104 protein-coding genes, 3 rRNA genes and 1 pseudogene (2 of these 108 cut by a window edge) are annotated in these 112,484 nt (G+C 62.8%); 52 read left to right on the top strand and 56 right to left on the bottom strand.

The genetic code is table 11. The features are described 5' to 3' along the window. The 6 genes from PP4_RS03940 to PP4_RS03915 all read right to left on the bottom strand — a co-directional run. A protein-coding gene (locus PP4_RS03940) for a TonB-dependent siderophore receptor (protein ID WP_016497983.1) crosses the window boundary here: on the bottom strand, window positions 1–555 show its 5' end (the start). Its footprint begins 1,836 nt before the window's first position; only the first 555 of its 2,391 coding nucleotides appear in the window; its start codon is at window positions 553–555; the stop codon falls past the left edge of the window. Window positions 556–756: 201 nt separating this feature from the next. After that, the gene (locus tag PP4_RS03935) at window positions 757–1,737 is read right to left on the bottom strand and encodes a FecR family protein (protein ID WP_016497982.1); all 981 of its coding nucleotides are present in this window, start codon (window positions 1,735–1,737) and stop codon (window positions 757–759) included. Continuing rightward, window positions 1,734–2,309, bottom strand: a complete 576-nt coding sequence (locus tag PP4_RS03930; RefSeq protein ID WP_016497981.1) for an RNA polymerase sigma factor — start codon at window positions 2,307–2,309, stop codon at window positions 1,734–1,736. The genes PP4_RS03935 and PP4_RS03930 overlap by 4 nt, the downstream gene beginning before the upstream one ends. A gap of 4 nt (window positions 2,310–2,313) precedes the next feature. Next, complete coding sequence (locus tag PP4_RS03925) at window positions 2,314–2,640, bottom strand: DUF3325 domain-containing protein (protein WP_016497980.1); 327 nt, start codon at window positions 2,638–2,640, stop codon at window positions 2,314–2,316. Beyond that, window positions 2,640–4,214: a PepSY-associated TM helix domain-containing protein gene (locus PP4_RS03920; RefSeq protein WP_016497979.1), complete on the bottom strand. Its 1,575-nt coding sequence runs from the start codon at window positions 4,212–4,214 to the stop codon at window positions 2,640–2,642. Before PP4_RS03920 ends, PP4_RS03925 begins: the two co-directional genes overlap by 1 nt. Next, a complete protein-coding gene (locus PP4_RS03915; protein ID WP_016497978.1) occupies window positions 4,211–4,516 on the bottom strand; it encodes a DUF3649 domain-containing protein in 306 nt (101 codons plus the stop codon). The genes PP4_RS03920 and PP4_RS03915 overlap by 4 nt, the downstream gene beginning before the upstream one ends. Before the next feature lie 210 nt (window positions 4,517–4,726). Here PP4_RS03915 and PP4_RS03910 point away from each other — a divergent pair, with 210 nt between their 5' ends. From PP4_RS03910 to PP4_RS03895, 4 genes are all read left to right on the top strand, one after another. Then, complete coding sequence (locus PP4_RS03910; protein ID WP_115283644.1) at window positions 4,727–5,272, top strand: sigma-70 family RNA polymerase sigma factor; 546 nt, start codon at window positions 4,727–4,729, stop codon at window positions 5,270–5,272. Further along, window positions 5,269–6,195 (top strand): FecR domain-containing protein, encoded by a 927-nt coding sequence (locus PP4_RS03905; RefSeq protein WP_016497976.1) that lies wholly within the window; start codon window positions 5,269–5,271, stop codon window positions 6,193–6,195. The genes PP4_RS03910 and PP4_RS03905 overlap by 4 nt, the downstream gene beginning before the upstream one ends. Before the next feature lie 192 nt (window positions 6,196–6,387). Continuing rightward, window positions 6,388–8,712 (top strand): TonB-dependent Fe(3+) dicitrate receptor FecA, encoded by a 2,325-nt coding sequence (gene fecA, locus PP4_RS03900; protein ID WP_016497975.1) that lies wholly within the window; start codon window positions 6,388–6,390, stop codon window positions 8,710–8,712. A 271-nt stretch (window positions 8,713–8,983) separates the two neighbouring features. Beyond that, window positions 8,984–9,331 carry an HPF/RaiA family ribosome-associated protein gene (locus PP4_RS03895; protein WP_016489041.1) on the top strand — a complete coding sequence of 116 codons (348 nt, stop codon included), beginning with the start codon at window positions 8,984–8,986 and terminating at the stop codon, window positions 9,329–9,331. A 65-nt stretch (window positions 9,332–9,396) separates the two neighbouring features. On the opposite strand, the gene PP4_RS03890 is transcribed toward PP4_RS03895, so the two are convergent. Next, window positions 9,397–9,804 (bottom strand): response regulator, encoded by a 408-nt coding sequence (locus tag PP4_RS03890; protein WP_016497974.1) that lies wholly within the window; start codon window positions 9,802–9,804, stop codon window positions 9,397–9,399. 22 nt (window positions 9,805–9,826) lie between these two features. Beyond that, window positions 9,827–9,997 (bottom strand): Flp family type IVb pilin, encoded by a 171-nt coding sequence (locus PP4_RS03885; RefSeq protein WP_016497973.1) that lies wholly within the window; start codon window positions 9,995–9,997, stop codon window positions 9,827–9,829. Window positions 9,998–10,289: 292 nt separating this feature from the next. Between PP4_RS03885 and cpaB the strand changes: the two genes are divergently transcribed. From cpaB to PP4_RS03845, 8 genes are read left to right on the top strand one after another with little or no spacing between them, the layout of a single operon-like run. Then, on the top strand, window positions 10,290–11,240 hold the full coding sequence (gene cpaB / locus PP4_RS03880; RefSeq protein ID WP_016497972.1) for a Flp pilus assembly protein CpaB: 951 nt from the start codon (window positions 10,290–10,292) through the stop codon (window positions 11,238–11,240). 18 nt (window positions 11,241–11,258) lie between these two features. After that, complete coding sequence (locus PP4_RS03875; RefSeq protein WP_016497971.1) at window positions 11,259–12,497, top strand: type II and III secretion system protein family protein; 1,239 nt, start codon at window positions 11,259–11,261, stop codon at window positions 12,495–12,497. Then, complete coding sequence (locus PP4_RS03870; protein WP_016497970.1) at window positions 12,494–13,684, top strand: hypothetical protein; 1,191 nt, start codon at window positions 12,494–12,496, stop codon at window positions 13,682–13,684. Before PP4_RS03875 ends, PP4_RS03870 begins: the two co-directional genes overlap by 4 nt. Further along, window positions 13,681–14,937, top strand: coding sequence for a CpaF family protein (locus PP4_RS03865; protein WP_016497969.1), 1,257 nt, complete (start codon window positions 13,681–13,683; stop codon window positions 14,935–14,937). The genes PP4_RS03870 and PP4_RS03865 overlap by 4 nt, the downstream gene beginning before the upstream one ends. Beyond that, window positions 14,934–15,815 (top strand): type II secretion system F family protein, encoded by an 882-nt coding sequence (locus PP4_RS03860; RefSeq protein ID WP_016497968.1) that lies wholly within the window; start codon window positions 14,934–14,936, stop codon window positions 15,813–15,815. The genes PP4_RS03865 and PP4_RS03860 overlap by 4 nt, the downstream gene beginning before the upstream one ends. 2 nt (window positions 15,816–15,817) lie before the next feature. Next, window positions 15,818–16,705: a type II secretion system F family protein gene (locus PP4_RS03855; RefSeq protein ID WP_016497967.1), complete on the top strand. Its 888-nt coding sequence runs from the start codon at window positions 15,818–15,820 to the stop codon at window positions 16,703–16,705. A gap of 10 nt (window positions 16,706–16,715) precedes the next feature. Next, window positions 16,716–17,417 carry a tetratricopeptide repeat protein gene (locus PP4_RS03850; protein ID WP_016497966.1) on the top strand — a complete coding sequence of 234 codons (702 nt, stop codon included), beginning with the start codon at window positions 16,716–16,718 and terminating at the stop codon, window positions 17,415–17,417. 15 nt (window positions 17,418–17,432) lie between these two features. Then, window positions 17,433–17,696, top strand: a complete 264-nt coding sequence (locus tag PP4_RS03845) for a DUF3613 domain-containing protein (RefSeq protein ID WP_041167555.1) — start codon at window positions 17,433–17,435, stop codon at window positions 17,694–17,696. A 76-nt stretch (window positions 17,697–17,772) separates the two neighbouring features. Here the strand turns inward: PP4_RS03845 and PP4_RS03840 are convergent, their stop codons facing one another. Continuing rightward, window positions 17,773–18,192, bottom strand: a complete 420-nt coding sequence (locus tag PP4_RS03840; protein WP_041167959.1) for a prepilin peptidase — start codon at window positions 18,190–18,192, stop codon at window positions 17,773–17,775. Window positions 18,193–18,267: 75 nt separating this feature from the next. Between PP4_RS03840 and PP4_RS03835 the strand changes: the two genes are divergently transcribed. Both PP4_RS03835 and PP4_RS03830 read left to right on the top strand, forming a co-directional pair. Beyond that, window positions 18,268–18,711: a TadE/TadG family type IV pilus assembly protein gene (locus PP4_RS03835; RefSeq protein WP_041167554.1), complete on the top strand. Its 444-nt coding sequence runs from the start codon at window positions 18,268–18,270 to the stop codon at window positions 18,709–18,711. Next, window positions 18,708–21,353: a PAS domain-containing sensor histidine kinase gene (locus PP4_RS03830; protein ID WP_016497962.1), complete on the top strand. Its 2,646-nt coding sequence runs from the start codon at window positions 18,708–18,710 to the stop codon at window positions 21,351–21,353. Before PP4_RS03835 ends, PP4_RS03830 begins: the two co-directional genes overlap by 4 nt. Here the strand turns inward: PP4_RS03830 and PP4_RS03825 are convergent. After that, window positions 21,338–23,296, bottom strand: a complete 1,959-nt coding sequence (locus PP4_RS03825; protein ID WP_041167553.1) for a pilus assembly protein TadG-related protein — start codon at window positions 23,294–23,296, stop codon at window positions 21,338–21,340. The two genes, PP4_RS03830 and PP4_RS03825, sit on opposite strands and share 16 nt — an antisense overlap. 142 nt (window positions 23,297–23,438) lie before the next feature. Here PP4_RS03825 and PP4_RS03820 point away from each other — a divergent pair, with 142 nt between their 5' ends. Next, window positions 23,439–23,729, top strand: a complete 291-nt coding sequence (locus tag PP4_RS03820) for a DUF3509 domain-containing protein (protein WP_016489056.1) — start codon at window positions 23,439–23,441, stop codon at window positions 23,727–23,729. A gap of 3 nt (window positions 23,730–23,732) precedes the next feature. Here the strand turns inward: PP4_RS03820 and PP4_RS03815 are convergent, their stop codons facing one another. Continuing rightward, window positions 23,733–24,203, bottom strand: coding sequence for a phosphate-starvation-inducible protein PsiE (locus PP4_RS03815; RefSeq protein ID WP_016497960.1), 471 nt, complete (start codon window positions 24,201–24,203; stop codon window positions 23,733–23,735). A gap of 297 nt (window positions 24,204–24,500) precedes the next feature. On the opposite strand from PP4_RS03815, the gene PP4_RS03810 reads away from it, so the two are divergent. After that, window positions 24,501–24,764 (top strand): YebG family protein, encoded by a 264-nt coding sequence (locus PP4_RS03810; RefSeq protein WP_016497959.1) that lies wholly within the window; start codon window positions 24,501–24,503, stop codon window positions 24,762–24,764. A 125-nt stretch (window positions 24,765–24,889) separates the two neighbouring features. Here the strand turns inward: PP4_RS03810 and PP4_RS03805 are convergent, their stop codons facing one another. Next, on the bottom strand, window positions 24,890–25,909 hold the full coding sequence (locus PP4_RS03805) for a Leu/Phe/Val dehydrogenase (protein ID WP_016497958.1): 1,020 nt from the start codon (window positions 25,907–25,909) through the stop codon (window positions 24,890–24,892). A gap of 124 nt (window positions 25,910–26,033) precedes the next feature. Between PP4_RS03805 and PP4_RS03800 the strand changes: the two genes are divergently transcribed. Next, entirely contained in the window at window positions 26,034–26,840 is an 807-nt protein-coding gene (locus tag PP4_RS03800) for a SirB1 family protein (RefSeq protein WP_016497957.1), read from the top strand. On the opposite strand, the gene maiA is transcribed toward PP4_RS03800, so the two are convergent. The 3 genes from maiA to hmgA are packed head-to-tail and all read right to left on the bottom strand — an operon-like array spanning window position 26,834 to window position 30,076. Further along, window positions 26,834–27,466 (bottom strand): maleylacetoacetate isomerase, encoded by a 633-nt coding sequence (gene maiA / locus PP4_RS03795; RefSeq protein ID WP_016497956.1) that lies wholly within the window; start codon window positions 27,464–27,466, stop codon window positions 26,834–26,836. The two genes, PP4_RS03800 and maiA, sit on opposite strands and share 7 nt — an antisense overlap. 12 nt (window positions 27,467–27,478) lie before the next feature. After that, entirely contained in the window at window positions 27,479–28,771 is a 1,293-nt protein-coding gene (gene fahA, locus PP4_RS03790; protein WP_016497955.1) for a fumarylacetoacetase, read from the bottom strand. Window positions 28,772–28,774: 3 nt separating this feature from the next. Continuing rightward, a complete protein-coding gene (hmgA, locus tag PP4_RS03785; protein ID WP_016497954.1) occupies window positions 28,775–30,076 on the bottom strand; it encodes a homogentisate 1,2-dioxygenase in 1,302 nt (433 codons plus the stop codon). Window positions 30,077–30,250: 174 nt separating this feature from the next. Here hmgA and PP4_RS03780 point away from each other — a divergent pair, with 174 nt between their 5' ends. Then, complete coding sequence (locus PP4_RS03780; protein ID WP_016497953.1) at window positions 30,251–31,033, top strand: IclR family transcriptional regulator; 783 nt, start codon at window positions 30,251–30,253, stop codon at window positions 31,031–31,033. A 348-nt stretch (window positions 31,034–31,381) separates the two neighbouring features. Here the strand turns inward: PP4_RS03780 and PP4_RS03775 are convergent, their stop codons facing one another. The 4 genes from PP4_RS03775 to PP4_RS03760 all read right to left on the bottom strand — a co-directional run bounded on the left by PP4_RS03775 (window position 31,382) and on the right by PP4_RS03760 (window position 34,555). Continuing rightward, window positions 31,382–32,296, bottom strand: a complete 915-nt coding sequence (locus PP4_RS03775) for an SDR family oxidoreductase (protein ID WP_016497952.1) — start codon at window positions 32,294–32,296, stop codon at window positions 31,382–31,384. A 114-nt stretch (window positions 32,297–32,410) separates the two neighbouring features. After that, entirely contained in the window at window positions 32,411–33,316 is a 906-nt protein-coding gene (locus PP4_RS03770) for an alpha/beta fold hydrolase (RefSeq protein ID WP_041167552.1), read from the bottom strand. A 176-nt stretch (window positions 33,317–33,492) separates the two neighbouring features. Next, complete coding sequence (locus PP4_RS03765) at window positions 33,493–34,179, bottom strand: LrgB family protein (protein ID WP_016497950.1); 687 nt, start codon at window positions 34,177–34,179, stop codon at window positions 33,493–33,495. After that, entirely contained in the window at window positions 34,169–34,555 is a 387-nt protein-coding gene (locus tag PP4_RS03760; protein WP_016497949.1) for a CidA/LrgA family protein, read from the bottom strand. The genes PP4_RS03765 and PP4_RS03760 overlap by 11 nt, the downstream gene beginning before the upstream one ends. 98 nt (window positions 34,556–34,653) lie before the next feature. Here PP4_RS03760 and PP4_RS03755 point away from each other — a divergent pair, with 98 nt between their 5' ends. Beyond that, window positions 34,654–35,547, top strand: a complete 894-nt coding sequence (locus PP4_RS03755) for a LysR family transcriptional regulator (RefSeq protein WP_016497948.1) — start codon at window positions 34,654–34,656, stop codon at window positions 35,545–35,547. Window positions 35,548–35,678: 131 nt separating this feature from the next. Here the strand turns inward: PP4_RS03755 and PP4_RS03750 are convergent, their stop codons facing one another. Next, window positions 35,679–36,134 carry a flavodoxin gene (locus PP4_RS03750; RefSeq protein WP_016497947.1) on the bottom strand — a complete coding sequence of 152 codons (456 nt, stop codon included), beginning with the start codon at window positions 36,132–36,134 and terminating at the stop codon, window positions 35,679–35,681. 116 nt (window positions 36,135–36,250) lie between these two features. Between PP4_RS03750 and PP4_RS03745 the strand changes: the two genes are divergently transcribed. Both PP4_RS03745 and PP4_RS03740 read left to right on the top strand, forming a co-directional pair. Further along, a complete protein-coding gene (locus PP4_RS03745) occupies window positions 36,251–36,679 on the top strand; it encodes a PAS domain S-box protein (protein WP_016497946.1) in 429 nt (142 codons plus the stop codon). Window positions 36,680–36,738: 59 nt separating this feature from the next. Further along, the gene (locus PP4_RS03740) at window positions 36,739–37,356 is read left to right on the top strand and encodes a PilZ domain-containing protein (protein ID WP_016497945.1); all 618 of its coding nucleotides are present in this window, start codon (window positions 36,739–36,741) and stop codon (window positions 37,354–37,356) included. Here the strand turns inward: PP4_RS03740 and PP4_RS03735 are convergent. Then, window positions 37,341–38,276 (bottom strand): MerR family transcriptional regulator, encoded by a 936-nt coding sequence (locus PP4_RS03735; RefSeq protein ID WP_016497944.1) that lies wholly within the window; start codon window positions 38,274–38,276, stop codon window positions 37,341–37,343. The genes PP4_RS03740 and PP4_RS03735 overlap by 16 nt on opposite strands. 218 nt (window positions 38,277–38,494) lie before the next feature. On the opposite strand from PP4_RS03735, the gene PP4_RS03730 reads away from it, so the two are divergent. The 4 genes from PP4_RS03730 to PP4_RS03715 all read left to right on the top strand — a co-directional run bounded on the left by PP4_RS03730 (window position 38,495) and on the right by PP4_RS03715 (window position 40,465). Next, complete coding sequence (locus tag PP4_RS03730) at window positions 38,495–39,055, top strand: hypothetical protein (RefSeq protein ID WP_016497943.1); 561 nt, start codon at window positions 38,495–38,497, stop codon at window positions 39,053–39,055. 77 nt (window positions 39,056–39,132) lie between these two features. Then, window positions 39,133–39,825, top strand: coding sequence for a dihydromonapterin reductase (gene folM / locus PP4_RS03725; RefSeq protein ID WP_016497942.1), 693 nt, complete (start codon window positions 39,133–39,135; stop codon window positions 39,823–39,825). 9 nt (window positions 39,826–39,834) lie between these two features. After that, the gene (locus tag PP4_RS03720; RefSeq protein WP_003260708.1) at window positions 39,835–40,131 is read left to right on the top strand and encodes a DUF1244 domain-containing protein; all 297 of its coding nucleotides are present in this window, start codon (window positions 39,835–39,837) and stop codon (window positions 40,129–40,131) included. After that, on the top strand, window positions 40,124–40,465 hold the full coding sequence (locus tag PP4_RS03715; RefSeq protein ID WP_016497941.1) for a HopJ type III effector protein: 342 nt from the start codon (window positions 40,124–40,126) through the stop codon (window positions 40,463–40,465). The genes PP4_RS03720 and PP4_RS03715 overlap by 8 nt, the downstream gene beginning before the upstream one ends. A gap of 45 nt (window positions 40,466–40,510) precedes the next feature. On the opposite strand, the gene PP4_RS03710 is transcribed toward PP4_RS03715, so the two are convergent. The 4 genes from PP4_RS03710 to PP4_RS03695 form a co-directional block, all read right to left on the bottom strand. After that, window positions 40,511–41,413 (bottom strand): alpha/beta hydrolase family protein, encoded by a 903-nt coding sequence (locus tag PP4_RS03710; RefSeq protein ID WP_016497940.1) that lies wholly within the window; start codon window positions 41,411–41,413, stop codon window positions 40,511–40,513. A 161-nt stretch (window positions 41,414–41,574) separates the two neighbouring features. Then, the gene (gene fabV, locus PP4_RS03705; RefSeq protein WP_016497939.1) at window positions 41,575–42,786 is read right to left on the bottom strand and encodes an enoyl-ACP reductase FabV; all 1,212 of its coding nucleotides are present in this window, start codon (window positions 42,784–42,786) and stop codon (window positions 41,575–41,577) included. Between the two features lie 249 nt (window positions 42,787–43,035). Beyond that, complete coding sequence (locus PP4_RS03700; protein WP_016497938.1) at window positions 43,036–43,569, bottom strand: cytochrome b/b6 domain-containing protein; 534 nt, start codon at window positions 43,567–43,569, stop codon at window positions 43,036–43,038. Further along, window positions 43,566–43,832, bottom strand: coding sequence for a PepSY domain-containing protein (locus PP4_RS03695; protein WP_016497937.1), 267 nt, complete (start codon window positions 43,830–43,832; stop codon window positions 43,566–43,568). Before PP4_RS03695 ends, PP4_RS03700 begins: the two co-directional genes overlap by 4 nt. 175 nt (window positions 43,833–44,007) lie before the next feature. Between PP4_RS03695 and PP4_RS03690 the strand changes: the two genes are divergently transcribed. After that, window positions 44,008–45,186 carry an acetyl-CoA C-acetyltransferase gene (locus tag PP4_RS03690; RefSeq protein WP_041167958.1) on the top strand — a complete coding sequence of 393 codons (1,179 nt, stop codon included), beginning with the start codon at window positions 44,008–44,010 and terminating at the stop codon, window positions 45,184–45,186. A 168-nt stretch (window positions 45,187–45,354) separates the two neighbouring features. On the opposite strand, the gene PP4_RS03685 is transcribed toward PP4_RS03690, so the two are convergent. Further along, complete coding sequence (locus tag PP4_RS03685) at window positions 45,355–46,155, bottom strand: 5-methyltetrahydropteroyltriglutamate--homocysteine S-methyltransferase (protein WP_016497935.1); 801 nt, start codon at window positions 46,153–46,155, stop codon at window positions 45,355–45,357. A 208-nt stretch (window positions 46,156–46,363) separates the two neighbouring features. On the opposite strand from PP4_RS03685, the gene PP4_RS03680 reads away from it, so the two are divergent. Next, a complete protein-coding gene (locus tag PP4_RS03680; RefSeq protein WP_016497934.1) occupies window positions 46,364–47,851 on the top strand; it encodes a methylenetetrahydrofolate reductase C-terminal domain-containing protein in 1,488 nt (495 codons plus the stop codon). Here PP4_RS03680 and yjiA read toward each other — a convergent pair. From yjiA to PP4_RS03665, 3 genes are all read right to left on the bottom strand, one after another. Next, on the bottom strand, window positions 47,811–48,788 hold the full coding sequence (yjiA, locus tag PP4_RS03675; RefSeq protein ID WP_016497933.1) for a GTPase: 978 nt from the start codon (window positions 48,786–48,788) through the stop codon (window positions 47,811–47,813). The genes PP4_RS03680 and yjiA overlap by 41 nt on opposite strands. 144 nt (window positions 48,789–48,932) lie before the next feature. Further along, a complete protein-coding gene (locus PP4_RS03670; protein WP_003251633.1) occupies window positions 48,933–49,130 on the bottom strand; it encodes a YbdD/YjiX family protein in 198 nt (65 codons plus the stop codon). A gap of 17 nt (window positions 49,131–49,147) precedes the next feature. Continuing rightward, window positions 49,148–51,214: a carbon starvation CstA family protein gene (locus PP4_RS03665; RefSeq protein ID WP_016497932.1), complete on the bottom strand. Its 2,067-nt coding sequence runs from the start codon at window positions 51,212–51,214 to the stop codon at window positions 49,148–49,150. A gap of 177 nt (window positions 51,215–51,391) precedes the next feature. Between PP4_RS03665 and PP4_RS03660 the strand changes: the two genes are divergently transcribed. After that, on the top strand, window positions 51,392–51,757 hold the full coding sequence (locus PP4_RS03660; protein WP_016497931.1) for a PilZ domain-containing protein: 366 nt from the start codon (window positions 51,392–51,394) through the stop codon (window positions 51,755–51,757). Window positions 51,758–52,020: 263 nt separating this feature from the next. Then, a complete protein-coding gene (locus PP4_RS03655; protein WP_016497930.1) occupies window positions 52,021–53,538 on the top strand; it encodes a nucleobase:cation symporter-2 family protein in 1,518 nt (505 codons plus the stop codon). Between the two features lie 175 nt (window positions 53,539–53,713). Here the strand turns inward: PP4_RS03655 and radA are convergent, their stop codons facing one another. After that, window positions 53,714–55,084: a DNA repair protein RadA gene (radA, locus tag PP4_RS03650; RefSeq protein ID WP_016497929.1), complete on the bottom strand. Its 1,371-nt coding sequence runs from the start codon at window positions 55,082–55,084 to the stop codon at window positions 53,714–53,716. A gap of 176 nt (window positions 55,085–55,260) precedes the next feature. On the opposite strand from radA, the gene mscL reads away from it, so the two are divergent. Further along, window positions 55,261–55,680, top strand: a complete 420-nt coding sequence (mscL, locus tag PP4_RS03645; RefSeq protein WP_016497928.1) for a large-conductance mechanosensitive channel protein MscL — start codon at window positions 55,261–55,263, stop codon at window positions 55,678–55,680. 33 nt (window positions 55,681–55,713) lie between these two features. On the opposite strand, the gene PP4_RS03640 is transcribed toward mscL, so the two are convergent. Further along, window positions 55,714–56,490 carry a ferredoxin--NADP reductase gene (locus tag PP4_RS03640; protein WP_016497927.1) on the bottom strand — a complete coding sequence of 259 codons (777 nt, stop codon included), beginning with the start codon at window positions 56,488–56,490 and terminating at the stop codon, window positions 55,714–55,716. Between the two features lie 212 nt (window positions 56,491–56,702). On the opposite strand from PP4_RS03640, the gene PP4_RS03635 reads away from it, so the two are divergent. Together PP4_RS03635 and PP4_RS03630 are read left to right on the top strand one after the other, a co-directional pair. After that, window positions 56,703–57,410, top strand: coding sequence for an autoinducer binding domain-containing protein (locus PP4_RS03635; RefSeq protein WP_041167551.1), 708 nt, complete (start codon window positions 56,703–56,705; stop codon window positions 57,408–57,410). Between the two features lie 95 nt (window positions 57,411–57,505). Next, window positions 57,506–58,630, top strand: coding sequence for a methyltransferase (locus PP4_RS03630; RefSeq protein WP_016497925.1), 1,125 nt, complete (start codon window positions 57,506–57,508; stop codon window positions 58,628–58,630). Between the two features lie 88 nt (window positions 58,631–58,718). On the opposite strand, the gene PP4_RS03625 is transcribed toward PP4_RS03630, so the two are convergent. From PP4_RS03625 to PP4_RS03615, 3 genes are read right to left on the bottom strand one after another with little or no spacing between them, the layout of a single operon-like run. Continuing rightward, window positions 58,719–58,874, bottom strand: a complete 156-nt coding sequence (locus PP4_RS03625) for a DUF2474 domain-containing protein (RefSeq protein WP_016489104.1) — start codon at window positions 58,872–58,874, stop codon at window positions 58,719–58,721. Window positions 58,875–58,883: 9 nt separating this feature from the next. After that, complete coding sequence (cydB, locus tag PP4_RS03620; protein WP_016497924.1) at window positions 58,884–59,891, bottom strand: cytochrome d ubiquinol oxidase subunit II; 1,008 nt, start codon at window positions 59,889–59,891, stop codon at window positions 58,884–58,886. A 3-nt stretch (window positions 59,892–59,894) separates the two neighbouring features. After that, window positions 59,895–61,331, bottom strand: coding sequence for a cytochrome ubiquinol oxidase subunit I (locus tag PP4_RS03615; RefSeq protein ID WP_016497923.1), 1,437 nt, complete (start codon window positions 61,329–61,331; stop codon window positions 59,895–59,897). 345 nt (window positions 61,332–61,676) lie between these two features. On the opposite strand from PP4_RS03615, the gene PP4_RS03610 reads away from it, so the two are divergent. The 5 genes from PP4_RS03610 (at window position 61,677) to PP4_RS03590 (ending at window position 66,998) form a co-directional block, all read left to right on the top strand. Further along, window positions 61,677–62,897: an MFS transporter gene (locus PP4_RS03610; RefSeq protein ID WP_016497922.1), complete on the top strand. Its 1,221-nt coding sequence runs from the start codon at window positions 61,677–61,679 to the stop codon at window positions 62,895–62,897. A 222-nt stretch (window positions 62,898–63,119) separates the two neighbouring features. Next, on the top strand, window positions 63,120–64,415 hold the full coding sequence (locus tag PP4_RS03605; protein ID WP_016497921.1) for an NCS2 family permease: 1,296 nt from the start codon (window positions 63,120–63,122) through the stop codon (window positions 64,413–64,415). After that, on the top strand, window positions 64,412–65,497 hold the full coding sequence (gene trmA / locus PP4_RS03600; RefSeq protein ID WP_016497920.1) for a tRNA (uridine(54)-C5)-methyltransferase TrmA: 1,086 nt from the start codon (window positions 64,412–64,414) through the stop codon (window positions 65,495–65,497). Before PP4_RS03605 ends, trmA begins: the two co-directional genes overlap by 4 nt. A gap of 57 nt (window positions 65,498–65,554) precedes the next feature. Next, window positions 65,555–66,460, top strand: a complete 906-nt coding sequence (locus PP4_RS03595) for a LysR family transcriptional regulator (protein ID WP_016497919.1) — start codon at window positions 65,555–65,557, stop codon at window positions 66,458–66,460. Between the two features lie 103 nt (window positions 66,461–66,563). Continuing rightward, on the top strand, window positions 66,564–66,998 hold the full coding sequence (locus tag PP4_RS03590) for a cupin domain-containing protein (protein ID WP_016497918.1): 435 nt from the start codon (window positions 66,564–66,566) through the stop codon (window positions 66,996–66,998). Between the two features lie 35 nt (window positions 66,999–67,033). On the opposite strand, the gene pcaG is transcribed toward PP4_RS03590, so the two are convergent. Together pcaG and pcaH are read right to left on the bottom strand one after the other, a co-directional pair. Beyond that, window positions 67,034–67,639: a protocatechuate 3,4-dioxygenase subunit alpha gene (pcaG, locus tag PP4_RS03585; RefSeq protein ID WP_003251601.1), complete on the bottom strand. Its 606-nt coding sequence runs from the start codon at window positions 67,637–67,639 to the stop codon at window positions 67,034–67,036. A gap of 10 nt (window positions 67,640–67,649) precedes the next feature. Further along, on the bottom strand, window positions 67,650–68,369 hold the full coding sequence (gene pcaH / locus PP4_RS03580) for a protocatechuate 3,4-dioxygenase subunit beta (protein ID WP_016489110.1): 720 nt from the start codon (window positions 68,367–68,369) through the stop codon (window positions 67,650–67,652). A gap of 200 nt (window positions 68,370–68,569) precedes the next feature. Here pcaH and ypfJ point away from each other — a divergent pair, with 200 nt between their 5' ends. From ypfJ to PP4_RS29785, 3 genes and pseudogenes are all read left to right on the top strand, one after another. Further along, window positions 68,570–69,469, top strand: a complete 900-nt coding sequence (gene ypfJ / locus PP4_RS03575) for a KPN_02809 family neutral zinc metallopeptidase (protein WP_016497917.1) — start codon at window positions 68,570–68,572, stop codon at window positions 69,467–69,469. Between the two features lie 173 nt (window positions 69,470–69,642). Continuing rightward, window positions 69,643–70,707: pseudogene (locus PP4_RS29790) on the top strand (methyl-accepting chemotaxis protein); the annotation flags it as partial. Next, the gene (locus tag PP4_RS29785; protein WP_373873702.1) at window positions 70,699–71,562 is read left to right on the top strand and encodes a methyl-accepting chemotaxis protein; all 864 of its coding nucleotides are present in this window, start codon (window positions 70,699–70,701) and stop codon (window positions 71,560–71,562) included. The pseudogene PP4_RS29790 and the gene PP4_RS29785, both read left to right, overlap by 9 nt. 92 nt (window positions 71,563–71,654) lie before the next feature. Here the strand turns inward: PP4_RS29785 and PP4_RS03565 are convergent, their stop codons facing one another. The 4 genes from PP4_RS03565 to PP4_RS03550 all read right to left on the bottom strand — a co-directional run bounded on the left by PP4_RS03565 (window position 71,655) and on the right by PP4_RS03550 (window position 76,419). Continuing rightward, window positions 71,655–72,650 (bottom strand): IS110 family RNA-guided transposase, encoded by a 996-nt coding sequence (locus PP4_RS03565; RefSeq protein ID WP_016497900.1) that lies wholly within the window; start codon window positions 72,648–72,650, stop codon window positions 71,655–71,657. 313 nt (window positions 72,651–72,963) lie between these two features. Further along, entirely contained in the window at window positions 72,964–74,631 is a 1,668-nt protein-coding gene (ggt, locus tag PP4_RS03560; RefSeq protein WP_016489113.1) for a gamma-glutamyltransferase, read from the bottom strand. A gap of 117 nt (window positions 74,632–74,748) precedes the next feature. Beyond that, complete coding sequence (locus PP4_RS03555) at window positions 74,749–75,645, bottom strand: LysR family transcriptional regulator (RefSeq protein ID WP_016497915.1); 897 nt, start codon at window positions 75,643–75,645, stop codon at window positions 74,749–74,751. Between the two features lie 183 nt (window positions 75,646–75,828). Then, a complete protein-coding gene (locus PP4_RS03550; RefSeq protein ID WP_016497914.1) occupies window positions 75,829–76,419 on the bottom strand; it encodes an NAD(P)H-dependent oxidoreductase in 591 nt (196 codons plus the stop codon). A 163-nt stretch (window positions 76,420–76,582) separates the two neighbouring features. On the opposite strand from PP4_RS03550, the gene PP4_RS03545 reads away from it, so the two are divergent. Then, window positions 76,583–76,897 (top strand): putative quinol monooxygenase, encoded by a 315-nt coding sequence (locus tag PP4_RS03545; RefSeq protein WP_016497913.1) that lies wholly within the window; start codon window positions 76,583–76,585, stop codon window positions 76,895–76,897. Here PP4_RS03545 and PP4_RS03540 read toward each other — a convergent pair. Beyond that, the gene (locus PP4_RS03540; protein ID WP_016497912.1) at window positions 76,887–77,651 is read right to left on the bottom strand and encodes a sulfite exporter TauE/SafE family protein; all 765 of its coding nucleotides are present in this window, start codon (window positions 77,649–77,651) and stop codon (window positions 76,887–76,889) included. The genes PP4_RS03545 and PP4_RS03540 overlap by 11 nt on opposite strands. Before the next feature lie 77 nt (window positions 77,652–77,728). Between PP4_RS03540 and PP4_RS03535 the strand changes: the two genes are divergently transcribed. The 7 genes from PP4_RS03535 to PP4_RS03505 all read left to right on the top strand — a co-directional run bounded on the left by PP4_RS03535 (window position 77,729) and on the right by PP4_RS03505 (window position 84,529). Next, complete coding sequence (locus tag PP4_RS03535) at window positions 77,729–78,610, top strand: LysR substrate-binding domain-containing protein (protein ID WP_016497911.1); 882 nt, start codon at window positions 77,729–77,731, stop codon at window positions 78,608–78,610. An 82-nt stretch (window positions 78,611–78,692) separates the two neighbouring features. Further along, window positions 78,693–79,298 (top strand): CDP-alcohol phosphatidyltransferase family protein, encoded by a 606-nt coding sequence (locus PP4_RS03530; RefSeq protein WP_016497910.1) that lies wholly within the window; start codon window positions 78,693–78,695, stop codon window positions 79,296–79,298. Between the two features lie 31 nt (window positions 79,299–79,329). Beyond that, on the top strand, window positions 79,330–81,084 hold the full coding sequence (locus PP4_RS03525; protein ID WP_016497909.1) for a bifunctional alpha/beta hydrolase/class I SAM-dependent methyltransferase: 1,755 nt from the start codon (window positions 79,330–79,332) through the stop codon (window positions 81,082–81,084). Next, window positions 81,085–82,533 carry a phosphatase PAP2/dual specificity phosphatase family protein gene (locus PP4_RS03520; RefSeq protein ID WP_016497908.1) on the top strand — a complete coding sequence of 483 codons (1,449 nt, stop codon included), beginning with the start codon at window positions 81,085–81,087 and terminating at the stop codon, window positions 82,531–82,533. Next, window positions 82,530–82,961 carry a hypothetical protein gene (locus tag PP4_RS03515; RefSeq protein WP_016497907.1) on the top strand — a complete coding sequence of 144 codons (432 nt, stop codon included), beginning with the start codon at window positions 82,530–82,532 and terminating at the stop codon, window positions 82,959–82,961. The genes PP4_RS03520 and PP4_RS03515 overlap by 4 nt, the downstream gene beginning before the upstream one ends. Window positions 82,962–82,971: 10 nt before the next feature. Beyond that, a complete protein-coding gene (locus PP4_RS03510; protein WP_016497906.1) occupies window positions 82,972–83,595 on the top strand; it encodes a lysophospholipid acyltransferase family protein in 624 nt (207 codons plus the stop codon). 1 nt (window position 83,596) lies between these two features. After that, entirely contained in the window at window positions 83,597–84,529 is a 933-nt protein-coding gene (locus PP4_RS03505) for a phosphatidate cytidylyltransferase (protein ID WP_016489124.1), read from the top strand. Between the two features lie 19 nt (window positions 84,530–84,548). Here the strand turns inward: PP4_RS03505 and PP4_RS03500 are convergent, their stop codons facing one another. After that, window positions 84,549–84,956 (bottom strand): type II toxin-antitoxin system HicB family antitoxin, encoded by a 408-nt coding sequence (locus PP4_RS03500; RefSeq protein ID WP_016497905.1) that lies wholly within the window; start codon window positions 84,954–84,956, stop codon window positions 84,549–84,551. Continuing rightward, window positions 84,953–85,180: a type II toxin-antitoxin system HicA family toxin gene (locus tag PP4_RS27735; RefSeq protein ID WP_016497904.1), complete on the bottom strand. Its 228-nt coding sequence runs from the start codon at window positions 85,178–85,180 to the stop codon at window positions 84,953–84,955. The genes PP4_RS03500 and PP4_RS27735 overlap by 4 nt, the downstream gene beginning before the upstream one ends. 352 nt (window positions 85,181–85,532) lie before the next feature. Here PP4_RS27735 and PP4_RS03490 point away from each other — a divergent pair, with 352 nt between their 5' ends. Next, window positions 85,533–85,877: a cupin domain-containing protein gene (locus tag PP4_RS03490; protein ID WP_003258412.1), complete on the top strand. Its 345-nt coding sequence runs from the start codon at window positions 85,533–85,535 to the stop codon at window positions 85,875–85,877. Window positions 85,878–86,086: 209 nt separating this feature from the next. Here PP4_RS03490 and mmsB read toward each other — a convergent pair whose 3' ends face one another. Together mmsB and PP4_RS03480 are read right to left on the bottom strand one after the other, a co-directional pair. Next, window positions 86,087–86,974: a 3-hydroxyisobutyrate dehydrogenase gene (gene mmsB, locus PP4_RS03485; protein WP_016497903.1), complete on the bottom strand. Its 888-nt coding sequence runs from the start codon at window positions 86,972–86,974 to the stop codon at window positions 86,087–86,089. 9 nt (window positions 86,975–86,983) lie between these two features. Then, a complete protein-coding gene (locus tag PP4_RS03480; RefSeq protein ID WP_016497902.1) occupies window positions 86,984–88,510 on the bottom strand; it encodes a CoA-acylating methylmalonate-semialdehyde dehydrogenase in 1,527 nt (508 codons plus the stop codon). Between the two features lie 132 nt (window positions 88,511–88,642). On the opposite strand from PP4_RS03480, the gene PP4_RS03475 reads away from it, so the two are divergent. Both PP4_RS03475 and PP4_RS03470 read left to right on the top strand, forming a co-directional pair. Then, on the top strand, window positions 88,643–89,593 hold the full coding sequence (locus tag PP4_RS03475) for a LysR family transcriptional regulator (protein ID WP_041167549.1): 951 nt from the start codon (window positions 88,643–88,645) through the stop codon (window positions 89,591–89,593). A gap of 366 nt (window positions 89,594–89,959) precedes the next feature. Beyond that, a complete protein-coding gene (locus tag PP4_RS03470) occupies window positions 89,960–90,955 on the top strand; it encodes an IS110 family RNA-guided transposase (protein WP_016497900.1) in 996 nt (331 codons plus the stop codon). 49 nt (window positions 90,956–91,004) lie between these two features. Here PP4_RS03470 and PP4_RS03465 read toward each other — a convergent pair whose 3' ends face one another. From PP4_RS03465 to PP4_RS03415, 11 genes are all read right to left on the bottom strand, one after another. Beyond that, window positions 91,005–91,496: an OmpA family protein gene (locus PP4_RS03465; RefSeq protein ID WP_016497899.1), complete on the bottom strand. Its 492-nt coding sequence runs from the start codon at window positions 91,494–91,496 to the stop codon at window positions 91,005–91,007. A gap of 4 nt (window positions 91,497–91,500) precedes the next feature. Further along, window positions 91,501–92,772, bottom strand: coding sequence for a diguanylate cyclase domain-containing protein (locus tag PP4_RS03460; protein ID WP_016497898.1), 1,272 nt, complete (start codon window positions 92,770–92,772; stop codon window positions 91,501–91,503). Beyond that, window positions 92,769–93,335 (bottom strand): YfiR family protein, encoded by a 567-nt coding sequence (locus PP4_RS03455; RefSeq protein ID WP_016497897.1) that lies wholly within the window; start codon window positions 93,333–93,335, stop codon window positions 92,769–92,771. Before PP4_RS03455 ends, PP4_RS03460 begins: the two co-directional genes overlap by 4 nt. A gap of 198 nt (window positions 93,336–93,533) precedes the next feature. Continuing rightward, complete coding sequence (gene recD, locus PP4_RS03450; protein WP_016497896.1) at window positions 93,534–95,609, bottom strand: exodeoxyribonuclease V subunit alpha; 2,076 nt, start codon at window positions 95,607–95,609, stop codon at window positions 93,534–93,536. Next, window positions 95,606–99,280 (bottom strand): exodeoxyribonuclease V subunit beta, encoded by a 3,675-nt coding sequence (recB, locus tag PP4_RS03445; protein ID WP_016497895.1) that lies wholly within the window; start codon window positions 99,278–99,280, stop codon window positions 95,606–95,608. The genes recD and recB overlap by 4 nt, the downstream gene beginning before the upstream one ends. After that, the gene (gene recC, locus PP4_RS03440; protein WP_016497894.1) at window positions 99,277–102,756 is read right to left on the bottom strand and encodes an exodeoxyribonuclease V subunit gamma; all 3,480 of its coding nucleotides are present in this window, start codon (window positions 102,754–102,756) and stop codon (window positions 99,277–99,279) included. The genes recB and recC overlap by 4 nt, the downstream gene beginning before the upstream one ends. Before the next feature lie 150 nt (window positions 102,757–102,906). Beyond that, window positions 102,907–103,022, bottom strand: a 5S ribosomal RNA gene (gene rrf, locus PP4_RS03435). 140 nt (window positions 103,023–103,162) lie between these two features. After that, window positions 103,163–106,054, bottom strand: a 23S ribosomal RNA gene (locus tag PP4_RS03430). A gap of 317 nt (window positions 106,055–106,371) precedes the next feature. Further along, window positions 106,372–107,908, bottom strand: a 16S ribosomal RNA gene (locus tag PP4_RS03425). Together the 16S, 23S and 5S rRNA genes form the textbook arrangement of a ribosomal RNA operon. Window positions 107,909–108,825: 917 nt before the next feature. Continuing rightward, window positions 108,826–110,319, bottom strand: coding sequence for a CoA-acylating methylmalonate-semialdehyde dehydrogenase (locus PP4_RS03420; RefSeq protein ID WP_016497893.1), 1,494 nt, complete (start codon window positions 110,317–110,319; stop codon window positions 108,826–108,828). Window positions 110,320–110,396: 77 nt separating this feature from the next. Next, window positions 110,397–111,743, bottom strand: a complete 1,347-nt coding sequence (locus PP4_RS03415; RefSeq protein ID WP_016497892.1) for an aspartate aminotransferase family protein — start codon at window positions 111,741–111,743, stop codon at window positions 110,397–110,399. Window positions 111,744–111,858: 115 nt separating this feature from the next. On the opposite strand from PP4_RS03415, the gene PP4_RS03410 reads away from it, so the two are divergent. Beyond that, window positions 111,859–112,484: the 5' portion of a LysR family transcriptional regulator gene (locus PP4_RS03410; protein ID WP_172488781.1), read on the top strand. Its footprint extends 295 nt past the window's final position; 626 of the gene's 921 nt are visible here — the first part of the coding sequence; its start codon is at window positions 111,859–111,861; the stop codon falls past the right edge of the window.

Genomic DNA, 112,484 nt, shown 5'->3' with positions numbered 1-112,484 from the left:
GCCGCCAAAGTTGTTGCCCTGGGTGATGCCGCTGACGTTGGCCAGCGCATCGTCGAGGTTGCGCGGTGCCTGGTCGCGGATGACCTGGGCCGGGACCACGTTGATGGCCTGGGGGATGTCCTGATTCGGCCCCTGCCCGCGCATGATCGAAGCGCTGGCCGGGGGCTGGTAGCTGTAGTCGTCCAGCTGCGAGGTTACGTTGGTGGCCTGCAGGTTGAGGGCGCCTGAGGTGTCGGCGGGTTCGAGGGTCAGGGTGCGTGCGTCGACGCGCCGCCAAGCCAGCCCGGTGGTGCCCAGCAGCTGTTGCAGTGCCTGCTCGGCGCTGAAACGGCCATTCAAATCGGGCGCTTGCCCGCCCGGCAGTTCGAGGGTGTAAACCACGCTCTGGCCGGTGGTGCGGCTGAACGCGTTGAGGGCCTGGGCCAAGGGTTGGGCCGGCTGGGCGAAGGCATAGGCCTGCAACTGCTCGGCGGCGCTTGCCAGAGGGGCGACAGCCAAGGCCGGGACCGCAGTCAGGCCGAGCCAGAGAGGGACGCAACGCGAGGAGAACTTCATGGACGCTGACCTGTGAGAGGGTGACGATTGCGAATGAATCGCACTTTCACTCATTACACGGATGCCACGTCCTGTTACCTCACCCGTTGATTGAAATTATTTTTCCTGTGCCGGCCTCTTCGCAGCACAAGGCTGCTCCTACAGGTATTGCATGGCCCCTGTAGGAGCAGCCTTGTGCTGCGAAGAGGCCGGCACAGGCAGTTACCGGACCAGGGTCAAACGCCCCAACACGGTCTGCCGCGAAAAACCCATCACCTTGCCCAGCGAATCCAGCGCCAGCAGCGGCTCGGTCACCGGGAAGCTGCCGCTGACCTTGCGCTGCCCCAGTTCGCCATCCAGCAACAGGATGCGCCCCGGGTAATAGCGCCCAAGGTCTTCGACCACCTGCGCCAGCGGCACCTGGTAATAGTTCAGCCACCCCTGGCGCCAGGCCAGGCGGTTTTCACTGTCCACCGCCAGGGTGTCGCCTACCCTGCCTGCGCTGTAGGCCACCTGCTGGTTGGCCGTCAGCTCACGCGCAAGAGTGCCTTGCGCAGGGCTCACGCCCACACGCCCGCTGCGCACCGTCACCTGGGCGCCGTCGCCTTGCTCACGCACCTCGAACTGAGTGCCGAGCACCCGCACTTCGCCACCGCCGGCTTCGACCAGGAACGGCTCGCCGGTGTGCGTGACCTCGAAGAACGCTGCGCCATGCAACAATCGCACACGGCGCTCTCCCTGGGCAAAATCGACCGCAATGGCGCTGCCGGCATCAAGCGTCACCTGCGACTGGTCGGCCAAAGTCACCTGGCGAACCAGCCCGGCACTGCTGTAGTCGGCCTGCAGGTCTTGCAACCAGTACGCCGGGTGCCAGCCACCGGCAAAGCCCACGGCCAGCACCAGGCAGGCCGCCATCGCCAGTGCTGCCACCTGCCGCCACGGGCCGCGGGTCGGCGGCTTGGCCATGGCATCCAGGTAGCGCTGCAGGGCGTCCTGTTCTTCGTCCGCCAGGCGCGCCGCCGGGGCGGCGCTTTTCTGCCACAGCGCCTGGGCCTGTTGGTAGGCGTCACGGTGCACGGGGTCGGCCAGCAACCAGCGCTTGAACGCAGCCCCTTCGGCTTGCGCGGGCTGCTCATTGATGCGGCTGAGCCATTGCAGGGCGGCCTGGGACTGCGCCTCGGTGATCGGGGGCAAACGGCTCATCGACGGACACTCCCTGGCCGGCGTGGGGTGGACGCGGGCTCGGCAACACTCGCCTTGCACGCTTCAAGGGCGCGCATCATATGCTTTTCCACGGCGCTCTGGGACAGCTGCATGGCCTTGGCAATTTCGCCGTACTTGCAGCCGTGGATGCGGTTGAGCAGAAAGATCTGCCGGGTGCGCTCGGGCAAGGCGCGCAAGGCAGCTTCGATGCGCTGCAGGTCGTGGTCGACCTCCAGCGCCTGCTCCGGCGCCTGAGCCATGGCCGCCTCGTCCATGGGCAAAGCGGCTTCTGCCACGCGTTCGCGGCTGCCTTCACTGCGCAGGTGGTCGATGGCCAGGTTGCCGGCACAGCGCAACAGGTAGGTGTCCAGCGCCTCGACCTTGACCTCGGGGCGGCGCCAGAAACGCAGGAACAGTTCCTGTACCAGGTCTGAAGCCGTGGCGCGGCAGCCAACGCGCCGGCTGACCAGCGCCTCCATGCGCGCCCGTTGGGCCAGAAACACCTGCACGAAACGTGCGCGCCCGCCACTGCTGTCGGCTTCGGGCTCGATGATATCCCCCTGCTCGCTCACAGGTTCACACGGCAAACACGGCCAGCAACGGGCCCAGCACCACGCTGGCGGCGGCCAGGCCCAGCAGCAGACGTGGCTGGTACGGCAGGCCGAACACCCACACGGTCACCCCGGCCATCATCACTGCCGTCCATTCCACCAGGCCATGGGCCCAGCCACGCAGGTGCACGCTGAGGATCAGCGACAGCATCAGCAGCAGCCAGCCGGCAACGCGCAACTGCTGTAACTGCCCGGGGCGCGGCTTGCGCCCGAGCAAATCGCTGAAGTGCTTTTCCATGGCCAGGCACAGGGCGACAAAACCTGCGAATGCAATCAGTGCGTTACCCAGCATCAGCTCACCTGCGCCGTTTCAGTGCCCGCTTTTTTTGCCGCGCGTGGCCGCTTGGCAACCGGTTTGGGGCTGCGCAGCATCTTGCCGGCCAGCCAGGCCAGGAACAGGCCAGTACCCAGGGCCGTCAGGTCGAAGCCGGCCATGGCCCAGTCACCCGCCTGCAACGAATGGTTCAAACCCCGGTCGGTGCTCAAGCCATTGAGCAGAGGCAGCAGGGCAAAGGCCAGCGCCCCCAGCGCCAGTTGCTCGCCCCATGCCCGGCGCCCACTGCGCAGCACGGCATGCACCAGTGACAAGCCCCAGGCGATGAAGAAGGCATTGACCTCCCAGCCGGCGCGGCCCTCGACACCCACCGGGATCAGGCGGTTGGCCCAGAAGAAGCCCGCCACCGCCAGCAGCAGGCCGCTCATGCTGGCGATATTGAGCACCTCGACCAGGCGCAACTCACCCGGCATGTGCGCGCTCTTGGCATGCTTGAGCTGGCGCTTGCCCAACCACATCACCAGCCCGGTGCCGATCACCGCAGTCCCGGCGACGCCAAAGAAGAAGTACAGCCAGCGCAGCCAGGGCCCGGCAAAATTGCCCATGTGCAGCCCGGCAAAACTGAAGGCAGTCATCATCGCCCCGCTCTCTGGCTTGCCCTGGCTCAGCAGCGCACCGCTGGCGCCGTCGAACGTCCAGTTGGCACTGCGCCGATAAGCCACGTGGTCGGCAGCCGACTGGGTGAAGGTGACGCGGGCATTGCTGTCGCCGGGGTTCTGCACCTGGATGAAGCCGATACGCGCGCCCGGTTGCAGTTCCTGGACCTTGGCGTACAGGGTTGGCAGCGCAACCAGCGGCGTGGCCACCTGGGCCGCTTTGGGCGAATCGTCGCGGCCGAACAGGTCGTTGAAGTACTTGCCCGTGTCATTGCCATAGCTGGCCATGATGCCCGCCGGCATCACCATGTACATGAACAGCACCAGGCTGCTGTAACTGATCATCAGGTGGAAGGGCAGCACCAGCACGCCGATAGCGTTGTGCCCGTCCAGCCAGGAGCGCTGGCCCTTGCCGGGGCGGAAGGTGAAGAACTCCTTGAAGATTTTCTTGTGGGTGATGATGCCGGTGACCAGCCCCAGTAGCATGATGAAGGCGCAGAAGGTCGACAGCCAGCGGCCAAACGGGTACGGCATCTGCAGCTGGAAGTGGAACCGGTAGAAGAACTCGCCACCCCGGCTGTAGCGTGCTTCCACCGGCAGGCCGGTCTGCGTGTCGAGGGTTTTGTTGACGAAGCCACGCGGCCCGCCGTTGGGGTCGCGATAGCCCACGCTCAGGGCCGCCTCACGCTCGTTGGGCATGTCGATGAACCAGGAAGCGGAATGCCCGGCATTGTCCTGCAGGTATTGCTGGGCCTTGTCCAGGCTAAGGGCCGGGTCCAGGGTATGACGGCGCACTTCGGGCTGCGCCCAGTGGGTGATTTCATCCTTGAAGTACGACAGCGTGCCGGTGAGGAAGATGGCAAACAACAGCCAGCCAAAGATCAGGCCGGTCCAGGTGTGCAGCCAGGCCATCGCCTGGCGGAAGCCTTCTTTCATGGGTTTTTCATCCAGTAGGCAACGCCGCTGATCATGCCCAGCAACAGGCTCGGCGCCAACACCCCCAGCCAGGCACGCCAGGCGCTGCGACAGGCGAAGCACCAGATGAATGCCAGCAGGTAGAAGACGAACGACAACAGCAGGCCAGTCAGCGTGGCGTCGACCTTAGGCAGTGGCGCCACCAAGGCAATGCAGACGCTGGCCATGGACGCCAGCAGGTAGCCGCCCAACAGCGCGGCCAGGCTGCGTGAGGCAACGGCCAGCCGATAGCTGAGCGAGAGGCCGGCGGTTTTGCGCGTCATGGCGAAGGTCCGGGCGTTTTTGGGGCTGCAATAATAATGATTGCAATTCTCATAGGCAAAGAGTTAGCGATGTGTTGCCTGTTCTGGCCCTATCGGCAAGCCAGCCCCCACAGGTATTGCACAGGGCTTGAAGACAGCGGGGTTATGTGGGAGCTGGCTTGCCGGCGATAGGGCCGGTGGAGATTGCCGAGCATTCTGCCCTGCAATACAATGCGAACAATTCTTACTACCAGTTGCGCTACCCGGCGCCGGAGTATCACGGTGCCCAGCGCGCTTACATCCACGGTCGAAGGCCTCTACCACGCTCATCACAACTGGCTCACTGGCTGGTTGCGCCGCCGCCTGGGCTGCCCGCAGAGTGCCGCCGACCTGGCCCAGGACACCTACCTGCGCCTGCTGCAGGCCCGCGAGGCGCCACAGTTGGTCGAGCCGCGTGCGTTCCTTGCAACGGTAGCCAAGCGCGTGCTGTGCAACCACTTTCGCCGCCAGGAACTGGAGCGTGCCTACCTGCAGGCACTGGCACAGGTGCCAGAAGAAGTAGCACCGTGCGAGGAGCAGAAGGCGATCATCCTGGAGACCCTGCTGGAGCTGGACCGCCTGCTGGACGGTTTGCCGTCACTGGTCAAACGCGCCTTCCTGCTGGCCCAGGTCGATGGCCTTGGCCAGGGTGAAATTGCGCGTGAACTGGGCATCTCGCTGGCCACGGTCAAGCGCTATCTGACCAAGGCGGCCATGCGCTGCTACTTCGCCCAATGAACGCCGCGTTTTCCCCACAGGTGGCGGAGCAGGCCGTGCAATGGTTGATCGAGTCCCAAGGCGATGATTTTGACCAGGCGCAGCGGTTGGCGCTGGAACACTGGCTGCGGGCCGACCAGGAGCACCAGCGTGCCTGGGCCCATATCCAGCAGGTAAACCAGCGCCTGCATGGGGTGCCCTCGCCGGTGGTGCACGCGACACTGCAAGCCCCCCACTCGCCCGCCCGGCGACGCGCGCTCAAGGCATTGCTGCTGGTGGGAGTGGCCAGTGCCACCGGTCTGGGGCTGCAACAGCACAACCCGATGCCCGGCCTGATGGCCGACTACCGCAGTCCGGTGGGGCAGCGCCGGCGCATGGGCCTGGAAGATGGCAGCGTGCTGCAACTTAACACCCGCAGTGCCGCCGACGTGCGCTTCGACGGGCAACAGCGCCGGGTGCGTTTGTTCGAGGGCGAACTGGCGCTACAGGTGGCCAGCGATGCCCGGCCGTTGCTGCTGCGCACCGGCGAAGGGGCCTTACGCCTGGACAGCGGGCGCTTCAATGTACGCCAGTTCGATGGCTACAGTCTCGTGTCGGTATTCGAGGGGGTGGCCAGCGTTGCAGGGCAACCGTTACTGGCTGGGCAGCAGGCACGCTTCACGGGTGCCTGGCGGTCGACTTCTGCGCTCGACCGCAATGTGGGCGCCTGGGTCGACGGCATGCTGGTGGCCTCGCAGATGCGCCTGGCGGATTTCCTGGCAGAGCTTGGGCGCTATCGCCACGGGCAGCTGGGGTGCAGCGAGCGGGTCGCCGACTTGCGCATCTCCGGGTCGTATCCGCTGGATGACAGTGAGCGCATCCTGCAAATGCTGGAGGTAGCACTGCCAGTGCGGGTGCGACGGTTCACCCGGTACTGGGTGACGGTGGAGCCAACAATGAGCTAAAGCAGGCCTGGCCTCTTCGCCGGCAAGCCAGCTCCCACCTTGAGCGCATAGGCCTTACGTCATGTGCATTCCCCGTGGGAGCTGGCTTGCCGGCGATGAGGCCGGTACAGGCAAATTATTTTCAATCAAGTGAGCCATTTTCCCAACCTTGCGTGACAGACATGGCAGAACCCCTCTCTCAGGACCCGACCCATGCCGTTGCGCCCCAGCCCCCTCCTCCACGCCCTGCTGCTCACCACCACGCTCGGCCTGGCCATGCCCGCCGCCCATGCCGAAACCCGCAGCTACCATATCGCCGCCGGCTCGCTTGAAGACGCACTCAACCAGTTTGGCCGCGAAAGCGGTGCGTTGATTTCGTTCGGCTCGCAACTGACCCAAGGCATCAGCACCCAGGGGCTGGACGGCCAGTACGATGTGCGCCAAGGCCTCGACGCGTTGCTGCGCGGCAGCGGCCTGCAGGTGCGGCAGGAAACCGACAATGCCTTCAGCTTGCAGCCAATCGGTAGCCCCGTTGCTGGCGCCCCGGTCGAGCTCGGCGCTTCCACCGTGGTCGGCGACTGGCTGGCAGAAGCGCAGCAGGACAATGTGTTCGAGCACCCAGGCGCCCGCGACGTGGTACGCCGTGAAGAGTTCGAGCGCAGCGGCGCGACCACCGCCCGCGAAGTGCTCAACCGCATCCCCGGGGTGAATGCCCCCGACAACAACGGCACCGGCAGCCACGACCTGGCGCTCAACTTCGGCATTCGCGGCCTCAACCCGCGCCTGGCGTCGCGTTCGACCGTGCTGATGGATGGCATCCCGGTGCCGTTCGCCCCGTATGGCCAGCCGCAGCTGTCGCTGGCACCGCTGAGCATGGGCAACATGGACGCCGTGGATGTGGTGCGCGGTGGCGGCGCGGTGCGCTACGGCCCGCAGAACGTCGGCGGCATCGTCAACTTCGTCACCCGGGCGATCCCCGAGCAGGCCACCTTCAAGGCCGCCATGCAAAACCAGATCAGTCCCTCCTCCAGCCACGACGGCTTCAAGAACAGCGCCAACCTGCTGGTCGGCGGTACCAACGACAACGGCCTGGGCGGCGCACTGCTGTACTCCGGCACCCGTGGTGGCGACTGGCGGGAACACAGCGACACGCAGATCGACGACCTGATCCTCAAGGGCAAGCTGCAACTGGATGAAGCCAACAGCCTGCATGCCATGGCCCAGTACTACGAGGGCGAGGCCGACATGCCCGGTGGCCTGAGCACCGCCGACTTCGCTGCCGACCCGTACCAGTCGACGCGCCTGAAGGACAAGTTCTGGGGCCGCCGCACGCTGTTCAACTTCGGCTACGACTACAAGCAGGACGACCGCCAGTTCAGCGTCAACAGCTTCTTCACCAAGACCCTGCGCAGCGGCTACCTGGACCAGGGCAGCTTCGTTTCGCTGTCGCCACGCGAGTACTGGGTGCGCGGCATCGAAACCCGCTTCTCGCAGGGCCTGGCGCTGGGCGATAGCTGGCACGAACTGGGCGTTGGCTATCGGTATGTCAACGAAGCCGGCCACGAATTGCGCTTCCGCGAGCCGGTGAACGGCAACCTGCCGACCACTGCCAGCCGCAACGACCGCGACACCCGTGGTAGCACCGAAGCCCACGCCATCTACCTGGATGACCGCATCGACATCGGCCGCTGGACCATCACCCCGGGCGTGCGCTACGAGATGATCGACTCCGAGCAGAGCAACAAGCTCAACGGCCAGCGCTACCAGGGCAGCTACAACACCGCGCTGCCGGCGCTCAACGTGATGTACCACCTGACCGACAGCTGGAACCTGTACGCCAACACCGAGGGCTCGTTCGGCAGCGTGCAGTACAGCCAGATGCCCAACCGCGTCAGCAGCGGCGAGGTAAAACCGGAGAAGGCACGCACCTGGGAAGTCGGCACCCGCTACGACAACGGCGACCTGCAGGCCGAGATTGGCGCGTTCCTGATCAACTTCGACAACCAGTACGAAAGCAACCAGACCAACGACTCGGTAATTGCCCGCGGCGAAACCCGTCACCAGGGTATCGAAACCAGCGTCCGCTATGCGCTGGATGGCCTGAGCCCGGCCCTGGCCGGCTTCGATGTGCACGCCAGCTATGCGTTCGTTGACGCCACCATCCGCGAGGACGGGCCGAACAAAGGGAACCAGGTGCCGTTCTCGTCGCGGCACAAGGGCAACCTGGGCGTGGGCTACACCGATGGCCCTTGGCAGCTGAACCTGGACGGCAGCTTCCAGAGCAGCCAGTACGCCGACAACGCCAACACCGGCACCGAAAGCGCCGATGGCAGCACCGGGCGCATTCCGGGTTACATGCTGGTCAGCACCCGCGCCGGGTACGATTTTGGCGCGCAGCTGTCGAACCTGAAGGTGGCGGTGGGCGTGAAGAACCTGTTCAACCGCGAGTACTACACGCGCTCCTACGATGACAACAACAAGGGCAAGTACGTGGGTGAGCCGCGAACGCTGTATGTGCAGACGTCAGTGGAGTTCTGATCAATTGTAAGGGGCCGCTATGCGGCCCTTCGCGGGCATGCCCGCTCCCACAGCAACCGCGCCAGCTCAAAGTCTGTGTAAACCCTGTGGGAGCGGGCGTGCCCGCGAAGGGCTGCACAGCAGCCCCATTTGCAACAAGAAATTTATTTTCAAAAAGGGCTTGAATTCGGTCTGCGGTTGCCTGACCTTAGAGTCAAGAGGCGCAGAAATTCCAAGGGTCTCAAAGGCCTAGGCGCGTCTCCATGCGAGCAAGCTGAATAAGGATTGAATCATGCAAATCCAGGTCAACAGCAGCAACCATTTCGAAAGCAACGCCCGTCTCGATCAGTGGGTCCGCAGTACCCTGCAGAGCTCTCTGGAACGTTACGAAGAAGACCTCACCCGCATCGAGGTTCACCTGCGCGACGAGAACGGCGCCAAGCCCGGACCGCATGACAAACGCTGCCAGATGGAGGCTCGCCCCAAAGGCCACCAACCGATTTCCGTGACCCACACTGCCACTTCTGTAGACCAGGCAGTCGACGGTGCCGCCACCAAGCTCAACCACGCGCTGGAACACTTCTACGGCAAGCTGCGCAGCAAGCGCGGCGCCCTGGAACTGAGCGACCCGGACGCCTGACCCCAGCAATGAAAACGCCCGGCCAAGTGCCGGGCGTTTTTATTTAAGGCCATTCAAGGGCTCCCTCAATTCACTACCCTCAGCCTTGGCACGGGGAACAGGTTCTCCAGGGTTGTCAGCAAACGCTTGTGATAAAGCGGCTTGCGAAAAAAATCCACCACCTGCAGGTGCAGCAGTTCGCTGACATCATCCAGGTCGGCCTGCCCGGACATGACAATCACCGGCAGGTGCAGCCGGGCCGTATGCTCGCGCATGCGCCTGATCAAACCGATGCCGCTTTCCTCGGGCATACGCAGGTCGGTGATCACCAGGGCAACGTCCGGATGACGGGTAAGCTGTTGCAAGGCAGCCTGTACCGATGTCGCGGTCAGGCAGGCGAAGCCTTCGTTCTCTAAAAGTTCGGCCAGCTCCAGCAGAACGTCCTGCTCGTCATCCACCAAAAGGATCTGCTGGCGCGAGGAGGCGTTCTGCATGGCGTTGGCTCCTGTTCAATGGTCAAAGGGCATTTTTGATCGTGGTGAAGGTGGCGTTGACGGCCGTGGAGATGTCCCCGACGAATGCGGCCAACACCACTGCAACCATCGTCGCGATGACCGCGTATTCGATACCGGATGCTCCGTCCTTGCGATGCAGGAAGTTCATGCAGTGCAAAATGAACAGTTTCATGGCTCAGCTCCTTGCGGCATGCATGCCGGCGATGGCGGTATCAAAGTGACACCTATTTGCCATCAGCATCGTCAAGCTGGAGAGGTCTGCAAATGTATTAAAGGATTAATTACAAAGTATTAATTCCCGAGAATTAACACCCGTAAAGATGCTAACCCGCTGTATTTCCTCGACTTACTCACAATCCCTAAAAAAACCGCCTTGGCTCATGGCAAATGGTGAGGGCTGGGCTACCGTCCTATAGCGAAATAGTGACTTTTTGCCATCAGTCGACGCGTGCAGGGAGGCCGGGATGAGTAGTCGCTTGACCCTGATACTGGCGGCATTCTTCCTGCTGGCAGCACTGCTGGCAGGCTACTGGGGCATTGTGCTCAGCCGCCCTGCTGCTGTGCCTGCACCGGTTCCCCCTGCGGGCGAACAACCGGTTGTCGCCGTCGCCCCACCCCCCGCCGCTCCACCGGAGCCACTGCGTACAGCCGTCGTCGTCCTGCGCAAGGCACTGCCCGCCAATACGCCGATCACTGAAGACGATGTGCTGATCGAGCGCCTGCAGGTAGCCCCCGCCGGGGCCTACCAGCAAACCGCCCAGGTGATCGGGCGAACCAGCGCCAGGCCACTTGCCGCGGGCACCTGGCTGGATGAGTCCAGCTTCCAGGCCGGCGGCCCGCTGGCGCGGATGATCCGCGCCAACGAGCGCGCCGTGGCTGTCGGTGTGGACGAAGTGGTCGGTGCCGCCGGCCAAGTGCGCCCGGGTGACTACGTGGATGTGTTGCTGTTCCTGCGTGAAGAGCCCAACAACCCTCAGTCCTCCGCCCAGGTGGTGCTGCCGGCCTTGCGCGTGCTCAGCGTCGGCGAGCAGACGGGCCTGGCCAACGATGGCCGCCCGGCGCAGACCGCCGAAGAGCAAAAGGCCCGGCGCGAACAGGCCAGCATGAGCGGCAACGGCACCCGCACGGTAGCGCTGGCAGTACCCGAGGCCTTCGCCAGCCGCTTGATGCTGGCTGCACAGGCCGGCACGTTGCGCCTGGCCGTGCGCAGTGCCGATGAACAACGCCTGGCCCGGTACTGGAACGAACCCGATGTAAAACCGCAGGTAGAAGCCGCCAACCGCGAACTCTATCGCTTCAGCCAGCTGTCCCAGTCGCCGGTGGTCAACGCTGCCAGCCTGGCGACCCGTAACCCCACACCCGCCATGCACATCATCCGTGGCGCACAGGCTGACGATACGAATAAAACCCCCTGACCCGGCAAGGATGCAGCGATGCGTAGTTCCTTTTTGAGACAAGCATGTTGTACCGGGCTGCTGGCCGCGCTGTTGCCCCAGGCGCAGGCGGCGGGCAAAGGCTGCGAAGCGATCAGTCAGCTGCCGTCGGTCATCGAGATAGACCAGGGCCTGCAGCAGGAACTACGCCTGCCGCTGGCGATCAGCCGGGTTGCCGTGGGTGAGCCGAAGGTGGCCGATGTGCAGGCCAGCGGCGAGCGCGGCGTGGTAATTACCGCGGTGGGCCAAGGCAACACCACCCTGATGCTGTGGACGGCATGCGCCCCGTCACCGCACCGGGCCATGGTATTCGTCAAAGGCCGGGCCAGTGCCGACATGGCCGAAGACAGTTTTTTGCCGTCGCAGGATGCGCAACTGATAAGCCAGGTGCAGGCCGACATCCGCTTCGTGGAAGTACGCCGCACCAAATACAAGGAGGCCGGTGCACGGTTGTTCTTCAAAGGCTCCAACAATAGCCTGATCGGCTCGCCGGGCACCGTGCCCGGCACGTCCGTCAGCCCCGGTTCGGTCCCCAACGTAACCCCGTCGATCCCCCTCGACGACACCGTCTTCAACATCGTCTGGGGCGGCGGCAGCAGCCGCTTCCTGGCCATGATCAACGCCCTGGAAAACAGCGGCTTCGCCTACACCCTGGCGCGCCCCAGCCTGACCGTGCTCAGCGGCCAGACTGCGAGCTTCCTGGCGGGCGGCGAAATCCCGATCCCGGTGCCCAGCGCGGGCAGCGACAACGTGTCGATCGAATACAAGGAATTTGGCGTACGCCTGGCGCTGACACCAACCGTCATCAGCCAGGGCAGGATCACCCTCAAGGTGGCGCCGGAAGTCAGCGAGCTGGACTACAGCAACGTGGTGACCATCGCCGGCACGCAGGTGCCGGGTTTGACGGTAAGGCGCACCGACACCAGCATTGCCCTGGCCGATGGCGAGAGCTTCATCATCAGCGGCCTGGTCAGCAACAACACCCGTTCCGCCGTAGACCGCCTGCCTGGCCTGGGTAGCCTGCCGGTACTGGGCGCGTTCTTCCGCAACTCGGCCATGCGCCGCGAAGAAACCGAACTGCTGATGATCGTTACCCCGCACCTGGTCCAGCCGCTGGCCGCCAACGCCCGGCTGCCGCAACTGCCGGGCGAGAACCTGCGCACCTACGACCCCAGCTGGGGGCGCCTGTTCTTCCTGGAGAACGGCAACTTCGATGGCCAAGGCGGGTTATCCCAATGAACGAGAGCCTGAACCCCACCTTCCTCGCCATCACCCGCAACGAGGAGGACCTGCACTGGCTGCAAGGCGCACTGGCGCCGCAAGGCCAGGTGATCGGTGCCAGCGCCGGCAGCCTCGACGAGCTGCTGGCGCTGGTCAACGCCACCTTCAGCAACCTGATGTTCATCGGCCTGGACCGCGAACAACTGGTCAGCCAGTGCGCCTTGATCGAAGGGGTGCTGGAGGCCAAGCCGATGCTGGCGATCGTCGCCCTCGGCGATGGCATGGACAACCAACTGGTGCTGCACGCCATGCGCGCTGGCGCCCGCGACTTCGTCGCCTATGGCTCGCGCGCAAGCGAAGTGGCCGGGCTGGTGCGCCGCCTGGGCAAGCGCATGCCGGCGGTGGCCAGCAACCCCGCCCTCGGCGGGCTGACGGTGCTGTTCGGCGTACAAAGCAGTGCCGACGGGGCATTGCTCACTACCCACCTGGCCCGGGTGGTGCAGGAGAGCGGCCAGCAAACCCTGTTGCTGGACCTGGGCCTGCCGCGTGGCGACAGCCTGGCACTGCTCGGCCTGGAAGCGTCGTTCTTCTTCGGCGACGCCCTGCGCCACTTGCGCCGCCTCGACACCACACTGATCGACAGCGCATTCACGCGCGACAAGAAAGGCTTGCGCCTGCTGACCTACGCCGAGGCCGACGACCCGCTGCAGCAGACCAGCGCCGCCGAGCTGTACATGCTGTTGAGCGCCCTGCGCCAGCATTTCCAGCACATCGTCGTGAACCTGACCGGGCATGCCGACAGCGAAGCCCTGCGCACGTTGGTGAGCCATTGCGACAAACTGATCGTCTACACCGACCAGAACATCCTCGACTGCCGGCGCAACCTTGAAGTGCTCGACCTGTGGCGTGACCACGGCATGAAACTGGAGCACGCCAGCCTGTTGGTGGACCGTTATCTGAACAACGTTGCACCCGACGCCGATACCCTGGCCAAACGCTACGGGCTGCCCTTGCTCAAGGCCATCCCCTACAGCCCGGAAGTGCGCCTGAACGTGAAAAACCAAGGCCTGAGCCTGTTCGAACTGGCCCCGCGTGAAAACCTCACTCAAGCCCTGCGCAGCCTGGGCGAACGCCTGGCACGGCGCTCGGAAAACCTCGCACCACCCGCCTTCACCTGGCTGCGTCGGCTTTGGGGGAGCAAATGAGCAATGACCAACCCTTTGGTGGCCCGCAACACGCCTCCGGCGACCCCTACGCGCTAAAGCGTGCACTGCACCGCTTTGCCATCGACGCCATCGAGGACAGCGGCCGCAACCTGCTCGAAGGCGCCCGTCCAGCGCTGACCCAGTTCGTGCTGGAGCAGGTGGGCGACTACGTCGCGCGGCTACGCCTGGCCATGTCGCGCTACGAAATGGAGCGCCTGGCCGAAGAGCTGGTGGATGAGCTGACCGGTTTCGGCCCGCTGGAAGTGTTGCTGCGTGACCCCACCGTCACGGAAATCCTGGTCAACGGGCCGCACCGGGTGTTCGTCGAACGGGCGGGCCTGTTGCAGCAAACCGACCTGCGCTTTATCGACGCCCACCATGTGGAGCGGGTGATGCAGCGCATCCTCGCCCCGCTTGGCCGGCGCCTGGATGAATCCTCGCCAATGGTCGACGCGCGCATGCCCGATGGCAGCCGGGTGAATGCGATCATTCCGCCTGTGGCACTGGACGGCCCGTGCCTGTCGATCCGCAAGTTCCGCCAGGACATGCTCAAGAGTGCCGACCTGCTGGCCACCCGCGCCATCGACCAGCACATCTTCGACTTCTTCGAGCGCGCCGTGGGCAAACGTTGCAACATTCTGGTCAGCGGCGGTACCGGCACCGGCAAGACCACCCTGCTGAACATCCTCAGCCAGATGATCGCGCCCCGCGAACGCCTGGTGACCATCGAAGACGTCGCCGAACTGAATTTGCACCATCCCCACGTGGTGCGCCTGGAAACCCGCCCGCCGAATGCCGAAGGGCATGGCGAAGTCAAAGCCAGCGAACTGATCCGCAACGCCCTGCGCATGCGGCCCGACCGCATCATCCTGGGTGAGATACGCGGCAGCGAAGTGCTCGACGTGCTCACCGCAATGAACACCGGCCACGATGGCTCGATGAGCACGGTGCACGCCAACACCGCCCAGGATGCGCTGCTGCGCCTGGAAACCCTGGTCGGCCTGAGCGGCCGGCAGATTGCCGAAAAGACCATGCGGCAAATGGTTTGCGCGGCGCTGGATGTGGTGATCCAGCTGACCCGCCTGCCCGATGGCCGACGCTGCGTCAGCGAGGTGCTGGAAGTGGTCGGCGTGCGCGATGAGGTGTACGTGACCAACACCCTGTTCCGCCTCGATCGTCGTGGCGGCGATACCTTTCTGCGCGAAGCCCCCAACCCGGCAGGCAGCAAGCTGCACGCAGAGGGCCTGCTGTGACCGGCCCCGTGCTGCTGGCACTGTCCCCGCTGTTGCTGGGCGTGGCCTTGCTGCTGCTGCGCCGTGGCCTGTACAAGCGGCAAGAAGAGCGCATCCTGCAACGCCTGGGGCGGGCGTTCAGCATTGTGCGCAATGGCACCGCCCGGCGCGAATGGCTCGACGCCCTGCTGCAACGCGCCGGTTTGGGGGCTATCGACTTTGAGCCACAACGCTGGTTGCTGGCGTGGCTGGCCGTGGTGCTGCTGGCGCTGATCGTTGCCGGCTGGGTGGCCGCCTTGATGCTGCTGGTCGGCCTGCCGACCCTGGCGTACCTGATCCTGAGCTGGCAAAGCCGCCGGCGGATGCGGCAAATCGTCGACCAGTTGCCCAGCCTGCTGGACTACAGCGTTCGCAGCCTAAAGGCCGGCCGCACCCTCAACGACGCGGTGCTGGGCGGTATCGACAGCAGCCGCGACCCCCTGCGCTCCGCCATGGCGCGGGTGCGGCGCAACGTACAGTTGGGCGTGGCGCTGGAGGATGCCGTGAGCGAGCTGGCCGAACTGCACCAGCAGGACGAACTGCGGCTGTTCGCCCTCGGCTTGCGCATCAACCAGCGCTACGGCGGCAATGCCAGCGAACTGATGGAAAACCTGATCAAGCTGATCCGCGAGCGTGAACAAGGGGCGCGTCAGCTCAAGGCGATGACCGGCGAAACCCGCATTACCGCGATCATTCTCGGGTCGTTGCCGCTGGCCATGGTCGGCTACTTCATGATGGCCAACCCGCATTACCTGTTGGCCATGTGGCGCGACAGCAGCGGCCAGATGATGCTGTTGCTTGCCTTTGCCCTGCAGGTGCTCGGTTGCCTGGTGCTGTGGCGAATGATGAGGAGCCTGTGACCATGGCCTTGCTGATCTGCGCCCTGTGCCTGTTCATCGCCGCCAGCCTGTTTGGTCTACAGGTTATTCGCCAATGGCGAGCGCGGGTACTGGTGACCCGACGTCTGCAAGGGCGACTGACCCGCGACGAACGCCTGGGCGACTGGCTGCAGTGGCTGGGCAACAGCGTGTGGGGGCAGCGGCTACAGAAATTCGACGGCGAAAGCCAGGCCCTGCTTGAGCGGATCGGCTGGCGCCGCAGCCGCCAGCGCGCCCTGTTTGCCGCTGTTCAGCTGGGCCTGCCGCTGCTGGCCGTGGCGCTGACGCTGTTGTTGCAACAGGGGTTCAAGGGCAGCGCCGCGGCCGGCTGGATGGTCTGGCCATTGTGCGCACTGGGCGTCGGTTACCTGTTGCCCAAACGCCTGCTGGCCGTGGCTGCGGCCCGTCGCCAGCGGCGCATCGCAGAAGAGGTCAGCCTGATGATCCCCTTGCTGCGGATTCTCTTCGAGACCGGCCTGGCCGTTGAACAGGCACTGCGCGTGCTGAGCCACGAAGGCCGGACGCTGATCCCGCACATCAGCGCAGAGCTGCGCCAGGTGCTGCAGCGGGTGGATTCGGGCATGGCGCTCGGCCCGGAACTGGAAAAGGTCGCCCGGTTGCTGGCTGTGGATGAGTTCACCGATACCTGCGTGATCCTGCGCCAGTTGCTGACACAAGGCAGCGGCGCGATGAAGTCGTTGCAGGCACTGAAGGCGCTGCTCGACGACCGTCGCCTGACCCGTCTGCAAGAACGGGTATCGATGATGTCGGCAAAGATGTCGGCAGTGATGATGGTGTTCCTGTTTCCGGCCTTGCTCATTGTCCTTGCCGGGCCAGGCTTTTCTGCATTGGCGCGGGCGTTGAGCCCATGAGGACTGATTGATGAAGACAATCCTGTTGTGCGCAAGCCTGGTGTTGCTGACCGGATGCGCCGGGCAACAGCCCGAAGGCCTGCGCCAGTTGTTCGCCACCGCCAGTTGCAGCAAGCCGGACGCCGACCAGCAACTGGCACTGAACCTGGCAGACGAAATGCTCAACGACGGGCGCCCGCACGCCAGCCTTGCCCACCTGCAGCAACTGCCGGACACCTTCGACCAGGTGCGCCTGCGCAAGGCCAAGGTGTCACGGCTGCTTGGCCTCAGCGAGGCCGAGCCCTTGTACCGCAGCCTGCTCGGCGGTTGCCTGGCTGCCGAAGGCGAGCACGGCCTGGGCCAACTGGCATCGGCCCGCGGTGACGACGTACAGGCCCTGCAAAACCTGCAACGCGCCGTACGGCTCGCGCCTACCGACGAGCGGGTGCGCAACGACCTTGGCGTGGTGCTGATGAACCTGGGGCGCTATGACCAGGCGCGCTTCGAGTTGCTGACGGCAATCGAACTGAAGGACGACAACACGCTGTCTGCGGTCAACCTGGTGACCTTGGCGCTGGTGCAGGACAACTGGCAGCAGGCCACCGACCTGGTCGGCCGGCTGCAGCTCAAAGCCGGGCAATTTGCCGAAGCCCAGGCGCGGGCCGGCAAGATCAAGGCCGGCGGCCGAGGCCCCATTGCATCGGCCAGGGCCCCGGACATGATGGTCAATTGATACGCGGAGGTGATCATGATCAGGTACGTGATGCTACTGGCCTGCTGCTTAGGCAGCGCGACGTTGATGGCCGAGGAATACCCGCGCCATGCCGCTGCGGATGAGACGGCCACCGAACGGCTGTTGCGCGTGCAGTCCAGCGGCGAGCAGGCATCCACGCGCCTGCAGGTGCAAACCGCGCGGGAGCGTGACCAGTCCATGCAGCGCTGGCTGGATACGTACAAGTACGAAATCCCCGACTTCTACCGCTGGACCAAGATGACAGAGCGGAATAATTAGTTCGCGGGTATTTTTGCGTCGCTTGGGAGATCGAGCGCCGCCCGCGCGGCGCTCGATCTAACAGGCGACGCGATACTCAAAGCCAGGCAAGCGAAACGGCAAAACCGGCCAGCAAAAAAGGCGCAAACGGCCTCTTCTCCCCCGGCTGGCGTGCCCTGCGCCGCATCATCTGCCATGCCACCAGTGCCACTCCGGCACCAATGAAGGTACCGAGAACGTGGTCCACGCTGGTAGCCAGCGCCAGCGCGCCAAGCAGCTTGACGTCCCCAGCCCCGAACTGGCCGAGCATGTAGCCAGGCAGCGTCAGTAGCAAAACGATGACGAAAGCCAGTGCCGCATCGCTGCCCTTGGCACCTAGCCAGCTGTGCCCGGTGGCCAGCAACCAGGCCAGCGCACAGGCGGCAACACCGAGCGTAAGGACATTGGAAATCTGCCGCTCCCGGGCATCCTGACCGGCGCACAACGCAAGCCAGACAAGCACTGCAAGGCTGTGTATAGGCAATTGGCCATCCCTGTTCGTCGATCGGTTCTATGCTGTTACTCAGGATTCATGGTCAGGGTAGACGCAATCATGAAAGCAGGCCCGGCAAAACGGCAAAACGGCGCAGCGGCCATTGAGTTCGCGGCCGTATTCATGATTTTTTTCGCGGTGTTCTACGGCCTGGTCAGCTACACCTTGCCCATGCTGATGCTGCAGTCATTCAACCAGGCCAGCGCCGAAGCCGTGCGGCGCTGCGTGGCCCTGGACCCGAACAGCGCCAGCTACACCACCGATGTGCAGAACCTGGCCCACCAGGTCATCGGCCAACAGTTGCAGTGGATGCCCGCCGCGTTCAACTTCCAGCCCGCCAGTGACGCGCAGGTAACCCTGGGCGCCAACAAATTGCTGACCGTGACCATCAATTACCCCAAAACGAAACTGACCAACGTGCTGCCAATGCTCGTCCTGCCGCTGATCGGTGAAGTGCCGCGCCTGCCCGATCGCCTGCGGGCCGAAGCGAGCTTGCAGCTATGAGCGGCCTTTTCGATCGCTGGCTGGGCGGCCCGGCCACCGCGCAGGCCGAGCCGGCCCCGCAAGCGGTGGGCCTGCAACTCTGGCTGGATGACCAGGGGCATGTGCTGCGCCTGGCCGGGCCCCTGCGCACGGTGCTGCCTGCAAATTCACACAGCGCCCCGCGTGTGCATGACTACCTGCAACAGCAAAGCTGGCTGGTACTTGAAGGCCCCCCCGCCGACTGGCAGGGGCAACCGCTGGACCTTGATTTTGCGACCGTGCACGGCCCTGCCCTGCACACCCGTGGCTGGCTTCAGCGACAGGCCGATGGCTGGCTGCTGCAGGTGTTCGATATCGGTGACCTGCTGGGCGAACGCGAGCAGCACGGCCATCGCCTCACCCAGCAGAAGCTGGCAACGGAGCTTGGCCGCAGCCTGCGCGACTGCGACGAAGAACGCCTGCTGCTGACAGCCACCGAACAACTGCAGCAACTGGCCGAGCACTGGCATGCCGGCTCTGTGCGCCTGATGCTGCCGGGCGATAGCGGCTGGTACACCTACACCTGCAGCGACAACGACTGGCCCTGGGCCGAGGACGAGCGCTTGCGCCCCTGGCTGCAAACACTACCGCCTCGGGGCCGCGAAATAGCTGCTGGAAACCCGCTGTTGCAGCCATCGTGCGCCGGTTTGCCATTGTTGGCCGTGCCCTACCTGCACGGCCATACCGTGCAGGCCTGGTTGCTGTGCGCGGGCGCGCCACGGCCGCCGACCAGCGAAACGGTCGCTGCCTTGCTGCAGGCGCTGATCGAGCCCCTGCTCACTCGCCTGCGTCAGCAGCAGTTGCGGCAACGCTCACGCCACCTGGATGAACTGCAACAGCAGCTGGGCGCTGGCTGGTGGTCATGGCCCCTGCAGGGGCCGCTGCAGTTTGACCCGGCCCTGGCCTTGCGCCTGGGCGTACCGCCGGAAGCCACCGCCGAGCAATGGTTGGGGCGCTTGCACCCGGCCGACCGCGAAGCCGCACGCATGGCGCTGGAGCAACTGCGCGAAGGCATCGCCTTGAACCTGAGCCTGCGCCTTCTGCCAGCCAACAGCCTGGCAAGCCCGCGCTGGCTGCAGTGGGTAGGCCAGTTGCAAGGCCGTCAGGTCCAAGGATTTCTGCTCGATATCAGCGCGCTGAAGGCCCAGGAGCTGCAGGCCGGCGCCGCACGCGCGCGGCTGGAAAACCTGATCGCCAGCTCGCCCGCAGTGATTTACGTCCAGCGCTATGCCGAAGGCGCACTGCACAGTGAATTCTTCAGCGCCAGCCTGACGCCACTGCTGGGCTGGGAGCAGGACAGCGAACAGGCCCGCCAGCCAGGCCAGACGCTGCACCCCGACGACCGCTGGTTGTGGCTGGAACGCACCCGCACGCTGTTGCGCGACGGCCAGGCCCGCAGCCGCTACCGCCTGCGCGACCACCTTGGCCGCTACCACTGGATACTGGACGAAGCCCGCCTGCTGCGTGACGACCTGGGCCAGCCTGTCGAGGCAGTCGGCCTGTGGCTGGACGTCAGCGAAGCGACCGAGGCGGCCGAGCAAGTGCGCCAGAGCGAGGAGCGCTACCGCGTGCTGGTAGAAGACTCGCCGGCCATGATCTGCCGCTACCGCCCAGACCTCGAACTGCTGTTTGGCAACCACCCGCTAGCCGAACAGCTGGAGTGCGCACCCCAACAATTGACGGGCATGAACCTTGGTCAGTGGCTATCCGACAGCCAACGTGCGGCCTTTCTCCAGCGCCTGGCGCGGTTGACGCCGGCGCAGCCCTTGGCCAGTGCCGAAATCTGCCTGCAACTGCCCGGGCGCAGAACAGCCTGGTGGGTGTGGGCCGAGCGTGGCCTGTTCGATGAGCACGGCCAGTTGCAGGAAGTGCAGGCGGTGGGGCGCGACAATACCGAGGTACGCCACAGCCAGCAGCAACTGCTGCAAGGGGCCAAGATGGCCACCTTGGGCGAATTGGCAACGGGCCTGGTGCATGAAATCAACCAGCCGTTGAGCACCATGCGCCTGGCGCTGGTCAATACCCTCAAGCGCCTGGAAAGCGGTGAGGTCGATGCCGAGTACGTGACGGGCAAGCTGCAACGCATCGACGCCCAGGTGGAGCGCGTGGCGCACCTGGTGGAGCACCTGCGCACCTATGGGCGCCGCTCCGAGGTCGAACAGCATGTGTTCGCGGCGTGGGTAGCAGTGCACGGTGCGCTGGGGTTGCTGGCGGAAGGGTTGACCGGCAAAGGCGTGGCATTGCACATCGAAGAGCCCGACCTGTGCCCGGAAGTACTGGGCCATGAGGACCAGCTCGAACAGGTGCTGATCAACCTGCTGGTCAATGCCCGTGATGCGCTGCTCGAACGGCGGGTTGCCAAGCCGCGGATCAGTGTGAGCCAGCGCGTCGAGGAAGGGCAACTGTGCCTGCTGGTGGAAGATAACGGCGGCGGCATCGACCCGCGCCTGCTCGAGCGCATCTTCGAACCGTTCTTCACCACCAAGCCCGCCGGTATGGGCACCGGCCTCGGTTTGTCGGTCAGCCACAGCATCGTCGAAGCAATGGGCGGCCGGCTGGAAGCGCACAACGGCAACGAGGGGGCATGCTTGCGGGTGTGGTTGCCGCTCTACAACGCCAGCTGAGCGCGGCCGCCAGAGCAACTGAGGTTGGCGCCGACTTCCGCGTTGACCAGGTCGATGCCCAATACTTTCAGCAGCACGTTCACCAAGGGGTCAAGCAAGGGGCTCAGCAGGTTTTTGATCAGGGGCTCGACAATGCCCTTGACGCCGCTAAGCACGCTGCCAACGATAACCAGCACGTCGCCGAGGCCGCTATTGACGGTGGGTTTGTAAGCTTCCAGTTGTATGCCTTGCAGCGTGTCGGTGAGGCTGCCAACCACGTTGCTGTTGGCGGTTTGCATGCTTTGGTAAGCGGGGGTAAGGCCAATGTTTGGCGGGGTGCTGTTGGGCGCCTGGAAGATCAGCGGGCGCTCCACGGCACCGCTGCCCAGCAGCTTGCTGTTGACCCGCAGGCCGAGGCCGCCGCCGACGAAGGGAATACGGGCCTCACAGGTTGCAGGCAGTATCAAAAGCCGAGTGCATCGCTTGGAACCGATGTCTACCAACGGTAAAGCCTTTACGGCCGTGGTGCCATTGGTGAAGAACGCATTGGCGGACTCAAAACGCCCGACTGCAACCTTGGCCGCTGAGCTCTGGGTTTGCGTCGTCAGACGCTTGGGTGAGCAACTGAACGTATCGGGTGATTGGGGGTTGAGACGCGTGGTGGCCTCGGCAACCTCCAGCCCTATATCCAGCGACAGTTTATCTGGCACCAGAATGATGTCACTGACCGTGCAGGGTATGCCCACCAGGCAGAGCACCGATTGCAACGTGCTGGCCAGGTTCAGGCTGAGCAGGTTATTGATCACGTTGGTCAGCGGCGACACCAGGTCGAGCACTGCGTTGGCGAGCCCGAACACCGAATCCAGCAATGGCAACTCTAGCGAAATCATCGCCCGCACCTGTGCGGTATGCACCCGCAACTCATTCGTGCGCGGGTCGCCCACCGCCGAAATCTGCTGAGGCTCGATCACCTTCAGACGCACCCGGCCATTGACCAGCCCTAACACGGTTATGGGTAAATCCACCGTTGCCGCACTTTCGCTGACCGCCAGCTGAATGACTCCCTGCACCAATTGCAGCAACTGAATATTGGCGTCCAGCCCGGCCTGCGCCGTACCGTTCTGAATATCGAGCAAGTCGCCCAGCTGCAGCAACGTACTGTTGCTGGCACCGAGGGCCAGCTTGCCAAGGTTGGTCACCACATTTGCCGCTGCACCGCTCTGCTGCAACACCTTTACAGCCGCTTGCAGCAATTGCGTAGCGGTGGCGTTGGCAGTGAGCAATTGCTGGTAGTCGCCTGCCTTGAGCTTGAGGTCGATGGCCAACTGGTCGAGATAGTGGAGCAAATTGAGTTGGGTGCTGGCGATGCCTTGCCAGCCGGCTACATCAAGCTGAACGGAACCGCCCAAGGCGCCGAGCAGTGCATTGAGCAAAACCGACTGCCGCGAATCGACGGTCGCCAGCGTGGTCCGAATGGTCAACATCGCCTGCGGCGGCAGCGGCGACGATGCCACCGCGTGCGCCTGCAAGGTCGTGGTCAACGGCACACCACTGCCCTGCGCCAGGCTATACACCCCCGCCGCAACACTGGTGGGCACCGTGTTGCTCACATCCACGCGGATGGCTTCATTGCGATTGTTGTCACTGGTGAAGGTGCGCAAGCTGTTGGCGCCGGTCTGCAAGTACCCGCAACTTGTGGTCAGCGGGTTGCTGGCCGCGTGGCCGTTGCGGGTGGCGGCGGTGCGGGCAATCGCGTTGGCCTGGGGCCCGCTGCCAGTGCACACGGCAAACTGGCCTGCCGCCTCCAGCGCCGACATGTCGGCAATGCGCTGCAGCTTGCGCTGCTCCAGGTACAGGCGGCCGCTGTCGATCACCACCAGCATGAACAACAGGGCAAGGCCCAGGGTTATCACCGCCATGAGGCCAATTGCGCCACGTTGACGGGCTGCAGATGAGGGAACCACGGGCACTCCTTTGCCGGCCACTGGCCATGCGTCGCGGCTGCGATTCAAGGAGTGTAGTTGCGATAATGGCTAATTGCCTTGCAGGAACCAACCTGGCATCGCCCGGTCAACTTCTGCAGACATTCTTAGCAGGGCCCCAGGCATGAACAACCCTTTCGACCGAATCAGTGCTGCATTCGCCCCCGAATACCGGGTCAACCTGAGCATCGCCAACCTCGACGGCAGCATCATGCTGACCCTCTCGGACGACGCCGGCGTAGTCGCCAAGCGCCTCATCACCCAGGCCCAGCGCAACGACCCGGTGCGCCTGCAACGGGTGATCGACAGCATCCGCCTGGGCCTTGCCATTGAACTCAGCCAGAACCCCATGCAGGTGCTGGCCGCGCTCACCCGTGACGCCCGACACGAGCCGCGCCATTTCGTTGCCAACTGAGGGCTACTTGCCCTCCTCCACTGCCTTGCCATTGGCATCCAGCACCTTGGTCGAGGGGTAGCGGTACGAGGCGTAGCGCACCACCAGGATCGAGAACGCCAGCAACAGGATGCCCCCGCACAGGTACAGCAACCCTTCGTCCGGTGCCTTGTGGTGCGAGACATCGCCGATCAGCAGGCGGGTAAGCGCGGTGATGGCCACGTACAGCAGGAAGCGGATCGGCATGTGGTTGGTCTTGAAGTAGATACCGACCATCGCCCCCAGCTCCAGGTAGATGAACAGCAGCAAGATGTCATCGACGCTGATCCCGCCCTTGCCCAGCATTTCCAGGAACGTCGCCACCGCCGCGTAGGCGGTGATCGCGCCAATGCCGAACAACGCCAGGTAATGGAACGCCTCGACGCACAGGTTGCCCAGCGAGTCGGCCGAGCCGTGCAGGCCCTTGCGCAGTTTTTCTGCCCATTTGATGTTCACGATGTTCCATTCCCCGATACGACTTTAAGGATGATGCGTCACCCGTGTGACGCTTGTGCCATGCAGTTAAAGGGCCAGGCCCCTGTCTTGGAAGGCGACCGATTGCCGCAAGGCACTTTGGGCATGGCAAGAAGCCAGGTCGCCTGGGCCGGCCCTTCGCGGGTGAATCCGCTCCCACAGGTACTGCTTCCCTTGGTCACGCTACAATTTCTGCTTGCGAACCAACCAATATTGCCATTACTGTATATAGATACAGTAAATCGCAACACAACCAGCAAAAAGGCATAGAGGTGATGAATGGCCGTCGAAGTGGTGTACCGCAGCAGCCGCGACCCGGAGCGCTTGTTTATGGATAAGGCCGAAGCAGACCGTCACGACAAGATGCTCGAACTGGCCGAGCGCCTCGCTGAAGTGCTGCACAAAGCGGTGCCCTCGCTGACCGAGCAGCAGGTCGAGGAAGCCGGTATCTACATGGCCAAGAATCGCGATGTGTTCGCTCGGGCGTTCAAAAGCCAGCCGGATGCGTTGGCCGAACTGCTCGAAGCGCCCGCAGCAGAGTAAATACCTGCACCGGCCTCATCGCCGGCAAGCCAGCTCCCACAGGTACAGCGCACAGCCAAAAAATGGCACCCTACCTGTGGGAGCGGGCAAGCCCGCGAATAGGCCAGCAAAGCCAGTATCAACCTTCAGCCATACAACAACCGCTCCGCCAGCATCTGCGCCACCCGCGCCGGCGAACGCTTTTCCGCCTGTGCATGGCCAAATACTTCGGTCAGCCGTGAAGGAATGCGCGCCAGGTGCGCGGTAATGGTGCCCAGGTCCTCGCCCCGGTGGGTCAGCGCCACGTAGATAAGCCCGCCAGCATTTATCACGTAGTCTGGCGCATACAGTATCCCGCGGGACTCCAACTGGTCTGCCACCTGCAAGGTAGTCAGCTGGTTGTTGGCCGCCCCCGCCACTGCCGCACAGCGCAGCTGCATCACGCTCTGCCCGTTCAGTACCGGCCCCACGCCGCAGGGTGCGAAGATGTCGCAAGGGGTGCTGATCAACGCATCGTTGGTCACAGGTTTTGCATCGAACTGCTCCATCGCCAAGCGCACACGCCCTGGGTCCAGGTCGCTGACCAGCAGCTCCGCGCCCACCGCATGCAGTTGCTCCGCCAGCGCATACCCGACATTGCCCAGCCCCTGTACCGCTACCCGCAGCCCTCTGAGGTCATCGCTGCCCAGCCGGAACGAGGTGGTGGCACGAATGCCGGCGAACACCCCCATCGCCGCATGTGGCGAGGGGTCACCGGAGGCCGTGGTGCTGGTCACATGGGGGGTGCTCTGGGCGATGCAGTCCATGTCCAGGGTCGAGGTGCCACTGTCCACAGCGATGATGAAGCGCCCATGCAAGGTATCGATGAAGCGGCCAAAGGCCTCGAACAGCGCGGCGCGGTTCTCCACATGCGGGTTGCGCATGATCACCGCCTTGCCCCCACCCAGCGGCAAGCCCGCCAGCGCCGCCTTGTAGCTCATGCCTTGGGCCAGGCGAATGGCGTCGGTCATGGCGCTTTCGTCATCGGCGTACGGCAGATAGCGGCAACCGCCCATGGCTGGGCCCAGCTGCTCGCTGTGGATCGCCACAACCGCTTTCAGGCCCGTCGCCGGGTCGTTGAACAGGTGCAGTGACTGGGTACGGGTGCTTTGCATCAGTGCGAACATCGACAGGCTCCCCCACGAGGTGCTCCTTCCAGTATAGGCACGGCCCCGAAGCTGGCGTGGCCGCCGGACCACTGGACGAAACCGCCCGCCACAGCTAATACTCAAGCGTGTGTGGAGATACCCCATGAAGCCACGTCAAGCCTGCCTGGCCTGCCTGGAACGCGAGCCTGTCGCCCTGCTGGAAGCCGCATTGTGGATGGCCGCCGAGCACGACCGCAGCGTCGAGCCCGCGGCCAGCCTTGCCATGCTGCATGACCTGCAGCGTGAGATCAGCGCCAACCTGCCGATGCTGCCACTGTGTGAACTGGCCCAGCCACTGCTGCGACAACTCAATGCCCTGGGCTTTCAGCAGGATGAGTACCACCCCCTGCGCCCGCAGGCCGCGATGATGGACAAGGTGCTACAACGCCGCCGTGGCCAACCACTGACCTTGGCCATCCTTGCCCTGGAGCTGGCCCAGCGGCTGTCCATCCCGCTGGAGGGTGTGGGCTTCCCTGGCCATTTCCTGCTGCGCGTGCCGGGTGCCGACCACCTGCTTGACCCCTGTGGTGGCCGACGCCTGTACCCCAATGATTGCCGTGAGCTGCTGGCGCGCCAGTTCGGCCCGCACGTTGCGCTGACGGCGGAGCACCTGCGCAGCGCCAGCCCGCTGCAGATGCTGCAACGGCTGTCACGCAACCTGCGCCAGCTGCACATCAGTAACGACAATCACCTGGCGGCCTTGATCGATGCCGAGCGGATCATGCAGCTGGGCCCGGTTCAAGTCAGCGACTACGTGACCCGCGCCTCGCTGTACCAGCACCTGGACTGCCCACAGGCCGAGCGCTTCGACCTGGAGCATGCGTTACTGCTGACAGATGACCCGGTCCAGCGCCTGAAGCTGTCCGAGCGGATCGGCAAGCTTCCGACGGCGAACCGTTCCCTTCACTGAGCCGGGCTGTCCGGCTGCTGGGCTGGGTGGGCCTTGGCGAATGCCGGGTGCACGGCCGCCAGGGCGGCAACCCGGAGGATGCGCGGGAAGCTGTCGAGGTCGATATTGAAGCGCTCGGCGGCATAAAGCTGCGGGATCAGGTACACATCCGCCAGCCCGGGTTGCTCACCGAAGCAAAAGCCATGGTCACCGATCAGTTGCTCCACCGCTGCCAACCCCTGGCTGATCCAGTGGCCGATCCACTGGTTGACCTGGCCTTCGTCCTGGCCGGCCTGGCGCAACCGGTTGAGCACGCTGACGTTGTGTAGCGGATGAACGTCGCAGCCAATGATTGCCGCCACGCCGCGTACCTTGGCGCGCGCTTCGGCCGTGGCCGGCAGCAGTGCAGGCTGTGGATAAACCTCTTCCAGGTACTCGATGATCGCGGGTGACTGCACCAGCAATTCGCCGCCGTCGGTACGCAAGGCCGGCACGCGGCCCTGCGGGTTGACGGCGACATAGCCCGCACCCCGCTGCTCACCCTGTAGCAGGTTGACCGGCAGGGACTGGTAAGCCAGCCCCTTCAGTGCCAGGGCAATGCGCACCCGGTAGGACGAAGTGGAACGGTAATAAGTGTACAGCTCCATGCCCCTGCCTCCTCAGTTGGCCGCGATGACCGTGCCACGGCATTCGCCGAAGCCGATGCTGGCCACGCCGTCACGGCTGCAGCGGGCACGCAGGATGATCTCGTCGCCGTCTTCGAGGAACTTGCGCACCTCGCCGCTGGCCAGTTCAACTGGCAGCTTGCCGCCTTCGGTGATCTCCAGCAGGCTGCCATGCGAACCCGGCGTGGCGCCCGACAATGTGCCCGAACCGAACAGGTCGCCCGGCTGCAGTTGGCAGCCGTTGACGCTGTGGTGCGCCACCAGCTGCGCCACGGTCCAGTACATGCTGCGGGTGTTGCTCAGGGTCAGGCGGTGCGGGGCAGCGCCCTGCTCGCGCATGCGCTCGGTCAGCAGCAGCACTTCGAGTTCGATATCGAATGCACCGGCGGCCTGGTCGCGCTTGTCCAGCAGGTACGACAGTGGCTGCGGGTCGCCATCCGGGCGTGCCGGCTGGGCGCAGCGGAACGGCTCCAGCGCTTCAGCCGTGACCACCCAAGGCGAGATGGTGGTAATGAAGCTTTTGGACAGGAACGGCCCCAAGGGCTGGTATTCCCAAGCCTGGATATCACGCGCCGACCAGTCGTTGAGCAGGCACAGGCCGGCTACGTGCTCGGCAGCATCGCCAATCGGGATCGCCTGGCCCATGTCATTGCCCTGGCCAATCCAGATGCCCAGTTCCAGTTCGTAGTCCAGCCGCGCGCAAGGGCCGAAGCTCGGCTCGGTGTGCCCGGCCGGCAAGGTCTGGCCCTTGGGCCGGCGTACATCGGTGCCGGACGTGCGGATGGTCGAGGCGCGGCCGTGATAACCGATCGGCACGTACTTGTAGTTGGGCAGCAGCGGGTTGTCGGGGCGGAACAGCTTACCCACGTTTTTTGCGTGCTCGATGCCCACGTAGAAGTCGGTGTAGTCACCGATCTGCGCAGGTACATGCAACTGGCAGGCACTGGCCGGGTACAGCGCGGCTTGCAGCGCCGCCTGGTGTTCGCTGTGTTCGCCAAGCAGCACCTGCAAGCGCTCGCGCAGGGCGACACGGGCGCTGCGGCCCAGCGCGAAGAATGCGTTCAGTGCACCACCACGGGTGGCTTCCACGGCGGCCTTGGCGGCGCCGTCGAACAGGCCGGCGGCCAGTACCGCCTCCAGGTCAAGGATCGCGTCGCCGATGGCCACGCCACAGCGCCTGGCTTCACCCGGCCGGCTGAAGATACCCATTGGCAGGTTCTGCAGCGGGAAGTCGCTGTGCCCGTTGGCGTGCTCGACCCAGCTACGGGCATTGGCAGTGTGGTTCATCGGTTATCTCCGGTTCGGGTTGAAGGTGCTCGGCAAGGTGGCCCAGCAACTATCGTAGTCGGCCTGCAATTGCGGGCATTCAAGGGCCCGCTGGCTCGGGCGCAGCACTTGGCTGGTCTCGAACATGAAGGCCATGGTGTTGTCGATCTTGTGCGGCGCCAGGTCGGCGGCAATGGCTTTTTCGCAGGTTTCGGCGTCGGGGCCGTGGGCGCTCATCACCCCGTGCAGCGAGGCACCACCGGGCAGGAAACCCTCGGCCTTGGCATCGTAGGCACCGCTGATCAGGCCCATGAACTCGTTCATGAGGTTGCGGTGGAACCATGGCGGACGGAAGGTGTTCTCGGCCACCATCCAGCGCGGCGGGAAGATCACGAAGTCCATGTTGGCCAGGCCATGCACGCTGGTCGGCGAAGTCAGCACGGTGAAGATCGACGGGTCCGGATGGTCGAAGCTGACGGTACCGATGGTGTTGAAACGGCGCAGGTCGTATTTGTACGGCACGTTGCTGCCGTGCCAGGCAACCACATCCAGCGGCGAGTGCTGCAGTTCGCAGGCCCAGTGCTCGCCGAGGAACTTCTGCACCAGTTGCACCGGCCCTTCGGCCTCTTCGTAGTGCGCCACCGGGGTGAGGAAGTCGCGCGGGTTGGCCAGGCCGTTGCTGCCAATCGGGCCCAGCTCCGGAATACGCAGCGGTGCACCGTGGTTTTCGGCGAGATAGCCACGGGCCTGGCCGTCGAGCAGTTCGACGCGGAACTTCATGCCGCGCGGAATCACCGCGATTTCCAGGGGGCCGACTTCCATTACACCCAGTTCGGTGGCAATGCGCAGGCGGCCCTGTTCCGGCACCAGCAGCAGTTCACCGTCGGCGTTGAAGAACACTCGCTCCATGGAACGGTTGGCGCAGTAGATGTAGATGCTCACGCCGGCCGGTTTCTGCGCCGGGGCGTTGGCCACCATGGGCAGCCAGCCTTCGATGAAATCGGTGGGCTCGGCAGGTATGGGCTGGGGGCTCCAGCGCAAGCGGTTGGGGTTGATGGCCCCCAGCGGCGCGGTCAGCGGCTGGCGCGCCAGCCGCTCGAAGCGCGGGTGCAATGCAGACGGGCGAATGCGATACAGCCAGGTACGACGCAGCTCGCTGCGGGCCATGGTGAACGCCGTGCCCGAGAGCAATTCGGCGTACAGCCCATAAGGCGCCTTCTGCGGCGAGTTCTGCCCGACCGGCAAGGCACCCGGCAGCGCTTCGCTGGCAAACTCGTTGCCGAAGCCGCTGAGGTAGTGAAGGTCGGGTGATGTGTCGCGAATCATCGATGCCTCCGGGCTCTGACCGAGCCGTTGCTGGCAGCTGGCTGCTGGCCCGATGCGGGGTGACAGCGCGTCTGCATTGTTTTTATCGTAATCAGATTACGAATAACGTAATTTGCTACGGGCATGGCGTCAAGCTATAAAGGCGCGACTCGAAGAATCCGGAAGCAGATGTCCATGACCAAAGCCAGCTCCTCCGCCGACAACGGCAAGCAGAAAGTCCGCTCGGCGGAGGTTGGCACAGACATCCTCAAAGCCCTTGCCGAACTCTCCCCCTCCACCTCGCTGTCGCGCCTGTCGGAACATGTGCAGATGCCGGCGAGCAAGGTGCACCGCTACCTGCAGGCGCTGATTGCCAGCGGCTTTGCCGAGCAGGATGCGGCCACCAACCATTACGGCCTGGGCCGTGAGGCCTTGCGGGTGGGGCTGGCGGCGCTGGGCAGCATCGATGTGCTGAAGATTGCCGCACTGCCGCTGTCGCAGCTGCGCGATGAACTGAACGAGAGCTGCTTCATTGCGGTGTGGGGCAACCAGGGCGCAACCGTGGTCAGCATCGAACCTGCGGTGCGTGCAGTTACCGTGGTCACGCAGATGGGCTCGGTGCTGCCGCTGCTCACCTCGTCCACCGGCCTGGTGTTCGCCGCCTACCTGCCGGAACGCGAGACCGTGGAGTTGCGTGACCGGGAACTGGCCGCCCTGCAGCAGAGTGCCGACGATTACCAGGCGGTATTGGCGGGCATTCGCGAACGCGGCCTGCACCATGTGCACGGGCTGCTGATGCCGGGCGTGGATGCGCTGTCGGCGCCCGTGTTCAATGCCATGGGGCAGGTTGCGGCGGTGATGACCGTGGTCGGGCCGACGTCGATCTTCCACGCCGACGAACATGGCCCTGCGGCGCAACGGCTGCTGGCGGCTGCGCGGGAAACCAGCTGGCGCATGGGCTACTCGCCCGCTGCCTGAGCGCCTGCGGCACTATTGCCCGATACGTAAAGGTGAATGTCATAAGCCGCTATTTTTCCCATGGGATCAAGCGCTTATTCTTGACTCACTGGCCGGCATGAAGGGCTCTCCCCCCGCTTTTCATGCCTGCGAGGTTCACCGACGTAGATTTTGAAGCTCCTTGATCTGACGTCTCGATTGGCCGCTGCGGCTTGCAGCGGCCTTTTTTTTGCCTGAAAAATCTTCCGCCTGTGCCGGCCTCTTCGCGGGCTTGCCCGCTCCCACAGGGAATATCACCAGGCCTGAGGGCAGTGAGATCTCTGTGGGAGCGGGCAAGCCCGCGAAGAGGCCAACACAGACAGTAGAACTTCAGCTCAGCGGGTACTTCTGCAGGTTCGCCATCATCTGCTGCAGCGCCTGCAAACTGTCCTGCGGATGCACCGCCCCGTCAAAGTCACCGATCCGGGCCCAGTTCTCGGCCACCTGCTCCGGGGTAAAGCCTTCGCGCGGATCGAAGCCCACCCCCAGGCTGCGCTCCCAACGCACCTTGCCCACCCAGCCGCCGCCTACCTCGAACAGCTCACCCGTGCCCTGGCACTGCTCGCTGCCCAGGTACACCACCAGCGGGCTGACCAGCTCGGGCTTGAGCCGCTCGAATACCTGGGGCGGGATCAGCCCTTCGGTCATGCGCGTGCCACCGGTGGGGGCGATGGCGTTGACCAGGATGCCGTGCTTGCGCCCTTCGATCGCCAGGGTGCGGGTCAGCCCGTACAAGCCCAGCTTGGCCATGCCGTAGTTGGCTTGACCGAAATTGCCGTAAATGCCAGAGGTAGAAGCGGTGAAGATCACCCGCCCCCAGTTCTGCTCGCGCAGGTGTGGCCAGGCAGCCCGGGTGACCTTGTAGGCCCCTTCGACATGCACCTGGTAAACCTGCTCCCAGTCGCTGTCGTCCATTTTATGGAACGTCTTGTCACGCAGGATACCTGCATTGTTCACCAGCACATCAACCCGGCCAAAGCTGTCCAGGGCCTGCTCGACAATACGTGCACCCTGGCTGACCGAGTCGTGGTTGGCGATGGCGATGCCACCAGCGGCGCGGATCTGCTCCACCACACGATCGGCGGCCGAGGCGCTGGCACCTTCACCGTGGGTAGAGCCGCCGAGGTCGTTCACCACCACCTTGGCGCCACGTGCGGCGAACAGCAGCGCATGGGCACGGCCCAGGCCACCGCCGGCTCCGGTGACGATCACCACGCGATCTTGCAGACGGACAGGCTCGCTCATGCTCATGGCTCCAGGCAGGTTCAGATAAGCCGAGTGTCCGCCGCAAACAACGGGCGGACAACAAAGCTCACGCAGGCTGAATGCCTGGCAATAACGCAGGGCGATGCGGCCCGGTCAGGACCACGCCACTTTCTGCGGATAGAAGCTCACAGGCTGCTCACGAAACGCCAGGTAGTGACGCAGCACTTGCACTGGCGCTTCGGTGTGCGGGTAATGGCCGATGCCTGGTAGCTGCACGGTGTCCGCCTCCGGCACCAGTTGCCGGTAGCGCTCGAGCATGTGCGCGCCGGACAGCGGGTCGACCACGCCATTGATCAGGCGCAGTGGCACGCCTGTGCGCTGCATCGCCCCGACCCAGCGCTCGCGGTGCAATCTGCGTTCGGGCATGTAGCTCACCAGCTTGTGCAGGATACGTGTGCCCCGGTTGGCGGTGATCAGGCTCCAGAAATCATCCAGGGCACTTTCGCTGGGGTGGGTGCAAGGGCCATAGACCTGGGTCACGTTGCGCACCAGGTCGTCACGCCCGAACGAACGCCCGACCAGCCAGCCGAACCGGCTGAGCAGCAGCTTCTGGATCAGCAGCATGCGGCAGCTTTCGGGGAACAGCCCGCTGTTGAGGAACACACAGCTGGCAACCTCGGCACGCTGCTCATGGTGCCGCGCCAGCAGCTCCTGGGCGACGCTGCCGCCGTAGTCGTGGGCCAGCAGGTGCACCGGCTGGTCGACCTGCAGGTGGCCAAGCAAAGCCTGCTGCAAGTCTGCCTGCTCCATCAGGCTGTAGGCGTGATCGACCGGCTTGGCCGAATCGCCAAAGCCCAGCATGTCGCACGCGATCACCCTGAAGCGTTGGCTCAAAGGCCCCCACAAATAGTGCCAATCCCAGCTGGCGGTGGGGAAACCGTGTAACAAAAGCAGGGGCTCTCCTTGCCCTGCGGTCCAGTAGCGGATGCTCTGGCCCCGGAAAGTGAAACTCTGTCCCCGGGTTCGCCAGACGCACAATGGAATTTCGGCCATAGGCATCAGAACGGTCCCGGTGAAGTGGTGTTGGCGGAATAGGGCAAGGCTGCGGTCATTGCATGTCACCTCGGCACATACATGTGCTCTCTATGTCGAGGCAGAGTCTAGCCAGCAGGCCATGGGCTGAAACTTGCGTTGCCAGCCAGCTTGATGACTGAGCGAGTCAGTGGCACGAACGGTCAGAGCAGCATGGCCAGCAGCGGTGCCGCGAACAGGTTCAACAACCCGGTCAGGACCATGACCAGGCCGGCCACCGAGCCTTCCTCACGGCCCACCTCCTGAGCCCGGCTGACCCCGGCACCGTGCGCACCGACGCCAAACAGTGCACCCCGTGCCAGGGGCGTGCGCAGCGGCAACCAGCGCAGCAGCACGCCACCGAACATGGCGCCGAGCACGCCGGTGAACATCACGAACACCGCCGTCAGCTCCGGCACGCCACCCAGGTCATGGGCCAAGGGCATGGCAAACGGCGTGGTGATCGAACGCGGCACCAGCGACAGGCTGGTTGCACTGTCCAGCGCCAGCAGGTGCGCAAGGCCCCAGGAGCTGGCGATCGAGGCACTGCTGCCTGCCACCATGCCCACCATCAGGGCCGGCCAATGGCGCGCCAGCATGGCCCGCTGCTGCCAGATCGGCACCGCGAAGGCCACAGTCACCGGGCCGAGCACGCTCATCAACCAATGGGTATTGCGGGCATACTCTGCATAGGCGGTATGCAGCGGCACCGCCACGGCCAGCAGCAGCACAGGTACCAGGATCAACGGCGACAGCAGGTAGCGCTTGCTGCGCCGGTACAGCCAACGGCTGCCCAGGTAAGCCAGCAAGGTCAGGGCCAGCCAGAACAGCGGCATGGGTTCAAGGCTCATGGCGCAAGCTCCAGCGGCACACCAGTTCCACGGTCAAGGCAGTCACCACCATCACCATCAGCGTGCTCACGGCGATCACCAGCAGGATGCGCCAGCCCTCTTCACGGATGAGCGAGCCGTAATCCAGCAGGCTCATCAGCGCCGGGATGAAAAACAGCAGCATCTCGGCCATCAGCCAGCCCGCGCCCAGTTGCAACATGGCCGGCTTGAGCACACCTGAAGCGAACAGTATCAACAACAGTGCCAGGCCCATCACGCCGCCGGGGATTGGCCAGCCCAGCCAACTGGCAAGCTGGCCTCCGAGCAGGAACAAAGAACAAAGGATCGCCAGCTCGACAAGCAGGCGCAGGGCTTTTTTCAATAACGCGGGTTTCATGATGAGGGTTCCTCGACAGACCCTTATTTTAAGATTCGGCTGCCTAGGCCAGAAGCGAATTGTTAGACTTATCGCCATTCCATAACGGAATTCAGAGCATGGAATTCAAACAGCTACGCAGTTTTATCGAAGTGGTCCACCGCGGCGGTTTCACCCAGGCGGCGCACACCCTGCACATCAGCCAGTCGGCTGTAAGCAAGCAGGTGGCCCAGCTGGAGCAAGATGTGGGCCAGCCACTGCTGGAGCGCCAGGCCTCGCAGCTGCACCTGACGGCAGCCGGGCGCATTGTGCTGGAGCGTGGCGAGGCCCTGCTGCGTCAGCGCCAGGCACTGCTCAACGAGCTGGACGACCTCAGCCTGATGGAGCGTGGCGAGCTGCGCCTGGGCTTGCCCATGCTGGGCAGCGACGCCCTGTTCGCCGGTTTGTTCGCCGAATACCGCCGGCGCCACCCGAATATCGCGATTCAGTTGCTCGAAGGCGGCAGCCGTAGTGTTGAGCAGGCAGTCAGGAGTGGCGAACTGGAATTGGGTGGCAGCCTGACGCCCAGCGACGAAGCGTTCGACTACCAACCGTTTTGCAACGAACCGCTGGATGCCCTGCTGCCGGCTGGCCATGCCTTGGCGGGCCTGGACGAGGTGGACCTGGGGCAACTGGCCGATACGCCGTTCCTGCTGTATCAGCGCAGCTTCGTGCTCAATGACCGGCTGCTGAAGGCGTGCCACCAGCACGGTTTTACCCCGAAGGAAGGCGGGCGCAGCGGCCAGGCGGATTTTTTGGCAGCGCTGGTGGCGGCGGGCCAGGGCGTGGTGTTGCTGCCCCGGGTGGTGGCAAAAGCGCTTGAGCGCCCTGGGGTGGTGCGTTTGCCGCTGCGTTCGCCGCAGGATTTGCGTTGGGATATTGCCTTTATCTGGCGGCGCGGGGCGTACCTGTCACGAGCGGCGCAGGCGTGGTTGGCGTTGCTGCGCGAGTGGCCGGTGCCGGGCAGTAGCTAATGCTTGAGCCTGCGCCGGCCCTTTCGCGGGTGAACCCGCTCCCACAGGGACACCACAGTTTGGGAAAGCTGCGCCCTACAGGTGGGAGCGGGTTTACCCGCGAAGAGGCCAGGACAAGCGAAAATGCCCCGTCAGGCTTTCAACGCTTGAACAAGCTCCGCCAACCACGGTTCGGCATCGGCTTCCGGGGTCACGGTCTCGCTGGCATCCAGGCGCAGCATCGGCTGCACTTCGCGCACACCCAACTCGGCAAACAGCTCGCGCATTTGTTCGCCACCACCACAGTAGGTGTCACCGTAGCTGGCATCGCCCAGCGCAATGACTGCACCCGGCAGGCCACGCCAGGCCGCAGGCAGGGTGTCACGAATGGCGCAGTACAACGGCATGAGGTTGTCCGGCAGCTCGCCCATGCCGGTGGTCGAGGTCACGGCCAGCAAGGCGTCTGGGGCAAAACCTTCAAGATCCTGCAGGGTGGCACGCGCCGCATGCCAGGCCTCCAGGCCTGCAGCCTTCAACAGCGATTCGGCGTGACGGGCGACTTCTTCGGCGGTGCCATAGACCGATCCGGAAATAATGGCGACTTTCATCGGGTAGAGGATTCCGAAACTGAGTGAAAACGTAGGATACTAGCATCCAGCGCTGGCAAAAGGCCGCCTCTACCAAAGTCGCCGCCTTCAGCCTTTCTTTGCTCAATGGCCCAGACATGATCAACGCGCAATTGCTGCAATCGATGGTCGATGCGTCCAATGACGGGATCGTGGTTGCCGAACAGGAAGGCGACGACACCATCCTGATCTACGTGAACGCCGCCTTCGAACGCCTGACCGGCTATAGCCGCGACGAAATCCTCTACCAGGATTGCCGCTTCCTGCAGGCAGACGACCGTGACCAGCTTGGCCGTGCCCGCATCCGCAGGGCCTTGGCCGAAGGCCGCCCCTGTCGCGAAGTGCTGCGCAACTACCGCAAGGATGGCAGCGCGTTCTGGAACGAGCTGTCGATCACCCCGGTAAGGCTAGACGCTGAACAGCGGACCTATTTCATCGGTATTCAGAAGGACGTCAGCCGCCAGGTCCAACTTGAGCGGGAGCTGGCCGAACTGCGCGTTTGTCCGAAACCCGACGAACGCGCCTGAACCAAGTACGCCACGCACGGTCAATTCCGTTGAAGAAATCGCCACCACCGAGTTCGATCATGCAAGCAGACGCGCTCCTGACCCAGGACGAACTGGATTTCATCCAGAGCATGCAGCATTCGCCGCAACTGAACCTGGCAGACTCCATGTCGAGCCTGCTGGTCAATGGCGACCGTCGCATCCAGAGCTTGCTGACCCGCCTGGTGGCCAACGAACAGGTGACTTTGCAGGCCCAGTTCAACAACCAGCAGATCAGCTTCCCGCTGCAGTTGGTGGAAGACGAGTTCCACGCCCTGCACCTTCAAGTGGGTTCACCCGAAATCTACGAAGACGGCCCCATGCTGCGCGCGTGGCGCCTGTCGATGGAAACCCCCAGCCCGTTGCTCGATAGCCATGATCAGCAAAGCGGCCTGTGGGTTCGCGATATTTCGTTCAAAGGTGTACTGGTGGAGATCCGCGGCTTGCCAGCGGCGCCCAGCCGTTTCGAGTTGCGCTTCGCCCCGGGCGATATCAGCCCGATCGAATTGCATGGTGTACTGGGCCGGCGCATCGGCCCGGACCTGGCGGCCTACGACCTGGGCCAGAGCCCGGCCGAAGAGATCGACCGCCTGCGCGACTATATCCTCCAGGCCCATCGCCAGGCGCACCCCGAACTGCACACTCAGGTATCGAGCTGACCGGCCAGAAACTGCCGCAAGCGCTGGCGCATCACACTACCCTGCGCCCCAAGGCACGCTACCAGGCTGCCTGCCAGGTGGTCCTGTGCCACTTCTGCAGCTTCGCCGGCCAGCAACAACGGGCATTCCAGTACCGCAGCCATGCGCACCAGTCGTCGGGTGAGTTCCGCCGTGGGTGGGTGGTGGGAAAACAGCACCAGGGCATCGGGTTTCAGGCGTTCGCAGACCAGCGCCAGCTCCTGTAGCGGCTGCCCGCTCGCCAAGGGCGTCACGCCAATATCGTCGCTGCCCAGGCTCAGGCCGGTCACCAGTAATTCCAGTTCATGGCATTGCCCTGGCAACGCTGCCAGCAGCACTGTGCGACCACGCGGCACATGGGCGAGCGGCAAACGGGCAAATACCCGGCCACGCAAGAACTGGTCAAGGAACAGCCACTCGCTGGCCTGCCCATAGCCGCCCTGCCCGGCCGCCAGGTCGTGCCAAACCGGCATGAACACCTCGGCGAACACCTGGTCCAGGGTGTTGGCAGCAAACACCTCGTCGAACAGCCGGTCCAGGCCGGCCATGTCAAACCGCTGCACGGCCTGACGCGCCTGGTGCTGCCAGCGCAACCACGCGTCCGTCGCCCCGCTGACCTGCTCGGCAAGGGCATGACCGCGAGCGAGGATGCTGCCCACTTTACTCACCGCCACACCGCGCTCAAGCCAGCCGAGGATACGGCGGATGTCATCGATGTCCGCTTGGGAATAAAGGCGGTGGCCACTGTCGGTGCGGGTTGGCTGAATCAGCCCGTAGCGGCGCTCCCAGGCACGCAGGGTCACGGCGTTGACGCCCGTCAGTCGGGAAACTTCGCGGATCGGAAACAGCTCCTGCTGCTCAAGACCCACTTCGATCAGCGGATCACGTCCCTGTTCGTTCATCTGCACAGCGTACCCTGAGTGCGGAAGTTGAGCGCTCATTCTACTACGCCGACACCGATCGCAGGGTGCAACCGTTTGCCGGCTCACATTTGCCGAAGATCACACATGCGCGATAATCCGCGCCCGATTCTTGCATGCACACCTGCGTTGCCCACCACCCCGGGCCACGTAGCCAAAGGGGCCAGCTACCCGCCAGCCCCGTTGCCAGGAGATACACGATGTCTACCCCACCCGTCACCTTGATGGTGTCGCGCCGCGCCGCCCACGGCCGCTACCAGGACCTGCTGGCCTGGCTGCATGAAGGCGAGCAGCTGGCCACCGACTTCCCCGGCTACCTCGGTTCGGGCATCCTCGCCCCGCCCCGCGATGGCGACGAATTCCAGATCATCTTCCGCTTCAGCGACGAACCCACCCTGCATGCCTGGGAGCATTCCGCCTCGCGCCGGGCTTGGCTGCAACGCGGCAACGGCCTGTTCGAACGCCCCAAAGAAGCGCGCGTCAGTGGCATCGACGACTGGTTTGGCACCAATACGGTGCAAAAACCACCGCGCTGGAAGCAGGCGGTGGCCATCTGGCTGGCGTTCTTCCCGGTGTCGCTGGCGTTCAACCTGCTGCTTGGCCCCTGGCTGGCCACTCTGGACCTGCTGCCCCGGGTAATGCTCAGCACCCTGGCCCTGACGCCGGTCATGGTGTACCTGTTCATCCCCCTGTCCACCCGCCTGCTGGCCAGTTGGCTGCATGCCTCACCTGCCACCACTGGCGCCCTGCGCAGCCGCTGAGGCCAGGCCATACAACTGGGAAACAGTTCGGGTATGCTGGGCGGCAACCAAACGACAGACAAGTTGACCGCCCCGAAATGAACAGCCCCATTCTCGTTACCGGAGCCAGCCAGCGCGTCGGGCTGGCCCTGGCCCTTGAACTGGCAAAGGCCGGCCATACGGTGGTCAGTGCCAGCCGCAGCGTCCAGCCACACACGGCCCACCCGAACATCGTGCAGTTTCAGGCCGACCTGTGCCTGGCGGCCGACCGCCAGGCCCTGATCGATCACCTGCACAGCCATTACGACGGCCTGCGCGCCATCATCCACAACGCCTCGCTGTGGCTCGATGACGGGCTCGACAACCTCGATACCATGTTCCGCCTGCACGTCGAAGCGCCCTACCACCTCAACCTGGCCCTGGGCGACTTGCTTGCCAAAGTGGAAAAGGCCGACATCATCCACATCTGCGACGAAACCTCTTCTCGCGGCAGCAAAAGCCACATTGGCTACGCCGCCACCAAGGCTGCGCTGCAGAACATGGTGCTGTCATTCGCTGAAAAATATGCGCCCACGGTGCACGTGAACGGTATCCTGCCCGGGCTGCTGATCCTCAAGGAAGGGGGCGACGAAGCCTACCGCCAGCAAACCTTGAAAAAGGCCCTGCTGGAGTTCGAACCCGGCGCCGGCCCGCTGATCGAGACAGTCAAATACCTGCTCGCCAGCCAGTACAGCACCGGTAGCCAGGTGGTCATCAATGGTGGCCGCCACTTGAAGAACCGCATGACCTGAGAGAAGCCCATGACCCCACAGCAACAGCTCGAACTCGAAGCCGCCGCGTTCCGGCGCCTGGTCGAACACTTGCAAAAGCGCACCGACGTACAGAACATCGACCTGATGAACCTGTCCGGTTTCTGCCGCAACTGCCTGTCCAAGTGGTACAAGGCTGCGGCCGACGAGCGCCAGCTCGACCTGAGCCTGGACGACGCCCGCGAAGCGGTATATGGCATGCCCTACGCCGAGTGGAAAGCCCAATACCAGAAAGAAGCCAGCGCCGACCAACAGGCGGCGTTCGAAAAAGGAAAACCTCGTGACTGATCTGAACACCCTGCGCGCCAGCCTGGCCAGCGGCCAACATGTATTTGCCGATACCCTGGCGTTCATTGCCGACAACTACAGCTACCAGCCGCAGGCCTTCAACAACGGCGGCGTGGAGAACGCGGCCGGGCAGAACGAAGGGTCGTGCAAGACCTTGGGCCTGGCTTTGCTGGAAGGGCTGAGCGACCAGGAAGCGCTGCTGGCCTTTGGCGAGCACTACCGTGATGTGGTGGCCACGCCTGAGGGCAGCGACCATGGCAATATCCGTGCGCTGATCGAGCATGGTTTGGCCGGTGTGAAATTTGCCGGGCAGCCGCTGTCGCGCAAGGCTTGAGATAGTCGGGGCCGCTTTGCGGCCCCAAAATCCTGCCCCCCCTCCTCAATCCCTGAGGGTGCCGGGTACCCCGTGGTCCAGCGCTCCTCGTTGCAACCACTGCAAGGCCACCGGCCACAGGCTCTCGCGAAACCGGTCATGGAAAAACGCGAAATGGCCAATCTCCTCGACCGAGATATCCACAGGCGCGATACGCAGGTGCCGGGCACCCTGTAGATAACTCAGCAACCGCTCGGTCGCCGCCACAGTGCCAAACGGGTCATCGGTCAAGCTGATGGCCAGCGTCGCTGCCTGGACGTGTGCAAACGGTACCCTCTCCAGCCGGCGCCCACTTGGCCGGTGCTCATAGCGTGGCGTACGGGTGGTCCAGTCATCCACCACCCCTGCCGGGGTGTCTTCCATCCAGCCCAGACGCTTGCCGGGGAAGTAGCCCAAAGCGCGGGTAAGCAAAGGCATCACCACATGCCATTTGCCGAACAGCCGCCAGCGTTGATCAGCCGCATAATCGCGCCAGTAGGCAAACTGTGCGCCTACCATCACTACCCTGCGTATCTGGCCGGCCGATGGTGCCAGGCCGACTGCGCAACCGCCAAAACTGTGCCCCACCACGTCTATTGGCTGGCCGGGGAAACGCTCGGTCGCATGCGCCAACATCGCTTCGAAATCCAGACGGCCCCAGTCGCTCCACGATGCCTGGAAACCGCGCAACGAAACCGGGCGGGATTCGCCGATGCCACGGTAGTCGTAGGTCAGCACATCGCAGCCCTGGGCAAACAGGTAGTCGGCAAAGCGGGAATAGTATCGGCAGCGTACCGAAGTGGCCGCGTTGATGATCACCAGCGGGCGCTGGGGGTCAGGCTGGGCGTGACGCCAGCAGAAGCCGCCGAGGCTGTAGCCATCGGCTGTGGCCTGGCGAAAGGGGGTGGCGGGTTGGGTGAGGCTGCTCATGGCGCATTCCCTGTTGTTGTGCGCCAAAACTAGCAAAAAATCTTGAACCTGTGCTGGCCTTATCGCCGGCAAGCCAGCTCCCACAGGATTTCACAGGCCATGAGGCTTGTGGTGTACCTGTGGGAGCTGGCTTGCCGGCGATAGGGCCAGCCCGGTTCGGCTTACAGCTCGATGCAGTCGAACTTCACATCGGTGGCCACGTCGTCGTCATAGTTGACGTCAGCGCGCTCGAATCCGAACAGGTTGAGGAACTGCTTCTTGTAACCGGCATAGTCGGTCAGGGCGAACAGGTTCTCGGTGGTGACCTGTGGCCACAGGGCCTTGCACTCGTTCTGCACATCATCGCGCAGTTCCCAGTCGTCCAGGCGCAGACGGCCCTTCTCGTCGACTTCGGCCGGCGCACCATCGGCGCGATACAGGCGGTCGCGGTACATGCGGTCCAGTTGGTCCTGGGTGCCTTCGTGAACGCCTTTCTCCTGCATGATCTTGAAGACCATCGACAGGTACAGCGGCATTACCGGAATGGCCGAGCTGGCCTGGGTAACCACCGATTTCAGCACGGCCACGTTGGCGCCGCCTTTCACTTCGCCGGCCAGCTTCTGGTCCAGGCGCAGGGCAGTTTCGTCCAGGTCCTGCTTGGCCTGGCCCAGTGCACCGTGCCAGTAGATCGGCCAGGTGATGTCGCTGCCGATGTAGCTGAAGGCCACGGTGCGAGCGCCTTCGGCCAGCACGTTGGCGCCTGCCAGGGCGTCGATCCACAGCTGCCAGTCCTGGCCGCCCATGACGGTCACGGTGTCGGCAATTTCCTGCTCGGTGGCCGGCTCGATGCTGGCCTCGATGATGGTGTCCTTGTTGGTGTCGATGGCGGTCGACTTGTAAGGCTCGCCGATCGGCTTGAGTGCCGAGCGGATGACTTCACCGGTCTGCGGCAGTTTGCGCACAGGCGAGGCCAGCGAGTAGATGACCAGGTCGACCTTGCCACCCATCTCGTTCTTGATCAGCTCGATGACCTTGGCACGGGCCTCGTCGGAGAAGGCGTCACCGTTGATCGACTTGCTGTACAGGCCCTCGGCCTTGGCAAACTTGTCGAAGGCAGCGGAGTTGTACCAGCCAGCAGTGCCGGCCTTGGTTTCGGTGCCTGGTTTTTCGAAGAACACGCCCAGGGTGTCGGCCTTGAAACCGAACGCTGCGGTGATACGCGCTGCCAGGCCGTAGCCACTGGAAGCACCGATGACCAGGACCTTCTTCGGGCCATCCTCGCGCACGCCCAGCTTGCGGGTGGCTTCGATCTGGTCACGGACGTTGAGCTCGCAGCCCTTCGGGTGAGTCGTGGTGCAGATGAAACCGCGAACCTTAGGATGAATGATGGCCAATGTCTGTACCTCGTCAGGTTTATGCCGGGGAAACGCCGCTTGGGGCGATTCCGATTTTCAGAGGGTGAGACTACCCCCGCAGGTTATCCGACACATATTACGGGGTGATCAAAAGGATGCAAAACCAAGGTTCTCCTGTGCCGGCCTCTTCGCGGGCTCGCCCGCTCCCACATGGACCGCACAGGTTTTGAGATTTGTGGCATACCTGTGGGAGCGGGCAAGCCCGCGAAGAGGCCGGCACAGGTCTACTCAATCCCGACGTCGACGACGCCCGGTGATCATCGACAACGGCAGGTTCTCGCGAAGGCGCACACTCTCGTAGATGGCCGCCAGCACATGCACACACACCAACGCCAACACCGCATCGGCCAACCAGCTGTGCAGGTCGGTCGGCCAATCGGCGCCCCACAGCGCATCCACCTCCTGGGACGCCCAGCCGGTCAGGACCAGCCCTGCGATACCGGTCAGCATCAACAGCATCACCAACGCGCCAATCGGCGAATGCCCCAGGCGATGACAAGGCTCGCCGCGCAGCAGCGCACGGGCATGCCCTGCCAGGCGCGCCGGGGTTGGCCAGAAATCGGCCCAGCGCGCGCTGGGTGGCCCGACAAAGCCCCAGACCACGCGCACCACGACACAGGCCAGTGCGTAGTAACCCAGCCACTGGTGCCAGTCGTCCCCTTCTTCGTTGAAAAAATAGTCGGCGAAGAACACACCGGCGATGGAGAGATGGCACAGCCGCAGGAGCGGGTCCCACAGCTGCACAGTGCCGTCGCTGTTCAATCGTGGTACTCGGACTTGACCGCCTTGCCGCTCACCGGGTCATGGTAGATCTCGACCTTGCGGCCATCCTTGTCGAGACCATAGATCTCGTAGCAGTTGCCCTTGGTAACCTTGAACTTGTTGATCTTGTAACCCTGCTCCTTGAGCTGGGCCTGGAACTTTTCCTGGTCTTGCCAGGTGCTTTTGTCTGCGCTGGTGCATTGGGTGGCGGCGAATGCTGTGCTGCTGCCGATCAGTAGCATCAAGGCGATGAGGGTGCGCATGGGTATGGGCTCCATTCAGTTGAGTGAAAACAGCACGGAATTCAGCTTAGTTGGATAGGACGCCGAGCGCCCATTGATTTATTTTTCACATCAATCCGAAAGAAAAACAAACTTAACAAATGAGCCAAAGCCACCGATGCTTGGGCATTACGCCCATCGCACGGAGAACAACAACATGAACGACGTGGTCATCGTCGCCGCTACCCGCACCGCCATCGGCAGCTTCCAGGGCGCCCTGGCCACGGTACCTGCGGTCGACCTCGGTGCCGCCGTGATCAAGCGCCTGCTGGAGCAGACCGGGCTGGACCCGGCGCAGGTGGACGAAGTGATCCTCGGCCAGGTGCTCACCGCCGGCGCCGGGCAGAACCCGGCACGCCAGGCCGCGATCAAGGCCGGCTTGCCCTACAGCGTACCGGCGCTGACCCTGAACAAAGTCTGCGGCTCGGGCCTCAAGGCCTTGCACCTGGCCGCCCAGGCCATTCGTTGCGGTGATGCCGAGGTGGTGATTGCCGGTGGCCAGGAGAACATGAGCCTGGCCCCCTATGTGATGCCTTCGGCCCGCACTGGGCAGCGCATGGGCCATGGCCAGCTGATCGACAGCATGATCACCGATGGCCTGTGGGATGCCTTCAACGACTATCACATGGGCATCACCGCCGAGAACCTTGTGGACAAGTACGGCCTCAGCCGTGAGCAGCAGGACGCTTTTGCCGCCGAATCGCAACGCAAGGCCGTGGCGGCCATCGAGGCCGGCCGCTTCCTTGATGAGATCACCCCAATCGTGCTGCCACAGAAAAAGGGTGAGCCCAGAGTGTTCGCCCAGGACGAACAGCCACGCCCGGACACCACCGCTGACTCCCTGGCCAAACTGCGTCCTGCGTTCAAGAAGGATGGCAGCGTTACCGCTGGCAACGCCTCCAGCCTGAATGACGGCGCCGCTGCCGTGCTGCTGATGAGTGCCGCCAAGGCCAAGGCCCTGGGCTTGCCAGCACTGGCGAAGATCGCCGCCTATGCCAGTGCAGGGGTAGACCCGGCAATCATGGGCATCGGCCCGGTTTCAGCGACTCAGCGTTGCCTGGACAAGGCCGGTTGGCAACTGGCCGAACTGGACCTGATCGAAGCCAACGAAGCCTTTGCCGCACAGGCGCTGGCAGTGGGCAAGGTGCTGGAATGGGATGCTGCGCGGGTCAACGTGAATGGCGGGGCCATTGCCCTGGGCCACCCGATTGGCGCTTCCGGGTGCCGGGTGCTGGTGACCTTGCTGCACGAGATGATCAAGCGGGACGCCAAGAAAGGCCTGGCGACCTTGTGCATCGGCGGTGGGCAAGGCGTGGCGCTGGCGATCGAGCGCTGATCAGCAGGCCCCGCCTATTCGCGGGCTTGCCCGCTCCCACAGGGACCGCACAAGTTTCAAGGTTTATGCTGTACCTGTGGGGCCAGGGGCCACATGAATTTTCAAGGCTTGCACTGTACCTGTGGGAGCGGGTTCACCCGCGAAGGGGGCGGCACAGGCTGCCGAAAATCAAGCGGCAGCCCGGTTCTCTTCCAGTGCAGCAACCAACACCGCCACTTCCTGGCACTTCTGCACGGCCACTTCCAGCGGGCTGCGCGTCAACGAGCAGGATGGCGCCAGCCACAGCCGCTCTCCCAGGCGCTCATGGGCATCGTGCAGCAGGTCCAGGGTCGCGCCCAGATTGCAAGGCGCGGCGTTGTCGCCGTCGACCAGGCCCAGTGACAGCACTTTGTAGGCCGGCAGGCGGTCGAGAATGGTCACGTACTGGTCGGGTGCCTGAACCAGGTCGATGTGCAAGCCATCGACCGGCAGGTTCGCGGCCAGGCCGAGGTTGCCTCCAAGGCCACCAGAGTATGTGGCAATCAGCTTCTTCAAAGGCGCGCGCTGAAGGATGTTATAGACGCGCTCGAAAGCGTTTTTCCAGTCCTGTGGAAGGTCTTCGGCGAGAATCGGCTCATCGATCTGCACCCACTCGACGCCCAGGGTAGCCAGGCGGTTGAGATGCTGGTCATACAGCGGCAGCAGGCGTTCGAGGCGCTCCAGCGTGTCGATGCCGTCGTTGGTTTCGCCCTGCCACAGATAGGTCAATGGGCCGATCACCACTGGCTTGACCGCATGCCCCAAGGCCTTGGCCTGTGCCACTTCGTCGAAAAGTTGCGCCCAGCTCAGGTCGAACGGTTGGTCAAACCAGGCAAAGTCGCCCACTGGCAGCAGTTCGATGCCGGCCTCTCTCTGCACCTGCCAGTGGCGGGCACGCAGCTCGCTGTCGTGGTCGATGCGTGGAAAGCCCAGGTTGTGTGCCAGTGCCATGTCTTGTCCCTTCAGCCTGCATAAATGAATGAGGCGATTGTCCGGTTGAGACCGGTTTGAGACAAACTCATTAAATTTGAGATGAACCCAAGATTTTTTCATGATCATGATGATGTCTCATTCAGAGCACCGCCCTGCGCATCCGGACATGACCCCGCCCGCCTTCTGCCGCACAATGCCACCCTGACCACACCAGGTGCCCGGCCACATGAGCCTGCTGAAAACCGCGCTGCGCGAACAGAACTTCGTCTGCGTTATGGAGTTCGTCCCCAAGCCTTCTGCAGAACGCTTCGCCGCCATGGAAGCGATCATGGCCCGCGCGCACCTGTGCGGCTGGCCAATGACCGTGGCCATCGGCGATCGCGTCGGGAGCCCGCTGGACATGTCGCCGCTGGACGCCCTCGCCTCGTTCAGCAACCCGGTACCTGCCCTGCCGCATTTTTCCGGCAAGGACCGCGAGCGTCACCACCTCCTTGCCCAACTGCAGCGCATGGACGCCGCGGGCCTCGACCAGCTGTTGCTGCTGACGGGCGACCGCCTGCCCGGCCACGAGCCCGGCCAGCGCCCGGTGCGCTATCTGGAATCGGTCGCCGCCCTGCTGATTGCCCGCCAGGCTTGCCCGCACTGGCTGCTGGGCGCTGCACTGAACCCGTTCAAGTACTGTGAGGAAGAAGGCGGCGCCCAGTATTTCAAGGCCGAGAAAAAACTCGCAGCAGGCGCCGACTTCCTCACCCTGCAACTGGGTTTCGATGCCGCCAAGCATCAGGAAGCCATGCACTGGATGCGTCGCCAGCCCACGCCCAAGCCGATGCTGGCCTGCCTGATGAGCCTCACCCACGGGCGCGCGGCAATGCTCGACCACGTGGCCGGGGTCACTGTCACACCGTCCATGCGTGGCATGCTCGAAGCGGAGACTGCGCAGTCCAAGGCCTTTGCCCAGGCACGCAGCGTCGACCGCCTGGCGTTGCAGATCATTGGCGTGAAACTGATGGGCTACGCCGGTGTGCACCTGTCAGGGGTTCACGAACTGAAACAACTGCTTGCCCTTGAAGGCCGTATCGAGCACTGGCAAAACCAGGTCCACACGCTGGAGCAGTGGGCGCCCGCCTGGCAGGCCAGTTGGCAGATGCCCGGGCTGCCGGCAGTGATATTCCACCCGCCACAAGCGGCCTGGCGCCAGGGCGAGTCGCGGGTCGATGCCTCGTTCAAAGAGAAAGCACGCTATCACCTGATGCACGGCATGCATTCACTGCTGTTCAGCCGCCGCAACAGCCTGAGCAAGGCATTTGGCTGGGCGGTACGCCGGCCGCTGTGGGCTACGCACCTTGGCGCACAAGTGCTGCACAAGGTGGAACGTGCGGTGAAACGGCCGCTGGTGGGTTGCGATACCTGCGGCCGCTGCCGCCTGGAAGACACCCTGTACGTCTGCCCGGAAACCTGCCCCAAAGGCCTGGCCAATGGCCCCTGCGGCGGTACCGCGCTGAACCGCTGCGAATTCGGCGACCGCGAGTGCATCCACAGCGTCAAATACCGCACGGCAAAGGCAGTGCGGCAAACGGCGGTGCTGACCGAACGCCTGATCCCGTGCATCGAGGTGGAAACCCGCCACCGCAGCTCATGGCCGCAGTGGTTCCAGGCCGCAACGCCGCGCCGGCTCAGCCCGCAGCCAGCGCCTCGAAACCAGCCCGAATCGTAGCCTCGGGCAGTTCATCGGCGATGAACACCATTACACTCTCGCGGGCTTCACCCTCGGCCCATTCTGCATCCCAGTCGAAACCGTAAAGCTTGAGCACGCCCTGAAACACCAGCTTGCGGTCTTCACCGGCAATGTTCAGCACGCCCTTGTAGCGCAGCAGCTGTTTGCCGTGGGTTTCCAGCAGCTCATTCATGAAGCCGCTGAGGCGGTCGATGTCCAGCGCGGTTTCCGTGCGCAGCACCATGGTGGAGATACGGTCGGGGGTGGCGGACTTGAGCACCGGGCGAAGCATCGGTTTCAGGTTCGCGCCCAGGTCGGGGTTGAGGTTGAAACCACGCACATCCAGTAGCTCCGCCAGGTCGATACGGCCGTGCTCGACCACACGGATTGCAGCCCGGCCATTGATGCGGGCCAAGCGTTCGCACAGGGCTTCTACCGTAGCCGGCTCGACCAGATCGGTCTTGCTCAGCAGCAGGCGATCGGCAAAGCCGACTTGGGCCTGGGCGATGGTCTGTGTCAGGTGCAGTTCGGCATGAACAGCGTCGACCAGGGTGATGATGCCGTCGAGGATGTAGCGCTCACGCAAGTCCTCGTCGATGAAAAAGGTTTGCGCCACCGGCGCCGGGTCGGCCAGGCCGGTGCATTCGATTACCAGCCGGTCAAAGGCGATCTCGCCTGCGTCAAGGCGCTCAAGCAGCAGGTACAAGGCGCGGGTGAGGTCACCATGGATGCTGCAGCACACGCAGCCATTGGCCAGGGTCATCACCTGCACCGGCTCGTCGCCCAGCAACTGGCTGTCGATGCCGGCCTCGCTGAATTCGTTTTCGATCACGGCAATCTTCAGGCCGTGCTCGGCCTTGAGCATGTGCTTGAGCAAGGTGGTCTTGCCAGCGCCGAGGAAGCCTGTGAGTACGGTTACGGGAATAGGCGTCTGCACGCAGAACATCTCCTGTGCGGAAAAAACAGTGGCCCCATCGCCGGCAAGCCAGCTCCCACAGGTACTGCACAGACTGGTGGCCTGTGGAGCACCTGTGGGAGCTGGCTTGCCGGCGATGAGGCCGGACAGGTCAACGCTTAGGGTTCAACAGCATTTGGGCCCGGACTTGCCGCCGTAACGGGCTTCCTGGCGTTCGCGGAAGAACGCCTCGTAGCTCATCACCGGCTTGTCCGGATGCGTCTTCTGCATGTGTTCGACATAGTTGTCGTAGTCGGGCATGCCGACCATCAGGCGGGCTGCCTGCCCCAGGTATTTCCCCAGTCGACCCAAGTCGTTGAACATAACTGCAGTCCTCTCGATTACGCGTCAGGCAGGGCCTGGAACGGGGTTTCCTTGTCGCTGCGCTCCTTGCGGCCCCAAGCGCCGTAGCCGACCTTGAGGGCGAAGAACAGGATGCTGAAAACCACCAGCAGGAACAGAATCGTCAGGCCCGCGTTGGTGTAGGCGTTGAAGATAACGTGCTGCATCTGCCCGATGTCCTTGGCCGGGGCCAGGACCTGGCCGGCGTCCAGCGCAGTGCTGTACTTCTTGGCCAGGGCCAGGAAGCCAACGGCCGGGTTCGGGTCGAACAGCTTGATCAGCCCTGCAGCAGTGGTGCAGATCAGCAGCCAGACGGCCGGCAGCAGGGTGACCCAGATGTAGCGTTGACGCTTCATCTTGATCAGCACCACAGTACCGAGCATCAAGGCGATACCGGCGAGCATCTGGTTGGAGATGCCAAACAGCGGCCAAAGGGTGTTGATGCCACCCAGCGGGTCGATCACGCCCTGGTACAGCAGATAGCCCCACATCGCCACGCAGCCAGCGGTGGCGAGCAGGTTGGCCCCCCACGATTCGGTACGTTTGAGTGCCGGTACGAAGCTGCCCAGCAGGTCTTGCAGCATGAAGCGCCCGGCACGGGTACCGGCGTCGACTGCGGTGAGGATGAACAGTGCCTCGAACAGGATCGCGAAGTGGTACCAGAAGGCCATGGTGTTTTCACCTGGCAACACCTGGTGCAGGATCTGCGCGATACCGACTGCCAGGGTTGGCGCACCGCCGGCACGGGCCAGGATGGTGTGCTCACCAATGTCACGGGCGACGGCTTCAAGCTGCTCAGGGGTAATCAGGAAGCCCCAGCTGCTGACCGTCTGCGCCACCGACGCAACGTCTGCGCCCACCACGGCGGCCGGGCTGTTCATGGCGAAGTACACGCCCGGTTCGATCACCGAAGCGGCGACCATGGCCATGATGGCCACGAACGACTCCATCAGCATGCCGCCGTAGCCGATGTAACGGGCGTTGGTTTCGTTGTCCAGCAGCTTGGGCGTGGTGCCCGAAGAGATCAGCGCATGGAAGCCCGACACCGCACCACAGGCGATGGTGATGAACAGGAACGGGAACAGGGTACCCTTCCACACCGGGCCTGTGCCGTCGGTGAACTGGGTCAGCGCCGGCATTTTCAGCTCGGGCGCAATGATCAGGATACCGATGGCCAGGCCAACGATGGTGCCGATCTTGAGGAAGGTCGACAGGTAGTCACGCGGCGCCAGCACCAGCCACACCGGCAGCACTGCGGCGACGAAGCCGTAGCCCACCAGCATCCAGGTGATCTGCACGCCGGTGAAGGTGAACGCCGGGCCCCAGACCGGATCCGCAGCGATCACGCCGCCCAGCCAGATCGAGGCCAGCAGCAATACCACGCCAACCACCGAGATCTCGCCAATGCGGCCCGGGCGGATGTAGCGCATGTAGATGCCCATGAACATCGCGATCGGGATGGTCGCCATCACCGTGAACATGCCCCACGGGCTCTCGGCCAGGGCCTTTACCACGATCAGCGCCAGCACCGCAAGGATGATGATCATGATCAGGAAGCAGCCGAACAAGGCGATGGTGCCCGGAATGCGGCCCATCTCCTCGCGCACCATGTCGCCGAGCGAACGGCCGTTGCGGCGGGTGGACATGAACAGGACCATGAAGTCCTGCACCGCACCGGCCAGCACCACGCCGGCGATCAGCCACAGCGTGCCGGGCAGGTAGCCCATTTGCGCGGCGAGCACCGGGCCGACCAGGGGGCCTGCGCCGGCGATGGCAGCGAAGTGGTGACCGAAGAGGATATGTTTGTTGGTCGGGACGTAGTCCAGGCCGTCGTTGTTGAGCACCGCCGGGGTGGCGCGGCGCGGGTCCAGTTGCATCACCTTGGTGGCGATGAACAGGCTGTAGTAACGGTAGGCAACCAGGTAGATGGCCACCGCCGCGACCACGATCCACAAGGCGTTGATTGCCTCACCGCGACGCAGGGCGACCACACCCAGCGCGCAGGCCCCTATGACTGCCAGCGCCAGCCACGGAATGTGGCGTAGCAGGCTATTATTGTTGTTCATGGTTAGCTTCCAGCTGGTGGATTGGAAAGACCGCCCACCGAGTCTAGGGCGAGTCAAGGCGCATTGCCACACTTGCTTTGGTCTAGAGCCTCTGCGGCCAGATTGCGGTACCTGATGCACATACCCTTCTAACTATAGTCAGGATGTCACTTTAGGACCTACCCGAGGATCCACGCCATGAGCGATCACGACGAACGCCGCCGTTTCCAGCGTATCCAGTTCGACGCCCCGACCAGGCTGTGCCAGGGCGAGCGTTGCTGGGAGGTGAAACTGCTCGACCTGTCCCTCAAGGGCCTGCTGGTCGAAAGCCCTAAACCCTGGGATCCCGACCTGAGCCAGGATTTTGAAGCCTACATCCTGCTCAACGACGAAGTGACCGAGGTGCAGATGCAGGTCGAACTGCGCCACGAAGAACCGGACCGGCTAGGCTTCATCTGCCTGTACATCGACATCGATTCGATGAGCCACTTGCACCGTCTTGTGGAACTGAACGTGGCCGACAGCACCGAAATGATGCGTGAGCTGCGCGAACTCATCGAATAATGAAATCTCTTAGCTAGCTAATAGCCTCCTCGCGATGTGTTTCCTGTCTACCCAGACAGCTTTAAGCCTGGGTAGCAGCACTTTGTACACACCCCTCTAATACAGCATTTGATGAGTTGGTACGCCTTCTGCATTGGGTTTTCGCACATCCGGCGGCCGCCCTTGTGCGCGCTCCGATCAAAATATTGTATACAATTCTTGTGGTAATCATTTGCCGGAACTGTCTACAGTAGCGACACAAAAATAAACAGAGAGCCTGCTCCATGACTACGTCCCCTAGCACGTCTCCCGCCAAGCGCCCCGAGGATGAAAACCTCGGGCTTGGTGCCAACCTGGCTTACGGTCTGCAGCATGTGTTGACCATGTACGGAGGGATCGTCGCGGTACCCCTGATCCTGGGGCAGGCCGCAGGCCTCAACGGCGCCGAAATAGGCATGTTGATTGCTGCCTCGCTGTTTGCCGGTGGCCTGGCCACCCTGCTGCAAACCCTCGGCCTGCCGTTCTTCGGCTGCCAGTTGCCGCTGGTGCAGGGCGTGTCGTTCGCCGGTGTGGCGACCATGGGGGCGATCCTCAGCAGCGAGGGCGGCGGTGGCCTGCCAGGCGTGCTCGGCGCCGTCATGGCAGCATCGCTGATCGGCTTCCTGATCACCCCGGTGTTCTCGCGCATCACCAAGTTCTTCCCGCCGCTGGTGACCGGTATCGTCATCACCACCATCGGCCTGACCCTGATGCCGGTGGCTGCACGCTGGGTGATGGGTGGCAACAGCGCCTCGCCGGAATTCGGCAGCGTGGCCAACATCGGCCTGGCGGGGCTGACCTTCGCCATCGTGCTGCTGCTGAGCAAGCTGGGCAGCGCGACCATCTCGCGCCTGTCGATCCTGCTGGCCATGGTGCTCGGTACCCTGATCGCCTGGGCGCTGGGCATGACCGACTTCAGCAAGGTCACCGAAGGTGCGATGTTCGCCTTCCCCACGCCGTTCCATTTCGGCATGCCGGAATTCCACATCGCCGCGATCCTGTCGATGTGCATCGTGATCATGGTCACCCTGGTGGAAACCTCGGCCGACATCCTCGCCGTGGGTGAGATCATCGACACCAAGGTCGACTCCAAGCGCCTGGGCAACGGCCTGCGCGCCGACATGGCATCGAGCATCCTGGCGCCGATCTTCGGCTCGTTCACCCAGAGCGCGTTCGCCCAGAACGTTGGCCTGGTGGCCGTGACCGGGGTCAAGAGCCGTTACGTGGTGGCCACGGGCGGTGTGATCCTGGTGGTGCTCGGCCTGCTGCCGGTCATGGGCCGGGTGATTGCTGCAGTACCGACCCCGGTACTGGGCGGTGCGGGCATCGTGCTGTTCGGCACGGTGGCGGCCAGTGGTATCCGCACCCTGTCCAAGGTCAGCTACAAGAACAACGTCAACCTGATCATCGTCGCCGCTTCGCTGGGCTTCGGCATGATCCCGATTGCCGCGCCAACCTTCTACCACCACTTCCCGAACTGGTTCGAGACCATCTTCCACTCGGGCATCAGTTCGGCGGCGATCATGGCCATCCTGCTGAACCTGATCTTCAACCACTTCACCACCGGCAACTCGGAAAACCAGTCCGTGTTCGCCGCAGCGTACGAACGCACCATCCAGTACTCCGACATTTCCGCACTGCGTGATGGCGACTACTTCAAGGATGGCAAGCTGTTCGATGCCGAAGGAAACGAAGTGCCATTGCTGGAACTGGACGAGCATGGCAACCAGACGGTCAGGCGTGCGGCAGTTGCCGAACATTGACCGCTGACTGAGCGGTGAGAGGGGGGCCGACGCGCATCGTCGGCCCCTTTTTCGTTTGACTGTACTGGCCCTATCGCCGGCAAGCCAGCTACCACAGGTGCTGCACAGGATCTGGAAACTGTGGTCCTTCTGTGGGAGCTGGCTTGCCGGCGATAGGGCCGGGCCTGACTACGAATTACTCGAACAATGCATCCAGGGCCTGTTCCAGGCGGGTGACGGCAATAACCTGCAGCCCCGCCGGCGACTCTTTCGGCGCATTGCCCTTGGGCACGATGGCGCGCTTGAAACCATGCTTGGCCGCTTCCTTCAACCGCTCCTGGCCACTGGGCACCGGCCGCACCTCGCCCGACAGGCCGATCTCGCCAAACACCAGCAGCCCATGGGCCAGTGGCCGGTTACGCAAGCTGGACATCACCGCCGCCAGCAATGCCAGGTCCGAAGCCGTCTCCAGCACCTTCACACCGCCCACCACGTTGAGGAATACGTCCTGATCATGGGTGGGAATACCGCCGTGGCGGTGCAGCACCGCCAGCAACATGGCCAGGCGGTTCTGATCCAGGCCCAGGGTTACCCGGCGCGGGTTTGCCAAGTGGCTGTCGTCGACCAGTGCCTGTACCTCGACCAGCATTGGCCGGGTGCCCTCCCAGGTCGCCATCACCACACTGCCCGGCACTTCTTCCTGGGTACGGTTAAGGAAGATAGCCGACGGGTTGGACACCTCTTTCAGGCCCCGGTCGGTCATGCCGAACACGCCCAGTTCGTTGACCGCGCCAAAGCGGTTTTTCACCGCTCGCAACAGGCGCAGGCGGCCGTCGGACTCACCTTCGAAATACAGCACGGTATCGACCATGTGCTCCAGTACCCGCGGGCCGGCCAGCGAGCCTTCCTTGGTCACGTGGCCGACCAGGAAGATCGCCGTGCCGCTCTGCTTGGCGTAACGCACCAGCAGCGCCGTGCTCTCACGCACCTGGGCCACGCCGCCGGGTGCCGACTGCAATTGCTCGGTGAAGATGGTCTGGATCGAGTCGATCACCATCACCCGCGGTTTCTCGACGCGTGCCGTGGCAATGATGGTTTCGATGCAGGTTTCGGTCATCACCTTGAGCTTGTCCTGGGGCAAGCCCAGGCGCCGCGAGCGCATGGCCACCTGCTGTTGCGACTCCTCACCCGTAACATACAGCGCCGGCATGCCCACGGCTATGTTGCACAAGGTCTGCAGCAGGATGGTCGACTTGCCGATGCCCGGGTCGCCACCAATCAGCACCACCGAGCCATCAACCAGGCCGCCGCCCAACACGCGGTCCAGTTCGGTGCTGCTGGTGGTGAAGCGCGGGATTTCCTCGACGCTGACTTCGGCCAGGGTCTTGATCTGCGCTTGCTGCCCGGTCCAACCGGCGCGGCCAGTACTGGGCGCTGCGGCACCGCCGCTCTCGATCATGGTTTCGACCAGGGTGTTCCAGGCCCCGCATTCGCCGCACTGGCCGGCCCATTTGGGGAAGGTCGCGCCGCACTCGGTGCAGCCATACAAGCGCTTGGCCTTGGCCATGGATGGGGTCTCCTGGAAAAAACCGCCATGATAGCCGAGCCGGACGTGTCTCGAACGCTTCGGGATGCGACAAAACTATTCGTTCTAACCGCAGTCACTACCCCTGAACACGACGCATGAAGCGTTTAAGTGGCTTACACTGCGTTAACCTTACCTTTTGTTACAAGGAACCAAACATGGGCATGATCAGTGAGTTCAAGGCCTTCGCGGTCAAAGGCAATGTCGTCGACATGGCGGTCGGTATCATCATCGGCGCAGCCTTCGGCAAGATCGTCTCGTCCTTCGTCGGAGACGTGGTCATGCCGCCACTGGGTCTGTTGATCGGTGGGGTGGACTTCAGCGACCTGGCCATTACCCTGAAGGCTGCCGAAGGTGACATTCCGGCAGTGGTGCTGGCCTATGGCAAGTTCATCCAGACCGTGATCGACTTCTTGATCGTTGCCTTTGCCATCTTCATGGGGGTGAAGGCAATCAACAGGCTCAAGCGCGAAGAAGCTGTGGCACCGACTGTGCCGCCAGTGCCTTCGGCTGAAGAAACCCTGTTGACCGAGATTCGCGATTTGCTCAAGACGCAAAACCAGAATCGGCTGCCTTGAGGTTGCCGGGGGCGCTGTGCGCCCCCAACAGCATTACCAGTAGTTTTCCACAGCCACCTGCCCCGGCCGCTTGCTCAGGCTCAGTTGCAGGTCACGCGCCTTCAGCACCTTGCGCGTCTCGTCGATCATCTCCGGGTTGCCGCACAGCATCACCCGCGAATGTTCCGGCGACAGCTCCAGCCCTGCTGCCTTCTCAAGCTCGCCATTCTCGATCAGCGTGGTAATGCGCTCATTCAGTGCCCCCGGGTGCTGCTCACGGGTCACCACCGGAATGAACTGCAACTTGCCGGCGTACTCAGCCAGGTAATCGCGCTGCTCCAGCCCGGCGATTTCATCCACGTAGGCCAGCTCTTTCGCTTCGCGCACCGAATACACCAGCTTGATGCTGTCGAAACGCTCCCAGGCCTCGAAGTCCTGCAGGATCGACATGAATGGCGCAATTCCGGTGCCGGTCGCCAGCAGCCACAGGTCGCGGCCACCCACGAAGCGGTCAAGGGTAAGGAAGCCAAAAGCCTGGCGGTCGATCAGCAAGGTATCACCCGCCCCCAGGCGGCTCAGCTCACTGGTGAACTCGCCGCCTGGCACCACGATGGAGAAGAAGTCGAGGTGCTCGTCATGCGGTGCGCTGACCATGGAGTAGGCGCGCCACACCACGCTGCCATCGGCCTTGGTCACGCCCAGGCGGGCGAACTGGCCGGAACGAAAGCGGAACCCTGCATCGCGCGTAACCCGCAGGCTGAAGAGGTTCGGCGTGAGCGGCTGAACATCGAGCAGGTTCTGGCGGGTGAACTTTTCGGCGCTAGCGGTCATATCGGGCTCCAGGTTTGACGTGCGCACAGTGTCGCGCAAAGTGGCCCGGATAAAAACCACTGCTTTGTAGGGCCTCATCAAGGGTGATCGTGCCGAAGTTGCAGAGAAACCTGATCGCTATAACAAAATATTCCCAACGCCATGGTAGGTCTTTTCCTACAATGACCCCGGTACCCAAACGGATTGGATCCGACACCCCCGAGGAGTTTCAGATGCTTCACTGGAATCCCGAACACCTTCAGGCGTTCGTCAACGAGCGCAGCCCACGGAAGCTGTTCGACATCGCGGTACATCTGGCACAAGACCTGGGCATGGAATACCTCGGCTTGAACATGCGCATCCAGATCGCCACTCAGACACCCAGGGTGTACCTCTACAGCAACTATCCGGCTGAGTGGATCGAGCGCTACCAGCGCGATGAGTTCTACAAGCAGGACCCGGCCGCAAACGTCAGCCATAGCTCGACCATGCCGGTGCTGTGGACCGACGAACTGTATCGTGAAGCCCCGCAGTTTCGCGAAGCGGCCTGCCTGTACGGCTTGCGCCATGGCTGGACGCAATCACTGCACGACCTGCAGCACAACGAGAGCCAGATCAGCGTGGCCAGGCCAGCCGAAAAGATCGACATCGTCGAGCTTTACGGCAAGGCCGGCAGCGTGCAGTGGCTGTGCCATACCCTGCATGCGGTACTCGGCGAACACCACCTGAATGCACTGTGCCCATCGCAACCGAAAATGAGCGAGCGTGAACTGGAAGTGCTGAAATGGTCGGCCGCCGGCAAGACCGCAGCCGACGTGGCCTGCATTCTCTCACTGTCGCAGAGCACGGTGAACTTCCACATTCGCAGCGTCATCACCAAGACCAACGCCGCCAACAAGGCCGGCGCCATCGCCATCGCCGCCCTGCGTGGCTGGATCTGACCTTCAAACCTGCGACCTTGGGCAAAGCCCTGTAGAATTGCCCGGCAAAGCCCGGGGCGAACCGCATCGGGCAGTTTATACCCGAGCCAGACGCCATGCCCCTGTTGACCACCCCCTACGCCGAACTCGACCTGATCCGCCAGCCGGAACAGGCCAACGACCCGTTGCAGGCTTTCGATGCCGCCGACGAGTACCTGCTTGCGCAGTTGCACGCACAGGCGCCCGACGCCACCTGCCGGGTGCTGGTGCTCAATGACAGCTTCGGTGCCTTGGCGGCCAGCCTGGCAGGCCGGCTGCAGGTGGTCAGCAGCGGCGATTCGCACCTGGCGCACCTGGCCCTGGAAAAGAACCTGGCGCGCAACGGCTTGCCGTTCGACAGCGTGCCCTTCGTACCGGCCAGCGAACGCTGGCAAGGCCCGTTCGACCGGGTGCTGGTGCGCGTGCCCAAGACCCTGGCCTTGCTTGAAGAACAACTGATCCGCCTGCAGGGCCACCTGGCGCCTGGCGCGCAAGTGATTGCCGGGGCGATGATCAAGCACTTGCCACACGCAGCCGGCGACCTGATGGAAAAGTACATTGGCCCGGTGCAGGCCTCGCTGGCCCAGAAAAAGGCCCGTCTGCTGACCGCAACGCTCGCCGAACGGCCGGTAGCCCGCTCGCCCTACCCGAGCCGCTACCGCCTCGACGCGCCAGCACTGGAGCTGGTCAACCACGCCAACGTGTTTTGCCGTGAAGGCCTGGATATCGGCACCCGGGCATTCCTGCCGCATTTGCCACGCGACCTGGGCAACGCGAGGGTGGCAGACCTGGGCTGCGGCAATGGCGTGCTGGCCGTTGCCAGCGCCCTGACCAACCCGGATGCCCAGTACACGCTGGTCGACGAATCGTACATGGCGGTGCAATCAGCGCAGGAAAACTGGCAAGCCGCGCTGGGCGAGCGCCCGGCGACTTTTGTCGCGGCTGATGGGTTGGCAGGGGTGGAGAAGCAGTCGCTCGATGTGGTGCTGTGCAACCCGCCGTTCCACCAGCAGCAGGTGGTGGGCGATTTTCTCGCCTGGCGCATGTTCCAGCAGGCGCGTGAGGCGTTGGTGGTAGGTGGGGCGTTGTATATCGTGGGTAACCGGCACCTGGGCTATCACAGCAAGCTGGCGCGGTTGTTCCGGGGGGTGGAGCAGGTGGCGGCGACGCCCAAGTTCGTCATCCTGAAAGCCCGCAAGTAAGCCTGTACCGGCCCTATCGCCGGCAAGCCAGCTCCCACAGGTTCAGCGTTGCCCAAGGGCAGTAGCCAACCTGTGGGAGCTGGCTTATTCAATGGGTGGTAAGGCCCGCAGCCCCCATGAAAAGCCGCATCACCCATGCTGCCACCCCCAGGGCCGCAACGCTCATTGCCCAGATCAGCACCAGCCAACCCAGTCGCTGCCACAGCGGTTTCTTCTCTTCCAGGCCATGTTTGCCGGTCATCATGCGGCCCTCCTAGTGATAGCCGTCTTCGTGGGTCACCTTGCCGCGGAACACGTAGTAGCTCCAGAAGGTGTACATGAGGATGAACGGCAGGATGAACAGTGTGCCCACCAGCATGAAGCCCTGGCTTTGCGGTGGCGCTGCGGCATCCCAGATCGAAATCGACGGCGGGATGATGTTCGGCCACAGGCTGATCCCCAGGCCGCTGTAGCCGAGGAAGATCAGCACCAAGGTGAGCAGGAACGGCGTGTAGTTCGCATTGCGCGCCACTGCCTTGAGCAGCCCGTAGAAGGTCACCACTACAAGCAGCGGCACCGGCATGAACCAGATCAGGTTAGGCATGCTGAACCAGCGGTCGGCGATCTGTGGATAAGCGATCGGCGTCCACAGGCTGACGATACCGATTACTACCAGCAGTACCAGCGCCAGAGGCCGGGCCAGGTCATGCATCTTTTGTTGCAGCGGCCCTTCGGTCTTCATGATCAGCCAGGTGCACCCCAACAGGGTGTAGGCAACGATCAACCCCACGCCACAGAACAGGCTGAACGGGGTGAGCCAGTCGAGGGTGCCACCGGCAAAATGACGGTCGACCACTTTGAAGCCCTCAAGGAAGGCACCCAGGGCCACGCCCTGGAAGAAGGTGGCGACCAGGGAGCCGCCGATGAACGCCTTGTCCCAGATATGCCGCTTGTCGGCCGTGGCCTTGAAGCGGAACTCGAAGGCCACGCCGCGGAAGATCAAGCCCATCAGCATCAGGATCAGTGGCAGGTACAGGGCTTCGAGTACCACGGCATAGGCCATAGGGAACGCCCCGAACAGCCCGGCACCACCCAGGATCAGCCAGGTTTCGTTGCCGTCCCACACCGGGGCGACGGTGTTCATCATTACATCACGGTCCTGCTCGCCCTTGACGAAGGGGAACAGCATGCCGATCCCCAGGTCGAACCCGTCCATCACCACGTACATCATGACGCCGAAGATGATGATCACGGCCCAGATCAGCGGAAGGTCGATACCCATGGCTCAGTCCTCCTTGCTCAGGCTGGCAGTTTTGGCCTCATGGCCATCATCGGCGGCAGACAATGGCCGCGCCGGCGTGCGTTTCTGGCCAGGGCCGCCCGGTGTGTGCTCGTCGCCTTCGCCGGTCTGCGGCCCTTTGCGCACCAGGCGCATCATGTAGCCAAGGCCGGTGCCGAACAGGGCGAAGTACACCACCACGAAAGCCACCAAGGTGAAACCAAGCTGGGCGTAGCTGTGGTTGGACACACCGTCCGCCGTGCGCATCAGGCCATACACCACCCAGGGCTGGCGGCCAATCTCGGTGGTGAACCAGCCGGCCAGCAACGCAATCAGCCCCGAAGGCCCCATCCATAGCGCCACATACAGGAACGGGCGCGAGGTGTAGAGCGTGCCGCGCTTGCGCAGCCAGAGGCTCCAAAGGCCAACGAAGATCATCAGCAAGCCCAGCCCGACCATGATTCGGAACGACCAGAAGACAATGGTCGAGTTAGGCCGGTCCTCACGCGGGAATTCCTTCATCGCCGGCACCTGCTTGTCCAGGCTGTGAGTCAGGATCAGGCTGCCGAGCGCCGGGATCTCGACCTTGAAGCGCGTAGTCTCGGCCTTCATGTCGGGGATACCGAACAGGATCAGCGGCGTCGGCTCGCCAGGCACATTCTCCCAGTGGCCTTCGATTGCCGCGATTTTCACCGGCTGGTGCTTGAGCGTATTGAGGCCGTGGAAGTCGCCGATCACCGCCTGGATCGGGGCAACGATCAACGCCATCCACATGGCCATGGACAGCATCTTGCGTACCGCCGGGTTGTCACGCCCGCGCAGCAGGTGCCAGGCCGCCGAGGCGCCAACGAAGAACGCCGTGGAAACGAACGCGGCCGTGGCCATGTGCATCAGCCGGTAGGGGAACGATGGGTTGAACACCACCGCAAACCAGTCCACCGGCACCACCCGGCCATCGATGATTTCGTGGCCTTGTGGGGTCTGCATCCAGCTGTTGGAGGCCAGGATCCAGAACGTGGAAACCAGCGTACCGATTGCCACCATCACCGTGGAGAAGAAGTGCAGGCCGCGGCCGACACGGTTCCAGCCGAACAGCATGACGCCGAGGAAACCGGCTTCAAGGAAGAAGGCAGTGAGTACTTCGTAGGTGAGCAGCGGGCCGGTGACGGCGCCAGCAAAGTCGGAGAAGCGGCTCCAGTTGGTACCGAACTGGTAGGCCATGACCAGGCCCGAGACCACGCCCATGCCGAAGTTGACGGCAAATATCTTTGACCAGAAATGATAGAGGTCACGGTAGACCTGCTGGTGGGTCCGCAGCCAGAGGCCTTCGAGGACTGCCAGGTAGCTCGCCAGGCCAATGGTGATGGCCGGGAACAGGATGTGGAACGAAACGGTAAAGGCAAACTGCATTCGGGCGAGCTCTAAGGCCTCTATTCCGAACATGGTGCTTCCTCTTCAGATAATCCGGCGTCCGGGCTTGTGGCCCCAGTCGCCCACTGCCCCCACTTGGTCGAGTACGGCGCGTTGGAATTGTTCTGTTCGATCGCAGGGATTCCGGCCCAGAGGGCCAATTCGTTGAATCTGGAACGATTGACCCAGATCAACGAATGCTAGGAAGCATAGTCCCGAATAGACCGGCGGGCCGTGTGGCTGTTTGCCGCGTGACCGGTTGCCCCACCCTCTTTCATAACGCGTGAAAAAGTGCAGATCCGGGCAAACAGTAACCGCTTGTTACAAACAGGTGATACGCTGCGCCCCCCTCTACTGCGCCGAGGCCCCTGGTTTCCGATGTCCGATTCCGCACCGCAGTTGTTGCGTCACCACCGCCCCTTCCTGGCCTTCTGGCTGGCCCGTGTATTCACCGCCAGTGGCTTCCAGATGCTCACCGTGGCCATTGGCTGGCACCTCTACCAGTTGACCGGCAATGTGCTGGACCTGGGCCTGGTCGGCCTGGTCGAGTTCGCCCCGCGAGTGCTGTTCATGCTGCACACCGGGCATGTGGCCGACCGCTATGACCGGCGCAAGGTTGCCGCCCTGTGCCAGAGCCTGCAGGGGCTGATCGCCCTGGCGCTGGCGGTGGGCAGCGCCACCGACAACGTCACCCGCGAGCTGATCTTCGCCCTCGCCTTCCTGCTGGGCGCCACGCGTTCGTTCGAAATGCCGGCGACCCAGGCGCTGTTACCCAACGTGGTGCCGCCCGGGCTGTTCCCGCGGGCGGTGGCGGCTTCGGCTTCGGCTACCCAGTCGGCAACCATCGTGGCGCCGGCGGTGGGCGGCTTCCTGTATGCCTTTGGCAGCCTCTGGGTGTATGGCCCCACCGTGGCCCTGTATGCCATCGCCTGCGTGCTCACCCTGAGCCTGCAGGCGCGCGGCCAGGTGGTGCAGCGCGGGCGTGCCAGCATCGAATCGCTGCTGGCCGGCATTCGCTTCATTCGCAGTCGTCCCGACATCCTCGGCGCCATTTCGCTGGACCTGTTCGCCGTACTGCTGGGTGGGGCCACCGCGCTGCTGCCGGTGTTCGCCAAGGACATCCTGCTGACCGGCCCACTGGGCCTGGGCCTGCTGCGCTCGGCGCCAGCGGTGGGGGCGTTAGCCATGTCGCTCTGGCTGGCACGCTTCCCGTTCGAGCGCAACGTCGGGCGAACCATGTTCACCGCAGTCGGCGTGTTCGGCGTGGCCACCATCGCCTTCGGCCTGTCGACCTCGTTCTGGTTCTCGCTGGCGGTGCTGGTGGTGCTGGGCGCGGCGGACATGATCAGCATGGTCATTCGCAGTTCGTTCGTGCAACTGGAAACCCCGGACGAAATGCGCGGGCGCGTGAGCGCGGTCAACGGCTTGTTCATTGGTGCCTCGAACCAGCTCGGCGAGTTCGAATCGGGGGTGACGGCGCACTGGTTTGGCACAGTGCCGGCGGTGGTGATGGGCGGGGTGGGCACACTGGTGGTGACGGGGCTGTGGATAAAAATGTTCCCGACACTGGCCAAGCGGGACCGGTTGCATAACGGTTGATCAGTTGCCTGTGCCGGCCTCTTCGCGGGAGAAGCCCGCTCCCACAGGGCCGGTACCGGCTATGGAAACCCATTCCCCAACGGCCATAGGCCCCTGCCAAGCATGCTGGTATGATGCGCGGCTTTTTTCCTCCCCACACAAAACCACGGCAACCGGTACGGTCTGTGCTTTGCTGATGGGGTCGATACATTCATGGCGCCGGGGGCGCCTTGGGGAGCGGGCATGCTGGAAAGGCTGTTTCAACTAAGAGCACACAACACCAACGTGCGCACCGAGATTCTCGCGGGCGTCACCACCTTCCTGGCCATGGCCTACATCCTGTTCGTCAACCCGAGCATCCTCGGCGAGACCGGCATGGACAAGGGCGCGATCTTCGTCGCCACCTGCCTGGCAGCGGCCATCGGCTCTGCGACCATGGGCCTGATTGCCAACTACCCGATCGCCCTGGCGCCGGGTATGGGCCTGAACGCGTTCTTCACCTACACCGTGGTGCTGCACATGGGCCACACCTGGCAAGTGGCGCTGGGCGCGGTGTTCCTGTCGGCGGTGATGTTCTTCCTGTTGTCGATCTTCCGCATCCGCGAATGGATCGTGAACAGCATCCCGCTGCCGCTGCGTTCGGCTATTGCCGCCGGCATCGGTCTGTTCCTGGCATTGATCGCCCTGCATAACGCCGGCATCGTCGTTGATAACCCGGCCACCTTGGTGGGCATGGGCGACCTCAAGCAGCCGTCGGTGATTCTCGCCACCCTGGGCTTCTTCCTGATCGTCGGCCTTGAGTCGCTGAAGGTGCGCGGCGCGGTGTTGATCGGCATCCTCGCCGTCACCGTCGCGTCGATCGCGATGGGCGTCACGCCGTTCGGCGGTATCGTGTCGATGCCACCTTCGCTGGCACCTACCTTCCTGCAACTGGACATCGCCGGAGCCCTCGATGTAGGCCTGATCAGCGTGATCTTCGCGTTCCTGTTCGTCGACCTGTTCGACAACTCCGGCACCCTGATCGCCGTGGCCAAGCGCGCCGGCCTGATGGGCAAGGACGGCCACATGCCGAAGATGGGCCGCGCCCTGATCGCCGACAGCACCGCCGCCATGGCCGGTTCCCTGCTGGGCACCTCGACCACCACCAGCTACATCGAGTCCGCTGCGGGCGTGAGCGCCGGTGGCCGCACCGGCCTGACTGCCATCGTGGTTGCCGTGCTGTTCCTGCTGGCGCTGTTCTTCGCCCCCCTGGCCGGTAGCGTGCCGGCGTTCGCCACCGCGCCGGCGCTGCTGTTCGTCGCCGTGCTGATGGCCTCTGGCCTGGCAGAAATAAACTGGGACGACGTCACCGAAGCCGCACCTGTGGTGGTGACCGCCCTGGCCATGCCGCTGACCTACTCGATCGCCAACGGCATCGCCTTCGGCTTCATTTCCTGGACCGCCGTCAAGCTGATCTCCGGCCGCCACCGCGACCTGAACCCGGCCCTGGTGATCCTTTCCATCCTGTTCGTCATCAAGCTGGGCTGGTTCAACGCATGAGTGCTGCTTTCGACCCCTCCTCCTACGCCACCCAGCTGGACGCCAAGGTGGCCCGGCTGCGCGAGCTGCTGGCGCCATTTGGCGCGCCGGAACCGGCTGTTTTCGACTCGCCGCGCGAGCACTACCGCCTGCGCGCCGAGTTCCGCCTGTGGCGCGAGGATGGCCAGCGCCACTACGCCATGTTTGCCCCGGGCGACAAGCACAAGGCGATCCTGATCGAGGATTTCCCCATCGCCAGCCAGCGCATCAATGCACTGATGCCGCGCCTGAAGGCGGCATGGCAGGCCAGCGAGGAACTGGGCAACCGCCTGTTCCAGGTGGAGTTCCTCACCACCCTGGCCGGCGATGCGATGATCACGATGTGCTACCACCGCCCACTGGACGAGGCTTGGGAAGCAGAAGCGCGGCAACTGGCTGAAGCGCTGGGCGTGAGCGTGATCGGCCGCTCCAAGGGCAAGCGCCTGGTGATCGGCCGCGACTACGCGGTGGAAAAACTCGACGTGGCTGGCCGTGTGTTCAGCTATCGCCAGCCGGAAGGCGCGTTCACCCAGCCCAACGGCGCGGTGAACCAGAAGATGCTGAGCTGGGCCTTCGAGGCCATTGGCGAGCGCCAGGACGACTTGCTGGAGCTGTACTGCGGCAACGGCAACTTCACCCTGCCGCTGGCCACCCGCGTGCGCCAGGTGCTGGCGACCGAAATCAGCAAGACCTCGGTCAATGCCGCGCTCAGCAACCTCGACGAGAACGCTGTGGATAACGTGCGCCTGGTACGCTTGTCGGCCGAAGAGCTGACCCAGGCGCTGAATGAGGTGCGGCCGTTCCGTCGCCTGGAAGGCATCGACCTGAAAAGCTATGACTTCGGCACGGTGTTTGTCGACCCGCCGCGCGCGGGGATGGACCCTGACACCTGCGAGCTGACCCGGCGTTTCGAGCGGATCCTGTACATCTCCTGCAACCCCGAGACACTGGCGCAGAACATCGCCCAGCTGCAAGATACCCACCGTATCGAACGCTGCGCGCTGTTCGACCAGTTCCCGTATACCCATCACATGGAAAGCGGCGTGTTGCTGGTCCGGCGCTGATCCGCTACCCGGTGGGGCCTGCAAGGCTCCACCGGGCGCTTCAGGAGAGCTGTACCGATGGACCAGTTGAACGCCATGCAGGCCTTTCGCCGGGTCGTCGACCTCGGCAGCTTCAGTGCCGCCGCCAGTCAGGCAGGCCTGTCCCACACCGTGCTGTCACGCCAGGTGAAACAGCTGGAACGCCAACTGGGCACGCAACTGCTCACCCGCACCACCCGCCGCCTGCACCTGACCGAAGCAGGAACACTCTTCTACCGCCACTGCGTGCAGATCCTCGAACAGATGCAGGCAATGACCCTGGAGCTTTCAGAGCATCAGCAGCAACCCACGGGTACCCTGCGCCTGGGCGTGGCAACTGCGTTCGGCGAACTTGAACTGGGGCGCTGGCTACCGGACTTCGTCGAGCGACACCCACAGCTGCAGGTCGAGCTCAATTGCAGCGATCGCTTCATTGACCTGCTGGAAGAGCAAATCGATGTCTGCCTTCGGATTACCGATCATCTGCCCGACTCCAGCCTGGTAGCCCGCCTGCTGGCCCACAGCGAGGTGCTACTGGTGGCCGCACCTCGCTACCTGGAACGCCACGGCACGCCAACTTCCCTCGACACACTGGTTGATCATCCCCTGCTCGGCTACAGCAACCTGCCTCACCCACAGCGTCTGTATCTGACCAACCCAGAGGGTGAACAGCGCGATATCCTGATGCCCCGGCGCCTAAGTGCCAACTCGCCGATGGCCCTGCGCGCTGCTGCCATTGGCGGGCTGGGCATTGCCAGCTTTGATCGTTTTATCGTGCATGACGCCTTGCTGGACGGGCGCCTGGTGCCGGTGCTCCAAGACTGGAAACTGCCCCCACGCAACCTGTATGCGGTGTACCCGCAAAGCCGTTACCTGGCGCCCAAAGTGCGGGCGTTGCTGGATTATGCGCAAACCTACTACGCGCAGCCGAGGTGGCAGGCCTGATCTGTGCAAATCATGAACAAGTCATGCGCACCGAGACCCGTATTTGTGCAGAAAGTGTTTGGTTAGGCTTCGTTGCACTGACACTCAACGAAGGAACACCACCATGAAGGCATTGCAGGCAATCATTGCGGGCGTGGCGCTCACCACCCTGGCCGTTGGCATCAACGCAGCAGAAAAAACCGTGTCAGTACCCGATAGCGCAGCATTGAAGTGGCAGGACGTACCCAACACCAACGGCGCAATCAGCTACGCCAACGTTGAGGGGGACATTTTCGGCAAGGGGCCTTACTCGGCCTATGTGAAATTCAGGAAAGGGACCGACAACGGCCTGCACCAGCACAGCCAGGCACTGCCGACCGTGGTGCTGAAGGGTACTTTCTACGCGGTAATCGATGGCAAACGCACCGAGTTTTCAGCCGGGTCCTACTACAGGCTGCCGGCCGACCTGGTGCATGAAAGCGGATGCACTGCGGCGGCCGATTGCCTGCTGTTCCAGTACCAGGCCGATGCGTTTGACCTGAAGCCTGTGAACGGCTGATAGCCCCGGGGCCGCTGTGCGGCCCCGGGTTTCCATCAGAAGTCGAAGAACACCGTCTCGCCTTCCCCCTGGATACGGATATCAAAGCGATACGCCGTCTTCCCGTCCACTTCGCAACGCTTGGCAATCAAGGTTTCACGCCGCTGTGGCTGCTCGATCAGGTTGAGCACCGGGCACTTGGCGTTGGCCTGGGCTTCGTCATCGAAATACAGGCGCGTGTGCAGGTGGATGTTGATACCACGGGCAAACAGGCTGATGTTGATGTGCGGCGCCATCGGTACACCAGCCGCGTTATTCACCACACCCGGCTTGACCGTGTGCAGGGTCCATTCACCGGCATCGAAGGTGGTAGCGGTGCGGCCAAAGCTGTTGAAGGCGTTTTCCAGGTTGTAGGCATCCTGGTACTCGCCATTGGCGTCGGCCTGCCACACTTCCAGGAACGAGTCGCGCACCAGGTGGCCGTTACCGTCATAGACCTGGCCGAGCAGCAGGATGTGCTCGCCTGGCGCGTCTGGCTTGGCCAGGCGGTTCCAGATTTCCTGATCGCGGGTCGGGTTGCCGGCCGCTTCCAGGGCCAGGCCGATGTGCACGTAGGGGCCGGCGGTCTGCGAAGGGGTTTCCGGCAGCAGTTCGATTGGCATGGCGGGTTCCTCAGCAGTTTTCGAAGTGGGTCTTGCGCTGGCCGCGCAGCACGATGTCAAAGCGGTAGGCCAGGCAGTCCATCGGGTTGGCGTTGCTCATGTCGAGCTTGGCGATCAACTGCTGTACAGCTTCAGGATTGGCGATCGACTTGACGATCGGGCACATCGGGATCAGCGGGTCACCCTCGAAATACAGCTGGGTGATCAGCTTGGTGGCAATCGACGGGCCGCTGATGCCGAAGTGAATGTGCGCCGGGCGCCAGTCGTTCGGGCCGTTGCGCCATGGGTACGGGCCCGGCTTGATGGTGCGGAAGCTGTAATAGCCGTCACTGTCGGTCAGGCAACGGCCGACACCACCAAAGTTCGGGTCCAGCGGTGCCAGGTAACGGTCGTTCTTGTGCCGATAGCGGCCACCGGCGTTGGCTTGCCACATCTCCACCAGGGTGTTCGGCACAGGCTTGCCGTACTGGTCGACCACGCGGCCGGCAACGATGATGCGCTCGCCGATTGGCAGGCCACCGTTGTTGAAGTTCAGCAACAGGTCATGGTCGTGGGCGCCAAAGCCCAGGTGGGAGAAGTTCGGACCAGTGGTTTCGCTGATCGACTGTGGAATGCTGACCAGTGCCTGACGCGGCGAGCGGGCAATGGACGTTTTGTAGTCAGGCGTAAGGGCTTTGGGGTGCCAGTTGCGATCACGGATCACGAAGCGGCTGTTGTCCTGTGCGGGCATGCCGGTTTCCTCTCTTGGAATTATGTGAACGCCTGGGCGTGGCAGGCGGACTTACAGTTTCCGGCAGGTCGCGCGCGATGAATATTGAAATCGACCACCTTATACATAACCAAATGGTTATGGGTTAACACTTTGGCCTGACGCCTGCCGCCGTCGTGGACTAATCTTTGTCTTCTTGTTTCACGCTCCGGAGAGCATTCATGGAATGGCGAAAAGGCCGACGCAGCGACAACGTGGTCGATGCCCGAGGCGAAGGTGGCAATGGCGGCGGCGGTGGCATGCGTTTCGGCGGCGGCAAAGGGCTGGGGCTCGGGGCGATTCTGCTGATCGTTGGCATCGGCTGGCTCACCGGGCAGGACCCGTTGCAGATTCTTGGCCAGCTCACCGGCCAGATGGAACAGCAGCAACAGCAAACGGCACCCAGTGGCACAGGCGCCAAGGCGCCACCGGCCAACGACCAGCAGGCGGAGTTCGTTGCCTCGGTGCTGGGCGATACCGAGGACACTTGGAAAGCGCTGTTTGCCGAAGCCGGCAAGCAATACCGCGACCCCAAGCTGGTGCTGTTCAGTGGCCAGGTCAATTCGGCCTGTGGCTTTGCTTCGGCGGCGGTGGGGCCGTTCTACTGCCCGGCTGACCAACGGGTGTACCTGGACATGTCGTTCTTCCGCGAAATGGAAACCCGCTTCGCTGCGGCGGGCGACTTCGCCCAGGCCTACGTGATCGCCCACGAAATCGGCCACCACGTACAGACCCTGCTGGGAGTTTCGGCCAAGGTCGATGCCGCACGCCGCAACGGCCAGCGCATGGAGGGCGACAACGGCCTGTTGGTGCGCCAGGAACTTCAGGCCGACTGCCTGGCCGGCGTGTGGGCCTACCAGGCGCAAAAGCGCCTGAACTGGCTGGAACCGGGTGACGTCGAGGAAGCGCTGAACGCCGCCAACGCCATTGGCGATGACCGCCTGCAGCAGCAAGGCCGCGGGCGCGTGGTGCCGGACTCGTTCACCCATGGCACCTCGGCACAGCGGGTGCGCTGGTTCAAGGCCGGGTTTGCCCAAGGTGAGGTGAACAGCTGCGATACCTTCAGCGCACGCAGCCTCTGAAACTGCAGGGGCTGCTTTGCAGCCCCTGATTATCCAGTTACAAATCTGCTGAAAAAGCGTTTCAGCTTCCCTGATCATTGCCGATAACCCCTGCACGAATCAGCGGGCAGCCAGAACAACAACGCCTTGCGATCGAAGATCAAGAGAGCGAAAACTACTTCTGGAGAGCGTGCATGAACAGCTGGTTCGCTAACATCAGCGTCAACCTCAAACTTGGACTGGGCTTCGGCCTGGTGCTGATCCTCACCGGCCTGCTGGCCCTGACCGGCTGGACCAGCCTGGGCAGCCTGATCGACCGCAGCAACTGGATGGGTGACATCGGCCAGCTCAACAAAGACCTGACCGACCTGCGCATCGCGCGCCTGCAGTACATGATCGCCAACGGCGACGATGCTGCCGCCGCCAACACCCAGACCAAGCTGGATGCCTTCAGCAAGCAGCAGGCCTACCTGGCCAGCACCTTCAAAAGCCCGGACAACGTCAAGCTGCTGAATGAGCTGGGCGCAACCATCAGCGCCTACAAGGTGTCGCTGAACAAGATGCGCCAAGGCTACGACGCCACCCGCGCTGCGCGCGTTGCCATGGACGGTTCGGCCACCCGCGCCGACCAGGCCATGGACGCCCTCAGCCAGGAAGTCATGGCGCGCCCAGAGGCCGACAGCGTGCGCCTGGCCCAGTACCAGCTGATCAGCAAGGCCCGCCAGCAACTGCTGCAGGTGCGCATCGACGTACGCGGCTACATTGCCGACAACAGTGCCGCCAACGAGCAGGCCGCCCTGCGCCAGCTGGATGCAGCGCTAGCCGATATCGACAACCTCAAGCGCCAGCTGTCCGCCGAAGACGCCCGCCTGCAACAGTTCGAAAGCTCGGTACTGGCCTACCGTGATGCCGTGCGCCAGTTCCGCGACGCGGTCGCCAACATCACCACCTCACGCGCCGAAATGACCGTGCAGGGCGCCGATATCGTCAAGCGCAGCGATGCGCTGTACCAGATCCAGCTGGAACGCCGCGACATCGAAAGCACCCAGGCCCGCACCCTGCAGGCCATCGCTACCCTGCTGGCACTGCTGGTCGGCGTACTGGCAGCGGTAATGATCACCCGCCAGATCACCGGCCCACTGCGTGAAACCCTGGTAGCGGTAGAAAAGATCGCCAGCGGCGACCTCACCCAGCATGCGCGCATCACCCGCCGCGACGAACTGGGCGTGCTGCAGCAAGGCATCGCGCGCATGGGCACCACGCTGCGCGAGCTGATCAGCGGCATCCGCGATGGCGTCACCCAGATTGCCAGCGCCGCCGAAGAGCTGTCGGCAGTGACCGAACAGACCAGTGCTGGCGCCAACAGCCAGAAGGTCGAGACCGACCAGGTGGCCACCGCCATGCACGAAATGGCCGCCACCGTTCAGGAAGTGGCGCGCAATGCCGAGCAGGCCTCGCATGCCGCCACCGGTGCCGACGACGAAGCCCGCGCCGGCGACCGAGTGGTAGGCGAGGCGATTGGCCAGATCGAGCGCCTGGCCGAGGACATGCACCGCTCCACCGAAGCCATGAACATGCTGCAGCAGGAAAGCCAGAAGATCGGTAGCGTGATGGACGTGATCAAGTCGGTGGCCGAACAGACCAACCTGCTGGCGCTCAATGCGGCGATCGAGGCGGCACGTGCTGGCGAGGCCGGTCGTGGTTTTGCCGTGGTCGCCGACGAAGTGCGCGGCCTGGCCCAGCGCACGCAGAAGTCCACCGAAGAAATCGAAGCGCTGATTGCCAGCCTGCAGGATGGTACCCAGCAAGTAGCGAACGCCATGCAGGGCAGCCGTACCTTGACCGACAGCAGCGTCGAACTGGCACGTAAGGCCGGGGCCTCGCTGGAGAACATCACCAGCACGGTGTCGAGCATCCAGTCGATGAACCAGCAGATTGCTGCGGCGGCGGAGCAACAGAGTGCAGTGGCGGAAGAGATCAGCCGCAGCATCCTGAATGTGCGTGATGTGTCCGAGCAAACGGCGGCGGCCAGTGACGAGACGGCGTCGGCCAGCGTTGAGCTGGCGCGGTTGGGTGGACAGTTGCAGACGCTGGTCAGCCAGTTCCGCGTCTGACCTGGGTAACCCGGGGCCGCTTTGCGGCCCTTTCGCGGCACAAGGCCGCTCCTACAGGAGATCGCGTTCCCCTGTAGATACTCTGTTGGCGGTCAAGCTTTTCTAAGGTGTTCAGAGCTGAAAAGCTTGGCCGTATCAAATGGTTCATCGCCGCGCATGCATGCCCATATGCCTGTCAGGTACTTGCGCATGACAGCGGCGATCGCTTGCATTTTTTTCTTCCCCCTGCTGACCAGCGATTCATAAAAGGCCTTCGCGTAAGGATCGCAGCGCACCGCCGTCAGCGCCGGCATGTACATGGCCGCCCGTAAATAGGCATTCCCGCTTTTGCCGAGCCGACCAGGTTTATCAATGCTTGTCCCCGACTGTGTCTGTCGAACATCTAGACCAGCATGACGAGCGACCTGAGAGGACTTGAGCATTTGAGGAAGGGTGGTCAGCTCAGCCAAGGCAGCAAGTGCCGAGACTTCTCCCATTCCCGGGCCCGCTAGTAACTGCTTGTACTGCCGGTTAAGCGTCGGACACTGAGCGATCAACTCACGTCCGGCTTTGCGGAAACGCTCAATGCGATTGTCCAAAGTGGCAATCGCTTCCTCTTGATCTTCGATCAGCATCGACACGGTCGTAGCGGTCGCCTGCAATGCATGCAGCTCATTCTTCGCCCTGGTGCGGTGCCCGACCAGACGATTGATGTGCCGGCCAAGAGCCCTCAGCTCAAGCTGTACGGAGCTTGGCGGTGTCCACAAGCGCGGTGTCATACGTTCACCGTACTCGGACAGCAACTGAGCATCTATCGAGTCAGTTTTACTGTTCACCAGCATCAGCTTGGCGAAATTATGGAAGCTCTTGGGGTTGATCACCGAAACAGGAAGGTCCGCAGCATGCAGCTCAAGGGCCAGGTCCAGGTAATAGATTCCGGTCGCCTCCATCACGATCGACTTGGGCTTGAGCGCCTGCAGCTTTTTCACCGCTGCCTTACGACCAGCAGGGGTTTGAGCGATATCCCACTGTCCAGCGGGACGCCCATCTTTACGCACCCCAACGATCGACGTACGAGAACCAATATCCAGGCCCACACAGACATTCATTCTTCCCACTCCCAAGCGAGTTAGGTAACAATGGCCTCCGGTTCCCCGACCTCGAACTTCATGCCGCTGCAACCTTGTAATGCGAAGTCCGACTTGTCGGCTTCTCGATACTCTTCGTAGTGGGCAATGAGGCGGGGGGCCTCTCTACAGACAAGGTCAGGGGCAAACCCTGCCTTCAGGAGCGATCGGCCTCCCCGGAAGTGCTTCTATAGCCTGACGAGAATAACCTCTCTCATCAGGCTAGGCACAACATACAAGGAGCGGCCTTGTGCCGCGAAAGGAGGGCAAAGCCCTCCCAGCAATCTGGCAGGCATTACTTGACGATCATCCCCACCCCACGCCCACGCGGATCGGAAGCGGTCTCAAGCTTCGCCCCATCCACCCGGATCGCCTGGATATCGCCCATCTCCCAGCCTTGGTCCTCAAGCACGTAGCCCATCTTCTTCAGCTCATCCGCCACCGGCCCGGTCAGGGGTGCATAGCTGTCAAAGTAGATAGTGTCCTTGGGCAGCAACTGATGGTGCACGCGCTGTGCCGCCACCGCCTTGTCCAGCGGCATACCGTAGTCGTACAGGTTGTTCATCACCTGAAAGATCGAGGTGAAGATCCGCGAACCGCCCGGGGTACCGATGACCAGCTCCACCTTGCCATCACGGGTCATCAGGCTGGGGCTCATCGAGGACAGCATGCGCTTGCCCGGCTCGATTGCGTTCGCATCACCGCCCACCACACCAAAGGCATTGGCAGCGCCGGGCTTGGCGCTGAAGTCGTCCATCTCGTCGTTGAGCAGGAAGCCTGCGCCCTTCACCACCACGCCACTGCCGTAATCGAGGTTGAGGGTGTAGGTGTTACTGACCGCGTTGCCCTGCTTGTCGACGATCGAGAAATGCGTGGTCTGATGCGGCTCAAGGCCCGGCTTGACCTTGTCGGTGTCGGAAATGGCTTTCGGGTTGACCTGCGCGGCGCGCTTGGCCAGATAGTCCTTGGCCACCAGTTGGTCCACCGGCACCTTGGTGAAGGCCGGGTCGCCCAGGTAGTCGGCACGGTCGGCGAATACGCGCTTCTCGATTTCGGCCAGCAGGTGGATGTACTGCGCCGAGTTGTGCGCCACCCCCTTGAAGTCCGCCGCGCGGTCTTCCTTGATGCCCAGCAACTGGGCCAGGGCGACGCCGCCAGAGCTTGGCGGTGGTGCGGTGTAGACCACGTTACCACGCCAGCTCACCGCCATCGGCTCACGCCATACGGCTTTGTAATCCTTCAAGTCATCCTTGGTGATCAGGCCCTTGTCAGCCTGCATCTGCGCCACCAGCAGGTCGGCAGTCTTGCCCTGGTAGAACTCGCTCACGCCCTTGTCGGCGATGCGTTCCAGGGTCTGGGCCATTTCTGGCTGCTTGAACAGCTCGCCGACCTTCATGTTGCCGAAGTAGTCATTGAAGTTGGTCGCAGTCTTGAACATGCCCTGGGCATCGTTGCGGTACTGGTACTGCTTTTCCGCCACTTTGAAGCCGTTTTTCGCATAGCCGATGGCCGGGGTCAGCAGCTCGCTCCACGGCAGCTTGCCGAACTTCTGGTGCGCCTCCCACAGGCCCATCACCGTGCCAGGCACACCCGCGGCGCGTACCCCGACCAGGCTGAGGTTTTCGATGACCTCGCCCTTGTCGTCCAGGTACATGTTGCGCGTGGCAGCCTTCGGCGCGACCTCGCGGTAGTCCAGGAAGTAGGGCTTGCCGTCGACGAACAGGGTCATGAACCCACCACCGCCGATGTTACCGGCCTCCGGGTAGGTCACAGCCAGGGTGAAGGCGGTTGCCACGGCGGCGTCTACCGCGTTGCCGCCCTTTTTCAGAATATCGGCGGCTACCTGTGCACCATATTGATCGGGCGCAGCCACTGCGCCGCCCTCCAGCGTGGCGGCATAAACCGAGGAACAGCTCAGGATCGCGGCTGCGAGAGCCAGGTACTGGAACGGGACGATACGCATGACACTTCCTTGGTGTTGTTTTTGTTGAGCAGTCAGTAAGGCCGAAGCGTTTCGACTGTGCAATCAACCATAGGAAATTTCGCCGCCTGTGGACAGGATCTGTCGCGTTCAGGCAACTCAGCAAGCGTACATCGCCAGCTTGCGCTGGATGAAATCGAGGAAGCACTGGATACGCAGCGCCAGCTGGGTATTGCGGTAGTACACCGCGTGGATCGGCTGGCGGTAGCCATTGTTGGCCGCGGCCAGGACCACTTGCAGGCGCCCGGCGCGGATGTCCTCATGGGTCATGAAGTGCGACAGGCTGACGATGCCCTCGCCGGCCAGTGCCAGCTGGCGCAGGGTCTCGCCACTGGAGGCGATCAGTGCCGGGCGGATGCTGAAGCGGTCACCCTGGGCGTGGCGCAGCGGCCAATGGTTGAGCGATTCGGGCTGGCTGAAGCCGAGCAGGCAGTGGTTGGCCAGGTCCTCGACCCGCTGCGGCGTGCCGTGCTGCGCCAGGTAGGCCGGGCTGGCCAGTACCTGCACCGGGCTGCAACCCAGGTTGCGCGCGTGCAGGCTGGAATCGGCCAGTTCGCCGATGCGGATCGCCACATCGGTGCTTTGCTCCAGCAAGTCGATGATCAGGTCATCGGTGTTCAGTTCCAGCTCGATGCCCGGGTACTCGCGACGGAACTCACCGATCCACGGCAGGATGGCATGCAGCATGAACGGCGCAGCGGCGTTGATGCGAAGGCGCCCGGTGGGCGTCTGGTGGTTCATCGACAGGCGCTCTTCCATCTCGTCCATCTGCTCCAGGATCAGCCGTGAGCGCTCAAGGAAGTAGCGGCCCTCTTCGGTGAGGTCCATGCGCCGGGTGGTACGGTTGACAAGAGTGGTACCCAGCTTGCCCTCCAGGCGCGACAAGGTGCGACTGACGGCGGACGGGGTCTGCCCCATCTGCTCGGCAGCGGCAGAAATCGAGCCGCAGTCGATGACGGCGACGAATACCTGGAGTTCTTCGGATCGGGTTTTCACATCTGGGCCTGTGGTTGGACTGTGCAAGGATTAGATAGCCGCTTGTCGAGGCCAAGTCCAGAGGCGCCTGTACCGGCCTCTTCGCGGGCTTGCCCGCTCCCACAAGTACTGCACAGCGCTTGAGACCTGTGTAATACCTGTGGGAGCGGGCGAGCCCGCGAAGAGGCCAGAGCAGGCAACACATTACTTTGCCGTGCCAAACACCTTGTCCAGATGGGCTTCATAGGCTGCCAATGCCGCCGGCACATCCGGGCGCTTCATCACATCCACCGCCAGGTAAGTCGGCAGGCCGGTCATGCCAAGGAACTGGTTAGCCTTGTGGAACGGGAAGTACACGGCATCCACACCCTTGCCTTCGAAGAAATCACTCGGGTCATCGAACGCCTGCTGCGGCGCATTCCAGGTCAGCGACAGCATGTACTGCTTGCCGTGCAACAGGCCACCGCTGCCGTACTTCTGCGAATGATCCGAACGGGTACGGCCATCGTTGGCATAAAGGCTGCCATGGCCAGCGGTAAAGACTTCGTCGATGTACTTTTTCACGGTCCAGGGTGCGCCCATCCACCAGCCCGGCATCTGGTAGACGATCACATCGGCCCAGAGAAACTTCTCTACCTCGGCCTGCACGTCGTAGCCGCCGTCGATAAAGGTTTGCTGCACATCGAAGCCCGCGCGGTCCAGGTGAGCGATTGCTGCTTCGTGCAAGGTCGCGTTGAGGCGGCCTTCGGAGTGAGCGAACTGTTTACCACCATTGAGCAGAAGGATCTTTTTCATGCTGGCCTCCCGGGCCGAGTCAAAATTTGATGCCGGCAGGTTAGAGGCTCGCGGGGGCGGGATACAGGGGTGACTGGGCAAAATACAATTGACCGGAAGTCACGAATGAGCAAACCATTATTGCCGTAGAATCGACTCACCACCCATCACCGAGTAGCGCCCCATGAGTGAGCAGTTCGCGTTTATCCTCAAAGCCAAGACCCGCCCGGAAATGGCTGATGCGTTCGAAACCCTGTTCCGCCCCTTCGTCGAGCCCAGCCGCCAGGAGCCGGGCTGCATCGAGTACCACATGCTGCGCGACCAGCAGGACCCGAGCCTGTTCGTGTTCTTTGAAGTGTGGGCCGACCAGGCCGCGCTGGATGTGCACTCGGCCTTGCCGCACATGAAGGCGTTTTTTGAAAAGCGCATGGACTACCTGGAGCGCGATTTCGATATCCAGCGGGTCGACATGCTCAGCGCATCAAGCGCTAGCCGTTGATCAGCAAGTGGCCGCCCAGGGCGGCCAGGCCGATGAAGAAGCAACGTTTGAACAGCAGCGCGCTGATGCGCTGACGCAACCACTGCCCGGCCAGCATGCCGAGCAAGGCGGGCGCCAACATCAGCAGCGAAGCCCCCAACGCCTGGCCACCAAGGGCATCCTGCCCGGCCAGGCCAACGGCCAGCGCCAAGGTCGAGACCGTGAACGACAGGCCCAGGGCCTGGATCATCTGTTCACGGCTCAGGCCCAGGCTTTGCAGGTAGGGCACAGCAGGTATCACGAAAACCCCGGTTGCCGCCGTGACCACCCCCGTCAACAGCCCGCAGACCGGCCCAAGCCAACGCTCGTGCGCCGGCGCCAGGTGCAAGCCCGGGCCGACCAGCCCGTACAACGCATACACCAGCAAAGCCGCACCCAGCGCGTGGATGGCCCATGGGCCACTGTCGATCCCCAGCCAGGCACTGCCCAGCAAGGTGCCAATGAAGATCAGCGCCAGCATCGGCCCCAGCCGCACCAGCAACGCCCGCAGGTGCGCGCCGCTGGCCAGTTGCCAAAGGTTGGTGAGGGTCGACGGCACGATCAGCAGTGCAGCTGCCTGCGCCGGCGGCATAGCCAGCCCCAGCAGGCCCATGGCGATGGTCGGCAGGCCCAGGCCGATCACCCCCTTGACCGCGCCGGCCAGCAGGAAGGTAAGCACTACCAGCAGCGAAAGGGCTGGGCCAATGTCCTGGTAGAAAGCTAGCAAAGTAGTCATGGGCTGATGATGGCGGTTTCCGGCCAGCGGGAAAATCTGCCATATACTCAGCCAGACTCTTGTAAAGACAGAGCCACATGCATTTCGACCTGATCGACCTCAAGCTGTTCCAGCACACCCTGGAGTGCGGCAACATCACTGCCGGCGCCAGCCGCAGCCACCTGTCGCTGCCGGCAGCCAGCGCACGCATCCGCGCCATGGAGGCATCGCTGGGTATCCCGTTGCTGCAGCGCAACCGCCGTGGCGTGCAGCCGACACCGGCGGGTCAGGCACTGCTGCAGCATGCACGCCTGATAGCGCAGCAGGTCGAGCGCTTGCAGTTTGATCTGGGCCAGTACGCACAAGGGCAGCAGGGCCAGGTACGCCTGCTGTGCAACACAGCAGCACTCACGGAGTACCTGCCAGAACTCCTGGCCAGCTACCTGGCTGCACATCCCGGGGTCAGCGTAGATGTACAGGAGCTGCCGAGCCTGCGCATCGTGCAGGCGATTACCCAGGGCATGGCGGACCTTGGCATCGTTTCGACCGCAGCGCCCAACGAACACCTGCAAACCCGGCCGTTTCGCGACGACCCGCTGGTACTGGTGACGCCCTTGGGCCACCCGCTGGCCAGCGCGGTCGCGCCCAGTTTCATCGACAGCCTGGTGCATGGCCATGTCGGGCTGGGTGCCAGTAGCGCGTTGGCGTTGTACCTGGAAGAACAGGCCCTGCGTGAGGGGCGCCGTATGCGTGTGCGGGTGCGGGCCGAGGGTTTCGATGGGGTAATCCGCATGGTTGCAGGCGGGGCCGGGGTCGGGGTGGTACCGCTGGCAGCCGTGAAGCGCTGGCAAGGCGTGCTGCCGTTGCACTGGGTGGCGCTGGAGGAGGCGTGGGCCAACCGCAAGTTGCTGGTGTGCGCGCGGGACTTTGCGGCGTTGCCGGGCTATGCCGCAGCATTGGTGACCACCCTCACCCGTTGAAGCGTCAGTTCCTGCACAGTGGGTGCATTTTTTCGGCCGGTCGCACACAATCCCCCATCGCACCACGAAAAAGGATTTTCCAGTGGCATCGATCTACCAGCTCAAACCGCGCTTCCAGGCCCTGCTGCGCCCAGCAGTCCAGCGCCTTTACGACCGCGGTGTCACCGCCAACCAGGTTACCGTCGCCGCCGCCGTGGTGTCGGTCCTGCTGGGCTTGCTACTGGCCGCCCTGCCCCACGTCACCTGGCTGTTCATCCTGATACCGGTGTGGATGCTGCTGCGCATGGCACTGAACGCCGTCGACGGCATGTTGGCCAGGGAGTTCGGCCAGCAATCTACCCTCGGCGCCTACCTCAACGAACTCTGCGACGTGATCGCCGACGCTGCCCTGTACCTGCCCTTCGCCCTGCTGGCCGGGGTTTCTCCGGTGCTGGTGGTGCTGGTGGTGCTGTGTGCCACCTTCAGCGAATACGCCGGCGTCATGGGCCCGCTGGCTGGCGCCTCGCGCCGTTACGACGGCCCCATGGGCAAAAGCGACCGGGCCTTTGCCTTCGGCGTGCTGGGCACCGGGGTCGCCTTTGGCCTGCTGAACGGCAGCTGGATCAATGGCCTGCTGCTGGTCATCCTCGCGCTCTCGCTCTATACCCTCTACAACCGGGTTCGCCAGGGGCTGGCCGAAACCCGCTGAGCCCAAAGCCGCCGCAAAAAGGACGTTGATAATGCGCCAAGCGCAAGCGCTGCACTTCTCCACCCATGACGGTGTCGAGTTGCACTACCGTCATTGGCCTGCCACCCGCAACGAGCACCAGCCACGCCGGGCCGTGGTGATGTTCCACCGCGGCCATGAACACGGCGGGCGCATGGCCCACCTGGCCGATGAACTGGACATGCCGGGCTATGATTTCTTCGCCTGGGATGCCCGCGGCCATGGCCAGTCGCCAGGCGCACGCGGCGACAGCCCGGGGTTTGCCACCAGCGTGCGCGACGTGCAGACCTTCATCGAACATATCCAGGCCCATCACGGCATCGCCGAGCACGACCTGGTGGTGCTGGCGCAAAGCGTCGGCGCGGTGCTGATTGCCACCTGGGCCCACGACTACGCGCCCAAGGTACGCTGCCTGGTGCTGGCCTCGCCCGCGTTCAAGGTCAAGCTGTACGTGCCATTCGCCCGCCCTGGCCTGAAGCTGCTCAAGGCCTTGCGCGGCAACTTCTTCGTCAACAGCTACGTCAAGCCACGCCTGCTCACTCACGACCCCGAGCGGGTGATGTCTTACGTGGCCGACCCGCTTATCAGCCGGCCAATTTCGGTGACCATGCTGCTGGGCCTGTACGAAGCCGCTGACCGGGTAGTGGCGGATGCCCAGGCCATTCAGGTACCCACCCAATTGCTGGTATCCGGGGCCGACTTCGTGGTCGAGCGCCAGCCGCAGGAGCGCTTTTTCGAACGGCTGGGCAGCACGCGCAAGGAAATGCACATCCTGCCGGGCTTCTTCCACGACACCCTCGGTGAGCGTGACCGGGCCCATGCCCTGAAGCGCATCGAACGGTTCGTAGAGCACTGCTTCGCCAGCCCCGCCGCCCTGCCGTCACTGCTTGATGCCGACAAGACGGGCGCCAGTTGCGCCGAAGCCGAAAGCCTGGCCGCACCGTTGCCGCGCCACTCGCCGCGTGACCTTTACTGGCGCGCCACCCGCGCCGGGCTTAGCCTGGGCAAGGGGTTGTCTGCGGGGGTGAAACTGGGCTTCGACACCGGCTTCGATTCGGGCAGCACGCTCGACTACGTGTACCGCAACCAACCAACCGGCAAGGGCAAGCTGGGCCGCCTGGTCGACCAGAACTACCTCGACGCCATCGGCTGGCGTGGCATTCGCCAGCGCAAGCTGCACGTCGAGGAACTGCTGCGCCTGGCCATCGCCCGGCTGCGCGAACAACAGCGGCCCGTGCACATTGTCGATATCGCCGCCGGCCATGGCCGCTACATCCTCGAAGCACTGCAAGACCTTGAGCAGTTGCCAGACTCGATCCTGCTGCGCGACTACAGCGAGCTTAACGTGCAGCAAGGCAGCGCGCTGATCACCGAGAAGGGCCTGGCCGACATCGCCCGCTTCGTCCAGGGCGATGCCTTCGACCGCCAGAGCCTGGCCACGCTGGAGCAGCCGCCGACCCTGGCGGTGGTCTCGGGGCTCTACGAACTGTTCCCCAGCAACCAGCTGGTGGGCAACTCGCTGGCCGGCCTGGCCGATGCCGTGGAAGATGGCGGTTATCTGGTCTACACCGGCCAGCCGTGGCACCCGCAACTGGAGATGATCGCCCGCGCCCTTACCAGCCACCGGGGTGGCGAGGCCTGGGTGATGCGACGCCGCAGCCAGGCCGAAATGGACCAGTTGGTAGAGGCGGCCGGTTTCCGCAAGCTGGCCCAGCGCATTGATGAATGGGGGATTTTCAGCGTCAGCCTGGCACAGCGGGTGCGCTGAATGAACCCATCACGCGAGCCAGGGCTGATCCGCCGGGGCGTGTTCTGGCTTCTGCTGCTGGGGCCGTTGTTTTTCCTCAGCTATGGGCTGGCGAACAGCCATACCGCCGGGCGTAGTGATGTCGGCAGCCTGGTGTTCGGCTGGGAGCGCAGCATGCCGCTGTGGCCCTGGACGATCATCCCGTACTGGTCGATCGACTTGCTCTACGGGCTGTCCTTTCTGCTGCCGCGCACACGCCAGGAAATGGACCGGCACGCGCTGGCACTGCTCAGCGCACAGGTGATCAGTGTCACCTGCTTCCTGCTGTGGCCGCTGCGGTTCACCTTCGAACGGCCAGAGCTGGGTGGGCTGTTCGGCTGGCTGTTCGATGTACTGATGGGCTTCGACAAACCGTTCAACCAGGCGCCATCGCTGCACATTGCGCTGCTGGTGATCATCTGGACGATGTTTGCCCGGCATGTGCAGCGCCAGCCCTGGCGATGGCTGATGCATGGCTGGATGGCGTTGATCGGGGTGTCGGTACTGACCACCTGGCAGCATCATTTCATTGATGTACCCACGGGTGCATTGGCGGGGTTTGCCTGCGTCTGGCTGTGGCCGCATCAGGGGCGACTGCCCTGGCAACAGGCGCGCCTGGCACAGGATGCCAAGCGCTGGCGGGTGGCGTTTTATTATGCCGTCGGCGCTGTTTTGTGCGCTGTGCCTGCCGTTGTGTCGGGCGGCGCCTGGTTGTGGTTGGCCTGGCCGTCCGTGTCGCTGGCACTGGTTGCGCTGAACTATGGTTTGTTGGGTGCACGCGGGTTTCAGAAAGGCGCCGATGGGCGCTTGTCGAATGCGGCCAGCTGCCTGCTGGCACCGTATTTGGTCGGAGCGTGGGTCAATTCGCGGCTCTGGACCCGGCACCACCCACAGGCCGATGAAGTGTGCGATGGCGTGTATCTAGGGAGGATCCCAGGGCACAGCACACCATTCGCTGCGATTGTGGATTTGTGCGCCGAGCTGCCTTGCGCTGTTAGCCGCCCTGCTGCGGACATTTGTGGGAGCGGCCTTGTGTCGCGAAAGGGCTGCGCAGCAGCCCCGGCAATGTCTGCTGCGAAGCTGAACGGGGGCCGCTTCGCGCCCCTTTCGCGACACAAGGCCGCTCCTGCAACGGTCGCGCCAGCCTTTGAGTATCAGTGCTTCCCTACCCTGGATCTGATAGCGCCGGACGTCGCCCTGTTACAACAGGCCGCCAACGCCATCGAACGCCTGCGCGCCCAAGGCCCCTTGCTGGTCTGCTGTGCTCTGGGCTATTCACGCAGCGCCAGCGCCGTGGCCGCCTGGCTGCTGCTCTCCGGCCGCTGCAGCGACGCCCAGCAGGCCGAAGCACTGATCCGCAAAGCCCGGCCCGGCATCGTTCTGCACCCGGCACACCGCCTGGCCTTGCAACAGCTTGGAGCACAGCCATGAACCTGCGTGTGGTGGCCAGCCTGCTGGGTCGCGGCAAACAGCTGGAACGCTTGTCCGACGGCCTCACCCTGCTGGCCCTGGCCTACGGCCTTGCACCTTTGTTGGGTGCCCCACTTCAACCGCTGGCCAGCCTGCTGTGCGGCGTGCTGCTGGTGCTTGGCGTGATGCACAAGTACTGGGCCATCCGCGTGGCCATAGATGCCGAACTGTTCACCCACCTCGCCAGCAGCAACCACCTGGCAGCGGACACCCAGGCCCTGGACCGCGCCCTGTTCGAGCTGAAACTGAAACCGCAGGCCACGGACGCCCGCGCCTGGCCTGACCGCAGCCAGGCCGCACTGAACCTGTTGCGCCGCCAGGCAGTGTGCCTGGGCCTGCAGTTGTCGCTGGCCTTGGCTACCCTGCTGACACTGCCTTTGAAGGGATGACCTCCGATCCATGCTCGCCAACCTGACCGCCTACCTCATCACCTCCGCCGCCCGTCTGATCACGGGTGCCCGCGCCCTGTGGCTGGGTTGCACGCCGCTGCCAGTGCAGCGCCTGTACTTCGCCAACCACAGCAGCCACGGTGACTTCGTGCTGCTGTGGGCTTCACTGCCGCAGCCCTTGCGCAAACGCACCCGCCCGGTGGCCGGCGCGGACTACTGGGCCAAGCCGGGCATCCGCGATTTTCTCATTCGCAAGGTGTTCAACGGCGTATTGATCGACCGCCAACGCAGCGAAGGCCAGGGCAGCCCGCTACAGCCGATCCTTGAAGCCGTGGCTCAAGGCGACTCGCTGATCTTCTTCCCGGAAGGCACGCGTAACCTGGGCGACGAGCCACTGATGCCGTTCAGAAGCGGGTTGTACCACCTGGCCGCGGCCAACCCCGACGTCGAGCTCGTACCGGTATGGATCGCCAATCTCAACCGGGTGATGCCCAAAGGCCGCGCCCTGCCCCTGCCGTTGCTGTGCACACTGAGCTTTGGCGAACCGCTGCACCTGCACGCTGACGAAAGCAAGCAGGCCTTTCTCGAGCGGGCCAGCCAGGCCCTGCTGACCCTGGCCCCGAAGGATGCCTGACATGGACGACAACACCCTTTCCCTGTTCGCCGGCATCGGCGCCCTGCTGCTGCTCGCCAGCGTGACCGGCCGCCTGCTGAAGTGGCGCGCCGGCCCGGCGCCACACGCGGTGATCGACAACCTCAACGCCCGCATCAACGCCTGGTGGGTGATGGTGCTGGTGATCGGCATCGCCTTCCTCTTCGGTAAATACGGGGTGATCGTGCTGTTCTATGGCGTGTCGTTCTATGCCCTGCGCGAATTCATGACCCTCACCCCGACCCGGCGCAGCGACTACCCGGCGCTGGTGGCAGCGTTTTATGTGGCACTGCCGGTACAGTACGTGCTGATCGCCATGGACTGGTACGGCCTGTTCAGCATCTTCATCCCGGTGTACCTGTTCCTGCTGCTGCCGATTTTGGCCAGCTTCGGCGGCGATACCACGCGTTTTCTCGAACGTGCGTCGAAGGTGCAGTGGGGGCTGATGATCGCGGTTTACTGCGTATCGTCGGTGCCCGCCTTGATGACCCTGGACATCCCCGGCTACGAGGGGCGGAACCTGCTGCTGATCGCCTGGCTGATCCTGGTGGTGCAGATCAGCGACGTGCTGCAATACGTGTGCGGCAAGCTGTTTGGCAAGCACAAGGTGGCCCCCAACCTGTCACCATCCAAGACCGTAGAAGGGTTGGCCGGCGGCGTGGCACTGGCCACCCTGATCGGCGCCCTGTTGTGCTGGATCACCCCGTTCACCTTCTGGCAGGCCGCGCTGATGGCGTTGGCGGTCAACGCCATGGGCTTCTTCGGCGGGCTGGTGATGTCGGCGATCAAGCGCGACCGCGGGGTGAAGGATTGGGGCCACATGATCGAAGGCCACGGCGGCATGCTCGATCGCATGGACTCGGTGTGCTTTGCCGCGCCGGTGTTCTTCCACTTTGTGCGGTACTGGTGGGCGTAACGAATGCACGCGTCCGCGATCAGTGTGAAAGCGCCAGTTCTCGCAACGCAGCCGAAGCCAGAAAACCGGAGCGGGATGCATAACGGTGATCACGCTTCACTTTTTCGTCTATCCGCTGAAGCAGGTTTTCCGGCAGCGTTGCATTGAAGCGAACCGCTTTGCCCAGATAGGGAGTGACGTCAAAATCCACTACGGCCCACACCCCGCCTTCATAGTCGGGGTTCGCCACATGGACATCGACTTCCTGTGCCTGCGGCAACGGCTCGTTATCTGCTACCAACCCTTCGAAATGAAGCGCCAGCGCCTCCTGAACGTTCTCCAGCGCCTGTGCGACTGTAGCGCCGGCGGAGAAGCAACCGGGCACATCGGGAACGGTCACGCCGTAATCCGAGCCGGTGTCTTTGTGTAATACAACCGGAATCTTCATTGATTACCTCCGTTGACGCTCGTGCTGGCAACGCTACCGGTTTGAATCAGACCGGCCTGTTTCAGAATGCTGCGTACCGTGCCTTTGGGCAGCTCGGTCTCGGGATGAGGAACAGTTACTCGCCCCTTTTTTGTGGGGTGCCGAAATTGGTGATGACTGCCTTTTACCTCGACCTCATACCACCCGTCAGCTTCGATTAGCTGGATGACTTCACGACTGCGCATGCACACTTCCTTCGGCGGTCGATGTGTATCATACACACCGACTTAACCAGAACAAAGCGCAGTACACACTATGCATACGTCTTGAGACTAGCGGACAGTCTGGATGAATCTGTAGGGACATGCGGAGTGACATGAAGGAAGTATCACCCTGCCACCGATGTCCTTGGAATCGTTGCCGACTCATGCCGCCGCAAGCGCCGACAGTGTGCACGTTGGGCTTGCGCACATCACTGTCGAGGTAAACCGCCTAGCATAGCGCGAGCAGACAGCTGGACGTCGAGCCCAGGCAACTGCGGCTCGGCCGATGGCCCTATGGTGACCAGTCATTCAGCCAGTCACCAGGAGTTGTCCCATGTCCGATTTCATCACCGTCCTGCGCGAAACCTGCCCGACGCCGGTCGTGGACGCCACCAAGTGGAAGCGCATCGGCGGCGATCCGCACACCGTCAACCTCAATGCCTACCTGTCGGCCGACGGCAGCAAGATCATGGGCACCTGGATCTGCACCCCGGGCAAGTTCGAGGTCAACTACGAGAAGTGGGAGTTCTGCCACTTCCTTGATGGCTACTGCATCATCACCCCGGAAGGCGAAGAGCCGAAGCACCTGAAAGCCGGTGACGTGTTCGTGATCGAGCCCGGGATGAAAGGCACCTGGGAAGTGGTCGAGACCGTGCGCAAGTATTTCGTCTTCGCCTGATTTGTAAACTTCACCGGCCCTATCGCCGGCAAGCCGGGCTCCCACAGGTACAGCACTGGCCTTCAAACCAGCGCTGGACCTGTGGGAGCCCGGCTTGCCGGCGATAGGGCCGGAACAGGCAAAAAAAATCGCGGGGCAGGTGCCCTTCCCTCTGGTGCGCAGTTACAGAGGGAAGGCCGCCTGGCCCGCGATGAAGCCCACCTCTTGCGTCAATCTTTCTTGCGATAACCCTCGACGATGGCCGAGAAGTCCTTGCCTCCCTCGCCACGCAGGCTCATGGCCTGATACAGCTGCTGGGCCACGGCGCCGAGGATCACCGGTTGGTGAGCCTGGCGTGCCGCTTCAGTGGCCAGCCCTAAATCCTTGAGCATCAGTTCGGCGCCAAAGCCGCCGGTATAGCCACGCGATGCCGGTGCCGTTTCGATAATGCCCGGCCACGGGTTGTAGGTGTCCGAACTCCAGCAACGCCCGGTCGAGCTGTTGATAATGCCGGCCAGCACCTTGGTGTCGATGCCCAGCGCGTTGCCCAGGGCCATGGCCTCGGACACGCCAATCATCGAAATACCCAGCAGCAGGTTGTTGCAGATCTTGGCGATCTGCCCGGTGCCGACTTCACCGCAATGCACGATGTTGCGGCCCATCTGCTCCAGTACCGGCTTGAGCGTGGCGAACAGCTCGGCGCTGGCACCGACCATGAAGGTCAGGGTACCCGCCGCTGCGCCGCCAGTGCCACCGGAGACCGGCGCGTCGCCCAGGTCCACGCCTTTGGCCGCTGCTGCCTTGGACACATCACGGGCGGTCTGGGGGTCGATGGTGCTGCAGTCCACGGTAGGCGTACCGGCACGAATACCGGCCAGCACGCCATCCTCGTTCAGGTACACGCTGCGCACATGGGCCGCAGCTGGCAGCATTGTGATCACCAGCTCGCTGTTGGCCGCCGCGTCCTTGGGCGACGGGCTGATCTGCCCACCCAGTTCTGCCAGCTCGGCCAGCACGGCCTTGTTGAGGTCGAACAGGTTCAGTTGGTGCCCGGCCTTGATCAGGTTGCGGGCCATGGGCGCGCCCATGTTGCCGAGGCCGATGAATGCGATACGCATGACTTCTCCTTAGCGCAGGCTGATGGTGGTGTTCACACCGTCATTGATGCTGTCGTCATCAAACCAGCGGGCGGTGACGGTCTTGGTCTGAGTGTAGAACTGCACCACTTGCTTGCCGTACGGGCCGAGGTCGCCGAGCTTGGAGCCACGGGAGCCGGTGAAGCTGAAGAACGGTACCGGTACCGGGATCGGGATGTTGATGCCGACCTGGCCGATATCGATTTCGCTCTGGAACTTGCGCGCTGCCGCGCCGCTCTGGGTGAACAGGCCGGTGCCGTTACCGAACGGGTTGGCGTTGACCAGCGCAATGGCCTCGTCGAGGGTATCGACCTCCAGGGTGACCAGCACCGGGCCGAAGATTTCCTGGGTATACACCTGCATGTCGGTCTTCACGCCCGAGAACAGGGTTGGGCCAACGAAGTTGCCTTGCTCGTAGCCCGGCACCGTGACCTCGCGGCCGTCGAGTTCCAGCTTGGCGCCTTCCTTGATGCCGCTTTCGATCAGGCCCAGCACACGCTCCTTGGCGCGTTTGGAAACCACCGGGCCAACGTCGGTGCCCGGTTCGCAGCCGGCATTGACCTTGAGCTTGCTCGCCGCGTCCTTGATGTCGGGCAGCCACTCACGGGCCTTGCCCACCAGCACCGCCACCGAGGTGGCCATGCAGCGCTGGCCCGCCGCGCCGAAGGCAGCACCGACCAGGGCGTTGACGGTTTGCGTGCGGTTGGCATCGGGCAGCACTACCGCGTGGTTCTTGGCGCCCATCATCGACTGCACGCGCTTGCCGTGCTGGCTGCCGAGGTTGTACACATGGGTGCCGACTTCGGTAGAACCGACGAAGGAAATTGCCTTGATGTCCTGATGCGTGCAGATGGCATCCACCACTTGCTTGCCACCGTGCACCACGTTGAGCACGCCTGCCGGTACGCCGGCTTCCAGCGCCAGCTCGACCAGCAGCATGGTCGACAGCGGATCCTGCTCGGAAGGTTTGAGCACGAAGGTGTTGCCGCAGACGATGGCCATGGGGAACATCCACAGCGGGATCATGGCCGGGAAGTTGAACGGAGTGATACCGGCGCATACGCCGATTGGCTGGCGCAGGGTGTAGGTATCGACACCGCCGGCGACGTTCTCGGCGAACTCGCCCATCTGCAGGGTACCAATGGACGCGGCGTGTTCGACCACTTCCAGGCCGCGGAAGATATCGCCTTCAGCATCGGCCAGGGTTTTGCCCTGCTCGGCGCTGAGCACCTGGGCAATGCGTTTGGTGTGTTCGCGGATCAGCGCCTGCAGCTTGAGCATGATGCGCATGCGCGCGCCAATCGGGGTGTTGCGCCAGGTCTGGAACGCGCTGTGGGCAGCCGCCACGGCAGCGTCGACTTCCTCGACGGTGGCGAACGGCACGCGCGCCAGCACCTCTTGGGTGGCCGGGTTGACGATGTCGCGCCACTCGGTAGTTTTCGATTCGACCCACTGGCCGTTGATCAGCAGCTTCACCTGCTCGACCTTGGTGCTGTTAGGGGACTGCGGTGCGTTCATCTGCGTTCTCCTTGGAATTATTGTCGGGACGAGATCGCCAGCGCCAAGCAAACGCGAGGTGGCGTCCTGAGGCTTGTTTCGAGTATAGATGTGCAAACATCCAACAAGAACGCACAAAAAAACCGGATCATCATGCAAAAAGACCTCACATCCCTGAGCGCGCTCAACTGGGACGACCTGAAGTTTTTCCTTGAAGTGGCCCGCACCCGCAAGGCCAGCAGCGCCGCCAAACGCCTGAGCGTGGACTACACCACGGTGTCGCGGCGGATCAGCTCGCTGGAGGGGGCGCTGGGCACGTTGCTGTTCGAAAAGTCGCGGACCAACGGCTTTGTCCTCACCGCCGAGGGCCAGCGCTTGCTCGGTTATGCCGAGTCGATCGAAAGCACGCTGCACATGGCGTGCGAGCAGGTGTCCGGGTCGGGCGTGGCGTTGTCGGGGCATGTACGCATGGGCTGCACCGAGGGCTTCGGCAGCTTTTTCATCACCCCACAGCTAAGCCACTTCGTTGATGCCTACCCGGCGATTTCTGTGGATATCCTGCCACTGCCGCACTTCATCAGCCTGTCCAAGCGCGAGGCGGACATCGTCATTGCCCTGGAGCGGCCGGAGCATGGGCCTTATGTGTGCTGCAAGCTGTGCGATTACCGCTTGCGGCTGTATGCGACCCAGGATTACCTGGACGGCCATGCGCCGATCCGCCAGGTAGCGGACTTGGCCAAACACCCGTTCATCAGTTACGTGGATGACCTGGCGTTCAGTTCGGAGCTTTTGTACCTGGCCAACCTGATTCCCGGTGCCAACGCGCACTTGCGCAGTACCAGTGTGATTGCGCAGTACACCGCCGCGTTGCAGGGGCGTGGGCTGGCGATACTGCCGTGCTTCCTTGCGGCGCAAGACCCGCGGCTGGTGACGGTGCTGCCCGAGGAGATCGAGGTGACGCGGCAGTTCTGGATGTACTGCCGGGAGGACTTGCGCAAGTTGAAGCGCATTACCTTGCTGTGGGATTACATCCGTGGGGTGACCGAGGCGAATGCACCGTTGTTGATGGGGGAAACCCGCGACATGCGCTTTGCCCAGGAGTGATGCTGCTGCGTAGCTCCTTTGCAGGAGCAGCCTTTTGCTGCGAAGGGGCCGGTCATGGCAATACAACTGCTGTGCCTGGTCTGGCCTCTTCGCAGCACAAGGCTGCTCCTTGTATGTTGTGCCTAGCCTGATGAGAGAGGTTATTCTCGTCAGGCTATAGAAGCACTTCCGGGGAGGCCGATCGCTCCTGAAGGCAGGGTTTGCCCCTGACCTTGTCTGTAGAGAGGCCCCCCGCCTCATTGCCCACTACGAAGAGTATCGAGAAGCCGACAAGTCGGACTTCGCATTACAAGGTTGCAGCGGCATGAAGTTCGAGGTCGGGGAACCGGAGGCCATTGTTACCTAACTCGCTTGGGAGTGGGAAGAATGAATGTCTGTGTGGGCCTGGATATTGGTTCTCGTACGTCGATCGTTGGGGTGCGTAAAGATGGGCGTCCCGCTGGACAGTGGGATATCGCTCAGACCCCTGCGGGTCGTAAGGCAGCGGTGAAAAAGCTGCAGGCGCTCAAGCCCAAGTCGATCGTGATGGAGGCGACCGGAATCTATTACCTGGACCTGGCCCTTGAGCTGCATGCTGCCGACCTTCCTGTTTCGGTGATCAACCCCAAGAGCTTCCATAATTTCGCCAAGCTGATGCTGGTGAACAGTAAAACTGACTCGATAGATGCTCAGTTGCTGTCCGAGTACGGTGAACGTATGACACCGCGCTTGTGGACACCGCCAAGCTCCGTACAGCTTGAGCTGAGGGCTCTTGGCCGGCACATCAATCGTCTGGTCGGGCACCGCACCAGGGCGAAGAATGAACTGCATGCATTGCAGGCGACCGCTACGACCGTGTCGATGCTGATCGAAGATCAAGAGGAAGCGATTGCCACTTTGGACAATCGCATTGAGCGTTTCCGCAAGGCCGGACGTGAGTTGATCGCTCAGTGTCCGACGCTTAACCGGCAGTACAAGCAGTTACTAGCGGGCCCGGGAATGGGAGAAGTCTCGGCACTTGCTGCCTTGGCTGAGCTGACCACCCTTCCTCAAATGCTCAAGTCCTCTCAGGTCGCTCGTCATGCTGGTCTAGATGTTCGACAGACACAGTCGGGGACAAGCATTGATAAACCTGGTCGGCTCGGCAAAAGCGGGAATGCCTATTTACGGGCAGCCATGTACATGCCTGCGTTGACGGCGGTGCGCTGCGATCCTTACGCGAAGGCCTTTTATGAATCGCTGGTCAGCAGGGGGAAGAAAAAAATGCAAGCGATCGCCGCTGTCATGCGCAAGTACCTGACGGGCATATGGGCATGCATGCGCGGCGATGAACCATTTGATACGGCCAAGCTTTTCAGCTCTGAACACCTTAGAAAAGCTTGACCGCCAACAGAGTATCTACAGAGAAATGTGATAGCTCAGCGGACAGCGATCAGTAGGACGCCACCACGATCGACACCCGACGGTTTTCGGTGCGCCCGGCACTGGTGCGGTTGTCCGCCACTGGCTGGCTGCTGCCCAGGCCGCGGCTCTGGATGTTCTGCGCCTGCATGCCAACCCCGACCAGCGCCCTGGTCACGCTCTGCGCACGGCGCTCGGACAACTGCTGGTTGTACGCCGCTTTGCCCGACGAATCGGCATGGCCGTCCACCCGCACGCCCTGGATGCCAACGCCAAGCAGCGCCTTGCCAATGCGCTCGACAATTGCCTGGCTCTGGCCGTTGAGGCCATCCAGATCGCTACCGAACAGCACTTTGCCAGACAAATCATAGGCCCAGCCTTCATCGGTGGGGGTAAAGCCTTCGCGCTTGAGCACGGCGATCTGTTCGGGGGTCAGGCCTTTTTGGGGGGGGCTCTGGCAACCGGTCAGCGCCAGCACGGCGAGCAACAACGCCCAAAGGGGGAAACGTAAAGCGTGTATCACGGGTTCAACTCCTGTTCTTGATTTCATTGGCGGACCGTTCCGTCTGCGCCACTTGCCAATGGCCACGGCGTTTGCGCTTGGCCTGGTACATCGCCGCATCGGCGGCATTGAGAAGACTGGCGGGGTCAGCGCCGTCATCCGGGTAATAGGCAATACCGACACTCAGTGAGGTGGCGATACTACGGCCACTGTCCAGCTGCACGGGCAGCTTCATGCTGGCAACAATCTTCTCGGCAATGAGCTCGGCGTCCTCGCGCGACTGCAAAGGTGTAAGCAGTACCGCAAACTCATCACCGCCCAGGCGTGCCACCAAGTCGTGCTCACGCAGTTGGGCACGCACGCGGTCGGCCACGCTGATCAGTACTTCGTCACCCACGGCATGGCCGAGGGTGTCGTTGATCTGCTTGAAGTGGTCGCTGTCGAGGAACAGCAGCGCCAGGTGGTCCTGCTGCCGCGCAGCGTTTCGCACGCTGCGGTTCAGGCGCCCTTCGAAGAAGGCGCGGTTGGGCAGGCCGGTCAGGCTGTCGTGGCTGGCCTGGTGGGCAAGGGTCTGGTTTTCGTTCTGCAGGTGGCTGTGCCATACCTCCAGTTCGTCGAGCAGGGCATTGAAGTCGTTGCCCAGTTCGTTGAGTTCGGCAATCGGTGCTTCCGGCACGCGCCGGTCGAAACTGCGCTCGCGGCGGGCGGCGTGGGCGACGCTGGCCAGGCCACGCAGCGGGCGGACGATATCGCTGAGCAGTCGCCGCGACAGGTATTGCGCCGCCAAGGCACTGAGTATTGTGCAGAACAGGATGCCGGCCAAGCCGCTCAGCAGGAACAGCAACAGGCTACGGCCCTGGCCGACCAGTTCGATGTGCCCGACCTGCTGTTGCTGGTGCAGGATCGGCAGGTTCACCGGCTCATCCAGCAACGCGGTGGCAACCTGCACTTCAAGCTTGGCGAGCATGCCAGTATCGGCGCGTTGCCAGTGCGCCAGCAGCTCGCCTTCGTCGTTGAAGACCTTGGCCTCGGCCACCTCCTCGCGACTGGCGATCAGCGCCAGCGATTCATTGGCCGCAGCACTGTCATCGAATACCACCGCCGCTTCCACGGTGTAGTTGATCGACCGGGCGATCAGGTGCAGGTTGTGATTGGCGTAGACGCGCAGGGCGAGCACGCCCAGCAGCGTGAGTGAAATACCGGCCAGGCCCACGGCGAGCAAGGCAACGCTGAGGTGGCCACGGCCCAGCACCGAGCGCAGGGTCGGGCGCACGCCCTGCTTGCGGGTCGGCTTCATGGCTGCACCGCCCGGCGCCGCGACAACTGCAGCACACTGGGGTGGATGCGTACGCCGGAACGCGCCACCGAGTCGAGATTGACGTCAAAGGCCACCTGCTGGTCGCTGACCCGCAGGCAGAACAGGCTGCCAACCGTACACGGGTCGTTCGCTTCGCTGATGCTCAGTACCGGGTGGCCGCTGACGCGCTCGAACAGCCGGTCACGCTGGCCCTGGTCGAGTTTGCCGATGTAGATGGCATCGCAGGCTTGAGCGACCTGAGTGTCTTCTGCCAGCAGGCGCCGCACCTGCAGCGGGCGGCCGGACTCCTGCACATGGCCTTTGATCAGGTCATCGGCGTATTCGGTCGGGCCGACCAGGCACAAGCGCAAGGGTGAAGGTTCGACAGGCCAACGGGCGTAACTGAAGATGCCGAGTACCACTTGGGTGACGGCCTTGGCGCGTTGCTGCACCTGGGCGGCGGTTGTGGCGGTTTCTGCCTGGGCGGGGCCTGCAGAAAGGAACAGGACGGCCAGCAATAGCGAAAGCGCACAGCTTGTCACTCGCCTTGCGGCCACGTTCATGTGGGAAATCTCTTAAAGTCCTTACCACTATCGGCGCAAAGATAGCACATGGCCGCATCGTTGTAGGAATGAGCTGGTTCATGTGTCGGGGTTGATGGCCCAATCGCCGGCAAGCCAGCTCCCACAGGTGCAGCACAGCTTTCAAAGGCTGTGGAATCCCTGTGGGAGCTGGCTTGCCGGCGATTGGGCCTGGCGGTCTTACACCTGTTCCAGCATCAACCCGGAAATACGCCGCACCTTGCGCGCCACCGCTTCTTCGAAAATGCCCTGGCGTGGCTCGACCAGGCTGAAGCAGTGCTTGGCCCGGGTGATGCCGGTGTATACCAGCTCCTTGGTCAGCACCGGGTTGAGCGCATCCGGCAGCACCAGGGCCGTGTGGCTGAACTCCGAGCCCTGGGACTTGTGCACGGTCATGGCAAATACCGTTTCCACTTCATTGAGCCGGCTGGGCAAGACGAAACGCACACCACCACTGCCGTCGTTCCGCGGGAAGGCCACCCGCAGCAGCGGCTCACCGCGCTCGTCCGGCAGGCGCAAGGCAATGCCGATATCACCGTTCATCAGGCCCAGGCCGTAGTCGTTGCGGGTCACCAACACCGGGCGCCCTTCGTACCAGGGCTGCTGGCTGTCGATAAGGCCGGCATTGTGAAGCACCCGGGCCACCCGTTCGTTGAGGCCTTCGACACCCCAGGCCCCCCGGCGTACCGCGCATAGCAACTGGAAGTCTTCAAAGCTGTGCAGCACCTTGCCTGCCCATTGTTCCCACGCAGGGTCGTCAAAGGCGGTTTCCAGTGCAGGCCGGTAGCGGCCAAGGGTGCGCAGGTAGCTGCGATAGCCCTGCGGGCCTTCGGCACCGCGGTTCAGGCCGTCAAGTAGCAGGCGGTCGAAAGCACGGTCCTGCTCATGCTTGAGGGCAAGGCTGTGCACGTCGGCCGGCGGCTTGGCCAGCAGGTTGCGCGCCGCGTGGGAATCCTGGCGATTGACCAGCCGCGCCAGCTGGCCGATGCCGCTGCCTTCGCCGAAGCGCCGTGAGAAGCGCAGCATCACCAATTGCTGGGCCAGCGGATTGCGCTGCCCATCACCGGCCTTGAGGCCGCTGGCGGCCAGCGACTCGCCACTGATCTGCTCCAGCCACGCAGCGGTCGCTCGCGAGTAATAACCCTCTTCGGCATCCCGGCACAGGTCGCCCAGTACCGCACCGGCCTCGACCGAGGCCAACTGGTCCTTGTCGCCCAGCAGCACCAGACGCGCCCGGGGTGGCAAGGCGTCGAGCAGGTTGGCCATCATTTCCAGGTCGATCATCGATGCTTCGTCGACCACCAGCACATCCAGCGGCAGCGGGTTGGCGGCGTGATGGCGGAAGTGCCGGGAGCCGGGGCGGCTGCCGAGCAGGCGGTGCACGGTGCTGACGTCAGTGGGGATTTGCCCGCGTACTTCGGCACTGACTTGCAGGCGCTCGACTTGCTGGCCAATGGATTCGGTCAGGCGCGCAGCGGCTTTGCCCGTCGGCGCGGCCAGGCGGATGCGCAGCGGCCTGCCCTGCTCCACCGCCGGGCCTTGCAGCAAGGCCAGTAGGCGCACCACGGTGGTGGTTTTACCCGTGCCGGGGCCACCCGTGATGATGCTGAAACCGGCACGGGTGGCCAGCGCACAGGCGAGCTTCTGCCAGTCCACCTGGCCATCTGGTGCACCGCCCTCGAACAGCTGTGCCAGGCGATCTGACAGGTCGGGCAGCGGTGCTTCGGCCTGGGTCAGGCGCTGACGCAAGGTATGGTCGATACGCCGCTCGTAGCTCCAGTAACGGCGCAGATACAAGCGCTCACCGCTGAGTACCAGTGGCCGGGCTTGTTGGCCCGGGGTATCGCCAGCGGCCACCAGCGAGCTGGCGGCGATGCGCTGGCGCCAGGCATTCAGATCGAGGTTGGCCAGCAACTGCGACGGCAGCAGCAAGGGCCCGATCAGGGCATCGCCTTCAGGCGGCAGCGACAGGGCGAAGTCGGGCTCGGCCAGGGTTTGCTGCAGGTCGAGGCAGACATGGCCGTGGCCCAGTTGGTGGCTGGCCAATGCTGCCGCCAGCAACAGCAAGGGATCACTGCCGGGGGCGCGCTCTTCGAGGAACGACACGAACGCACGGTCCAGGGCCCGCAGCCAGCCCCGCTCTACCCAGCGGTCGAGCAGTTGCAGCAGGTCACCGCTGTCATGCTGCGGCGCCAGCGCCAGCAAGTGCTCGGCGTGCAACGGGGTGGGCAACAGGTCAACCAGGTTTCGGCTCATATCTCGGCTCCGGCAAACAGGTCCTGCTGTGCCGGTGGGTGCTCGCCACGGAACAGCGCATCAAGGCTTTCGATCAGCTCGCGCGGTGGCTTGGTGTGGTACACGCCGTGGCCGCTGCTGCTCGCGCCGCGCAGGAAGATGAACAGGGCGCCGCCGACATGGCGGTCGTAATCGTAGTCCGGCAGGCGAGCGCGCAACTGGCGGTGCAGGGCCAGCAGGTACAGCACGTACTGCAGGTCGTAGCGGTGCTCGATAATGGCCTTTTCCATGGCCATGGCGTCGTAGGCCTGGATGTCCGGGCCCAGCCAGTTGGACTTGTAGTCGGTGACGTAGTAACGCCCGTCCAGCTCGAACGCGAGGTCGATGAAACCTTTGAACATGCCGTTGAGCACGGTCGGCTGCGCCGCCGGGCGTGCCAGGCCCGGATGGGTGTGGCGTGCCACCAGGCGGTCGAGTTGTTCGGCGTCGACCTGGTGGCTCGCGAACCAGAACTCCATTTCGATCTGGTAATGACGCAACTGCCCCAGCATCACGCCCTGGTCGCTGCCCGGCAACGGGAGCGCCTCGCCCAGCAGGCGTCGCATCCACTGGCTGAGGGTGGGGATCCAGCCGGTCCAGTCGCGGCGGTTGCAGCGCTGGCCAATGGTGCGCTCGATCAACTGCGGGTCACTGCTGACCTGGCTGAAGCCCTCGCGGCCCGCCCATTCCAGCAAGCCATGCAGGAAGGTGCCGGGGTTCGGCCCCCGCGGGAAGCGGTGAATGTCGCCACTGTCGGCAGGCACCTCGCGCAGTACCTGGGCATCGACCACTTCGTCATCCAGCAGTTGCTGGGCCTGCGAACTGTCGGCAACCAGCGCCTGATCGCCGATACGCAGGGCGCTGTACGACGCGATCCACCAATGCTCAGCCGCTGCGCGGCGCGGCTTGCGTGCGGGCAGCAGCTCACGGTCGGCATGGGGCATGCGATACACCTGCTCATCTGCCGGCGGCAGGCCCGGGCAAGCGATGTGCGGACATGTCGCCGCCAGCGCCTGCAACCACTGGGTAAGCTGCTGAGAGCCTGCCAGGGCAAGGCCACCACCCAACAGATAGCCAAGTGCCGAGCGGTGCAGTTGTGAACTCTTTTGATTGCCACGCTTCAAGTCGGCAACACCCAGCCAGCAAGCATGCTGGGCACGGGTCAGGGCCACGTAGAGCAGACGCAGGTCTTCGGCCAGGCGCTCGTCGTCGGCCCGCTCGATCTGCGCCTGGTCCGGGGTCAGGGTGAGGTGGGCGTCGCCGTGGCTGTCATGCCAGGCCAACGGCAGGCGGCTACCGTCCACCGGTTTGCTGGTGCAGATGAACGGCAGGTAAACCAGGGGATACTCCAGGCCCTTGGACTTGTGGATGGTCACCACCTTGACCAGCTGTTCGTCGCTCTCCAGGCGCAGGATCTGCTCTTCACCGGCCTGCCCGGAACTGGCCAGGTGCTCGGCCAGGTGGCGGATCAGCGCCTGTTCACCGTCCAGCTCACCCGCCGCCTGCTGCAGCAGTTCGGCCAGGTGCAGCAGGTTGGTCAGCACACGTTCGCCGTCACTGCGGCGGATCAGCGTGCGCGGCAGTTGGAAGTCGTGCAGCAGGTGCCGCAGCATGGGCAGTACACCTTGGCGTTGCCAGGTATCGCGATAATGGCGAAAACGCATGACCCAACCTTCCCAGACCCGTTCGTCCTGGGTCAGCCGGTCCAGCGCGGCCAGCGACAGGCCCAGTGTCAGGCTGGCCAGTGCGGCCTTGAGCAGGCGCTCCGAGTCTGGCTCGGCGCAGGCCTTGAGCCAGGCCAGCAGGTCGTGGGCTTCCTGGGCGGAAAACACCGAGTCCTTGTCGGACAGGTACACACTGCGCACATCGCGTGCGGCCAGCTCGGCGCGGACCATCTGCGCTTCATGGCCGTCACGCACCAGGATGGCGATGTCCGAGGGCAGGCACGGGCGCAGTTCGCCTTCGCCATTCTGGAAGCCCGCTGTGCCCTGCTGACCGCCATTGAGCAAGGCGACGATATGGCTGGCGCAGCTGGCCGCCAACTGCTGGCGGTAGACACTGCTGGAGACTGGCTCTTCGCTTGCCAGCTGCCAGCATTGCAGGGCTGCGCTTGCTTCCCCGTCAATCAGCAGCTGTTCGCCACGGCCCTTGGCGCGGACTTCGATGAACGGCAGCGGGTTGTCATCGGGCTCGCGGAACAGGAATGCCCCGCGCCCCGCATCACGCGCCTCGGCCTGCAGGAATACCTGGTTGACCGCCGCGACCATGGCCGTGCTGGAGCGGTAGTTGGTGTCCAGGCTATGCAGCCGGCCGCTGGTGGCGCGCCGTGCAGCGAGGTAGGTGTAGATGTCGGCACCGCGGAAGGCGTAGATCGCCTGCTTGGGGTCACCGATCATGAACAGGCCGGTTTCCGCGCGGTTTTCGCTGATCTGGTAGATGCGCTCGAAAATGCCGTACTGCACCGGGTCGGTGTCCTGGAATTCGTCGATCAGGGCTACCGGGAACTGCTCGCGGATCAGGCCGGCCAGGCGTTCACCGGCCTCGCTGGCCAAGGCGTGCTGCAGGCGCACGAGCATGTCGTCGAAGCCCATTTCCGCACGCCGGCGCTTCTCGATTTCGAACCGCGCCGATACCCAGTTGGCGGCATGCTCGAGCAAGGGCGCCTCTGGGCTGTCCAGGGCCTGCAATTGTTGCGGCAGTGTCTGCATCGCGTTGAGGGCCGGATGCTCGGGTGGCTCGCCCTTCCAGGCTTCGGCCATCCCGTCTGGCGTCAGGCGGGTGAAACCGGTACCCAGGTCGAGCTCCACGAGTTGCTCGTCGCCGGCCCAGGCAGAGAGCTTGTCGAACCAGGGCTCGAAGTAACGGGCCTGCATCTTGCGGCCATCGACCTGCTTGGCGGCCAGCGCATCGCGGCAGATTTGCCGCAGTTCGTCGGCCCACTGCGCCCACGGCGCCTTGAGCCGGGCCAACTGTTCGTCACGTTGCTGCAGCGATGCCTGGATCAGGGCTGCGGGCTCTGGCCCGTCCTGCTGGGCGCGCACGCGGCCGAACAGTGGGCGAATGCGCGGCAGCAAGGCATCGGGGCTGCCCCAGTTGCCACGCACCCAGACCAGTGCGTCACCTTGCATGCCATAGCAGAAGCGCCGCCAGTAATCACGCATGACCTGGCCGAGCAGTTCACTGTGGTCGGTTTCCAGGGTCTGGGTGAACAGGCTGCCGCTGTCGAAGGCATGCTCGCGAAGCATGCGCTGGCACCAGCCGTGGATGGTCGATACCGCAGCCTCGTCCATCCACTGCACGGCGATTTCCAGGCGGCCTGCACAACGCGGCCAGGCCTCTTGCGGATAATCGTCACGCAGCTGATGCAGCAGCGGGTCTGCGCGTTCCAGTTCGCCACGGAAGAACCGTGCAGCCTCTGCCAGACGGGCGCGGATACGTTCGCGCAGTTCCTTGGTGGCTGCGTCGGTGAAGGTGACCACGAGGATCTGCGGTGGCAGCAGCTCGCGACCAAAACCCTGCTCACCCCCGTGGCCGAGGATCAGGCGCAGGTACAGCGCCGAAATGGTAAAGGTCTTGCCCGTACCGGCGCTTGCCTCGATCAGCTGGCTGCCGTGCAGGGGGAAACTCAGTGCCAGAGGACGGTCCTGGGTCATGCGCCTTTCTCCGGGTTGCCCAGGGCCTGCCAAGGGGCGGTGAACAATGGGCGGTACAAGGTTTCGCACCAGCCTTCAAAGGTTTCGTCAGCGGTGAGTGCGGCGAAGTCGCGGTACTGTCGGGCCAGGGCGATGCTTTCATTGCGCTCACCGAAACTGGTGCGCTCGTCGCCCTCATAGGCACGGGCAGCTGCGGCCAGGGCTTTGTCGGCATCGTCCTGGGCCAGCCAGGCGAACGCAGTCTTGGCTGCAATCGGCAGCGGCGCGTTCATTGCCGCCTGGCGGGCCACCAACAGGTCGCCCAGTAATTGGGCGGCCTGGTCTTGCGGCAGCGGTGCGAGCAGCAGAGTCAGGTCACTGGCCACCAGGGCACTGTTGTAGTGGTAGCCCGCCGCGCAGGCCGCCAGGTGCGTAACCCAGGGCGCAATCAGGCGGTGCCACTTGAGGTTGTTGCGCCCGGCGCTGATAGTGTTAGGCACGGTGGTGATGCTCAGCAGGCTCTGGTCATCCGCCTGGAACACACGGCCCAGCCAGCCTTCGAGCCGATGTTGGCCGTGCTCGAAATGCACCGGCAACGCGCCCTCGACCAGCTGGGGCCAGCGTTGCAACAACTGGCGGTGGCGTTGCAGCAAGTCTGGTAGAGGTTCGATCAACTCGCTTTGCAGCAACTCGCCAAAGCCGGCCAACGGCAGCAAGCCACAGGCCTGCAGACGTCGGGCCTGTGCCTGCAAGGCTTGCTCGGCATTGTCCGGCTCGGACAGCGCCGCACCCAGCAGGCTTTCGCTGGCGCCGTAGCGTTGCAGGGTATCGAGAACGAACGGTTCTTCATCTGGGGTTGGCGCTTCCAGCGCTTCGAAATACACCTTCAGCCGCTGACTGAAGAAATGCCGCACCGGGTGGCGCAGAAAGTCATTCAGTTGGGTGAGGCTCAAGGCTTCATCGTCCTGGTAAGGCGGCAGGTCGGAGTCGCCCTGCTCATCCTCCTCACTCTGCCGGTGCAGCACCTGCCATTCGTGGGCGAAGCTGAACAGCGGGCTGCCCTTCTCGAAGTAACGCGAGCTGAACGGTTGCAGTGGGTGCTCCTGGGTCAGGGCGTGTAAAAACTGCTCACCCGGTTGTGCGGGCTGCCCTTCCTCTGCGCCGGCCAGATGCCAGCCGGCGGCAAGGTGATCGCGCAACTGGCCGATCAGTACCGAGGCCGGGCGTTCGCTGTTGTCGCGGATACTGCGCCCGATCCAGCTGATATACAGCTGGTCACGTGCTGACAGCAGCGCTTCGAGCAGCAGGTAGCGGTCATCTTCGCGGCGCGAGCGGTCACCGGGTCGGTAGTCGCTGGCCATCAGGTCGAAGTCCAGCGGTTGCTGGGCGCGGGGGTAGTCGCCATCGTTCATGCCCAGCAGGCAGACCACGCGAAACGGGATGGCGCGCATGGGCATGAGGGTGCAGAAGTTCACCGAACCGGCGAGGAAACGTTGCGACAGCTTGCCCTGGTCGAGGCCCGACAGCCAGGCTTCACGGACTACGGTCAGCGGCAGCGGGTCTTGCAGGTCAACGGCCTCGCACACTTCGAGCCAGCTGTCGCGCAGCTCCTGCAACTGCATCAGCAGGAATTCGTCGTGCTCGCCCTCGGCGAGGAAGAACACTTGCAACAAGGCATTCAGGCGCTCCCCCCACTGGCTGACGGTAGCAGGCTCGGACAAGGCCTGATAGGCCACTTCGAGCGCGTCGAGCAGCGCGGCCAGCGGGCCGATCAATGCCGCGTCCAGGCCACCGATTTCATCGTAGGGTTCGATGCCATCACACGCTTCACCCACGCCCACCGCGTAGCCCAGCAGCATGCGCCGCAAGCCAAAACGCCAGCTGTTCTGTTCAAGCCCTGCGGGCAAGCCCAAGCTGGCCCGCTGCTCGGCATTGAGCCCCCAGCGAATGCCGGCGCCCTCGATCCAGCGGTGCAGGGTAGGCAGGTCGTTTTCGCGAATGCCAAACCGTGCCCGCACGGCCGGTACGTCCAGCAGGTCGAGCACTTCGCTGACCGCGAAACGGCTGTCCGGCAACTTCAGCAGGTGTTCGAGGGCGATCAGCAGAGGCTCGCGACCGCGCTGGCCCTGGTCGGTGAGGGTGAACGGAATGTAGCGCGGGTCATTGCGTTGCAACTGGCCGAACACCGCGCGGATATGCGGCGCGTAGGTGTCGACGGCCGGCAGCATGACGATCACGTCACGCGGGCGCAAGGTAGGGTCGGCGCTGAAGCGGGCCAGCAGCTGGTCGTGCAGGATCTCCACTTCGCGTTGCGGGCTGTGGGCAATGTGGAAACGTACCGAACGGTCTTTCACCGTGTCGACTGCCGGCCAAAGTTCGCGGGTTTCAGCGAGCGGGCGCAGCTCGAGAATGTCGTCCTGCAACTGGTTTAGCAGCGTTGTGGGCGAGCCATCACTGAACAGGTCGATGCGGCCATCGCTGAACACACCCTGGTAGCTGCCTGGGTCGTCATAACTGTCGAGCAGGTTGATGTAGTCACGGCCTTGTTTGCCCCAGGCTGCCAGCAACGGGTGAGCATGTTGATGCAGCGACTGATCGTCCAGTTGCAGGGGCATACCCTGCTTGCGCTGCTGGCGCTTGTACTGATGGCGCAGCAAATCCTTGTCGGCAACGATATCGGCCCAGTGGTGGCGGCAGGGGTTGTGCACGCACAGCAGCACCTGACTGAAGCGTGCCAGGCCCGCCAATGCTTCCAGGGCCTGGGCTGGTAGCGAAGAGATACCGAACACGATTACCCGCGGTGGCAGCCCGGCCGGTGCCTGCTGCAGGCCGTTGATACGCTCGATGAAGCGCTGATGCACCCCGGCGCGGCTCTGTGCCATGCCCGCTTCACCGACATCATCCAGCAGCGCACGCCACAATTCGGCCTGCCAGCGATTGCCCGGGGGCAGCGCTTTGCGCTCGCCGCGGGCGGTGTTGAGAATGTGCTCGCCCGCCGCCCAGTCCTTGAGCCAATCAGCGCGGTAGACCTGGTACTGGTCGAACAGGTCGGCCAGCCGCTCGGCGAGTTGGTAACGCTTGCGCAGGTCGCTGTCGTCGGTAAGGAAGCGCCGCAGCGGTTCGAAATGCGGTCGCTCGATCAGGGCCGGCAGCAGGCGCATCAGGCGCCAGGTCAGCGGGGCCTTGTCGAGCAGGGAAACTTCAGGAATTTCATCGCGGCCCAACACGCTTCGGTATAACTGCCACATGAAGCTGCCGGGCAGTTGTACATCGATTGCGGCAGCGATGCCACAGCCACCCTGGTCGTCTTCAAGCGGGTCTTCGGCCAGGGCGAGCTTGAGCCATTGGGCGATGCCATTGCTTTGTACCAGGGCGATTTCGTTTTCCAGCGGCGCCAAGGGGTAGCGACGCATCCAGCTCACCACCAGACTGCGCAGGTCGTCGAGGCGGTTGCCGTGGACGATCATGAAGCCGGGGTGGAGAGTGGTAGTAGCCATTGAGCATTCCCTGGGAGGCGGTTGATTCCGATGCGGAACCATATCACGGGGCATGCCGTGGACCATGGCATGCATGGAGACAAATCTTTTCCTGGACGGAAAAGACAAAACCCCTACCTGCATGCGCAGATAGGGGTTTTGCGAAATGAATCTTGACGATGACCTACTCTCACATGGGGAAACCCCACACTACCATCGGCGATGCATCGTTTCACTACTGAGTTCGGGATGGGATCAGGTGGTTCCAATGCTCTATGGTCGTCAAGAAAATCTGTAGCCAGAATGTCCAGATGGACAGCCCAGCGAATCCGGATATGCGATATTTGTGGGTTGTTGCGAACTTTCGGTTCGTATCATCTTCACCACCACAATTTGGCTTCTTACGCGCAAATTGCTTGGGTGTTATATGGTCAAGCCTCACGGGCAATTAGTATTGGTTAGCTCAACGCCTCACAGCGCTTACACACCCAACCTATCAACGTCGTAGTCTTCGACGGCCCTTCAGGGGATTCAAGATCCCAGTGAGATCTCATCTTGAGGCAAGTTTCCCGCTTAGATGCTTTCAGCGGTTATCTCTTCCGAACATAGCTACCCGGCAATGCCACTGGCGTGACAACCGGAACACCAGAGGTTCGTCCACTCCGGTCCTCTCGTACTAGGAGCAGCCCCTCTCAAATCTCAAACGTCCACGGCAGATAGGGACCGAACTGTCTCACGACGTTCTAAACCCAGCTCGCGTACCACTTTAAATGGCGAACAGCCATACCCTTGGGACCGGCTTCAGCCCCAGGATGTGATGAGCCGACATCGAGGTGCCAAACACCGCCGTCGATATGAACTCTTGGGCGGTATCAGCCTGTTATCCCCGGAGTACCTTTTATCCGTTGAGCGATGGCCCTTCCATACAGAACCACCGGATCACTAAGACCTACTTTCGTACCTGCTCGACGTGTGTGTCTCGCAGTCAAGCGCGCTTTTGCCTTTATACTCTACGACCGATTTCCGACCGGTCTGAGCGCACCTTCGTACTCCTCCGTTACTCTTTGGGAGGAGACCGCCCCAGTCAAACTACCCACCATACACTGTCCTCGATCCGGATAACGGACCTGAGTTAGAACCTCAAAGTTGCCAGGGTGGTATTTCAAGGATGGCTCCATGAGAACTGGCGTCCCCACTTCAAAGCCTCCCACCTATCCTACACAAGCAAATTCAAAGTCCAGTGCAAAGCTATAGTAAAGGTTCACGGGGTCTTTCCGTCTAGCCGCGGATACACTGCATCTTCACAGCGATTTCAATTTCACTGAGTCTCGGGTGGAGACAGCGCCGCCATCGTTACGCCATTCGTGCAGGTCGGAACTTACCCGACAAGGAATTTCGCTACCTTAGGACCGTTATAGTTACGGCCGCCGTTTACCGGGGCTTCGATCAAGAGCTTCGCTTGCGCTAACCCCATCAATTAACCTTCCGGCACCGGGCAGGCGTCACACCCTATACGTCCACTTTCGTGTTTGCAGAGTGCTGTGTTTTTAATAAACAGTCGCAGCGGCCTGGTATCTTCGACCGGCATGGGCTTACGGAGCAAGTCCTTGACCCTCGCCGGCGCACCTTCTCCCGAAGTTACGGTGCCATTTTGCCTAGTTCCTTCACCCGAGTTCTCTCAAGCGCCTTGGTATTCTCTACCTAACCACCTGTGTCGGTTTGGGGTACGGTTCCCAGTTATCTGAAGCTTAGGAGCTTTTCTTGGAAGCATGGTATCAACCACTTCGTCGCCTAATGGCAACTCGTCATCAGCTCTCGGCCTTGAAATCCCGGATTTGCCTAAGATTCCAGCCTACCACCTTAAACCTGGACAACCAACGCCAGGCTGGCCTAACCTTCTCCGTCCCTCCATCGCAATAACTGGAAGTACAGGAATATTAACCTGTTTTCCATCGACTACGCTTTTCAGCCTCGCCTTAGGGACCGACTAACCCTGCGTCGATTAACGTTGCGCAGGAAACCTTGGTCTTTCGGCGTGCGAGTTTTTCACTCGCATTGTCGTTACTCATGTCAGCATTCGCACTTCTGATACCTCCAGCAAGCTTCTCAACTCACCTTCACAGGCTTACAGAACGCTCCTCTACCGCATCACCAAAAGGTGATACCCGTAGCTTCGGTGCATGGTTTGAGCCCCGTTACATCTTCCGCGCAGGCCGACTCGACTAGTGAGCTATTACGCTTTCTTTAAAGGGTGGCTGCTTCTAAGCCAACCTCCTAGCTGTCTAAGCCTTCCCACATCGTTTCCCACTTAACCATGACTTTGGGACCTTAGCTGACGGTCTGGGTTGTTTCCCTTTTCACGACGGACGTTAGCACCCGCCGTGTGTCTCCCATGCTCGGCACTTGTAGGTATTCGGAGTTTGCATCGGTTTGGTAAGTCGGGATGACCCCCTAGCCGAAACAGTGCTCTACCCCCTACAGTGATACATGAGGCGCTACCTAAATAGCTTTCGAGGAGAACCAGCTATCTCCGAGCTTGATTAGCCTTTCACTCCGATCCACAGGTCATCCGCTAACTTTTCAACGGTAGTCGGTTCGGTCCTCCAGTCAGTGTTACCTAACCTTCAACCTGCCCATGGATAGATCGCCCGGTTTCGGGTCTATACCCAGCGACTAAACGCCCTATTAAGACTCGCTTTCGCTACGCCTCCCCTATTCGGTTAAGCTCGCCACTGAATATAAGTCGCTGACCCATTATACAAAAGGTACGCAGTCACCTAACAAGTAGGCTCCCACTGCTTGTACGCATACGGTTTCAGGATCTATTTCACTCCCCTCTCCGGGGTTCTTTTCGCCTTTCCCTCACGGTACTAGTTCACTATCGGTCAGTCAGTAGTATTTAGCCTTGGAGGATGGTCCCCCCATATTCAGACAAAGTTTCTCGTGCTCCGTCCTACTCGATTTCATTGATAAGAGATTTTCGTGTACGGGGCTATCACCCACTATGGCCGCACTTTCCAGAGCGTTCCACTAATCTCAAACCAACTTAAGGGCTGGTCCCCGTTCGCTCGCCACTACTAAGGGAATCTCGGTTGATTTCTTTTCCTCAGGGTACTTAGATGTTTCAGTTCCCCTGGTTCGCCTCTTGCACCTATGTATTCAGTACAAGATAACCAGCTTGTGCTGGCTGGGTTCCCCCATTCAGAGATCTCTGGATCACAGTCTGTTTGCCGACTCCCCAAAGCTTTTCGCAGGCTACCACGTCTTTCATCGCCTCTGACTGCCAAGGCATCCACCGTATGCGCTTCTTCACTTGACCATATAACCCCAAGCAATCTGGTTATACTGTGAAGACGACATTCGCCGAAAATTCGCACGTTGCTCTTTCGAGCAGAACTCACAAATTTTACCTTAGCCTGATCCACCAGCAGTGAAACTGGTGTTCAGTCTATTTCTATCACATATCCGAATTTTTAAAGAACGATCTGACAAAAGTCAGAAATCAACATTCGAAGCGAATGCTCATTTCCAAGTTCTGATCAGGAACAACGCGAGGCCTGCAGAAGGCCTTGATCGTCTTTTACAAAGAATCAAGCAATTCGTGTGGGAGCTCATCAGCAGGCTGATGTCGTCGATTAAGGAGGTGATCCAGCCGCAGGTTCCCCTACGGCTACCTTGTTACGACTTCACCCCAGTCATGAATCACACCGTGGTAACCGTCCTCCCGAAGGTTAGACTAGCTACTTCTGGTGCAACCCACTCCCATGGTGTGACGGGCGGTGTGTACAAGGCCCGGGAACGTATTCACCGCGACATTCTGATTCGCGATTACTAGCGATTCCGACTTCACGCAGTCGAGTTGCAGACTGCGATCCGGACTACGATCGGTTTTGTGAGATTAGCTCCACCTCGCGGCTTGGCAACCCTCTGTACCGACCATTGTAGCACGTGTGTAGCCCAGGCCGTAAGGGCCATGATGACTTGACGTCATCCCCACCTTCCTCCGGTTTGTCACCGGCAGTCTCCTTAGAGTGCCCACCATAACGTGCTGGTAACTAAGGACAAGGGTTGCGCTCGTTACGGGACTTAACCCAACATCTCACGACACGAGCTGACGACAGCCATGCAGCACCTGTGTCAGAGTTCCCGAAGGCACCAATCCATCTCTGGAAAGTTCTCTGCATGTCAAGGCCTGGTAAGGTTCTTCGCGTTGCTTCGAATTAAACCACATGCTCCACCGCTTGTGCGGGCCCCCGTCAATTCATTTGAGTTTTAACCTTGCGGCCGTACTCCCCAGGCGGTCAACTTAATGCGTTAGCTGCGCCACTAAAATCTCAAGGATTCCAACGGCTAGTTGACATCGTTTACGGCGTGGACTACCAGGGTATCTAATCCTGTTTGCTCCCCACGCTTTCGCACCTCAGTGTCAGTATCAGTCCAGGTGGTCGCCTTCGCCACTGGTGTTCCTTCCTATATCTACGCATTTCACCGCTACACAGGAAATTCCACCACCCTCTACCGTACTCTAGCTTGCCAGTTTTGGATGCAGTTCCCAGGTTGAGCCCGGGGCTTTCACATCCAACTTAACAAACCACCTACGCGCGCTTTACGCCCAGTAATTCCGATTAACGCTTGCACCCTCTGTATTACCGCGGCTGCTGGCACAGAGTTAGCCGGTGCTTATTCTGTCGGTAACGTCAAAACACTAACGTATTAGGTTAATGCCCTTCCTCCCAACTTAAAGTGCTTTACAATCCGAAGACCTTCTTCACACACGCGGCATGGCTGGATCAGGCTTTCGCCCATTGTCCAATATTCCCCACTGCTGCCTCCCGTAGGAGTCTGGACCGTGTCTCAGTTCCAGTGTGACTGATCATCCTCTCAGACCAGTTACGGATCGTCGCCTTGGTGAGCCATTACCTCACCAACTAGCTAATCCGACCTAGGCTCATCTGATAGCGCAAGGCCCGAAGGTCCCCTGCTTTCTCCCGTAGGACGTATGCGGTATTAGCGTTCCTTTCGAAACGTTGTCCCCCACTACCAGGCAGATTCCTAGGCATTACTCACCCGTCCGCCGCTGAATCGAAGAGCAAGCTCTTCTCATCCGCTCGACTTGCATGTGTTAGGCCTGCCGCCAGCGTTCAATCTGAGCCATGATCAAACTCTTCAGTTCAATACTGCTTGGGTTTTTAAGAAACCCTAAACTTGGCTCAGCAATCTCAAATGACTATGTGATTTCTCGCATGGTCACTTGTGATGCTGATAATCTTTTTGACTATCAGTCCATACTCACAAGCACCCACACGAATTGCTTGATTCAATTTGTTAAAGAGCGTTTGGTTAAGAGCTTTTCGTCTCAACCGAGGCGCGCATTCTACGCTTTCCTCAGAGCCTGTCAAGCGTTTATTTTGAAGTTTTTTCCGAGAAACTCGTTTAGCCTCAAACACTTAACTCGCTGCGATCTCTCGTAGCGGGAGGTGAATCATACAGCGTTTAGAAGCGCTGTCAACCACCATTTCAACCGCTTGCGATCTTTCGATCGTAGCCCTTTCAGCAGCACCTTAACTATCTAACTCATTGAATCTCAAGGAGTTTGTCGTTCCGATGTCGCTGGAAGTGGGGCGCATTATAAGGGGATTCGGAAGGGCGTCAACCTTTAATTTCAAGAAACTGAAATATAAGCGGGAAATACCCTAGAAAGGCTAACAGGTGCCCGCCACAACACCTTCTGCGCCTATGAGATCGAGCGCCGCCCGCGCGACGCAAGGCCGCTCCCACATTTGTTTCGGGCCAGTTACTCCTGCCTCCTCCGCACTCGCACCCTGGGTGTATGGCTGGAGATTGCGGAGACGGGGCGGTGCAACCCTCGATATCGAATGGAACAAACAAGGGGTCGCGCGCCAATGGCACAAGCGGGATTGGCCCGAAACAGATGTGGGAGCGGCCTTGCGTCGCGATGCGCCGCGCGGGCGGCGCTCGATCTCACAGGCGCTGAAAGACCCAAGCCGAACACTGCTGAATCCCCAAGGCGAACACCCCCAAAAACAAAGCGGGGAGGCCTTTCGGCCTCCCCGCTTTTAGTTACCTGCCTTAAAGGCTAGGGAATGCAAACTGCGACGCTTCATGGCTGGCACGCTGCGGCCAGCGCTGGGTAATCGCCTTGCGACGGGTATAGAAGCGCACCCCGTCCGGGCCATAGGCATGCAGGTCACCGAACAGCGAACGCTTCCAGCCACCAAAGCTGTGATAAGCCACCGGCACCGGCAGTGGCACGTTCACACCTACCATGCCCACTTCGATCTCGTCGCAGAACAGGCGCGCCGCTTCACCGTCACGGGTGAAGATGCAGGTCCCGTTGCCATACTCGTGATCATTGATCAGCTGCATGGCCTGCTCCAGGCTGTTCACACGCACCACGCATAGCACCGGCCCGAAGATCTCTTCTTTATAGATACGCATCTCCGGGGTCACCTTGTCGAACAGGGTGCCACCCACGAAGTAGCCATCTTCATTACCGGCTACACGGAAGCCGCGGCCATCCACCACCAGCTTGGCGCCAGCAGCAACACCGTCATCGATGTAACCCACTACCTTGTCACGGGCAGCAGCCGTTACCAACGGGCCCATGTCCAGGCCGCACGAAGTGCCGGCACCAATCTTCAGTGCCTTGATCTGCGGTTCCAGCTTGGCAATCAGGGCATCGGCCACCTGGTCACCCACGCATACCGCCACCGAAATGGCCATGCAGCGCTCGCCGCACGAACCGTAGGCCGCGCCCATCAGTGCGCTGACGGCGTTGTCCAGGTCGGCATCCGGCATCAGTACCGCGTGGTTCTTCGCGCCACCCAAGGCTTGCACGCGCTTGCCACGCTTGGTGCCTTCGGCATAGATGTACTCGGCGATCGGCGTTGAACCGACAAAGCTCAGTGCTTTTACTTCTGGCGCTTCAATCAGTGCATCCACCGCTTCCTTGTCACCGTGCACCACGTTCAGGATGCCCTTCGGCAAGCCGGCTTCCAGCAGCAACTGGGCGATGTACAGGGTCGAGCTGGGGTCACGCTCGGACGGCTTGAGGATGAAAGCGTTGCCGCAGGCGATAGCCAGTGGGTACATCCACAGCGGCACCATGGCCGGGAAGTTGAACGGGGTAATGCCAGCGACCACGCCCAGCGGCTGGAAGTCGGACCAGGCATCGATGTTCGGGCCGACGTTGCGGCTGTACTCGCCTTTCAATACTTCTGGCGCTGCGCAGGCGAACTCGACGTTCTCGATGCCGCGCTTCAGTTCGCCGGCTGCGTCTTCCAAGGTCTTGCCATGCTCTTCGCTGATCATCTGCGAAATCTTGGCTTCGTTCTGCTCCAGCAGTTGCTTGAAGCGGAACATTACCTGGGCGCGCTTGGCCGGTGGGGTGTTGCGCCAGGCCGGGAAGGCCGCCTTGGCGGAGTCGATCGCTTCCTGCACAGTCGCGCGACTGGCCAGCTCGACCTTGCGTACAGCCTGGCCGGTGGACGGGTTGAAGACATCGGCGGTGCGCTCACCTTTGGAAACCAGCTCGCCATGGATCAGGTGCTGAACAATGCTCATGCAAAACTCCGGATATAGAAGGTAGAGGCAGGCGCGCTATCTATACATGCGCGCGCCTGGCATCGAAATCGGAAAGATCAGTCGATCAGGTTCAGGTTTTCGCCGACGGCGTCGAACAAGCGATCCAGTTCCTGCGGCGTGGTGTTGAACGTTGGGCCGAACTGCAGGGTGTCGCCACCGAAGCGTACATAGAAGCCTGCCTTCCACAATTTCATCGCCACTTCGTACGGGCGGACGATGGCATCACCGTCACGGGCGGCGATCTGGATGGCGCCGGCCAGGCCGTAGTTACGGATATCGACAACGTTCTTGGTGCCCTTCACGCCGTGCAGCAGCTTCTCGAAGTGCGGCGCCAGCTCGGCGGCGGACTGCACCAGGTTTTCCTTCTGCAGCAGGTCCAGCGCGGCGATACCGGCGGCGCAGGCCACCGGGTGGGCCGAATAGGTGTAGCCGTGCGGGAATTCCACGGCGTATTCCGGCGTCGGCTGGTTCATGAAGGTGTGGTAGATCTCACTGCTGGCAATCACCGCGCCCATCGGGATGGCGCCGTTGGTTACCTGCTTGGCGATGCACATCAGGTCCGGGGTGACGCCGAAGGCTTCAGCACCGGTCATCGCGCCCATGCGGCCAAAGCCGGTGATCACTTCGTCGAAGATCAGCAGGATGTTGTGCTGGGTGCAGATTTCACGCAGGCGCTTCAGGTAACCCTTAGGCGGCGGCAGTACACCGGCAGACCCCGCCAGCGGCTCGACGATCACCGCAGCGATGTTGGAGGCATCGTGCAGCTCGATCAGCTTGAGCATTTCGTCAGCCAGGGCAATACCGCCCTCCTCCGGCATGCCCTTGGAGAAGGCGTTCACCGGCAGCACGGTGTGAGGCAGGTGGTCGACATCCAGCAACTGGCCGAACATCTTGCGGTTACCGTTCACCCCACCCAGGCTGGTACCGGCGATGTTCACGCCATGGTAGCCGCGGGCACGGCCGATGATCTTGGTCTTGGTCGCCTGGCCTTTCAAGCGCCAGTAGGCACGCACCATCTTCAGCGCGGTGTCGGCGCACTCGGAACCGGAGTTGGTATAAAAGACGTGGTTCAGATCGCCTGGAACCAGATCAGCAATCTTTTCCGCCAGCTGGAACGACAGCGGATGGCCAAACTGGAACGCCGGGGAATAGTCCAGGGTACTCAGCTGACGGGTGACCGCATCGGTAATTTCCTTGCGGGTGTGCCCGGCGCCGCAGGTCCACAGGCCAGACAGCGCATCAAAGATCTTGCGCCCCTGGTCATCGACCAGGTAGTTGCCTTCGGCCGCCACGATCAACCGTGGGTCGCGGTGGAAGTTGCGGTTGGCGGTGTAAGGCATCCAGTGGGCATCCAGCTTGAGCTGGCTGGCGATACCGGCGGGAGCGGTTTCGGGCATGTTCATCGGCGGTTCCTCGAAAGACGATTAGGCAACGATGTATGTTGTTGCAGCTAAATTGGCACGGCGATAAAGTCTGAAAAAGCCAACATTTCTAATCTTCAGACAGGCCGTGACTAAACTGATGAGCCGACGCCCCGATCCACTCGCCCAAGTCAGCGATTTCGACATCCGCCTGCTGAAGATCTACCGCAGCGTGGTCGAGTGCGGTGGCTTTTCGGCCGCCGAGAACGTGCTGGGCATTGGCCGCTCGGCCATCAGCCAGCAAATGAACGACCTGGAGCAACGCCTTGGCCTGCGCCTGTGCCAACGTGGCCGCGCCGGTTTCTCGCTGACCGAGGAAGGCCGCGAGGTCTACCATTCGGCACTGCAACTGCTCAGCGCCCTGGAAAGTTTCCGCACCGAGGTCAACGGCCTGCACCAGCACTTGCGTGGCGAGTTGAACATTGGCCTGACCGACAACCTGGTCACCCTGCCGCACATGCGCATCACCCATGCCCTGGCCGAACTCAAGGACCGCGGGCCCGATGTGCGTATACAGATCCGCATGATCGCCCCCAGCCAGGTCGAACACGGCGTGCTCGACGGCAGCCTGCATGTTGGTGTGGTACCTCAGACCAGCCCGCTGTCGGGCCTTGAGTACCAGCCGTTGTACAGCGAACGCTCGCTGTTGTACTGCGCGGTCGGCCACCCGCTGTTCTATGCCGATGACCAGCAGGTCGACGACGACCGCCTCAACAGCCAGGA

Source organism: Pseudomonas putida NBRC 14164, assembly GCF_000412675.1.
Classification (GTDB): Bacteria; Pseudomonadota; Gammaproteobacteria; order Pseudomonadales; family Pseudomonadaceae; genus Aquipseudomonas; species Aquipseudomonas putida.
Note: the sequence above shows the minus strand (reverse complement) of the source record. Positions and strands in the feature narration are given on the sequence as shown.

Excerpts from the sequence above, each read along its gene's own strand:
- PP4_RS03460 (WP_016497898.1), bottom strand. The coding sequence starts at position 92,772 with ATGAAGCCGACCCGCAAGCAGGGCGTGCGCCCGACCCTGCGCTCGGTG.
- PP4_RS03595 (WP_016497919.1), top strand. The coding sequence starts at position 65,555 with ATGGACCAGTTGAACGCCATGCAGGCCTTTCGCCGGGTCGTCGACCTC.
- PP4_RS03510 (WP_016497906.1), top strand. The coding sequence starts at position 82,972 with ATGCTCGCCAACCTGACCGCCTACCTCATCACCTCCGCCGCCCGTCTG.
- PP4_RS03850 (WP_016497966.1), top strand. The coding sequence starts at position 16,716 with ATGAAGACAATCCTGTTGTGCGCAAGCCTGGTGTTGCTGACCGGATGC.
- PP4_RS03895 (WP_016489041.1), top strand. The coding sequence starts at position 8,984 with ATGCAAATCCAGGTCAACAGCAGCAACCATTTCGAAAGCAACGCCCGT.
- fahA (WP_016497955.1), bottom strand. The coding sequence starts at position 28,771 with ATGAACCACACTGCCAATGCCCGTAGCTGGGTCGAGCACGCCAACGGG.
- PP4_RS03420 (WP_016497893.1), bottom strand. The coding sequence starts at position 110,319 with ATGAGCATTGTTCAGCACCTGATCCATGGCGAGCTGGTTTCCAAAGGT.
- PP4_RS03755 (WP_016497948.1), top strand. The coding sequence starts at position 34,654 with ATGGAATTCAAACAGCTACGCAGTTTTATCGAAGTGGTCCACCGCGGC.
- PP4_RS03735 (WP_016497944.1), bottom strand. The coding sequence starts at position 38,276 with ATGAACGAACAGGGACGTGATCCGCTGATCGAAGTGGGTCTTGAGCAG.
- PP4_RS03845 (WP_041167555.1), top strand. The coding sequence starts at position 17,433 with ATGATCAGGTACGTGATGCTACTGGCCTGCTGCTTAGGCAGCGCGACG.
- recD (WP_016497896.1), bottom strand. The coding sequence starts at position 95,609 with ATGAGCCGAAACCTGGTTGACCTGTTGCCCACCCCGTTGCACGCCGAG.
- PP4_RS03855 (WP_016497967.1), top strand. The coding sequence starts at position 15,818 with ATGGCCTTGCTGATCTGCGCCCTGTGCCTGTTCATCGCCGCCAGCCTG.
- PP4_RS03890 (WP_016497974.1), bottom strand. The coding sequence starts at position 9,804 with ATGCAGAACGCCTCCTCGCGCCAGCAGATCCTTTTGGTGGATGACGAG.
- PP4_RS03865 (WP_016497969.1), top strand. The coding sequence starts at position 13,681 with ATGAGCAATGACCAACCCTTTGGTGGCCCGCAACACGCCTCCGGCGAC.
- hmgA (WP_016497954.1), bottom strand. The coding sequence starts at position 30,076 with ATGATTCGCGACACATCACCCGACCTTCACTACCTCAGCGGCTTCGGC.
- PP4_RS03500 (WP_016497905.1), bottom strand. The coding sequence starts at position 84,956 with ATGAAGATTCCGGTTGTATTACACAAAGACACCGGCTCGGATTACGGC.
- PP4_RS03520 (WP_016497908.1), top strand. The coding sequence starts at position 81,085 with ATGAACCCATCACGCGAGCCAGGGCTGATCCGCCGGGGCGTGTTCTGG.
- mmsB (WP_016497903.1), bottom strand. The coding sequence starts at position 86,974 with ATGCGTATCGCATTCATCGGCCTCGGCAACATGGGCGCGCCCATGGCC.
- PP4_RS03835 (WP_041167554.1), top strand. The coding sequence starts at position 18,268 with ATGAAAGCAGGCCCGGCAAAACGGCAAAACGGCGCAGCGGCCATTGAG.
- PP4_RS03490 (WP_003258412.1), top strand. The coding sequence starts at position 85,533 with ATGTCCGATTTCATCACCGTCCTGCGCGAAACCTGCCCGACGCCGGTC.
- PP4_RS03765 (WP_016497950.1), bottom strand. The coding sequence starts at position 34,179 with ATGAGCCTTGAACCCATGCCGCTGTTCTGGCTGGCCCTGACCTTGCTG.
- PP4_RS03670 (WP_003251633.1), bottom strand. The coding sequence starts at position 49,130 with ATGTTCAACGACTTGGGTCGACTGGGGAAATACCTGGGGCAGGCAGCC.
- PP4_RS03640 (WP_016497927.1), bottom strand. The coding sequence starts at position 56,490 with ATGACCGCTAGCGCCGAAAAGTTCACCCGCCAGAACCTGCTCGATGTT.
- PP4_RS03610 (WP_016497922.1), top strand. The coding sequence starts at position 61,677 with ATGTCCGATTCCGCACCGCAGTTGTTGCGTCACCACCGCCCCTTCCTG.
- PP4_RS03935 (WP_016497982.1), bottom strand. The coding sequence starts at position 1,737 with ATGAGCCGTTTGCCCCCGATCACCGAGGCGCAGTCCCAGGCCGCCCTG.
- PP4_RS03885 (WP_016497973.1), bottom strand. The coding sequence starts at position 9,997 with ATGAAACTGTTCATTTTGCACTGCATGAACTTCCTGCATCGCAAGGAC.
- PP4_RS03760 (WP_016497949.1), bottom strand. The coding sequence starts at position 34,555 with ATGAAACCCGCGTTATTGAAAAAAGCCCTGCGCCTGCTTGTCGAGCTG.
- maiA (WP_016497956.1), bottom strand. The coding sequence starts at position 27,466 with ATGGAGCTGTACACTTATTACCGTTCCACTTCGTCCTACCGGGTGCGC.
- PP4_RS03770 (WP_041167552.1), bottom strand. The coding sequence starts at position 33,316 with ATGCCTATGGCCGAAATTCCATTGTGCGTCTGGCGAACCCGGGGACAG.
- PP4_RS03805 (WP_016497958.1), bottom strand. The coding sequence starts at position 25,909 with ATGTTCGCACTGATGCAAAGCACCCGTACCCAGTCACTGCACCTGTTC.
- PP4_RS03590 (WP_016497918.1), top strand. The coding sequence starts at position 66,564 with ATGAAGGCATTGCAGGCAATCATTGCGGGCGTGGCGCTCACCACCCTG.
- PP4_RS03730 (WP_016497943.1), top strand. The coding sequence starts at position 38,495 with ATGTCTACCCCACCCGTCACCTTGATGGTGTCGCGCCGCGCCGCCCAC.
- PP4_RS03820 (WP_016489056.1), top strand. The coding sequence starts at position 23,439 with ATGAACAACCCTTTCGACCGAATCAGTGCTGCATTCGCCCCCGAATAC.
- PP4_RS03740 (WP_016497945.1), top strand. The coding sequence starts at position 36,739 with ATGCAAGCAGACGCGCTCCTGACCCAGGACGAACTGGATTTCATCCAG.
- PP4_RS03680 (WP_016497934.1), top strand. The coding sequence starts at position 46,364 with ATGAGCCTGCTGAAAACCGCGCTGCGCGAACAGAACTTCGTCTGCGTT.
- PP4_RS03710 (WP_016497940.1), bottom strand. The coding sequence starts at position 41,413 with ATGAGCAGCCTCACCCAACCCGCCACCCCCTTTCGCCAGGCCACAGCC.
- PP4_RS03775 (WP_016497952.1), bottom strand. The coding sequence starts at position 32,296 with ATGAGCGAGCCTGTCCGTCTGCAAGATCGCGTGGTGATCGTCACCGGA.
- PP4_RS03905 (WP_016497976.1), top strand. The coding sequence starts at position 5,269 with ATGAACGCCGCGTTTTCCCCACAGGTGGCGGAGCAGGCCGTGCAATGG.
- PP4_RS03810 (WP_016497959.1), top strand. The coding sequence starts at position 24,501 with ATGGCCGTCGAAGTGGTGTACCGCAGCAGCCGCGACCCGGAGCGCTTG.
- PP4_RS03780 (WP_016497953.1), top strand. The coding sequence starts at position 30,251 with ATGACCAAAGCCAGCTCCTCCGCCGACAACGGCAAGCAGAAAGTCCGC.
- folM (WP_016497942.1), top strand. The coding sequence starts at position 39,133 with ATGAACAGCCCCATTCTCGTTACCGGAGCCAGCCAGCGCGTCGGGCTG.
- ggt (WP_016489113.1), bottom strand. The coding sequence starts at position 74,631 with ATGCGTATCGTCCCGTTCCAGTACCTGGCTCTCGCAGCCGCGATCCTG.
- PP4_RS03870 (WP_016497970.1), top strand. The coding sequence starts at position 12,494 with ATGAACGAGAGCCTGAACCCCACCTTCCTCGCCATCACCCGCAACGAG.
- PP4_RS03750 (WP_016497947.1), bottom strand. The coding sequence starts at position 36,134 with ATGAAAGTCGCCATTATTTCCGGATCGGTCTATGGCACCGCCGAAGAA.
- PP4_RS03745 (WP_016497946.1), top strand. The coding sequence starts at position 36,251 with ATGATCAACGCGCAATTGCTGCAATCGATGGTCGATGCGTCCAATGAC.
- pcaG (WP_003251601.1), bottom strand. The coding sequence starts at position 67,639 with ATGCCAATCGAACTGCTGCCGGAAACCCCTTCGCAGACCGCCGGCCCC.
- cpaB (WP_016497972.1), top strand. The coding sequence starts at position 10,290 with ATGAGTAGTCGCTTGACCCTGATACTGGCGGCATTCTTCCTGCTGGCA.
- PP4_RS03685 (WP_016497935.1), bottom strand. The coding sequence starts at position 46,155 with ATGGCACTGGCACACAACCTGGGCTTTCCACGCATCGACCACGACAGC.
- PP4_RS03545 (WP_016497913.1), top strand. The coding sequence starts at position 76,583 with ATGAGTGAGCAGTTCGCGTTTATCCTCAAAGCCAAGACCCGCCCGGAA.
- PP4_RS03910 (WP_115283644.1), top strand. The coding sequence starts at position 4,727 with ATGCGAACAATTCTTACTACCAGTTGCGCTACCCGGCGCCGGAGTATC.
- PP4_RS03830 (WP_016497962.1), top strand. The coding sequence starts at position 18,708 with ATGAGCGGCCTTTTCGATCGCTGGCTGGGCGGCCCGGCCACCGCGCAG.
- PP4_RS03920 (WP_016497979.1), bottom strand. The coding sequence starts at position 4,214 with ATGAAAGAAGGCTTCCGCCAGGCGATGGCCTGGCTGCACACCTGGACC.
- recB (WP_016497895.1), bottom strand. The coding sequence starts at position 99,280 with ATGACCCAGGACCGTCCTCTGGCACTGAGTTTCCCCCTGCACGGCAGC.
- PP4_RS03875 (WP_016497971.1), top strand. The coding sequence starts at position 11,259 with ATGCGTAGTTCCTTTTTGAGACAAGCATGTTGTACCGGGCTGCTGGCC.
- PP4_RS03550 (WP_016497914.1), bottom strand. The coding sequence starts at position 76,419 with ATGAAAAAGATCCTTCTGCTCAATGGTGGTAAACAGTTCGCTCACTCC.
- fecA (WP_016497975.1), top strand. The coding sequence starts at position 6,388 with ATGCCGTTGCGCCCCAGCCCCCTCCTCCACGCCCTGCTGCTCACCACC.
- PP4_RS03800 (WP_016497957.1), top strand. The coding sequence starts at position 26,034 with ATGAAGCCACGTCAAGCCTGCCTGGCCTGCCTGGAACGCGAGCCTGTC.
- PP4_RS03515 (WP_016497907.1), top strand. The coding sequence starts at position 82,530 with ATGAACCTGCGTGTGGTGGCCAGCCTGCTGGGTCGCGGCAAACAGCTG.
- PP4_RS03605 (WP_016497921.1), top strand. The coding sequence starts at position 63,120 with ATGCTGGAAAGGCTGTTTCAACTAAGAGCACACAACACCAACGTGCGC.
- PP4_RS03470 (WP_016497900.1), top strand. The coding sequence starts at position 89,960 with ATGAATGTCTGTGTGGGCCTGGATATTGGTTCTCGTACGTCGATCGTT.
- PP4_RS03695 (WP_016497937.1), bottom strand. The coding sequence starts at position 43,832 with ATGCGCACCCTCATCGCCTTGATGCTACTGATCGGCAGCAGCACAGCA.
- PP4_RS03480 (WP_016497902.1), bottom strand. The coding sequence starts at position 88,510 with ATGAACGCACCGCAGTCCCCTAACAGCACCAAGGTCGAGCAGGTGAAG.
- PP4_RS03615 (WP_016497923.1), bottom strand. The coding sequence starts at position 61,331 with ATGTTCGGAATAGAGGCCTTAGAGCTCGCCCGAATGCAGTTTGCCTTT.
- PP4_RS03505 (WP_016489124.1), top strand. The coding sequence starts at position 83,597 with ATGGACGACAACACCCTTTCCCTGTTCGCCGGCATCGGCGCCCTGCTG.
- PP4_RS03535 (WP_016497911.1), top strand. The coding sequence starts at position 77,729 with ATGCATTTCGACCTGATCGACCTCAAGCTGTTCCAGCACACCCTGGAG.
- PP4_RS03925 (WP_016497980.1), bottom strand. The coding sequence starts at position 2,640 with ATGCTGGGTAACGCACTGATTGCATTCGCAGGTTTTGTCGCCCTGTGC.
- PP4_RS29785 (WP_373873702.1), top strand. The coding sequence starts at position 70,699 with ATGGGCACCACGCTGCGCGAGCTGATCAGCGGCATCCGCGATGGCGTC.
- mscL (WP_016497928.1), top strand. The coding sequence starts at position 55,261 with ATGGGCATGATCAGTGAGTTCAAGGCCTTCGCGGTCAAAGGCAATGTC.
- PP4_RS03665 (WP_016497932.1), bottom strand. The coding sequence starts at position 51,214 with ATGAACAACAATAATAGCCTGCTACGCCACATTCCGTGGCTGGCGCTG.
- PP4_RS03635 (WP_041167551.1), top strand. The coding sequence starts at position 56,703 with ATGCTTCACTGGAATCCCGAACACCTTCAGGCGTTCGTCAACGAGCGC.
- cydB (WP_016497924.1), bottom strand. The coding sequence starts at position 59,891 with ATGGGTATCGACCTTCCGCTGATCTGGGCCGTGATCATCATCTTCGGC.
- PP4_RS03525 (WP_016497909.1), top strand. The coding sequence starts at position 79,330 with ATGCGCCAAGCGCAAGCGCTGCACTTCTCCACCCATGACGGTGTCGAG.
- PP4_RS03475 (WP_041167549.1), top strand. The coding sequence starts at position 88,643 with ATGCAAAAAGACCTCACATCCCTGAGCGCGCTCAACTGGGACGACCTG.
- PP4_RS03565 (WP_016497900.1), bottom strand. The coding sequence starts at position 72,650 with ATGAATGTCTGTGTGGGCCTGGATATTGGTTCTCGTACGTCGATCGTT.
- PP4_RS27735 (WP_016497904.1), bottom strand. The coding sequence starts at position 85,180 with ATGCGCAGTCGTGAAGTCATCCAGCTAATCGAAGCTGACGGGTGGTAT.
- PP4_RS03415 (WP_016497892.1), bottom strand. The coding sequence starts at position 111,743 with ATGAACATGCCCGAAACCGCTCCCGCCGGTATCGCCAGCCAGCTCAAG.
- PP4_RS03630 (WP_016497925.1), top strand. The coding sequence starts at position 57,506 with ATGCCCCTGTTGACCACCCCCTACGCCGAACTCGACCTGATCCGCCAG.
- recC (WP_016497894.1), bottom strand. The coding sequence starts at position 102,756 with ATGGCTACTACCACTCTCCACCCCGGCTTCATGATCGTCCACGGCAAC.
- PP4_RS03625 (WP_016489104.1), bottom strand. The coding sequence starts at position 58,874 with ATGATGACCGGCAAACATGGCCTGGAAGAGAAGAAACCGCTGTGGCAG.
- PP4_RS03720 (WP_003260708.1), top strand. The coding sequence starts at position 39,835 with ATGACCCCACAGCAACAGCTCGAACTCGAAGCCGCCGCGTTCCGGCGC.
- trmA (WP_016497920.1), top strand. The coding sequence starts at position 64,412 with ATGAGTGCTGCTTTCGACCCCTCCTCCTACGCCACCCAGCTGGACGCC.
- PP4_RS03915 (WP_016497978.1), bottom strand. The coding sequence starts at position 4,516 with ATGACGCGCAAAACCGCCGGCCTCTCGCTCAGCTATCGGCTGGCCGTT.
- PP4_RS03540 (WP_016497912.1), bottom strand. The coding sequence starts at position 77,651 with ATGACTACTTTGCTAGCTTTCTACCAGGACATTGGCCCAGCCCTTTCG.
- PP4_RS03690 (WP_041167958.1), top strand. The coding sequence starts at position 44,008 with ATGAACGACGTGGTCATCGTCGCCGCTACCCGCACCGCCATCGGCAGC.
- PP4_RS03655 (WP_016497930.1), top strand. The coding sequence starts at position 52,021 with ATGACTACGTCCCCTAGCACGTCTCCCGCCAAGCGCCCCGAGGATGAA.
- PP4_RS03660 (WP_016497931.1), top strand. The coding sequence starts at position 51,392 with ATGAGCGATCACGACGAACGCCGCCGTTTCCAGCGTATCCAGTTCGAC.
- ypfJ (WP_016497917.1), top strand. The coding sequence starts at position 68,570 with ATGGAATGGCGAAAAGGCCGACGCAGCGACAACGTGGTCGATGCCCGA.
- pcaH (WP_016489110.1), bottom strand. The coding sequence starts at position 68,369 with ATGCCCGCACAGGACAACAGCCGCTTCGTGATCCGTGATCGCAACTGG.
- radA (WP_016497929.1), bottom strand. The coding sequence starts at position 55,084 with ATGGCCAAGGCCAAGCGCTTGTATGGCTGCACCGAGTGCGGCGCGACC.
- PP4_RS03455 (WP_016497897.1), bottom strand. The coding sequence starts at position 93,335 with ATGAACGTGGCCGCAAGGCGAGTGACAAGCTGTGCGCTTTCGCTATTG.